The organism is Nocardiopsis sp. TSRI0078 (assembly GCF_001905145.1).
Taxonomy (GTDB): domain Bacteria; phylum Actinomycetota; class Actinomycetes; order Streptosporangiales; family Streptosporangiaceae; genus Nocardiopsis.
The window spans coordinates 207,833-321,344 of the sequence record NZ_LWLB01000032.1 but is presented as its reverse complement, the minus strand read 5'-3'; the positions used below and the strand labels follow the sequence as shown (position 1 = coordinate 321,344).

Genomic DNA, 113,512 nt, shown 5'->3' with positions numbered 1-113,512 from the left:
CGTTGGCCGGGCCGCGGAGGCGGGATCCGTGTCGGCGCACGCGGATGATCTTGGAGGGCGCAGCGTGGGAGAGGCGATGACCGAGGTGGCGGAGGCGGTGGCCCGGACCCCGGACCCCCGGGGTGTGCGGGAGCTGGTCCGGCCGCCTCGGCTGCGGGAGGGCGACCGGGTGCGGCTGGTCGCCCCGTGCAGCCCGGTCCCGGCGGAGCGGCTGGAGGCGGCGGCGGAGGCGCTGCGCGGCTGGGGGCTGGAGGTGGAGCCGGCCCCGCACGTGCGCGAGCGGCATCCGCGGCTGCCCTACCTGGCCGGGTCGGACGCAGCACGGGCCGCCGACCTGCAGGAGGCCTGGTGCGACCCGGACGTGGACGCGGTGTTCTGCGTGCGCGGCGGCGACGGGGCCCACCGGACACTGGACCTGCTGGACTTCGACGCGATGCGCGGAGCCGGGCCCAAGGCGCTGGTCGGCTTCAGCGACGTCACGGCGCTGCACGAGGCGTTCGCCGTGGAGCTCGGGGTGGCCACGGTGCACGGGCCGGTGGTCGGCACCCGCTACTTCGTGGGCGACCCGGCGGCCCAGGAGGAGCTGCGCACCACGCTGTTCCACCCCGAGCAGCGGATCCTGCTGACCTCGCCGGGCGCGCACGCGCTGGTGCCGGGGCGGGCCGAGGGCGTGACCTTCGGCGGAAACCTGAGCCTGCTCAACGACGGCCTGGCCACACCGCACAGCCGCCTGTCGGCGTCGGGGGGCATCCTGCTGCTGGAGGACATCGGCGAGGACGTGGCACGGCTCGACCGGATGCTCACCCACCTGCTGCGCACGGGGTGGATGGAGGGGGTGGCCGGCGTGGCCCTGGGCACGTGGACCGACTGCCCGCCCGACCCGGGGGTGGTCGCCGAACTGATGCGCGACCGCCTGGGGCCTCTGGGGGTGCCGGTGCTGTGGGGCCTGGAGTTCGGGCACTGCGCGGCCCAGCTCACCATGCCGCTGGGTGTCCCGGCGCTGCTCGACGCCGACGACGGCAGCCTGGAGCTGGCCGTTCCGGGCCTGGCCTGAGGACCGCCCGCCTCCGACCCCACGTCCGCTCCGTCATGGAGCACTGCTCGGTGGTGGGGCTGGAGGTGTACGGCGAGCCCGACCGGCGGGTGCGCGAGGGCCTGGAGGGGGCCGGCTCCGAGGCCCCCGTGACGCGCCGCCCGCCCATGGCGGGCTTGTCCCGCCCGCCCTCCGCCTGAGCCGGTCAGGGGACGGTGAGCACGACCGGCCCCTCCTCGGTGACGGCCACGGTGTGCTCGCAGTGCGCGGCCCGGCTGCCGTCGGCGGTGCACACGGTCCAGCCGTCGTCGGCGTGCGCGTAGTCGTCGGTGCCGCCCCGGACCAGCATCGGCTCGATGGCCACGACCAGGCCGGGGCGCAGCCGCAGCCCCCGCCCGGGGAGTCCGTCGTTGGGCACGTCGGGGTCCTCGTGCATGGCGCGGCCGATACCGTGCCCGCCGTGGTCGGCGGTCAGCCCGTACCCCGCCCGGCGGGCCCCGGACCCGATGGCGTGGGCCACGTCGCCCATCCGGGCACCGGGGCGCGCGGCGGCGATCCCCCGGGCCAGGGCGGCCTCGGTGTCGGCGACCAGGGCCAGGTCGGCGGGGTCGGCCGTGCCGACGACGAAGCTGACGGCGGCGTCGGCCGACCAGCCGTCCACCCGTGCGCCGCAGTCCACGCTGACCAGGTCCCCGTCGGCGAGCACCCGCCCGGAGGGGACGCCGTGCACGATCTCGTCGTTGACGCTCACGCACACGACGCCGGGAAAGGGCGTCGGCGCCCACGGGGGTCGGTAGCCCAGGAAGAGGGGTTCGGCGCCTGATCCGTCGATCACCTCGGCGGCGGCCGCGTCCAGCTCGCGCGTGGTGCGGCCCGGGGCGGCCAGCGCCCGGGCCGCCCGCAGGGCCCGTGCGACCACCCGTCCGGCCGCGCGCATGCCCTCGATCTCGGAGGGTGTCTTGAGTTCCACCACGTTCGCTCCCGGCGTCGTCGCTCGTGGCGCTCTCCGCGCCTGACGCCAATAGTTATACCGGTATTCCTATTGTCCTTCAACGCGGAGCGGTTAGACTCCCCCCATGGTTCGAGAACCGCTGACCGCAGACCAGATCGAGCGCGGCCGCCTCCTGGGTGCCCTGCTCCGGCAGGCCCGCGGGGAGCGAACGATGGTCGACGTCGCGCGCCGGGCCGGGATCTCGGTCGAGACCCTGCGCAAGATCGAGGGCGGGCGCATCCCCACCCCGGCGTTCTTCACGGTCGCCTCGATCGCCACCGCGCTCGGCCTGTCCCTGGACGACCTCCTGCTCCGGGTGGACTCCGCCGGGGAGCCCGTGCCCGCCCCACTGGCGGTCTGACCGCGCACGCGGGACCGGGCGGCGACCGGCCTCAGGTCCGGCCGCGTCCGGACGGATGTGCCCGCAGCGCCTCCGACAGCGCGCCGAGCAGCGGTGAGCCGAGGTCGCCCGACCGGGACCGGGCGGCCTGGCGGCCGGAGTCCAGACACCACTTCCAGAGCCGGTCCAGGCGCCCGGGGTCGGGTTCCTCCTCCGGATGGCCGACCGTCTCCACCGGCCAGTCCCAGACCCTGCCCTGGGCCGCGACCTTGGCGCCGCCCGCGACGGGGTCCACCACCACGGCGGGCACCCCGTTGCGCAGGGCCAGCACCAGCCCGTGCAGGCGGGTGGTCACCAGCAGGTCCATCCGGCGCACCAGGGCGTCGAACTGGTGCGGCTCACCGCAGTGCAGCCAGTCGGCCGTGTCCAGCCGGGTGTCGACCGGAACGCGCGCGCAGTCCTTGGCCACGAGCCACCTCTCCAGGGCCCGGTGCACCCCCGCGTGCGCCGACCGGCCCCGGTACTCGCGCTGGCCGGGGGCGGTGGCCACACCCACGACCGGCACCGGCCGGCCCGCGGGGGCGCCCGCGGCGAGGTCGCGCTCCGGTTCCTCCCCCGCTCCGTCGCGGGCCAGTACGGTGTGGAAGCCGAGGAAGGCCGGGGACCGGGGATCGGGCACCGACACGCCGACCGCGATCCGCCGGCAGGACGCGAAAGCCCGGTGGAGCTCCTCGACCTGGTGCCCGCTGACCGGACCGCACACGAAGACCAGGTGCGAGTAGGCGGCCGGGTCCACCTCCCCCAGGGAGGGCCCCTCGGGGTGGAAACCGGGGCTCCACGCGATGTCGTGTGCGACGCCGTCCCCCCGCAGCGCGGCCGAGACCGCCTTCGCCGCCCCGACGTCGCCCGAGGTGGCCTCCCCGTCCACGAAGGAGAACCATCCGACCAGGAGCACCCGTGTCCGGACGTCCGACTCCCCTGGCGTGCGCTGTTCCACGGTCGCCTCTCCTCTCCCCGAATACGGAAGTGCCCGTCTCCGTCCACGCGGGGCGCCCCATGGCCGGAGTGCCCCGGACGGGACCGGCTCGGCCGTCCGGCCGGGCCCGTCCCCGTCCCCTGCCCCCTACGGTTGTCGTGTACCCGCGGCCCGGGCGTGTCCGCGCCGTTTCCGCCCCGCCCGGCGGTGGTAGTCACGGGGGACAGGGCCGCGTCGACGAGGACCAACAGGGGGAGCACATGACCGAACAAGCACTGCGGTTGGACGAGGCCGAACTGCGCGGCCTCCTCGACGGGCGCTGGGCCCACGTGCGGGAGCAGGCCCGCGACGTCCTCCAGGGAGAGCTGTTCGCCCCCGTCCACGGACTGTCGGTGGAGGAGCACCGCGCCCGCACCCTCTCCCAGCTCCAGGCCCTGGCCAAGACCGACCTGCCCACCTACGGGTTCCCCTCCTCGGTGGGCGGCCGCGACGACGTCGGCGCCTCCGTGGTCGGCTTCGAGATGCTGGTCAACGACCTGTCCCTCATGGTGAAGATGGGCGTGCAGTGGGGCCTGTTCGGCGGGGCGATCAGCGCTCTGGGCACCGAGCGCCACCATGCCGAGTACCTGCCCGGCGTGATGTCGCTGGAGCTGCCCGGCTGCTTCGCGATGACCGAGACCGGCCACGGCTCGGACGTGCAGAGCCTGCGCACCACCGCCGCCTACGACCCCGCCGCCGAGGAGTTCGTGGTCCACACGCCCGACGGGTCGGCGCGCAAGGACTACATCGGCAACGCCGCGCGCGACGGCCGTATGGCGGTGGTCTTCGCCCAGCTTGAGGCCGACGGCGAGGAGCACGGCGTGCACGCCCTGATGGTCCCGATCCGCGACGAGCGGGGAGAGCCCATGCCGGGCGTGCGCATCGGGGACTGCGGCGTCAAGGCCGGGCTCAACGGCGTGGACAACGGCCGCCTGGAGTTCGACCACGTGCGGGTGCCGCGCACCAACCTGCTCAACCGGTACGGGGACGTGGCCCCCGACGGCACCTACTCCAGCCCCATCGAGAGCAAGAACCGCCGCTTCTTCACCATGCTCGGCACGCTCATCCGCGGCCGGATCAGCGTCGCGGGCGGCTCGGGCAGCGCTGCCAAGGCCGCGCTGGCCATCGCGGTGCGCTACGGCGACACCCGCCGCCAGTTCGGGCGCCCCGGGACCGAGGGCGGGCCCGAGCGCGAGGTGCGCGTCCTGGACTACCTGGCGCACCAGCGCAAGCTGCTGCCCGCGCTGGCCCGCACCTACGCGCTGCACTTCGCGCAGGAGGAGCTGGTGACCCGCCTGCACGAGCTGTCCCTGTCCTCCGAGCACGACGCCCGCGCCCAGCGGGAGCTGGAGTCGCGGGCGGCCGGGCTCAAGGCGGTGGCCACCTGGCACGCCACCAGGACCATCCAGACCTGCCGCGAGGCGTGCGGCGGCGCCGGGTACCTGTCGGAGAACCGCATCCCCCAGCTCAAGGCCGACTCCGACATCTTCACCACGTTCGAGGGCGACAACACGGTCCTGCTGCAGCAGCTCACCAAGAGCCTGCTGACCAACTTCCAGGACTCGTTCGGCGACCTGGACCAGCTGGGCCTGGTCCGCTTCATGGCGGGCAAGGTCTTCGAGACGGTCATCGAGCGCACCGCCGCGATCCCGCTGATCGACCGGCTCGTCGCGGCGGCCCCGGGGCGCGGCGAGGAGGCCGGCCTGTACAACCGCGGCTGGCAGCTGGAACTGCTGGAGGACCGCGAGAAGCACGTCATCGAGGGGCTGGCCGCACGGCTGCGCAGGTCCGGGAAGGACGGCGGCGACGCCTTCGAGGCCTTCAACCGCGCCCAGGACCACGTGCTCGCCGCGGGCCGCGCGCACATGGACCGGGTGGTGCTGGAGGCGTTCGTGGCGGGGATCGACCGCTGCGGCGACACCTCGACGGCCAAGCTCCTCAACCGTCTGTGCGACCTGTACGTGCTGTCGGTGGTGGAGGAGGACCGCGCCTGGTTCCTGGAGCACGAGCGCCTGTCCACGAGCCGGGCCAAGGCGGTCACCCAGGCGGTGAACGACCTGTGCCGGGGCCTGCGCCCCTACGCCGTGCAGCTGGTGGACGCGTTCGGGCTGCGCGACGAGTGGCTGGCCGCGCCGATCGCGCTGGGCGCCGAGCACGCCCGCCAGGGCGATCCGGCTCCCGGGCGCGGCTGACCCGCTCCGAGGACTTCCATGGGACGCTCGGCCTGTCTAACATGAGACGAATTCATGTTAGGCAGGTCACACGTGCGCACACCCCCGGCGCCGCCGCCCTCCCCCGGGCGGCCGTCACCGCACCGTCCCGACGCCCCCGAGGCACTCGCCGAACCCACACGCCCCGTCCGCCGCCTGTGGGTGGCCGGGATCAGCCTGGCCAACCTGGGCATGTGGGTGGCCTTCTTCGGCCCCCTCCAGGTCCTGCTGCCCGAGCAGGTCGGCCTGCTCGCCCCGGACTCCAAGGAGACCACCCTGGCCTGGGTGACCGGTGCGGGCGCGGCCTGCGCCACCCTGGGCACCCCGCTGGCCGGTGCGCTGTCGGACCGCACCACCGGCCGGTTCGGGCGCCGCCGCCCGTGGGTCCTGGCCGGGGCGGTCCTGGGCGGCCTGGGCCTGGTGCTCCTCGGCCGGCAGGACGGCGTCCTCGGCGTACTGCTGGGGTGGTCCTTCGTTCAGGCCGCGCTGTCCTGCCTGAACGCGACCCTGCTCGCCGCCGTGCCCGACCACGTGCCCGTCCGCCAGCGCGGCGCGGTCTCGGGGTGGATCGGCATCCCGCAGTCGGCGGGCGTGGTGGTCGCCGTGCTGCTGGTGACGGTGGTGGCCACCGGCACCGCGCCCGGCTACGCCCTGATCGGCGTGCTGACCATCGCCTGCGCGCTGCCGTTCGCGCTTTTGGCCCCCGACCCGCCGCTGCCCCGCGAGGCGCGCCCGCCGTGGAGGGAGTTCGCGCGCGGCATGTGGGTGTCCCCGCGCAGGCACCCCGACTTCGCCTGGGCGTGGCTGACCCGTTTCCTCATGCAGACGGGCAACGCCATGGCCACCCTCTACCTGCTCTACTTCCTGACCGACGAGGTGGGCTACGAGGACCTGTTCCCGGGCTCCTCGGCCGCGGACGGACTCCTGGTGCTCATCTGCGCCTACACCGCGGCGGTCGTGGCCACGACCGTGGTCGCCGGTCTGGTCTCGGACCGCATCGGCCGCCGCCGGGGCATGGTGTGCCTGTCGGGTGCGGTGGCGGCCGTACCCGCGTTCCTGATCGCCGCCTTCCCCGCGTGGACGGTGGTCCTGGTGTGCGCGGTGGTGCTGGGGGCCGGCTTCGGCGTCTTCCTGTCGGTGGACAACGCCCTGGTCACCCAGGTGCTCCCGGCCGCCGAGGGACGGGCCAAGGACCTGGGGATCGTCAACATCGCCAGCGCCGGACCCCAGGTCATCGCCCCCGCCCTGGCCGGTCCGATCGTGGTCCACCTGGGCGGATACCCGGCGCTGTACACCGTGTGCGGGCTGCTCACCCTGCTCGGCGCCGCCCTCGTGTGGCGGATCAGGGGTGTGGCCTGACGCCCCTCCCTGCTCCCCGTGAAAGGCAGGTACCGCCCATGTCGTCACCGCTCCTGTGGGGGGGTGGCCTCGGCCGCCTTCCAGGTCGAGGGAGCCCTCGACGAGGACGGGCGCGCCCCGTCGGTGTGGGACGTCTTCGCCCGGCGCCCGGGCACGGTGCGCGACGGGCACAGCCCCGCCGTGGCCTGCGACCACTACCACCGGTGGGAGCAGGACGTGGACCTGCTCGACCGGCTGGGGGTGAACGCCTACCGGTTCTCGATCGCCTGGCCCCGGGTGGTGCCGACCGGGCGCGGCGCGGTGAACGGGGCCGGGCTGGACTTCTACGACCGCCTGGTGGACGCCCTGCTGGAGCGGGGCGTCGCCCCGGTGCCGACCCTGTTCCACTGGGACCTGCCCCAGGCGCTGGAGGAGGAGGGCGGCTGGAGCGCGCGCGGCACCGCCCCGGCCTTCGCCGAGTACGCGGCGGCGGCCGCGGACCGCCTGGGCGACCGGGTGGACCGGTGGATCACCCTCAACGAGCCCCTGGTGCACATGGTCTACGGGCACGTGTTCGGAGTCCACGCCCCCGGCCGGACGCTGGACGTGCCCGGGGCACTGGAGGTGGCCCACCACCTGCTGCTCGCGCACGGTCTGGCCGCCGGGGAACTGCGCTCACGCGGCCTGGAGGTGCTGCTCACCAACAACTACTCCCCCGCCGAGCCCGCCACCGGGGCCGACGCCGGAGCGGCGAGGGCCTACGACGCCCTGCACAACCGGCTGTTCACCGATCCCGTGCTGACCGGCGCGTATCCGGACCTGTCCGCGTTCACCGCCGGGGAGGTGCCCGGCGTGCGCGAGGGGGACCTGGACCTGATCGCGGGCAGCGCGGACGGCATCGGGGTGAACTACTACAACCCCACCCCGGTCACCGCGCCCGACGAGGGGTCCGGCCTGCCGTTCGGCTTCGGCGAGGTCCCCGGCGCGCCGGTCACGGCGTTCGGCTGGCCGGTGGTGCCCGAGGGACTCGGCCGGATGATCGACCTGCTGCGCGCACGCTACGGCGACGCGCTGCCGCCGCTGTACGTCACCGAGAACGGCTGCTCCTACGAGGACTCCGTCTCCGTCGGCGGCCGGGTCGCCGATCCCGACCGGATCGCCTACCTGGAGGGGCACGTCGCCGCCGTGGAGGCCGCCCGGGAGCGGGGCGCGGACGTGCGCGGGTACTTCGTGTGGACGCTCACCGACAACTTCGAGTGGGCCGAGGGCTACCACCAGCGCTTCGGACTGGTGCACGTGGACCACGGCACCCAGAGGCGCACCCCGAAGGACTCCTTCGCCTGGTACCGGGAGCTCATCGCCTCCCGGACCGGGGGTCAGTCGCCGACGGCGTCCAAAGGTCCGCTGTCGTAACGCTCGGGGGCCTCCTCGCCGCGCTGGCGGGCGGGTTCCCACCACCACCAGTGCGACTCGGGCACCCAGGCCGGGACCTCCTCCTCGTCGACCGGCCGGGCGCTGCCCGCCACCTCCACGAGGGCCTCGTCGATGCTCCGGACGGTCTCCAGGTCCCCGGGGCGCAGGAAGTCCCGCCAGGGCACGAACTCCTCGCCGAGCAGCTCCAGCATGGACCGGCGCCAGCAGGCGGGCCGGTAGGCCTCGTGCTGGCCGTTCAGGGCCGCGGTCTGGCTGCGGACCACGTACAGGCCGAGCCGGTCGGGGTTGTTGCCGCTCGACAGCAGCTCGGCCAGGGCGGCGTTGAAGTCCTGCCCGCCCGGGGAGCGCCGCTGGGCGGGCGAGGTCGCCCGGTACAGGTCGAAGAGCGCGGTGAAGGCGTTGTCCATCAGGGAGTCGCGGTCCCTGCGGCGCGAGGCGCTCTCCGCGAAGGCGTCCAGTGCCCGCTTGGCCAGGCCCGGGAGGTCCCTGCCCGCATCCGCACTCACCCTCACACCGCCTCTTCCGTCCGGGACGACACCTTCGGCGGGCCCGCGCCCGCTGCTTCGATGATAGACACGCTCCGCGTCGCGTAGGTAGCCGGTTCAGCCCGTCCGGTCCCGGAGCTGCTCGTCGAGTGTGCGCGCCCACTGGCGCACGATCCGGCGCCGCCGGGGCCCGTCGTCGGTGAGCAGGTTGGCCAGTCCCAGGCCGCGCGCCAGGTCCAGGGTCGCCTGCACGGTCTCGCGGACCCCGGGCACCGTCTCGTCCACGCCCAGCAGCGCCACGGCGGACCGGTGGATCTCCCGGCCCATCCGCTCCTCCATCGGGATGATCCGCTCGCGCAGGACCGGGTCGCTCGCGGCCGCCGACCACAGCTGGAGCGCGGCCCGAAAGTCCGTTCCGGTGAACGCGTCCACGACCATCTGCACGACCGCCTCGGTGCGTCCGGGTCCCTCGGGGACGGCGGCCGCGCCGCGCCGCAGCTCCTCCCCCCGGCTGTCGAGCATGTGCCGCAGCGCGGCCAGGAACAGGTCCTCGCGGGTGGGGAAGTGGTGCTGGGCGGCGCCCCGGGAGACCCCGGCCCGCCGTGCCACCGCTCCCACGGTGGCACCGGCCGTGCCGTGTTCGGCCAGGCAGGCCACGGCGGCCTCCAGCAGCCGGGCGCGGGTGGCCCGGCTGCGCTCCTGGCGCGGCTCGCGGTCGGCCCCGGTGTCCACGTGCGGCTTCCCCCCGTCTACGCCGCGCGGACGCCCCTGCGGGCACCCGCGGCGGAGCTCCTTTCGGTCAGTACGACTTGGGCAGGCCGAGGGACTGCTGTGCCACGTAGTTGAGCACCATCTCCCGGCTCACCGGCGCGATGCGCGCCAGGCGGGCGGCGGCGATCGCCGGACCCAGGCCGTACTCGCCGGCCAGGCCGTTGCCACCGAGGGTCTGCACGGCCTGGTCGACCGCGCGCACGCACGCCTCGGCGGCGGCGTACTTGGCCATGTTGGCCGCCTCCCCGGCTCCCGCGTCGTCGCCGGAATCGTAGCGGAGCGCCGCGTGCTGGGTCATCAGGCGTGCCTGCTCCAGCTCGATCTTGACCTGTGCCAGGGGGTGGGCCAGGCCCTGGTGGGCGCCGATGGGGGTGTCGCGCCACACCTTCCGCTCCTTGGCGTAGGCGACGGCCTTGTCCAGGGCGTGGCGTGCGCTGCCCGTGGCCAGGGACGCGGCCATGATGCGCTCGGGGTTGAGCCCCGCGAAGAGCTGGAGGAGCCCGGCCCCGGGGTCACCGACCAGGGCGTCGGCGGGCAGGCGCACGTCGTCCATGAACAGCTGGAACTGGTGGTCGGGGCTGACCAGGTCCATCTCGATCCGGCGGGCCTCGAAGCCGGGGGTGTCGGTGGGCACCACGAACAGCGCGGCGGACAGGCGCCCGGTGTCCTCGTCCTGGACGCGGCCGACGACGAGGACGGCGTCGGCGACGTCCACGCCGGAGATGAAGGTCTTGCGGCCGTCGAGGACCCAGCCGCCGCCGTCGCGGCGCGCGGTGGTGGTGATGCGGTGGGCGTTGGACCCGGCGTCGGGCTCGGTGATGGCGAAGGCCATGATCGCCTCGCCCGTGGCCAGCCCGGGCAGCCAGCGCCGCTGCTGGCCGGGGGTGCCGAAGCGGGACAGGACGGTGCCGCAGATGGCCGGGGAGACCACCATCATCAGGGTGGGGCACCCGGCGGCGCCGAGCTCCTCCAGGACGGCGGCCAGGTCGCCGATGCCGCCGCCCCCGCCGCCGTGCTCCTCGGGGATGTTGACGCCCAGGTAGCCGAGTGCGCCCGCCTCGCGCCACAGGTCGGTGAGGTAGGTGCCCTCCCGGGCCCTGGCCCGGTAGTAGCCGGGCCCGTACCCGGCGGCGAACGCGGACACGGCGGCGCGCAGTTCGACGCGCTCGGCGGGTTCGTTGAAGGTCATGGCACCGGTCACTGCTCGGCCCCTTCGTAGTCGAGTACGGCGAGGATTGCCCCGGCGGGCACCCTCTGCCCCGCCGCGACCGGGATCTCCCGGACGGCACCGGCGGCGGGGGCGGTGACGCGGTGCTCCATCTTCATGGCCTCCATGCGCAGCAGGGTCTGGCCCTCGGCGACCCGGTCCCCCACGGCGGCGTCCACGGCGGTGACGGTGCCCGGCATGGGAGCGGGCAGGGCGCCGGGGTCGACCGCGGCCTCGGGTTCGGGGAGGGGGTCGACGGGGGTGAGGGTGACCGGGCCCAGGGGCGAGTCGACGTGGACGTCGCCGCCGCCGCGGTGGACGCGGAAGGCGCGGCGCAGGCCGTGCTCCTCCAGGACCACCAGCCCGGGCGAGGCCGAGAGCACGCGGACCCCGGGCTGTTCCGGCAGGTAGGCGCCGTGCAGGGTGCGGTAGGCGGTGGTGATCTCGCCTCCCCCCGCGACGACGTGCCGGCGCACGTGCGGCTGGGAGGGCAGGTTGCGCCAGTTGGCGGGGATCCCGGCGGGGACGGTGGCGCCGGTGCGCGCGCCCTCGGCGGCGGCCAGGGACGCGGCCAGCGCGGCGAGGCGCTCGGCGGCGGGGTCGGCCAGGGGCCGGGCGAGGCCGGTGAGCCGCTCGGCGTCCAGGTAGCCGGTGTGCAGCTGCTCGGGGTGCTCCCCCGCCGCCCCGAACGCGGGGTCGCGCAGCGTCCGCACGAGCAGGTCCCGGTTGGTGCCCACCCCGTGGAGGCGCGCGGTGGCCAGGGCGAGGGCCAGACGGCGGACCGCGTCGCGGCGGTCGTGCCCGTGGGCGACGACCTTGGCGAGCAGGGGGTCGAAGTCGGTGCCGACGGTGTCCCCGGGTTCGACGCCACTGTCCAGGCGCACCCCGGGGGCGGTGAGGGGGGCGAACCGGACGGTGGCGTCGGGGACGTCGAAGCCGTGCAGGGTCCCGGTGCGGGGACGCCAGTCCTCGCGGGGGTCCTCGGCATACAGGCGGGCCTCGACGGCGTGGCCGCGCGGCGCGGGCGGGCCGCCCCCGGGCAGGGGGTCGCCCTCGGCGATCCTGATCTGCCACTCGACCAGGTCCAGTCCGGTGACGCACTCGGTGACGGGGTGCTCGACCTGCAGTCGGGTGTTCATCTCCAGGAAGACGGGGTCGCCGAAGCCCTCCCCGGAGACGGGCACGAGGAACTCGACGGTTCCGGCGCCGGTGTAGTCGATGGCGCGGGCCATGCGGCGGGCGGCCTCGTACAGGTGCCCGCGCAGGGGGTCGGGCAGGCCGGGGGCGGGGGTCTCCTCGATGACCTTCTGGTGGCGGCGCTGGACGGAGCAGTCGCGCTCGCCCAGTGTCCAGACCGTGCCGTGGGCGTCGGCCAGGACCTGCACCTCGATGTGGCGGCCCCGCGGGACGTAGGGCTCGCAGAACACGGCCGGGTCGCCGAAGGCGGAGGCCGCCTCGGCACGGGCGGCCTCCGTCTCGGCGGGCAGGTCGGCGAGGTCGCGGACCACGCGCATGCCGCGCCCGCCGCCGCCGGAGACGGCCTTGACCAGCACGGGCAGGTGTTCCGCGCGCACGTCCTCGGGGGCGAGGGCGTCGGCGACGGGCACTCCGGCCTCGCGGGCGATCCGCTTGGCGCGGGTCTTGGCCCCCATGTGCTCGACGGCCTCGGCGGAGGGGCCGACCCAGGTGAGTCCGGCGGCCGTGACGGCGCGGGCCAGTCCGGGGTTCTCGGACAGGAACCCGTAGCCGGGGTGGACGGCGTCGGCACCGGCGGCCCGGGCTGCCGCGACCACGGCGCGGGGGTCGAGGTAGGCGTCCACGGGCCCGCCTCCTCCGGGGACGGGCAGGCGCACGGCGGTGTCGGCCTCGGCCACGTGCGCCGCGGTCTCCTCGCCGGGGGCGTGGATCGCGACGGTGGCGACGCCGAGGCGGCGGCAGGTGCGCAGGATCCGGCGGGCGATCTCCCCCCGGTTGGCGACCAGGAGGGAGGTGAGGGGCCGTCGGGTGGCGGGCCGCTCCTCTCCCCGGCCCGCGGCGAAGGGCGCGTCGTTCAAGGTTTCCCCTCCCTCACATCCGGAAGACGCCGAAGCGGTCGGTGCCCCGGACGGGCGCGTTGTGGGCGTAGGACAGGCACAGGCCCAGGACGGTACGGGTGTCGCGGGGGTCGATGACGCCGTCGTCGTAGACCCGCCCGGACAGGAACAGCGGCAGCGACTCGGCCTCGATCTGGTTCTCGACCATCTCCCGGACCGCGGCGTCCTGTTCCTCGTCGTAGGGCTGTCCCTTCTTCGCCGCGGACTGGCGGGCGACGATGGACAGGACCTCGGCGAGCTGCCTCGGTCCCATGACGGCGGAGCGTGCGCTGGGCCAGGCGAACAGGAAGCGGGGGTCGTAGGCCCGCCCGCACATCCCGTAGTGGCCGGCGCCGTAGGAGGCGCCCACGAGCACCGAGAAGTGCGGGACGGTGCTGTTGGAGACGGCGTTGATCATCATCGAGCCGTGCTTGATGATGCCGCCCTGCTCGTACTCGCGGCCGACCATGTAGCCGGTGGTGTTGTGCAGGAACACCAGCGGGGTGTCGGCGCGGTTGGCGAGCTGGATGAACTGGGCGGCCTTCTGGGCCTCGGCGCTGAACAGCACGCCGTTGTCGTTGGCGAGGACCCCGACGGGGTAGCCGTGCAGGTCCGCCCAGCCGGTGACCAGGCCGCTGCCGTAGGAGGGCTTGAACTCGTCGAACTCCGAGCCGTCCACGACGCGGGCGATGATCTCGCGCGGGTCCACGGGCACCCTGAGGTCGGGCGGCATGACGCCGAGCAGGTCCTCGGCCGGGTACAGGGGCTCGGGTGCGGCTCCCCGGGGCCCGGGCCCCTCCTTGCGGTGGTTGAGGCGGGCCACGATCCGCCTGCCGAGGCGCAGGGCGTCGTGCTCGTCCTCGGCCAGGTGGTCGGCCAGTCCGGAGACCTCCGCGTGCATACGGGCGCCGCCCAGCGACTCGTCGTCGCTCTCCTCCCCCGTGGCCGCCCTGACCAGCGGCGGACCGCCCAGGAACACCTTGGAGCGCTCGCGCACCATGACCACGTGGTCGCTCATGCCGGGGACGTAGGCGCCTCCGGCGGTGGAGTTGCCGAAGACCAGCGCGATGGTGGGGACCCCGGCGGCGGACAGGCGGGTCAGGTCGCGGAAGGTGCGCCCGCCCGGGACGAAGATCTCCTTCTGGGTGGGCAGGTCGGCGCCGCCGGACTCCACCAGGCTGATCAGCGGCATCCGGTTGTGCTCGGCGATCTCGGCGGCCCGCGCGGACTTCCTCAGGGTCCACGGGTTGCTGGATCCGCCGCGCACCGTGGGGTCGTTGGCCACCAGCACGCACTCCACCCCGGAGACGGTGCCCACACCGGTGACGACGCTGGCGCCGACGTGGAAGTCGCTGCCCCACGCGGCGAGCGGCGACAGTTCCAGGAAGGGGCTTGCCTCGTCCAGGAGGAGTTCGATCCGCTCACGGGCCGGCAGCCCTCCCCGGGCGCGGTGGCGCTCCACGTAGCGCTGCCCGCCTCCGGCCAGGGCCTTGGCGTGTTCGGCGTCGATCTCGGTGAGCCTGTCGAGCATGGCCTCGCGGGACCGGGCGAAGTCGGGCGAGGAGGTGTCGAGCCGGGTTCTCAGAACGCTCACGGACGCTCCACCTCCGGCAGCAGCGCCTCGGGGATCGGCATCCTCCGTGCACGCAGCCACTCCCCCAGCCCCTTGGCCTGCGGGTCGGTCCCCTCGCGCCGGGCGGTGCCGGGGGCGAGCATGCCCTCGATCCAGAAGTTGGCGGCGCGCAGGTTGGGCAGCAGGTACCGGGTGACCCTCAGGCCGGCGGTCTCGGGGAGCAGTTCGCGCAGCAGGTCGACGGTGAGGGTGGTGGCCAGCCACCGCCAGGCCGGATCGCTGCCCGCCCACACGCCCAGGTTGGCGTCGGCGCCCTTGTCGCCGCTGCGCGCGCCCAGGACCAGGCCGAGGGGCGCCGTCCGGGCGGGGCCCTCCGGCAGGGGTTCGGGCAGCGGGGGCTCGGGGAGCTCGGCCAGGTCGCGGGTGCGGGGCGCGGGGGCGACGGCCACCCGTCGGCCGTCGGGGAGGATCGCGGTGTGCTCCACCTCGGTGGCGGGCACGAGGGCGTGGGTGGCGGCGACCCCGTCGGGCCGGGCCTCGCGCGGCGGCGAGGTGAGGTGGAACCCGGCGTAGCTGCCCAGGGCCAGTTCCACGGCGGCCGCGCCGAAGGAGCGTCCGACGGCGGCGGGGTCGTGGTCGCGGGCGACCACGCGCAGCCGGGCGGTGGCGGCGTCCTGGGTGGGGCCGTGGGGGTCCTCGGCGGGTACGAACGTGAAGCGCAGGTCCTGCGGTTCGCGTGTGGCCAGGGCGGCGCGCAGCTGGCGCTCGGCCAGGGCGGCCTTGGCCTCGGCGTCCAGGCCGGTGATGAGGAACTCGACCTCGTTGCGGAATCCGGTGATGTTGGTCAGGCCCACCTTGAGGTCGGCGGGCGGCTCCTCTCCGCGCGTCCCGCTGACCAGGACGCGGTCGGGGCCCTGCCGCGTGAGGCGGACGGTGTCCAGGCGCGCGGTGACGTCGGGGCCGGGGTAGCGGGGCCCGGAGACCTCGTAGACGAGCTGGGCGGTGACGGTCCCCGTGGTGACGGCGCCGCCGCCGGCGTGCTTGGTGATGACCGCGCTGCCGTCCGCGTGGATCCGCGCGACGGGGAAGCCGGGGCGGTCCGGGCCGCCGGCCTCGTCCCGGTCCCCGGCGGCCGGGGCGTAGTTGCCGCCGGTGGCCTGGGTGCCGCACTCGATGACGTGCCCGGCGACGGTGGCCCCCGCGAGGGCGTCCAGGTCTTCGGGGGTCCAGCCGAAGTGGGAGACGGCGGGGCCCACGGCCAGGGAGGCGTCGGTGACGCGGCCGGTGACGACGATGTCGGCGCCCGCGTCCAGGCACGCGGCGATACCGAAGGCGCCCAGGTAGGCGTTGGCGGTCAGGGGGGAGCCGAGGTCGAGCTCCTCGGCCCGGTCGATGAGGTCGTCACCGGTCACGCAGGCGATGCGGGGTTCGAGGCCGAGTCCGTCGGCGAGCTCGGTGAGCCTGTCGGCGAGTCCGCGCGGGTTGAGGCCGCCCGCGTTGGTGACCACCCGGATCCGGCGGTCCATGACCAGCTCCAGGCTGTCGCGCATCTGCCGCAGGAAGGTGCGGGCGTAGCCGCGGCCGGGGTCGCCGAGCTGGTCGCGGCCGAGGATGGCCATGGTGAGCTCGGCCAGGTAGTCGCCGGTGAGGACGTCCAGCGGTCCTTCGGTGAGCATCTCGTGGACGGCGGAGAAGCGGTCTCCGTAGAAGCCTGAGGCGTTCCCGACCAACAAAGGGGGCACCGGTGTCGCAGTCATGGAGACGAGAGTGACACCGACCACACGAGAAAACAAGCACGTGTGATTGTTTTATGCGGAACGGGCGACTGATCACGATATGGCCGAAAGTGGCCACGGAGCGTGGGTTATCCCCCTCCGAACCGGGATACGCGCGCGGTATTTTGGCGCCGTGAGTACCTCTCCAGAAGACAAGAACCCCGCCGACCACTCCTCCCCCGAGGACGGGGACGGATCGGCCGGGGCCTCCGCCACGGACACCGACGCCGGCGACGCCTTCCTCTCGGGCACACCGATGGAGGCGGCCGCCCCCGCCGCGGGCGGGCTGTTCTCCGCCGAGACCTTCAGCGTCGTCGGACTGATGCTGTTCGCCCTGGTCGCCTTCAACACCCGGCTCCTCCAGCTCTTCGGCTGGTTCTTCGCGGGCGGGATCACGACGGTGGAGACCCAGAGGGAGATCAGCATGTACACGGGCGAGGCGACCGCGGCGGGCGGCCTGAGCGCCCTGGTCGTGCTCGCCGGTGCCGTGGCACTGTTCCGGGGCGGCGCCGCCACCCGGGCCTGGGCCCGCTGGGCCGCCGCGGCGACCGTGGTCACGGGCGCCCTGCTGCTCCTGGCCTCGGTCCTGGTCTTCGTGAGCCTGCCCCATGTTCCCTGAGCCCTCCCCCGCTCCCCGGGTCCCGCTGACGCACCGGCGGCCCCGGGTCGCCAGGCCGGGCGCCGGCCGGCGGAGGGACCCGTGTCCGCCATTGCCGCACCGAATACCTGAACAGGCGTTTCACAGAACCTTCCTTGGTACTTCCGCGGATACGTTGGCCATGTGAGCACATCACCGGAAGACCGCGACCCGAACGACCGCGCCTGGGACGCCGACCGCTCCCGGGACGCCGACGACGCACCGGCCACCGGGGCCGGACCCTCGTTCACCCCGCAGGAGGGCGCCGGAACCGAGCCCTCGTTCGCGCCGCAGGAGGGCGCGGGGGCCGAGGCGGCCGCCCCGTGGGAGGAGGGGGAGGCGCCCGCGGAGCCCGGTCCGGGCGGCGTCCTCTCCGCGGAGACCTTCGCCCTGACCGCGCTGGCCCTGCTCGCCGTGACCGTGCTCTCGGGCCAGCTGCTCCAGCTCTTCACCACCATGGTCCTCATCGGCGACCAGCCGGTTCCCGTGGACCAGGTGAGGCAGTTCTCCACCCAGGTGGTCATCGGCGGCATATCGGCCGCCGTCGTGGCGCTGGTGGCGGGGATCTCGCTCATCATGACCGGCGCCGGGACCCGCCCCTGGGCGCGGTGGGCGGCCGCCACCGCGCTGATCGTGAGCCTGCTGCTGGTGCTCCTGGCGGTCGTGACCTACATCCTGATGCCGGCCGGCACGGAGATGCAGCAGCCCACGTTCTGAGGGCGGCCCGCCGAGGCCTCCCCTCCGGGGAGGCCCGGGGTTCCCCCGGCACGGTGCAAAGGCGCCTTCATACCGTTCTCCGCTAGATATCAGATCAGTACATACACATGAGGAGAATGGGGGGTTTCGCACCGAACGAGGAGAACCGTGACATCCCCCGAACCCCCGTCTTCCACCGCGCCCGCCTCCGGGAGGAGGGGCGCCCCCATCGTCGGCGCCGTCGCCCTCACCACCGTGCTGATCGGTGTGGTGGCCGGAGTGCTCCACTGGCCGGGCTCGAACGGTGACGGCGGCGACACAGTGGCCTGGGCCCCGGCCGGCGGCTCCCCGCCGGACGTCGGCGAACCCGCCGTCACCTCCCCCGAACCCCTCCGGCTGGGCCATGTCCTGCCCGAGTCCCCCACCGGCCAGGCGGCGGCCGTGGCACTGGCGGTCGAGGAGGTCAACGCGGTCGGCGGAGTCCTGGGACACCCGCTGCCCGACCCCGTCGCCGGTGTCGAGACCGACCCGCTGAAGTCCGCGGACGTCGCCTCGGAGGTCGTCGCCGAGGACGTGCACGCCGTGATCGGCACGGGAGACCCCGTCGGCAACGGCGACGTCATCCCCGTCGTGACGGGCGCGGGAGCGGTGCAGTGCTCCGCCTCGGACCTCCTCTCCGTCCCCTCCCAGGACGCCACCGGCCTGTACTTCAACGCCAACCCCTCCTTCGAGCGCACGACGCGGGCTCTGGCGCGGACCGTCGCCGACGACGGACACCGGTCGGTCGGGGTGGTCGTGGGCCTGGACCCGCACTCCGTGCTCGTCCACAGAGCCCTGGCGAAGGAGCTGGAGGGGACCGGGGTCGAGATCGTCGTGGAGGACCGGACGGATCCCACGGAGTTCGAGGACCCCGTCCTGTTGACTCCGGACATGGCGGGGGCCGCGGGCGCCCTTCTGGAGCAGGAGGTCGACGCCGTCGTCCTGGGCAACCCCCTGTGGGACGAGGACCTGGTCTCCTCCCTGGTCGAGGAGGGCATGACGGCGGACCGGCTCTACGTCACGGGCCACCAGTACTCGCTCGGCCGGGCGGACGACTTCCAGCAGGCCTCCGGCCGGGACCTGGCCGGTCTGACCACGGTCCGGCCCCACACCGGCAGCGGGGACTTCCACGACTTCCTCGGCTCCACCCCCGGCAGCGGCGCCGCGGCGGCCTTCGACTGCGTCACGATCATCGCCCTGGCGGCGGAGGCCGCGGGCGGCGTCGAACCGGCCGGCATCGCCGCGCACATGCCCGCCGTCACCAGTGGGGGCACACCGTGCGCCGGCTACGCGGACTGCGTCCGGCTGCTCCGGGAGGGCACGGAGGTCGCCTACACCGGCCCGCGCGGTCCCGCCTCCTGGGACGGGGACCGCATGCTCGCCACCGAGTACCTGGAGGTCGTCCGCCACGGCGGCGGGAGCGGGGACGACCAGGTGGAGGTCCGCTCCTTCGGCCCCAGCGACTGACACCCTCCGGTGGAGGGCGGCGGATCCGCCCTCCACCGTCACCCGGCCCGGTTCCACGAGGGGTCGGGGAGCGGCGGATCCGCCGCCGGGCGGGTCAGGCGACGCGGTCGATCACCAGCGGCCGGGCCTCGCAACCGGCCTCCGGGTCGATGTCGAAGGCGCCCTCCAGCGCCTGGGCCGCGCGCTCGAAGCGCTCCTCCTCGTCCGCGTGCAGGGTGAACAGGGGATCTCCCGCCGCGACCTCCTCACCCGGTTTGGCGTGCAGGGTCACCCCGGCCCCGAAGGACACCGCGTCCTCCTTGCGGGCCCGGCCCGCGCCCAGCCGCCACGCGGCCAGCCCCACCTGGTAGGCGTCCAGCCGGGTGACCGTGCCCGAGGCCGGGGCGAGCACCACCCGCTGCTCGGCGGCCACCGGCAGCGGCGCCTCCGGGTCGCCGCCCTGGGCCCGGACCAGCTGCTTCCAGGAGGCCAGGGCGCTACCGTCCCGCAGGGCCTCGGCGGGGTCCTTGACCCCCTTCGACCCCGGGGTCAGCCCGGCCGCGGCCAGCATCTCCCGGGCAAGCGCCACGGTCAGCTCCACCACGTCCGCGGGCCCGCCGCCGGAGAGCACCTCCACCGACTCGGCGACCTCCAGTGCGTTGCCCACCTGGCGGCCCAGCGGCGTGGACATGTCGGTGAGCAGGGCGACCGTGCGCACCCCGTGGTCGACGCCGATGCCGACCATCGTGCGGGCCAGCTCGCGGGCGGAGGCGGCGTCCTTCATGAACGCGCCCGACCCCACCTTGACGTCCAGCACCAGCGAGCCGGTGCCCTCGGCGAGCTTCTTGCTCATGATGGAGGCCGCGATCAGCGGGATGGACTCCACCGTCCCGGTCACGTCGCGCAGCGCGTACAGTTTCCGGTCGGCCGGGGCCAGCCCGGACCCGGCCGCGCAGATCACCCCGCCGGTGGAGTCCAGCACCCGGCGCATCTCCCCGGTGGACAGCGACGCCCGCCAGCCGGGGATGGACTCCAGCTTGTCCAGGGTGCCGCCGGTGTGGCCCAGCCCCCGCCCGGACAGCTGCGGCACGGCCGCGCCGCACGCCGCGACGGTCGGGGTGAGCGGCAGGGTGATCTTGTCGCCCACCCCGCCCGTGGAGTGCTTGTCGGTGGTGGGCCGGTCCAGGTCGGAGAAGTCCAGGCGCTCCCCGGAGGCCAGCATCGCCTCGGTCCAGCGGCCGACCTCGGCCCGGTTCATCCCGCGCAGGAGGATCGCCATGGCCAGCGCCGACATCTGCTCCTCGGCCACCTCGCCCCGGGTGTAGGCGTCGATCACCCAGTCGATCTGCGCCGGGGTGAGTTCTCCCCCGTCGCGCTTGGCTCGGATGACCTCGATGACGTCCATGTCATGTCCTTCCTGGCGGGAGAACACGTCTTCCCGGTCGCCGCGGGGCGGCCGGGAGGACGTGGCGCTGACAGCTACTGATTACGCGAGGTTGTGCGGACCGAACGCCTGGGGCAGGACCTGGTCCATGGTCCGGATCCCCTCGGGGGTGTCCACCAGCAGGTGCGGGCCGCCGTGTTCGAACAACAGCTGCCGACAGCGCCCGCACGGCATGAGGGCCTCGCCCCGGCCGTCCACGCAGCTGAACGCCCTCAGGCGTCCCCCGCCGGAGGCGTGCAGGGCGCTGACCAGGCCGCACTCGGCGCACAGGCCCACACCGTAGGAGGCGTTCTCCACGTTGCAGCCGCTGACCACCCGGCCGTCGTCGACCAGCGCCGCCGCGCCCACCGGGTAGTTCGAGTAGGGCGCGTAGGCCCGGGCCATGGCCTGGCGGGCCGCGTCGCGCAGCGCCGGCCAGTCCACGGCCTCGGGGTCCAGGGGTCCGTCCGTCATGACCGGCTCGCCCTCCACTGCTTGCCGATGCCGGCCGGCGGGCGCAGCCGCTGGGAGGCCAGCGAGAGCACCAGCAGGGTGGCGACGTGCGGGCTGTAGGTGGCCAGCTCGCGCGGGAGCGAGTCGGTGGAGAAGTACCAGGTGAGCAGCAGGACCGAGACGAGCGCGCCGAAGGCGGCCAGTCCCTTGCGGTCCTGGCGCACCTGCCACAGGGCCACCGCCAGCAGGGCCACCGCCAGGAGCAGCAGCAGGGCGTGGACCGCCGCGCCGCCGCCGCGCACCTGGAGCGCGTCGGTGTAGCCGAACAGGCCCGCGCCCATGGCCAGGCCGCCCGGACGCCAGTTGCCGAAGATCATCGCGGCCAGACCGATGTAGCCGCGGCCGCCGGTCTGCCCCTCCTGGTAGATCTGCGACGCGACGATGGCCAGGAACACGCCGCCCATGCCGGCCAGGCCGCCGGAGACGACCACCGCGACGTACTTGAGGCTGTACACCGGCACACCGAGGGACTCGGCGGCGTCGGGGTTCTCACCCACCGAGCGCAGCCGCAGGCCGAAGGTGGTCCGCCACAGCACCAGGTAGGTCAGCGGGACCATCAGGATCGCGACGACCGTCAGCGCGGGCATGCGCGTGGTCGCGCCGATCACCAGCGAGGCCAGGTCGCCGACCAGGAAGACCCCGCTGTCGGCGACCGGTCCGAGCACCTCGTTGACGAGGGGCAGGTTCCACACCGGGAACGACGGCGCCATCGGCGACTGGGCCGCGCCCGCGCCGGGCACGTCGGAGTAGACCAGGATCGACAGGTAGCGCATGGCGCCGAGCATGAGGATGTTGATCGCCACGCCGGAGACGATGTGGTCCACCGCGAAGGTCACCGTGGCCACGGCGTGCAGGAGCCCGCCCGCCATACCGGCGAGCACGCCCGCCAGCAGGCCGATCCACGGGTTGTCCGTGGACCAGGCGAAGTAGGCACCGAACCAGGTGCCCAGGATCATCATGCCTTCCAGGCCGATGTTGATGATGCCCGCCCGCTCGGACCACAGACCGCCCAGGCCGGCCAGTCCGATGGGCACCGCGAAGGTGATGGTGGTGTTGATGGTGCCCGCGTCGGTGAGCATGTCGTGGCCGGTGATGACACGCAGCCCCGCCAGGGACACCAGCACCGCGCCGAACAGGGTGAGGAAGCGCCAGCGCGCCCAGCCCCGGGGCCGGAGCGGGGCCTTGGCCACCGGCTCCATCACGTTGATCTCCTGGCTCACTGGGCCTCCCCGCCGCGCTTGCCGTCGGAGCCGGGGACGGTGCCCTCACCGTCGGCGCTCCCGCCCCCGGGTGGCGGGGGCGCGGTCTCCGTCTCCTGTGTGGTCGGCCCGGCGGTGGCGCCGAGCTGCTTGCCGATCTGCTGCTGCTGGTAGCGGCGGCCCCAGCGGTGCACGACCTCGTAGACCACCACGACGGTGAGCACGATGGTGGCCTGCGAGATGACCGCGATCTCCTGCGGGATGCCGTCGAAGGGCAGGATGCCCGCCGCCTGGTTCAGGAAGGCCCAGAACAGGGCGGCGAAGACGATGCCCACCGGGTGGTTGCGGCCCAGCAGGGCGATGGCGATACCGATGAAGCCGATACCGGTCGGGAAGTCCAGGGCGTAGTAGTGGGAGCTGCCCAGCAGCTGGGGCAGGCCCACCAGGCCGGCGACCATGCCCGAGAAGAGCATGGACAGGAACACCATCTTCTTGACGTTCACACCGCTGGCCTCGGCCGCCGTCTGCGACTCGCCGGTGGCCCGCAGTTCGAAACCGAAGCGGGTCCGGTTGAGCATCACCCAGTAGCCGACGCCGACCGCGGCGGCCAGGAACACGAAGCCGAAGATCTCGTCGTCGGAGCCGAGGAAGCCGGCGGGAACGCCCGGCACCCAGGAGGACTCCGGGATGGGCGGGGTGCCGATGTTGTTGGTGCTGATCTCCACCGCGAGGCGGTTGGTGCTCAGCAGGTAGGCGGTGATGCCGGTGGCGATCGCGTTGAGCATGATCGTGGAGATCACCTCGGACACGCCCCGGGTCACCTTGAGGTATCCGGCGATACCGGCCCACACGCCGCCGACGGCCACGGCCGTGACGACGATGACGATCTGGCTGAGCACGGGCGGCAGCATGACGTAGCCGCCCACGGCGGCGGCCAGCAGCGCGGCGAGCCGATACTGGCCGTCCACTCCGATGTTGAACAGCTTCATCTTGAAGCCGATCGCCACGGCGACGGCGGCCAGGTAGTAGGTGGTGCCGTCGTTGACGATCCGCACCAGGCTGTCGGGCCTGGTGCCGTACTCGATCATCCGGTCGAACGTGGCCAGCGGCGGGATGCCGCTGAAGTACAGCACGGCCGCGGTGACCGCGACGGCGATGACGCCGGCGGCCAGGACCGCGGCGAAGGACAGCGCCAGCATGGTCGACAGCCGGTGGAACAGCAGGAACGCCGCGGCGGAGCCGACCAGGGCGCCCAGGGCGGCGGCGACCGGCTCGATCAGGGACAGGTCCAGGAACCAGGCGGTCAGCAGGCCCGAGGCCACCGACAGCACCAGGGCGGTCGGCACGACCAGGGTGGTGTGCAGGACCGTGTTCTCCTCGCGGGCCCCGTCCGTGCCGGCCCGGCGTCCGCCGGACACCAGGCGGCCGGTCCAGGCCACGGCCGCGAAGACCACCACGACGCCGATGACCAGTGCCGCCCACCACAGGAGGACCATGTCCAGGGCGACGGTCAGCAGCGTTCCCACGACCAGGGAGCCGCCCAGCCCCGCGGGTGCGGGCAGGGTCGTGCCGGGACGGGAGATCTTAGTCATGCGTGCCGCCCTCACCTTCCGTACTCTCGTGGGCCCCGCCCAGTCCGGCGCCGGTCATGGCCGAGCCCAGCTGTTCGGGCGTGACGGTGGCCGGGTCGGCCTGGGCGACCAGGCGGCCGCGCAGGATCACGTGCAGGGTGTCGGACATGCCGATCAGCTCGTCCAGGTCCGCGGAGACCAGCAGCACCGCCAGGCCGGCGGCGCGGGCGTCGCGCAACTGCTCCCAGATGGCGGCCTGGGCCCCCACGTCCACACCGCGGGTGGGGTGCGCGGCGACCAGGAAGCGCGGGGAGCCGCTCATCTCCCTGCCGATGATGAACTTCTGCTGGTTGCCGCCGGACAGGGCGTCGGCGATCACGTCGATGCCCGGGGTGCGCACGTCGTACTCGGCGACGATGCGCTCGGAGTCGGCTCGCGCTCCGGCCTTGTTGATCCAGGGGCCGCGCACGCTGGGCGCCTTGGTCTGGTGGCCCAGGATGCGGTTCTCCCACAGCGGGGACTCCAGCAGCACGCCGTGCCGGTGGCGGTCCTCGGGGATGTAGCCCACGCCCGCCTCGCGGATGCGCAGCGTGGACCAGCCGGTGATGTCGTGCTCCTCCAGGAGGATGCGTCCCGAGGCCAGCGGGCGCATGCCCATGATGGCCTCGATCAGCTCGGACTGGCCGTTGCCCTCCACGCCGGCGATGCCGACGATCTCGCCCCGGTGGATGTCCACGCCGACCCCGTCGACGACGGCCCGGCCCTCGGCGGAGTGGACGGTGACCCCGTCCAGGGACAGCACGACGTGGTCGGTGACGGTGGACTCGCGCAGCTCGGGCACGGGCAGTTCGCCGCCGACCATCAGCGTGGCCAGTTCCTGGGCGGTGGTGGTGTCCGGGTCCGCGGTGGCCACGGTGGTGCCGCGGCGGATCACGGTGATCTCGTCGGCGACCGAGAGCACCTCGTCCAGCTTGTGGGAGATGAAGATGACGGTCAGGCCCTCGCGCTTGAGCTCGCGCAGGTTGTCGAACAGCTCGTCGACCTCCTGCGGGACCAGGACGGCGGTGGGCTCGTCGAGGATGATGGTCTGCGCGCCGCGGTAGAGGACCTTGAGGATCTCCACGCGCTGGCGCTCGCCGACGCCCAGGTCGGCCATCAGGCGGTCGGGGTCGACCCCGAGCCCGTACTGCTCGGACAGCGTCCGGATCCGTGTGCGGGCTCGGTTGCCGATGCCGAAGCGGCGCTCCGCTCCCAGGACCACGTTCTCCAGCACGGTCAGGTTGTCGGCGAGCATGAAGTGCTGGTGCACCATGCCGATGCCGTTGCGGATGGCGTCGGAGGGCGAGTGGAAGCGCACCTCCCGGCCGTTGACGTGGATGTGGCCCTCGTCCGGCCGGTGCATGCCGTACAGGGTCTTCATCAGCGTGGACTTGCCCGCACCGTTCTCGCCGACGATGGCGTGCACGGTACCGGGAGCCACGGTGATGTCGATGTCGTGGTTGGCCACGACCCCGGGAAAACGCTTGGTGATCCCGCGCAGCTCAACGGCGGGGGGCGCCAGGGCCCCGTCGCCCGATGGCGTGCTGCTCATCTGTCTCCTCGTGAACTTGCGGCGTGGTGCGGGCCGGGAGGGGCCGGATTGCGGCCGCTGCCGGGCGCCCCCGTCGCGGAACGGCAACCGGGGCGGCACCGGGCCGGGGTCTCCCGGCCCGGTGCCGCCCGTGGATGCGGCCGCCGCGGGTCCCGCCCCGCGGCGACTGTGTTTCTTGGGACCCGCCCCCAGGAGGTCGGTGCGAGCGCCCGCGGGGTTCTGGAGGTGCCGAAGGTGCGACCGCGAGGAACGAGCCGTCACACCGCAGGCCCCGGAGGTTCCCGCTCCTTGGGCGCTCGAACACGGACCAAAGCGAGGCGAGGGCCCGGGGAAACACTGTCTACGGCTCGGTCGGAACCTCGATCTCGCCGTCGATGATCTGCTGCTTGATCTCTTCCAGCTGGTCCTGGATCGGGCTGATCGCCTCTTCGTTGGACTGGGTGTAGTCCACGCCGCCGTCGGCGAGCTCGAAGCGCTGGATGCCGCCCTCGACCTCTCCCTCGGTGGCGGACTTGATCAGCTCGAACACGGCCACGTCCACCTGCTTGATGGCGGAGGTGAGCACGTGCGGCTTCTGGTTCTCCTCGGCGTTCTCGTACTGGTCGCTGTCGACGCCGATGAAGGTGAAGTCGTTGGACACGGCCGCCTCCAGGACGCCGTTGCCCGAGGCGCCGGCGGCGTGGTAGATGACGTCCGCGCCGCGGTCGTACTGGGCCTGGGCGAGTTCGCGGCCCTTGGCCGGGTCGCTGAAGCCGCTCATGTCCGGCGGCTGGCTGAGGTAGTCGACCTCGACGTCGATGTCCTCGGTGACGTGCTTGGCTCCCGCGACGTACCCGGCCTCGAACTTGTGGATCAGCGGGGTCTCGACGCCGCCGACGAAGCCGACGTGGTCCTCCTCGGTGGTCAGCGCCGCGGCGGCACCGGCCAGGAAGGAGGCCTGCTCCTCGGCGAAGACGAGGCTGGTGACGTTGTCCAGGCCCTCGATCTCGGAGTCCACGATGGCGAAGTGGACGTCCGGGTACTCGGCGGCGACCGTCTCGAGCGGCTCGGCGTAGGCGAAGCCGACGGCGATGACGACGTCGAAGCCCTCCTCGGCCATGGTGGCCAGGCGCTGCTCCTTGGCGGAGTCGGCCTCGCCGTCGCTGGGCTCGAAGTCGGTGGTCTCGACACCGAGCTCCTCGGCCGCCTGGGACAGGCCGCGGTAGGCCGAGTCGTTGAAGGAGCGGTCGCCGCGACCGCCGACGTCGTAGGCCAGGCCGACCTGCAGCTCGGAGGCGGACTCCTCGCCGCCCCCTTCGCCGCCTTCCTCCGCCGCGCTGTCACACGCGGTGAGGGCGAGCACACCGGCCGCCGCGACGGCGGCGAACCTGACTGCGTTGCTGCGCTTCACTTCTCACTCCCCTTACGCACTCTCAGCGGCCAGCATTCTCGCGCGACCGAACTGAGTTCTGCAGCCGGACGATATCCGGTGGCCGAAAGTACATCGAACCAACAGACGGAGTTGTTATGAAGGCGAGAGCGGAGCGACACGGGGGCTCACTCGGGAGTCACCAAACACGCACCCGAAGCGGTCGGCCACGTTTGCGCATTGCGTTCTTCGCACCCCGATCCCCGCCCCGACACGGCATTACCACGCCTGGTTCACGACCACTCACGCGTTGTCACACCAGCACGTGGGAACCGGCCGGTCTAGACCGGACTGACCATGTCGGGCGGGGAGGGGCGGGAGGGCCGGCTCAGTCCGCGAGGAAGTCCAGCACGGCCTGCCGGAAGGCCCGGGAGGAGACGGCGTTGGCGTGGTCGCGTCCGGGGACCTCCACGTGGGTGCCGCCGCAGCGCTCGGCGAGCTCGGCCGCCCCCTCGGCGAGCGCGTCCCTGGCGCCCGAGACCAGCAGCAGGGGGATCCCGGTGAGCGGCGGGTCCGGGTCGAAGGGGCGCGAGGCCTGAGCGCGCGCACAGGCGGCCAGCGCGGCGGCGTCGTTGCCGGGCAGGGCCGCCACCGTGCGGTAGACGAGGTCGAAGGGGGTGTCCCCGGAACCGGGGTCGGACAGGTCCGCTCCGTCGAAGGCGTTTTTCGCCCCGAAACCACCGAGAACGACACGTCTGACCCGTTCGGGCGCGGTCAGCGCCAGTTCCCAGGCCAGGCGCGAGCCCATCGAGTAACCGACCACGTCGACCTTGTCCACACCCGTCTCGTCGAGCATGGCGACAAGGTCGGCGACGAAGTGTTCGGGCAGGTAGAAAGCGCTGTCGGTCGGTTTGCCGCTGGCGCCGTGGCCGCGCAGGTCGGGCCCGATCACCCGCGTCCCGGCCGCTCCCAGGGCCTGGACCCATCCGGCGGCACGCCAATTCATACCGAAGTCGGTACCGAAACCGTGCAGCAAAAGTACGGGGACTCCGTCCCCGGGAACCTGCGGATGCAAATCCGCATAGCGTATTGTCACGTCGCCGACGAGATTCGCGGACATGGAACCCTCAATCCCTGTCTTCGGAGAATGTGAGAGGGCCGCCAAAGGTCCGTTCGGAGATTTCTCCCGAAAATGGCGCCAGAAGGCGCCGACGTTCGTGCCTTCCTCCGTACGGACACCCTCGGCGGCCCGGTGCGGCCGTCAGTCCGACGGGGGCCTGAGCCGTACCCGGCGCGCGGGCCGGGCCTCCTCGTCGGGCACCCGGCCCACGATGCCCGCCTGGGGCGCGTCGGCCGCGGCCTCGACCGCGAAGGTCACCAGGGGGTCGCCCACGGGCACGACCTGCTCCTCCTCGGCGTGCAGCTCGACGATCCTGCCCGCCTTGGGCGAGGGGATGACCACCGCGGACTTGGTGGTCTCCACCTCCACCAGGGGCGCGTTGCGTTCGACCGTGTCGCCCACGGCGACCTGCCACTCCAGGACGGTCGCCTCGACCAGGCCCTCGCCCAGGTCCGGGAGCGTGAAGGTGAAGTTCTCTTGTGCCATGGTCGCTCTAGTACTCCAGGGTCCGTTGCACCGCGAGCAGGACGCGGTCGATGGTCGGCAGGTACTGCGGCTCCAGGGGACCCGCGGGGTAGGGAACGTCGAAGCCGGTGACGCGCTGGACGGGGGCGGCCAGGTCACGGAAGCAGTTCTCCGTGACCAGGGTGGCGACCTCCGCGCCGAGCCCGGCGGTCAGCGGCGCCTCGTGGACGACCACGGCGCGCCTGGTGCGCGAGACCGAGGCGGCCAGTCCGGCGGCGTCGATGGGCTTGAGCCAGCGCAGGTCCAGCACCTCCAGGTCCACGCCGTCCTCGGCGGCCAGTTCGGCCACCTGCACGCAGCGGTGCACCATGGCGCCCCAGGCGATGAGGGTGGCGTGGCGGCCGGAACGCACGACGCGGCTCGTGCCGATGGGGTCGCCGGGCTCGCGCAGCTGGACGGGCTTGCGGTCCCAGTAGCGGGACTTGGGCTCCATGTAGACGACGGGGTCGTCGGAGCGCACCGACTGCAGCAGCAGGCTGTAGGCGTCGGCGGGGTCGGAGGGCGCGGCGACCTTGAGGCCGGGGGTGTGCGCGAAGAGCGCCTCCAGGCTCTCCCCGTGGTGCTCGGGCGCCTGGATGCCGCCGAAGGAGGGCAGCCGCAGGGTGATCGGCATGGGGGCCGCGCCGCGGGTGCGGTAGTTCATGCGCGCCACCTGGTTGACGATCTGGTCGATCGCGGGATAGGCGAAACCGTCGAACTGCAGCTCGGGGACGGGCCTCCAGCCGTTCATGGCCAGGCCGACCGCCATGCCCATGATGGCGGACTCGGCGAGGGGGGTGTCGAAGACGCGCTTGTCGCCGAACTCCTTCTGGAGTCCGTCGGTGACGCGGAAGACCCCGCCCAGGGTGCCGACGTCCTCGCCGAAGACCAGCACGTCGGAGTCCTCGGTGAGCAGGTCGCGCAGGGCGCGGTTGATGGCCTGCTGCATGGACAGCTCGACCACGGGGGTGTCGGCGGCGGTGTCGGCGCGTTCGATCAGCTCGGTCACAGCTCGACCTCTTCCTGCCAGGTGCGGCGCTGCCGGGTCAGCTCCTCGGTGGTCTCCCGGAAGACGTGGGTGAACAGGTCCGAGCCGTCGGGCTCGGGTGCGGTGGCCACGCCGTCGCGGACGCGCTCGGCCTCCCGCGCCGCCCGGGCGTCGACCTCGGCGAGGTGGGCCTCGTCGGCGTGCCCGGCGGCGAGCAGGGCCTCGCGCAGCAGGCGGACGGGGTCGCGGTCGCGCCAGCGCGCGGCCTCGGCGTCGTCGCGGTAGCGGCCGGGGTCGTCGGAGGTGGAGTGGGGCTCGACGCGGTAGGTGAGCGCCTCGACGACGGAGGGCCCCTCGCCCCGGCGGGCCCTGGCCACGGCCTCTGCGGTGGCCTCGTAGACCGCGCCCGCGTCGTTGCCGTCCACCAGGACGCCGGGCATGCCGTAGCCCTCGGCCCGCGCGCGGACGGAGCCGCCCGCGACCTGGCGCTCGTTGGGCACCGACAGCGCCCACTGGTTGTTCTGGCAGAAGAAGACCACGGGGGCTCCGAAGACCCCCGCGAAGTTCATCGCCTCGTGGACGTCTCCCTCGGAGCTGGCGCCGTCGCCGAAGTAGGCCAGGGCCACGCCGTCGTCCCCGCGCAGCCGCTCGCCCACGGCCCATCCGACCGCGTGCGGGACGGGGCCGCCGACCACGGCGTTGACGGCCCCGAACCGGGAGGCCATGACGTCGTAGAGGCCGCCGTGCCACAGGGCGCGGTGGGTGGCCATGTAGCCGACCATCTCCACGCCGTAGGCCAGGGCCGAGGCCATCTCGCGGTAGGTGGGGAAGACGAAGTCGCGTGCGGGGTCCAGTGCCGATGCGCTGGCGACCTGGGCGGCCTCCTGCCCGCGCACGGACACGTAGGCGGGGAAGACGCCCTGGCGCTGCAGGGCGATGGCCTCGGTGTCCAGGTCGCGCGCGGTCCTCATGTCGCGGTAGAGCGCGCGGGTGAGGTCGGGGGGCAGGTGGTCCACGGTGATGGCTCCCCGGCCCGCTGACTCGTGGGTTGGCATGTCGAGCGGCTCCCAACGTGGCCCTGCCGCGTGTGGTGGCGCGAGCCGGGCTCTGGATGGTCATCTTCTGTACGCCGATTCTCCAGAATATTCGACACTCTCGCTAGATATCAGCGGATACTTGATACATAAGGAGACGAGGAAGCCAGTTTCGTCCCTGATCGTCTAGCATCTGCCTCGCGCGAACCACGAAAACGACACACGGGCCTATACACATAGGAACCACCCCCGACCCTCACGAACCCCAGGACACCACCGGGGGTACATACCCGCCCACCGCCACGATGCGCGCCGTCACGGAAAGGAAGCGAAGGGCAACGGATAGTGCGCACTCGACGCCGGGCGCACGTGTCCGGGGCGACTCGAACATCCCGTCGACGAAAACCCGGGAATCCACGACACATGAAGCCCCAAGTGGCCCCTCGACGAGAATTTCTGTCCCGTTCCGAGTACCGCGGTGTAGTTACCCGCCAGTCGGGGAAACCAGCCATCCACCAGCCGCGTCAACCATGGGTACAGTCGGACACCCCGAAGCGCCCCCCGCCCGTCGGCCCCGCACGAGGGCCCCGATCCCCCGTCCCCGGCCGCCCCACCCCCGGCGGTCGGCCCGCCCCCGGCCCCGGTCTCGCCGGCTGAGATTCCGATGGACGGAAACAACGTTTACCTGGTAGTTCGTTAGCCCCGGTCAATGACGACGGCAAGGGGCCCATCCTGAAACAAGAGCACACGAGGAGCACGCACATGGCCATGGGCGACCAACGTAGGAACGGCCGGCGGCCGGACACGACCGACCAGACCATCCTGAGCGCCCTCGCCAAGGACGCGCGGACCGGGATCACCGAGATCGCCGCCCTGGCCAACGTGTCCCGGGCGACGGCCTACAACCGGATCAAGCGGCTCACCGACGAGGGGGTCATCCGCGGCTACTCCGTGGTGACCGACCACTCCAAGATGGGGCTCGGCGTCACCGCGCTCGTTCTCATCTCGGGCAGCCAGCCCGACTGGCGGGCCAACCGGGAGATCCTGTCCTCCTACCCGGAGATCGAGTACTGCTGGTACGTCGTGGGATCGGCGGACATCGTCCTCCTCGTCCGCGTCGCCAACACCAACCAGCTGCGCGACCTGATCCTGACCCGGTTGCAGTCCCTTCCGGGTGTGACGTCCACCCAGACGCTCACCGTCATCGACGAGGTCGTACACCGGCCGGTCGTGGAACCCGCCGAGGAGTAGGACGCGTTCGGCGGGCACCGCCCGCGGAACGCGTCCCCAAGGCCCTAATCCCCGACCACCTCGGCGACCGAGGCCATCAGCTCGGCGAGCAGGTCCGAGCCCAGTGCGCGGGTGGCCGCGACGTCGCCGTCCACATCCAGCACCACCTCGACGTAGGCCTTCAGCTTGGGCTCCGTCCCCGAAGGACGCAACGTCACCCGTCCCCTGCCCTCCAACCGGAAGCGCAGGGCGTCCGTCGGCGGCAGACCCGCATGTCCGGCGGCGAAGTCGTCGACCCCCGCCACACGCAGGGGCCCGAACGCGGCGGGCGGTTCGGCGCGCAACCGCCGCATCGCCGCGGAGATGACCGCGAGGTCCTCCACCCGTACCGAGAGCTGGCCGCTCAGGTGCAGCCCGTACCGGCGCGCCTGGTCGTCGAGCAGGTCGAGCAGGGTCCGGCCCCCACTCCTGGCCCGGGCCGCGAGCGCCGACGCCACCAGGGCCGCGCTGATCCCGTCCTTGTCCGAGACCGGACGGCCGTCGTCACCGCCCACGCAGTAGCCCAGCGCCTCCTCGAACGCGAAGACCCGCCGCCGCCCGGGACCGCCCGCGCGCGCCAGCCACTTGAAGCCGGTGAGGGTCTCCTCGTATCCCACCCCCCGGTCGCGGGCGATCTTGCCGAGCAGGCTGGAGGAGACGATCGAGGTGGCCACCACCCGGTCGGGCCCGGTGGTGTGGTCCAGCACGTACTCGGCGAGCAGGCCGCCGACCTCGTTCCCGGTGAGCAGCCCGTGTCCGGGGACCGCGAGCGCGAGCCGGTCGGCGTCGGGGTCGTTGGCGATCACCAGGTCCGAGCCGTCGGCGGCGCCGGCGGCCAGCGCCATGTCCATGGCGCCCGGCTCCTCCGGGTTGGGAAAGTCCACGGTCGGGAAGTCGGGGTCGGGGTCGAACTGGGCGGCGACCGCGGACGGCCGGGGGAACCCGGCCCGCTCCATCGCCGCCGTCAGCACGCGGCCGCCCACACCGTGCATGGCGGTGTAGGTGGTGGCCAGGTCGCGGTCCCCGGGCGGGACCAGGGCGGTGACCGCGTCCAGGTAGCGGTCCACGATCCCCTGCCCCAGCACCGTCCAGTCCGTTCCCAGGGGCAGGTCGCCGACCGGACCCGCGGCGTCGATCCGGGCGGAGATCTCGGCGTCGGCCGGGGAGACGATCTGCGTGCCCGCGTCGGCGTCGCCGCCCGCCTTGCCGGCCCCGGCGTAGACCTTGTAGCCGTTGTCCTGCGGCGGGTTGTGGCTCGCGGTGACCATGATCCCGGCTTCGGCGCCCAGGTCGCGCACGGCGAAGGCCAGGACGGGGGTGGGCAGGGGCTCGGGCAGCAGGGACACCCGGTGCCCGGCGCCGGTGAGGACGGCGGCGCTGTCGCGTGCGAAGTCCGCCGAGCGGTGCCGCGCGTCGTAGCCGATCACCACGTGCGCGGGACCGTCGCCGAGCCAGGCGGCGATCCCGGCCGCCGCCCGCATGACCACCACGCGGTTCATCCGGTTGGGTCCGGCCCCGAGCGCGCCGCGCAGACCGGCGGTGCCGAACTCCAGGCGCGCGCCGAAGCGGCCGGCGAGGTCGGCCAGGGCGTCGGCCTCACCCCGGTCGGCGCGCTCCACCAGCCCCGACAGCTCCACGCGGGTGTCGGGGTCGGGGTCCTGGGCGAGCCACCGCCTCGCCTGGTCGAGGATGTGGGCGGTCATCGGGGAACCGGCTCCCTTCACAGCTTGGCGACGATGTCGGCGAGCAGTCGGCCGACGGTCCCCGCGGCCTCCCTGCCGGTGGCCAGCACGTCCTCGTGGTCGAGGTTGGCGTCCTGGAGTCCGGCCGCGATGTTGGTGACCAGGGACAGGCCCAGGACCCGGGCGCCCGCCGCGCGTGCGGCGATGGCCTCCAGGACGGTGGACATGCCGACCAGGTCGGCGCCCATGGCGCTGAGCATGCGGATCTCGGCGGGGGTCTCGAAGTGCGGGCCGGGCATGGCCGCGTACACGCCCTCGGGCAGGGCGGGATCGACCGAGCGGGCCAGCTCGCGCAGGCCGGCGTCGTAGGTCTCGGTGAGGTCGACGAAGGTCGCGCCGGTCAGCGGGGAGAGCGCGGTCATGTTGATGTGGTCGGCGATCAGGACCGGGGACCCCACGGGGTAGGCGGGGTTGATGCCGCCCGCGGCGTTGGTCAGCACGATCGTCCTGGCCCCGGCCGCCACCGCGGTGCGCACGCCGTGCACGACCGCGGCGGTGCCGTGGCCCTCGTACAGGTGGGTGCGGCCCAGGAAGGCGAGGATGTCGCGCTCGCCGTCGCTGATGCTGCGGAGGGTGCCGCTGTGGCCCTCCACGGCCGGGGGCACGAAGCCGGGCAGGTCGGCGGTGGCCAGCTCGTGCCCGGACGCGCCGAGCAGGTCGGCCGCGGGCGCCCACCCCGATCCCATGACCAGGGCGACGTCGTAGCCGTCCACTCCGGTGCGCGAACGCAGTTCGGCGGCGGCCTCCTCGGCGGCGGCCTGGGGTGTGCGAGTCACAGTGCGCTCTCTTCCGTTCGTTCGTGTCCGCGCAGTCCACAGCCCCGGTGCGGTACACGTGGTCTTGTACTTATGGCGGGGTTCGACGCCCGAGGCCCGCCATAGGTACGAGATCGGCGCAGGTCGAACCCCGTGTGTCACACCAGTGACGGTTTCGGCCGGGACACTAGATTCCCACGGGGTGCCAGACCGTCTTGGTCTCCAGGAAGGGGGTCATGCGCGCGGTGCCCGGGTCCGGGTCGAGCCAGGCCTCCTCGCCGCCGTCGGCCCCGGGACCGGGGCGCAGCACCCGGGTGAGGGTGGTGGCCGCGGCCCTCTCGAACTCGGCGGCCAGCTCCCCGGCTCCGGTCAGGTCCAGGGCGTTGACGTCGGCGTGCGCGGCCAGGTGGGGACCCAGTTCCGGCACCCGGCCGGTGAGCAGGTTGACCACACCGCCGGGCAGGTCGGAGGTGGCGAGCACCTCGGCCAGGTCGATCGCGGCCAGCGGCGCGGTCTCGGAGGTGACCACGACGGCGGTGTTGCCGGTGGCGATCACCGGGGCGACCACGCTGGTCAGGCCGAGCAGGGGCGCGTTCTGGGGCGCCAGGACCGCGACCACGCCGGTGGGTTCGGGGGCCGAGTGGTTGTAGTAGGGCCCCGAGACGGGGTTGGCGCCGCCGAGCACCTGGGCGACCTTGTCGGTCCAGCCCGCGTAGTACACCCACCGGTCGACGGCGGCCGAGACCACGCGGTCGGCCTCGGCCCGGGACAGGCCCTGGGCGGCCACGGCCTGGGCGGTGAACTGGTCGCGGCGGCCCTCCAGCACCTCGGCGACCCGGTACAGGATCTGGCCGCGGTTGTAGGCGGTGCGCGTCGACCAGCCGCCGAAGGCCTTGCGCGCCGCGGACACGGCGTCGCGGGCGTCCTTGCGTGAGGCGAGCGAGGCGTTGGCCAGGTGCCGGCCGCTGTCGGAGGTCACGGGGTAGCTCCTGCCCGATTCGGAGCGGGGGAAGGCCCCGCCCAGGTAGAGCTTGTAGGTCTTGCGGACCGCCAGGCGCGCCGGGGCCGGACCGCCGGTGCCCCCGCCCGCCTCGGCCGCGCCCTTGGCGGCCCTCCTGGTGTTGCGCCGTTCAGCCAAGGTAGGCCTCCAATCCGTGCCGCCCGCCCTCGCGGCCGTATCCCGACTCCTTGTAGCCGCCGAAGGGGCTGGTCGGGTCGAACTTGTTGAACGTGTTGGACCAGATCACGCCGGCGCGCAGGCGCTCGGCGGTCCACAGCATGCGCGAACCCTTCTCGGTCCACACCCCCGCGGAGAGCCCGTAGGGGGTGTTGTTGGCCTTGGCCACGGCCTCGTCCGGTGTGCGGAAGGTCAGCACCGAGAGCACCGGGCCGAAGATCTCCTCGCGGGCCACCCGGTGGGCCTGGCTGACACCGGTCAGGACGGTGGGCGCGAACCAGTAGCCGCTCTGGGGCAGGTCGCACGCGGGCGACCAGCGCTCGGCGCCCTCGGCCTCGCCCGTGTCGGTGAGTTCGCGGATGCGCTCCAGCTGGGCGGCGGAGTTGATCGCGCCGATGTCGGTGTTCTTGTCCAGCGGGTCGCCCAGGCGCAGGCGGGAGATGCGGGCCTTGAGCCGGGGCAGCAGCTCCTCGGCGATCGACTCCTGGACCAGCAGGCGTGAGCCGGCGCAGCACACGTGGCCCTGGTTGAAGAAGATGCCCGAGACGATGCCCTCGACCGCCTGGTCGATCGCGGCGTCGTCGTAGACGATGTTGGCCCCCTTGCCGCCCAGCTCCAGGGTGAGCCGCTTGTCGGTGCCGGCCACCGCACGGGCGATCTGGCGGCCGACCTCGGTGGAGCCGGTGAAGGCGACCTTGTCCGTGCCCGGGTGCTCCACGAGCGCGCGCCCGGTCTCGCCCGCGCCGGTGAGGATGTTGACCACGCCCGGGGGCAGGTCGGCCTCCTGGCAGATCTCGGCGAAGGCCAGCGCGGTGAGCGGGGTGGTCTCGGCGGGCTTGAGCACGACGGTGTTGCCGGTGGCCAGGGCCGGGGCGATCTTCCACGCGAGCATGAGCAGCGGGAAGTTCCACGGGATGACCTGCGCGGCCACGCCCAGCGGCCGCGGGTCGGGGCCCAGGCCGGCGTGGGCGAGTTTGTCGGCCCATCCGGCGTGGTAGAAGAAGTGGGCGGCGACCAGCGGCAGGTCGACGTCGCGGGTCTCCTTGATGGGCTTGCCGTTGTCCATGGACTCCAGCACGGCCAGTTCGCGCGAGCGCTCCTGGATGATGCGGGCGATGCGGAACAGGTACTTGCCGCGTTCGGCGGCGGGCATCCGGCTCCACACGGTGTCGTATGCGCGGCGGGCGGCGGCCACGGCCCGGTCCACGTCGGCGGCCCCGGCGACGGCGACCTGGGCGAGCTTGGTCTCGTCGGCCGGGTTGAGCGTGGTGAGGTACTCGCCGCCCTCGGCCGGGGTGAAGGCGCCGTCGACGAACAGTTCGTAGGTCTCGCGCAGGGTGACGACGGAGCGGGACTCCGGTGCGGGCGCGTACTCGAAGATCACGGCTCTCAGTCCAGCGTGTAGTAGTCGGGGCCCGGGTAGGTGCCGGTGGTCAGCCTGGTGCGCTGCATCAGCAGGTCGTTGAGGAGGCTGGAGGCACCGATCCGGAACAGGTCGGGGGTCAGCCAGTCGGGACCGGCGACCTCGTTGACCAGGACCAGGTTGCGGATGGCGTCCTTGGTGGTGCGGATGCCTCCCGCGGGCTTGACGCCCACGCGCCTTCCCGTGGCGGCGTGGTGGTCGCGGACCGCCTCCAGCATGACCAGGGTGACCGGCAGGGTGGCGGCCGGGGACACCTTGCCGGTGGAGGTCTTGACGAAGTCGCCCCCGGCGCGGATGGCCAGGTGGGAGGCGCGGCGCACGTTGTCGTAGGTGACGAGTTCGCCGGTCTCCAGGATGACCTTGAGGTGTGCGGTGCCGCAGGCCTCCTTGACCGCGGCGATCTCCTCGTACACCTTGAGGTAGTCGCCGGACAGGAAGGCGCCGCGGTCGATGACCATGTCGATCTCGCCGGCGCCGTCGGCGACCGCGCGGCGGGTGTCGGCGAGCTTGGCGTCCATGGGCGCGCGGCCCGAGGGGAAGGCGGTGGCCACCGAGGCCACGCCGATCCCGGTGCCGCGCAGCGCGTCGACGGCGGTCGCGACCATGTCGGAGTAGACGCACACGGCGCCGACCCGCGGCACGGTGCGGTCGGTCGGGTCGGGGCCGGCGGCCTTGGCGCACAGGGCCCGGACCTTGCCGGGGGTGTCGGCGCCCTCCAGGGTGGTCAGGTCCACCATGCTGATGGCCAGGTCGATGGCCTGGGCCTTGGCGGTGGTCTTGACGGACCGGGTGGACAGGTCCTGGGCGCGGGCACGCGCGCCGACCTCGTCCACGCCCGGGAGTCCGTGCAGGAAGGCCCGGAGCGCTTGGTTGGTCGTCGCCTCGGGCGCGAATGCGGTGTGGGGCACGGGCACCTACAGCTCGATCGGATTGCTCGTCGGTCCGTCCGCCGTGGCCAGCGGAAACGGCTCCTGGCCGGCGCGGTGGGGGGAAGGGTCTCCCCGGCCCGGGCCGTCAGGCAGTCACCCTAACGCCGGGCGGAGTCGGCGTCAGCATCCGTCCGGACCGCGCCGTCCAAGGTTGGAGGAGGATCCAAGTGAGCCCGGGTTCGTCCTTCGTGGGTTCACCCAATCAGAGCAGGAAAATGCCCTAAAACGGACACATGACACCTTTATGCCCCTTCCGCGGGAGTGTGTGCGGTCTAGACCGGACCACTCCTTCGGGCGGGGCGCACCGGATGCGAGACTGGCGCGCAACGAAGGGAGTGAGGGCGCCAGTGGACACGGCAGGACGGGCCGACCGCCGGACCGACGGAAGCGGGGGCGTGAGCGGGGGCGCGGCCCCGGGCGCGGGCGGGCCCGCGCCCGCCGGGACGCAACCGGTGCGCCTGGTGCGGTTGGACCGGCGGACCCCGGAGACGGCCCTGCTGCGGGAGGCCGTGCTCCGGCACCGGCTCCCGCCCGGCCAGCGCGGGCACGTGGGGCTGCCGGTGACCACCCTGCCCGCCGCCGACGCCGATCCGGCGCGCACGCCCTTCGCCGTCACCGCCGCCGGGCACCCCGTGGCCGACGCCGCCGGGGCTCGGGCCGCCTGCGCGGGGTTCGGTGTCCTGGACCGGGCCGTGCACGCCCGCGACCTGGTCCCCGACCCGGCGCACGCCGTGCTGCTGCGCGCCTTCTACCTCACCACGGCCTGGCAGGGCCGGGGCGTGGGGCGTGCCGTGTGCTCCGCCCCGCTGCTGGACCGGCTGGCCGCCGACGTGGCCCCGCACGCCACCGAACTGGTGCTGTGCGTCGACGAGGCCAACCACGCGGCGGCGCGCGTCTACGGCGCCGCCGGGTTCGCCTTCACCGGCCACCGTTTCCTGGACGCCGCGGGGAAGGCGCAGCTGGTGATGGCCCGGCCCCTGGTCCCGAAGGCCTGAGCGGGGCTCGGGAGGACTCGCGCGAAGAGCCGCGACGAGGACCCGGACCGGGACCGGGAGCGCCTAACCTGGTCACCATGGCGGAGCTTCGGATCAGTAGCGACGACGACCAGGTCGACCTGCGGAAGATGGCCGTGGCCCTGGCCGAGTCCCAGGGCTGGGCGCGCGAGGAGGTCGGCATCTGGGACAACCGCCGGGGCGAGGTGATCGTGACGGTGGACGACTCGCTGCTGCGCAGGCCCGAGGCCGATCCGCTGCACCGACCCCGGCACACCCCGCGCGACGTGCACAACGCCTGCGAGACGCTGCACCGCGAGGACGCCTCGCTGCGCCGCGTGGACTTTCGGGTGCTGCGGGAGGAGACCGCCCGGTTCTTCTCGGCCGGGTGGACCGTCGCCGACGTGCTGCACGCCCTGGGCCACCGCCCCGACGGTGTGCCCTGGCCCAAGGGCCCGGACTACCAGGGCACCGAGTGGCTGCGCGCTCGGATGAAGGCGTGGCGGACCCCCAACGGCGACATCCGCCCCTCCAGGTCGCAGGAGGCCGCCCAGCTGCGTGTGATCAGCCGTGCGGGCCTGCCGATGGACATCGGGCTGCCCGAGGACGCGGAGGTGTCGCAGCGTCCGGTGGCCAGCCCGTCGGTGGCGCGGTCCGCGGCCGACGACGCGCGAAGGCTCATGCGGCAGAACTCCCGGACCACCACCGACTCCCTCGCCCACCGCGACCGCACCTCGGCCCACATCACCCGCCGGGACGACCGCCGCTAGGGCCGCCGGCGGCTCTGCGCTCCTCCACCAGGGAGACCATGCCGGCGGCCGCCTCGCCGAGGACGAGTTCGGCCGGCCCCCTGCCCACGACCAGTCGCCACAGGGTGGCGAAGAGCAGGGAGGCGAGGACGAACTGCTCCAGCAGCCAGGGCTGGTGCCACTCGAACCCGGAGACGGAGATGACCACCGCCAGGGCCAGGATGTGCCCGGTGTAGACGGTCAGCGGCATCCGGCCGACCGAGGTCAGCGGGTACATGAGGACGCGCAGGCGGTCGCACAGGAACATGCACACCACCAGCACCACGAGTCCCTGGCCGACCGCCTCGGCCATCTCGAAGGTGGTGCCGGTGTGGGGCGTGCCGATCGCCAGCCACCACCAGGAGTCCGTGGGCACCTGCCCGGAGATCGACTCCATCTTGTCGGTCACCGCGTAGCGCACCTCCTCCACCACCTCCGGGTCGGTGACCATGTCGGGTGACAGCCCGGTCAGGGAGGGGCCGCTGGTCTCCACCAGCCGGTCCAGGCCGCCCATGGGGTACAGCAGCAGCCAGGAGCCCGCGTGGCCGAGGACCAGCAGTACGGCGCCGGCGGCCAGCAGGCGCAGCCGCACCGCGAGGGCGGTCAGGTCCGTGCGGCCCACCGCCATCCCGGCGAAGACGTAGACCATGAAGGTGACCGCCGGGTAGTAGCCGGTCAGGAAGAACTCGGCGAAGGACGTGACCGCCCCCGTGCGCGGAACGGGCGGGAAGAAGCTGTCCCGCAGCAGGAACGAGACCGGCGGGCCGACCACCGCCAGGGTGCCCGCCGCGGTCCACAGCATGCCGGAGCGCAGTCTGGCCAGCGGCAGCGCCAGGACGAAGAAGCCCGCGTAGTAGGTGAGGATGACGGCGACCGGGACCGCCATGAGGTCCAGCATGAGGCCGAGCACGCCGATGAGCGCCGCGCGGGTGAGGATGCGCACGGCCGCCCTGCGCAGCGGGTCGCCGCCCACCGGGTCGGTGCGCCCGGTCATCATCGCCAGGGAGACACCCGCCAGGAGGGCGAAGAGCGCCGAGGAGTTGCCCCGCACGAGGCTGTGCAGGTCCCAGGCGTGGTTCTCGGGTGACAGGAGGCCCATCGACTCCACACCGAGGTGGACGACGAACATCCCGAAGACCGCGAGGGCGCGCGCCGCGTCGATGCCGTCGATCCGGACCTTGGGAGAGGGCGCGCCCACGGGCGCGGCGGAGGTCTCGCCAGACTGGTTCTGTGCCACGTCCGCCAGGCTATGCCGTGGCGCCCCTCCGCGTCAGCCAACGGCCTCCCCGCCCGTGGCCGGAGACGGCCACGGGCGGGGCCCGGGGAGGACGGGCCCCGGCCCCGCCCGCCCCGGGCCGAAGGCGTCTACCCCTCCTTCAGGGCGCTGAAGACGTCGAGCGCCTCGGGGTTGGCCAGCGAGTCGCGGCTGGCGACCTTGTCGGGGCTCTCCCCCATGAGGATGCGCTTGACCGGCACCTCCAGGACCTTGCCCGACAGGGTGCGGGGAACGGCTCTGATGGCGCGGACGCGGTCGGGAACGTGCCGGGGGGAGCAGTCGGTGCGGATGCGGCGGGCGATCTCCTTGGGGAGGTCGCCTTCGAGGTCGGCGCCCTCCCGCAGGACGGTGAACAGCTCGATCCGGGAGGAGCCGTCGGGCTGGGGCACGTCCACGACGAGGGCGTCGACGACCTCGTCGAGGGCGAGGACGGCACGGTAGATCTCGCTGGTGCCCATGCGCACGCCGCCGCGGTTGATGGTCGAGTCGGAGCGGCCGTAGATGACGGCGGTGCCGCGGTCGGTGATCTCGATCCAGTCGCCGTGGCGCCAGATGCCCGGGTAGACGGAGAAGTAGCTGTCGCGGAGGCGCTCGCCGCTGTCGTCCCCCCACAGGAAGAGGGGCATGGACGGGGCCGGCCGGGTCACGACGAGCTCGCCGACCTCGTTGACGAGCTCCTTGCCGTCGGGGTCCCACGAGGCGACGGCCATGCCGAGGGCGCGGGACTGGATCTCGCCCTCGTGGACCGGCAGGGTGGGGGTGCCGCCGACCAGGCAGCTGCACACGTCGGTGCCGCCGGAGGTGGAGAACAGCCACAGGTCCTCGTCGAACTCGTCGTAGACCCAGGCGAAGGCCTCGGGGCTGAGCGGGGAGCCGGTGGAGCCGATGGCCTTGAGAGCGGACAGGTCGCGGCCCCGGCGGGGGCTGACGCCCTCCTTCATGCAGGAGGAGAGGAACCCGGCGCTGGTGCCGAAGACGGTGACCCCGGCGTCGGCGGCCAGGTCCCACAGCGCTCCCAGGTCGGGGGAGGAGGGCACCGCGGCCGAAGGCCGTCCGCTGGGGGTGGCGGAGGGCGACGGGTGGGCGGGGCTGCCGTCGTACAGGACGATGGAGGCCTTGGTCAGCAGGACGCTGACCAGGAAGTTCCACATCATCCAACCGGTGGTGGTGAACCAGAAGACCCGGTCGTGCTCCTGGGCGTCCAGGTGCAGGTGCAGGTTCTTGAGCTGTTCGAGGAGGGTGCCGCCGTGCCCGTGGACGATGGCCTTGGGCAGGCCGGTGGTGCCCGAGGAGTAGAGCACCCACAGGGGGTGGTCGAAGGGGACGGGGGTGAACTCAAGCCCGGCTCCGCCCCCGGACTCCTCCAGTCCGGCCCAGGGGAGGGTGCCGTCGAGGGTCTGGCCGGGGTGCAGGTAGTCGAGGAGGACGGTGTGCTCGACGGTGGGCAGGGCCGCGCGCAGCTCCTCCACGACCGGGCGGCGGTCGAAGTCCTTGCCGCCGTAGCGGTAGCCGTCGACGGCGAGGAGGACCTTGGGCTCGATCTGCGCGAAGCGGTCGATGACGCTGCGCACGCCGAAGTCCGGTGAGCAGGAGGACCAGACGGCGCCGAGGGAGGCCACGGCGTAGAACGCGGCGACGGTCTCGGGCAGGTTGGGCAGGTAGGCGACCACGCGGTCGCCGGGGCCCACGCCGAGTCCGCGCAGTCCGGCGGCGATGGCCGCGGTGCGCCGGCGCAGCTCGCCCCAGGTCCACTCCCCCAGGGGTCGCAGCTCGGTGGCGTGCCGGATGGCGACGCGGTCGTCGTCACGGCCCTCGAAGACGTGCTGGACGTAGTTGAGGGTGGCGCCGGGGAACCACTCGGCTCCGGGCATGCTCCGCTCGCCGAGGACCCGCTCGTAGGGGGTCTCGGAGCGGACTCCGTAGTACTCCCAGACCGACTCCCAGAAACCGTCGATGTCGGTGACCGACCAGCGCCACAGGGAGTCGTAGTCGAAGGACGCGGGGGCGTTCCCCTCTCCGAAGGCCCGGACCCCCTTGTTCTCCGCGGCCCACTGGGCGAACGCGACGATGTTGGAGGAGGCGATCCTCTCCTCGTCGGGCTGCCAGAGCACACGGGGCACGCTGCTCTCCGTCATTGGCCCGCCTTCCCATTTGCGTGGCTGTGTGTTGCTGTGAGGTCCATCTAACAACACCACGTGAACGCGGTCGCGTCCCGGCCTCGGGTTCACCGGGCCGGGGCACGCGCCGAGTACGCAGGTCAACGGAGGGTGGCCGCGGCTGTGGGAGGCCCACCCGGTGGCGGGCGGGAGGGTGTGGGAGGCCCCCATTGACGGTCGCCGCGGTCTGGGAGGGGCCCATGACCGGACCTTTGCGCGGCCGGGCCCGCGGCCCGGCCCCGAGGGCGCGAGGGGTCCCGCGGGTCCGGGGCCGCGGAGGGCTCAGGCCCCGCGCAGCGCGGCCACGGCGTCCACCGGGGAGTCGACCACGAGGGAGCCGGTCGCCTCCAGCCGGTCGCGGGACATCAGGCCGCTGGTGACCAGGATCGAGCTCGCCCCGGCCTCGCGCGCGGCGCGGGCGTCGTCGTCGATGTCGCCGACGAGCACGACCTTGGACGGGTCGAGGCCCTGCTGGTCGAGGTGGCGCACCAGGTGCTCCGCCTTGGAGTCGTGCTCGGTCGTGAACTGGCGGCCGTCCACCCGGGTGAAGTGGGGAGTGAGGCCGCGCTCGGTGATGAGCGGCACCAGGTGGTCGTGCGAGGCCATGGACAGCAGGGACTGGGTCCCCCCGTCGCGGGCCCACTCGTGCAGCACGTCGGGAACGCCCGCGGTCAGGTCGCAGGAGGGCAGGTGCTTCAGATAGCTGCTGTCGTAGAGCTGCTCGACCCGCTCCCAGTCGCCGTCCTCCAGGGCGCGGCCGAGGAGCTCCTCGTAGCAGGGGACGAGGGGGCGCCGGAAGACGGAGCGCCAGTGGTCCAGCTCCACGGGGTCGCGGCCGAACAGCTCGCACACGGCGTTCACCGCCGCGAGGTTGGCGTGGTTGTCGTCCAGGAGGGTGCCGTTCCAGTCCCAGACGATGTGGGTGATGTCGCGTCGGTCAAAAGTCGTCTCAGCCATTGGCTGCACTTTACGGGCACTCGTCCGGGTACGGGTATGCGTTCTACACCACGTCGGCCCGGGCCCGCGCGCCCGGGCCACGGCCTCACTCCGGTACCGCGCCGTCGGCCCGGCGGTCCTTCGCGCCCTCGCTCCGCGCACGGCGCCGGCGCCGTGCGCGCCGGACCGCCCACACCCCGGCCAGCACCATGAGCGGGAACACGACGAGGACGAGGACGGGCAGCAGGATGGCCAGCAGCGAGGTGAGGAGGCTGACCACGTCCTCCAGGAGGGAGACGACCGGGGCGGCGCAGCCGGCGGTCGCGCTGTTGACGACCGGCCGGGCCAGGGTCTTGGCCAGGTGGAGGAGCAGGGCGACGACCACGCCCGCGGCGACCGGTGCCCAGGAGCCCCCCTCCCCCGTCGCGGTACCGGACGCCGCGCCGGTGATCTCGGTGAGTTCCACGGCGGAGGCGCCCGCGCCGAAGGTGATGCCGCCGGAGGTGGGGCGCACGACGGTCTGGAGGACGTCGTTGACGCTGTCGACCGCGGGCACCTTGTCGGCGAAGAACTCCACGACCAGCAGCACGGTGAGGGTCACGAGGGTGACGGGGTGCTCGATCCACTGCCAGGACTCGCCGAGCGGGACCAGGTCGGTGAAGCGGGCGATCAGCCCGACCGCCAGGAGGGGGATGTAGGCGTTGAGCCCCGCCGCGGAGGCCAGGCCCAGTCCCGTGAGTGTGGCGAACATGCGCTTCCTTCTGTGCTCCAGAGGGGGCGGGGCCGCGCGGATCCCGCCCCGGCTCCGGTGTACCCGTGTTGACGCTCGTGGAGCACGCGGGGTTTCGCCTTTCGGTGCCTACTGCCGGTAGTTCTCCACTTCCGAGGCGGGCCGGACCTCGGCCTGGTCGGGGTCCTGGTCGAACTCGCTGCGGGCGCGCCGCTGCCGGAGCAGGTCCCAGCACTGGTCGAGCGCCCGCTCGACCTCCTTCATACGGGTGCGCTCGTTCGGGTCCAGCCCTTCGGGGGTGGCGCGGAGCGCGTGCTCCTCGTCGATCAGCTCCCGGATGGTGGCCATGATGTCGTTCTCGGCGCTGTCGTTCATACGGCCATGGTGGGCGCGGCCCGGGGCCCGGGCAAGGACCCGACACCCGCGATTTACCCAGACCGGCCCCGGTGTTGACGCCCGGCGGCGGGCACCGGGCACCGGCGGGTTCCGTCCCGGTGTCCGGTTACCGGTGCCTGGCCCCCGTTCGTCTGGGAAACTCCTGTTACGGCCACATCGGCGGTACGCGCGCCCGTGGGGGCGCCTACCGGCGGAATGCGTTCCCGACCCCCGTCGTTGGATACCGCGAGGGGGTATGGTAATGGCATCTGGGCAGGAACGACACGGAAGCGGGAGCATGGCTGCGACCCATGGTTACAGTAACGACAAGCAGAGCCACATCAACCGGCTGCGCCGTATCGAGGGGCAGATCCGCGGCCTGCAGCGGATGGTCGAGTCCGACCAGTACTGCATCGACGTCCTGACCCAGACCGCGGCGGCGAACAAGGCGCTGCAGTCCTTCGCGCTGTCCATGCTCGACGAGCACCTCAAGCACTGCGTGGCCAACGCGGTCGCCAGCGGCGGCGAGGAGGCGGACGAGAAGGTGCGCGAGGCCTCCGACGCGATCGCCCGCCTGGTCCGGTCCTGAGGGCTCCGGCGCTCGCGGCCCGCGGTCGACCAGCCGTCCCCCGCGGCTGGTCGACCGGTGTGCGACGGGTGTCCGCCGCGCGGGCCCGGCTCTTCCCTCAGTCCTTGCCGTAGCGCTCCCGCATGTTGTCCAGCAGGCGCGCGCCCTCCCTGCGCGTGGACTCCGCGTCCAGGTAGTCGACCGTCTCGTTGGCCACGAACGAGGAGGGCCGCCCCCCGTCGGCGAAGCCCAGACGCGAGATGTCGCCGCCGGTGAAGGCCCGGATGCCCCAGTTGGCCAGGATGCGCGCCCGCGCGGTCGTGGAGGGCACCGACAGCATGTGGTACCCGCGGGTGACGCCCAGCGCCGGCAGCCCGCTCAGTTCCGTCTGCATGACGCGCGCGAGCGCGTCGTTCCCGCTCAGGTCCACCACCAGGCCCATGTCCCTGTGCCGGAACTCCTTCATCGGGCGCCCCAGGACGGACGAGACCACGTTCTCGGCGACGGTGGCCGCCTGGCGCGTGGCGTACTGGGCCGTCGGCGGGCAGTACTCGCTCTCCTCGTGCGAGAGGTTGGGCACCGCCGCGGCGTCGCCGACCGCGAACACGTCGTCGAGGCCGGGTACCCGCAGGTCGGAGTCCACCTCCAGGCGGCCCTTCTGGGTGGGCTTGTCCAGGGTCTCCATCAGCGGGCTGGGCGAGACGCCCGCCGTCCAGATGAGGGTGCGGCAGGGCAGGGCGCGGCCGTCGGTGAGGACCACCTTGTCGGCGGTCACCTCCCGCACGGACACCTCCAGCTTGACCTCGATGCCCATGGAGCGCAGCAGGTCGAGCGCCTTGCGCCCGAGGCGGTCGCCGAGTTCGGGCAGCACCTTGGGCGCGATGTCGACCAGGTGCCAGCGGATCACCGAGCGCAGTTCCGGGTAGCGCTTGGCCGCCTCCTCGCACAGGCGCATGAGCGAGGCCGCGGTCTCCACACCGGTGTAACCGCCGCCGACGACGACGAAGCGGCAGCGCTCCTCGCGCTCGGCCGGGTCGCGGCTGTCGTTGGCCAGTTCCAGCTGGGCGAGCACGTGGTCCCGCAGGAGCACCGCCTCGGCCAGGGTCTTGGCTCCGTAGGCGTGATCGGCCAGGCCGGGGATGTCGAAGGCCCGGGTGACGCCGCCGGGAGCCAGGACCAGCCGGTCGTAGCGGACCGGGGCGAGTTCACCGGTGGGCCGCCGTACGACGACCACCCGGTCCTGGGTGTCCACGCCGATGGCGTGCCCGGGGACGAGCCTGGTCTGCCTGGTGAGCCGGTGCACGGACATGGCCACCGACTGGGGTGTGAGCAGCCCCGAGGCCACCTGGGGCAGCAGCGGGCTGTAGAGCATGTAGTCGTGCGGCGCGACGAGGGCGATGTCCGCCGCACCCGCCGGGATACGACGTTCGAGGTGACGCAGGGTGTGCAGACCGCCAAAACCCGCGCCGACCACCACGATCCGAGGCCGAGACATATGTGCAGCGCTCCTTCTCCGTGTCGTGGGGCGGGACGCCTCGCGTCCGTCCGTGGCCGAGTGCGTCTGTAGCCGTTGGACGCAGCACTACCCACTTCGCCGTGGCCAATGTATGGAGCGCACGGACCGCCCACCGGCTCCCGCGCACGGCGCTTCGGGGACTTTGCCGGTTCTTGGGGAGTCCTCGCGCGGGAGCGTACCCGTGGTCGCTCCGAAACTCCCGTACTCGGAGGTTCGTGGACACTGGTGACTCTATGTCACAGAATTATCACGGAAAGTACTGGAGCCTGACTCGGAAGGAGTCGTGAACACGTATGCGTACGTTCACCAGGATCGCCGCCGCGACCATGCTGGCCGGAGGACTGACGGTGGCCGGCGCGGGCACCGCCCTCGCCGACCCCAAGGAGGAGGGGATCCTCGGCCACGTCCTCACCGACCTGCTGGGGCCGCACGTCCCTGACGCGGAGAGCTTCCAGGGCGACACCGGCTCCTCCTCGGAGGAGGCCCCCGCGAACACCGGCGCCCCGGAGCAGAACACGACGCCCGGGAACACCACCACGCCCGGGGAGCCCATGGCGCCCGCGGCGGGCACCGGCGACGTCCTGCCGTAGGAACACGCGCCGGCGTGCGGGGCGGGCCCGGCGCGGGCCGCGCCCCGCACACGGAGAGCAACCGGCGCCCCGCCGGGAAGCGGGCTCCGTCGGGAACCCGTGGACGTGCGGTCCGACCGGCCCGGGCCGCCTCCCCCCCCAGGACCACCGGCCCACTGAGACCCCGGGCCCGCCCCTCCCCCGGCCGCCCCGGGGCACCGGGCCGCCCGGACGGGCCCGCGCGAACGCGCCGCTCAGCCCGGCAGGGCGGCGGGCACGGTCAGGGCGGCCCTGCCCATGTCCAGCAGCAGCTGCGCCATCTGCGGGCGTGACAGCTCCCCCCGGCTGTGCGGAGTGGAGTTGAGCAGCCCGAACGCCGCGTGCACGGCGGCGCGCAGAACGGCGGGCGGCGCGTTCGGCCGCAGCTCGGCGAGCACGCCCACCCACTGCTCGACGTAACCGCGCTGGAGGCGGCGCACCCGGCGCCGGTCGGCGTCGGTGAGGTTGCCCAGCTCCCGGTCGTGCACGGTGATCAGGGCGGGCTCGTCCAGCGCGAAGGCGATGTGCCCGCGCAGCAGCGCGTCCAGGGCCTCCTCGGCGCCCGACGCGCGGGCCACCAGTTCCCGGCCCCGGCCCGCCAGCCGGTCGCTGACGTCCACCAGCACCTCGCCGAGCAGCGCCTGCTTGCCGGGGAAGTGCCGGTACAGGGCGGGGCCGGTGGTGCCGACGGCGCGCCCGAGGTCGTCGATGGACACGCCCCGGTAGCCGTGCTCGGCGAAGAGCCGCGCCGCCGCGCCCAGGATCGCCGTCCTGCGCCGGCCCGCGGGTCTGGCCATCCTCCATCCCTCCTTCCCGCCCCGGTGACGCCCCGGGCCCTGGACACCCATGTTAGTAGTTACTAACATCGCAGATGTTAGTGAGCATTAACACCCCTCCACGAGAGGACAACATGAGCAGGGCATATGTGCTCGGCACCGCGGTGGACACCGCCGGGCCCGCCTTCGCCGACAACGAGGCGGCGAACCGCGCCCTCGCCCTGGAGCTGCGCGAGCGGATCGCGACCGCCGCTCTGGGCGGCCCGGAGAAGACCCGGGCACGGCACGTCGAACGCGGCAAACTCCTGCCGCGCGACCGTGTCGACCTCCTCCTGGACCCGGGATCCCCCTTCCTGGAGATCTCGCCCCTGGCCGCCTACGGGCTCTACGGCCAGGACGGACAGGACGCCCCCGGCGCCGGGATGATCGCGGGCGTGGGCCGTGTCATGGGCCGCCCGATGGTCGTGGTCGCCAACGACGCCACGGTCAAGGGCGGCAGCTACTACCCCATGACCGTCAAGAAGCACCTGCGCGCCCAGGAGGTGGCGCTGCACAACCGGCTGCCGTGCGTCTACCTCGCCGACTCCGGCGGCGCGTTCCTGCCCATGCAGGACGAGGTGTTCCCCGACCGGGAGCACTTCGGCCGGATCTTCTACAACCAGGCCACCATGTCCAGGCTGGGCATCCCGCAGATCGCCGCGGTGCTGGGCTCGTGCACGGCGGGCGGCGCCTACGTCCCGGCGATGAGCGACGAGGCGGTCATCGTCCGCGACCAGGGCACGATCTTCCTGGGCGGCCCTCCCCTGGTGAAGGCCGCCACCGGCGAGGTCGTCACCGCCGAGGAGCTGGGCGGCGGCGACCTGCACTCGCGGATCTCGGGGGTCACCGACCACCTGGCCGACGACGACTCCCACGCCCTGACCCTCGTCCGGCGCATCGCCGACACCCTGGGCCCGCCCGAGCCCCCCGCATGGCAGGTGCGCGAGCCCCGTCCCCCGGCGCTGGACCCCGGGGAGCTGTACGGGGTGGTGCCCGCCGACACCCGCACCCCCTACGACGTGCGCGAGGTCATCGGCCGCGTCGTGGACGGCAGCGAGTTCACCGAGTTCAAGGCCGAGTACGGCACCACGCTGGTCACCGGGTTCGCGCACATCCACGGACACCCGGTCGGGATCGTGGCCAACAACGGCATCCTGTTCGCCGAGTCCGCGCTCAAGGGGGCGCACTTCATCGAGCTGTGCGACCGGCGCGGCGTGCCGCTGGTGTTCCTGCAGAACATCTCCGGGTTCATGGTGGGACGGGACTACGAGGCCGGAGGCATCGCCAAGCACGGCGCGAAGATGGTCACCGCGGTGGCGTGCGCACGGGTCCCCAAGTTCACGGTGGTCATCGGCGGTTCCTTCGGCGCGGGCAACTACAGCATGTGCGGCCGGGCCTACTCCCCCCGCTTCCTGTGGATGTGGCCGAACGCCCGCATCTCGGTGATGGGCGGCGAACAGGCCGCCTCGGTGCTCTCCACCGTCCGCCGCGACCAGCTCGCCGCGCGCGGCGAGGAGTGGTCCGCCGAGGACGAGGAGGCCTTCAAGGCCCCCATCCGCGACCAGTACGAGGAGCAGGGCAGCCCGTACTACTCCACCGCGCGCCTGTGGGACGACGGTGTGATCGACCCCGCCGACACCCGCGACGTGCTCGCCATGGCCCTGTCCGCCGCCCGCCACGCGCCGCTGGAACCGGTGGGCTACGGCGTCTTCCGGATGTGAGGAACCCTTGACCACCACACCACTGACCCCCGCGACGGTGCTCGTCGCCAACCGGGGCGAGATCGCGCTGCGGATCATCCGCACCCTGAACAGCATGGGGATCGGCTCGGTGGCGGTGTACACCGACGCCGACGCCGACGCCCCGCACACCCTGGCCGCCGACCGCGCCCTCCGGGTGGAGGGCTACCTGGACTCCGCCGCGATCGTGGCCGCCGCCCTGGAGGGCGGGGCCGGCATGGTGCACCCCGGCTACGGCTTCCTGTCCGAGAACGCCGGCTTCGCGCGGGCCTGCGCCGACGCCGGACTGACCTTCGTCGGTCCGCCGCCCTCTGCCATCGAGGCGATGGGCGACAAGATCCGCGCCAAGGACACGGTGGCCGCCGCGGGCGTACCCGTCCTGGGCGGGTTCACCGAGAAGCCCGGACGGCCCATGGACGACGACGCGCTGCTCGACGCCGCCGCCCGGACCGGCTACCCGCTGCTCATCAAGCCCTCCGCCGGCGGCGGCGGCAAGGGCATGCGGGCCGTGCACTCCCCCGACGACCTCCTCTCCAGCGCCGCGGCCGCCCGCAGGGAGGCCCTGGCCGCCTTCGGCGACTCCACCCTCCTGGTGGAGCGGCTGGTGCAGCGGCCCCGGCACATCGAGGTGCAGGTCCTGGCCGACGGCCACGGCAACGTCGTCCACCTGGGCGAGCGCGAGTGCAGCCTGCAGCGCCGCCACCAGAAGGTGGTGGAGGAGGCGCCCTCCCCGCTGCTCACCGACGCCCAGCGCGCCACCATGGGCGAGGCCGCCGTGGCCGCCGCACGCTCCTGCGGGTACGTGGGCGCGGGCACCGTGGAGTTCATCGCCGAGGCGGGTCCCGGCGGTGAGCTGTCCTTCTCCTTCCTGGAGATGAACACCCGCCTGCAGGTGGAGCACCCGGTCACCGAGGAGGTCGTGGCCGTGCGCGGCGAGCGCGGCGTCGACCTGGTCGAGCTCCAGGTACGGGTGGCCCTGGGCGAGCCTTTGCCCTTCGCCCAGGAGGACGTGTCCTGGCGGGGCCACGCCGTGGAGTCGCGGGTCTACGCCGAGGACGCCGACCGGGGGTTCCTGCCCACGGGCGGGCCGGTGCTGTCCCTCGTCGAGCCCTCCGGGTACGGGGTCCGGGTGGACTCGGGGATCGCCGTGGGCGGCGAGGTCACCTCCGCGTTCGACCCGATGCTCGCCAAGGTGGTCACCTGGGGCCCCGACCGTGCCAAGGCGCTGCGCCGGATGGACGCCGCCCTGGCCGGGTACCTGCTGCTGGGCTGCGTCACCAACACCGCGTTCCTGCGCCGCCTGCTGCGCCACCCGCGCGTGGTGGCCGGTGACCTGAGCACCGACCTGATCGAGTCCGACCCACCCGAGCCCGCCCCCGAGGGCCTTCCCGCGGACGTGTACGCGGCGGCGGCCCTGGACCACCAGCTGGACCTGGAGGGGCCCGCGGCGGCGGACCGGTTCGCCGTCCCCGACGGATGGCGGATGGGCGAGCGGGCGTGGACGCCCTGGCGGCTGCGGGCGCCCCGGCACGACTCCGCCGTCGTCCACGTACGGCGCGTGGGTCGGGACACCTACTGGGTGCGGGTGGACGACGGGAAGCCCGTCGCGGCCCGGGCCCTCCGCTCCGCCGACGGGACCCGGTTGACCGTCACCTACGCGGGCCGCACCCGCACCTACACGCGCGCCGACGACCCCGCCACCGCGCACCGGTGGCTGGGCGCGAGCGGTACCGCGTGGACCCTGCACGAGGAGCCCGTCGCGGCCGCGCTGCGCCAGGACGACGCCGCCGCCGACGGGACCGTGCGCAGCCCCATGCCGGGGACGGTGCTCGCCGTCCCGGTCCAGGTGGGGCAGACGGTACGTGCGGGGACCCCGCTCGCCGTCGTCGAGGCCATGAAGATGGAGCACTCCGTCACCTCACCCGTCGACGGGACCGTCGCGTCCGTGGCGGTGCGTCCCGGCGCGTCCGTACCCATGGACGCCGTCCTGGTCACCGTCGAACCCGTCCGGGACGAACCCGCCGACACCCAGGGCGTGTCCGCCCCCGCCACCAGCGAGGAGAACCAGCGATGAACCGTCACCAGCTCTCGACCGAGCACGCCGACCTACGGGCCGCCGTGGAGGAGTTCGCGCGCAGCGAGGTCGCCCCGGTCATCGGCGACTACTACGAGCGGGAGGCCTTCCCGTACGAGGTCGTCGCCAAGATGGGCCGGATGGGCCTGTTCGGGCTGCCCTTCCCCGAGGAGCACGGGGGCATGGGCGGCGACTACTTCGCCCTGTGCCTGGCGCTGGAGGAGCTCGCCCGGGTGGACTCGTCGGTGGCCATCACCCTGGAGGCGGGCGTGTCCCTGGGCGCGATGCCCCTCTACCGGTTCGGCACCGAGGAGCAGAGGAAGACCTACCTGCCCAGGCTGTGCTCGGGCGAGGCGCTGGGGGCCTTCGGGCTGACCGAGCCGGACGGCGGCTCCGACGCGGGGGCCACGAAGACCACCGCGCGCCTGGAGGACGGCGAGTGGGTGATCAACGGGACGAAGTCCTTCATCACCAACTCCGGAACGGACATCACCGCACTGGTGACGGTGACCGCCGTGACGGGCCGGCGGGAGGACGGGCGGCCGGAGATCTCCTCGATCCTGGTGCCGAAGGGGACGCCGGGCTTCTCGGTGGGCCAGAAGTACTCGAAGGTGGGCTGGAACGCCTCCGACACCAACGAGCTGGTGTTCGAGGACTGTCGGGTGCCCGAGGCCAACCTGGTCGGCGAGCGCGGGCGCGGGTACGCGCAGTTCCTGCGGATCCTGGACGAGGGCCGCATCGCCATCGCGGCGCTGTCGGTCGGCCTGGCGCAGGGATGCGTGGACGAGAGCGTGCGCTACGCCCACGAGCGGCACGCCTTCGGCAGCTCCATCGGCAGCTACCAGGCGATCCAGTTCAAGATCGCCGAGATGGAGTCGCGGGCGCACACCGCGCGGCTGGCCTACTACGACGCGGCCTCGCGGATGCTGGCGGGCGAGCCGTTCAAGAAGGAGGCGGCGATCGCCAAGCTGGTGGCCTCCAACGCCGCCATGGACAACGCGCGCGACGCCACACAGGTGTTCGGCGGCTACGGATTCATGAACGACTACGCCGTGGGCCGCTTCTACCGCGACGCCAAGATCCTGGAGATCGGCGAGGGCACCAGCGAGGTGCAGAAGATGCTCATCGCCCGCGAACTGGGCCTTCCGGCGTAGCGGACCGTGTCCGCCGCGGGGTCCCGGCCGCCGCCGGGCCGGGCCCCGCGTCCTTCAGGCGAACAGTTCCGCGACGTCGTCCATGGCCGTGACGAGGACGCCGACGACCGCCCCCGTCAGCACGGCGACGAGCACACCGGCCGGCTCGGGCGCGCTCCCGGGTACCGCGGCGAGAGCGCCGAGCACGGCCGCCGCGCCCAGCCCCGCGTTCCGGACCACGTGGCGCGGCGCGTACACGGCGCCGGGCCGCCCGAAGCAGTGGCAGCGCGCGGACGTCCTGCGCCGCAGGGAGAACACGACCACCGCCGTGAACACCCCCAGGAGCGCGAGCGCACCACCGAAGGCGGCCCTCCCAGCGGGCTCGACCCCCATCGCGTAGCCGCCGAAGGCGGCGACCACGGCGGTCTCGGCGGCGAGGACGCCCGCGGCCGCGGGGAGCAGCAGGCGCCGCGGAACGAGCCGCAGCGGCTCCAACGACTCCGCGAAGGCCCGCAGGTCCCGGAGCTTGCCGAACGCGGAGACGGCGAAGACCGTCGCGAGCAGGGCCGCCGCCCCGGGAACCAGGTACTCCCACGGCATGGCCCTCACCCCTCCAGCCGTCGCAGTACGGTGCCCACGACCCGATGGGCAGGCACCGGGCCGAAGTCCCGTGAGTCGCGGCTGCGGCCGAGGTTGTCGCCCATCACCACCAGGTGCCCCTCGGGCACGGTGCCGGTGACGTGGGCGACGCCTTCGGGCAGCGGTTCGCCCGCCACAGCGACCACCCTCTTGACCAGGTAGTTCCTTCTTCTGCGGTTGCGTTCGTCGCGGACCACGGGCGCCTCCGGATCGCTCAGGACCACCAACTGGCTCGGGGTGAACACCGTGTTCCTGCCCGCGCGCACGGCGAGCATCCGGTCCCCGTGGCACAGCGTGGGCAGCATGCTCTCGCCGAATACCTCCGTGACGAAGACCCTGCCGCGTATCCACAGCAGGGCGCCCAGTCCCGGCACCGCGACAGCGAGCACGGCCGTCGCGGCGGACACGAGCAGGGTCAGCACGGCGCGGCCTCCTCCCGGTACCCCTCGGCCTGTACCGAGAACAACCGGGCGTACACCCCTTCGGCGGCCATCAGCTCGGCGTGCGTGCCGGCCTCGGTGATCCTCCCCTCGTCGAGCACCACGATCCGGTCGGCGTCGCGCAGCGCGCCGAGCCGGTGGGAGACGAGCAGGCTGGTGTGGTCCCGGCGGTGCTCCCTGAGCCGCGTGTGCAGTTCGTACTCCGCCTCCGCGTCCAGCCCCGCGCTGGGTTCGTCGAGGATGAGCAGGTCGCGCTTCTCGCGCAGCAGCGCGCGGGCGATCGCGACCCGCTGCTGCTGTCCGCCGGAGAGGGCGACGCCCTCGGCGTCCTCCTCCCCTTGGAAGAAGATCCGGGTGATGAGCGTGTCGTATCCCTGCGGTAGCGCGGTGAGCGCGTCGTGGACACCCGCCCGGAGGGCGGCGGACTCGATCGCCCTCCGGTCCTCGAAGTGGGCCTGGTCCCCCAGGCCGATGTTCTCGGCGGCGGTCATGTCATAGGTCATGTAGTCCTGGAACACCGCGCCGATCCGCTCACGCAGGGCCGCCGGGTCCACCCTCCGGATGTCGGTTCCGTCCCAGGTGATGGAGCCGCGGTCCGGGTCGTAGAACCGGCACAGCAGTTTGACGAGGGTGCTCTTGCCCGAGCCGTTGCGCCCGACCAGGCCGAGCGCCGTCCCGGCCGGGATGTCCAGGTCCACACCGCGCAGGATCCAGGGGTGGTCGGGGGTGTAGCGGAACCACACGTCGCGCAGTTCGATACGGCCGGTCAGGGGGCCGAGCGGCATCGGCTCCGAGGACAGGTCGGGCCGGACCGCGACGACGGCGCGGTAGTGCGTGAACAGCAGCAGACGCCCGTGGGCCTGGGCCAGGAGCGAGATCAACCCGGCCATTCCCTGCTGCACCGCGCCGGCGGCGGCGATGTAGAGGGCGACGTCGCCCACGGCGCCCGAGCCCGAACCGGACTGGAAGATCACCCAGACCAGCCCGCCGCCGGAGATCAGCGCGGCCAGCAGCCCGGCCGCGACCTGGACGAGCATGTCCCTGCGGTCCATCCTCCGCAGCTCGGCGTTGGCGGTCCTGCGCTCGGTCAGCATGCGTCCGCGCAGCATGTCGCCCAAGCCGAAGAGGCGGATCTCCTTCGCCGCCTCGACGCTCGACATCAGATCCCGGTAGAACAGCTCGCGGCGTTCGACCGGGCCGAGCCTCCAGACCATGGCGGCCCGCCGGCGCGACAGTTCCAGCTGTGCCCACAGCGCGGGCAGGGTGCCGAGCAGGACGGCGCCGGCCAGAAGGGGGTGGATCACCACGAGGGAGCCGATGAAGCCGAGGATCGTCACGAGCCCGCCGAGCAGCCCCAGGACGGCCTGCAGGACCTGCGCGGGCGTCTGTCCCCCGTTGTCGGCGGCCAGCCGCAGGCGGTCGAGGAACGCGGGATCCTCGAACCGGCCGAGTCCCGGAAGCCGGTTGACCGCCCTGAACAGGCGGTCGTCGGCGTGCAGGCCGACCCTGCGGCCCAGTTCGTCCTCCGCGTAGGTCTGCAGCGCCGTGGTCGCCGCGGTCACCAGGCCGAGCACCGCCAGCACCACGGCGAGGGTGAGCACGGCCGCCGTCGCGGCACCGACGGACAGGTCGTTGAGCACGGTGCGCATGAGCCAGGCTGTGGCGACCGGTACCGCGCCCGCCACGGCGGCGAGCGCCGCCAGACCGAGCGCCCACCAGCGGCCCGACCGCCACACGAGACCGATCGCGGGGCGCAGGCCGGCGACGACCTCACGCCAGCCGAGCCCCGGCTTGTTCTCCTCGGTTCCCATGCCTCACCCGGCCGCCGTGCTCAGCGCGGCGTCACCGGTGCTGGGCGCGAAGACGCTGGTCGCCGTCACGGCACCGTTCTCCAGTGTGACGAAGGAGGGAGTGCCCTGGACGTCGAAGAGCCTGGGCAGCTCTCCCTCCCAGGGTTGGACCACCACCGGCACGGCCGGCTCCAGCCGGGCGACCATCTCCGCCTCCAGTCCGTTCTCCTCGATCACCACGGCGAGCACGTGCGCGTCCGGGTGCTGCGCGGCGTGGTCGAGGAGGAGGGGTAGCCGCTTGCGGCACGGCGAGCAGTCCGGGGAGAGGAAGGCCACCACGAGGCGGTCGGTGTCCGCGCCGAAGGACAGTTCCGCGCCCCGCGTGGACGTGGCCCTCACCTCCCCGACCGGGGTGCCGACGGACACCGCCGAGGCCGGGATGTCCTCGTCCGTCGACGGTGGGCGTTTCTCCAGGAGCTCGGTGTGCTGCCGCAGCCTGCGGACCACCCCGATGGACAGCAGCAGGTTCAGGAGACCCAGCGCCCCGACCAGTGCCACTGCGACGACGACGAAGAACACGACACACCCTTCCTTTCGAACCGGTTCCGCGGGGGCGGGGCCGAGGCCCCGCCCCCGCGCTCTCACCATGAGCGGGTCAGCCCACTCAGCAGGTACCGCAGTCCAGCTCGCGGATCTGCGTGCCGGAGCTGCAGGACCGCCTCTGGTACTGCACCCTGTTGGTCCAGAGGAACCCGCAGCGGTTGCAGTGGGAATTGCGCCACGGACCGCAGGCGGCCGCCTCGGCCCGCACCTGCGGAGCGACCGACTGGAGCATCCGGTCGCTCATCGACGTGATCAAGCTGATCATGTCTCTTCCTTTCTCGGTAAGCGCCATAGCTGGCAATCCACAGACAACCAGCAGCGGGTACACAGGCGGTTCACCGGCGGTTCATTCCGGCACGGAAACCACGGCCGAGCCTCCTTCGGGAGAACTCAGAACCACCTCGGCCGGATTCGGCCAATTCCGTTTCCCGTCTCGAAACCCGTGTTACGCTGCGCAAAATGGTGGACACGGTTGCCGTTCACCGCCTTGACCGGGGCACACCGGAAGGACCAGCGACTCACCGAAGACCTTGGTTCATGGAATCGAGCTGGAATACGGATGATATGAGACGCTCATGGAATTCAAATTACTAGGACCACTCGAGATTGTGGACGACGCCGGCGGCCCCGTACCCGTCAACCGGCTGAAACACCGCCAACTCCTCGCCGCGCTCCTGTTGAGAGCGAATACCGTGGTGTCCTTCGGGCAGCTGATCAACGACATTTGGGGCGAGAAATCCCCGCGGTCGGCAAAGGGAAATATCAAGACCTACGTGTCCCAGCTGCGCCAGCTGCTGGACCGGATCGAGACCGGCGGTGACGGCTACCAGATCCGTGTGGAGCCCCGAGAACTGGACTCCGCCGTGTTCGACGCGGCGCTGCGCCGGGGCCTGCGCGCGGCGGAGGAGGGAGGGGCCGACGAGGCGGGGCCTCTCCTGGAGGCGGCGCTGGACCTGTGGCGCGGCAACGCCCTGCAGGACACCCCCCTCGACGGCGACCTGGCGCTCGCCCACACGCACCTGGACGAGCAGCGGCTCGCCTGCTTCGAGGAGCTCATGAAGGTCCGGCTGGCGCAGGGTCGGCACACCGAGGTCCTCCACCAGTTGAACTCGGTGATCGGCGCCCACCATCCTCTGCGCGAGCAGCTGTGGATCCTGCGGATGACGGCCCTGAGCCGGGAGGGGCGCTGCGCGGAGGCGCTCAACGCCTACCAGGACATCCGTTCCCGCCTGGTCGACGAACTGGGGGTGGACCCCAGCCCCGCGCTGCGGAAGCTGCACGGCCGGATCCTGGCCCGCTCCCCGGAACTGTGCCCCGTGCCCGGGGAGTACCCCTCGCCGCGCGGACGCCGGTCCGGCACGCCGCAGCAGCTGCCGATCGACGTCCCGGCGCTCCACGGGCGCGAGGAGCAGGTGGGACTGATCAGCGCGCACCTGACCACCCGGGGGGCCTCGGCTCCGCCGATCGTGTCCGTCGAGGGCTGTCCCGGGGTGGGCAAGTCGGCTCTGGCGGTACACGTGGCCCACCGGATCGCCGGCACGTTCCCCGACGGGCGGCTGTACGTCGACCTGCACGGCGTGTCCGCGGTCGCCGAACCGCTGACCCCGCATGCGGTGCTCACCCGGTTCCTGAGGGCGTTCGACGTCGACGAGGCGCCGGCCGACGCCGAGGAGGCCGCGTCCCTGCTGCGCACGGCGCTGTCCGGGAAACGGGTGCTGATCGTCCTGGACGACGCCGCCTCGGTCGAGCAGGTCCTTCCCCTCCTGCCGTCGGAGCCGGCCTGTGCCGTGCTCGTCACCGCACGGCAGAACCTGACGTCGCTGCGCCCCTCCCTCAGGGTCCGGCTGTCCGTCCTCGCGCCGGAGCCGGCCGTGTCCATGCTCACCCGGACGGTCGGCGAGGACCCCCTGCCTCCCGGCTCCCCCACCGCGCGGAGGCTGGCACGGCTGGTCGGGCACCTTCCGGCCGCTCTGCAGGCCGTGGCCGACCGCCTGCTCCCGCACCCCGCGGGCTACGCCGACCACCTGCTCTCACGGCTCTCGGACGTGCGGTGCCGCCTCGACGTGCTGCGCACCGGCGGCCTCAGCGTCGCCGACCGGATCGGCGCCAGCCTCACGGCCCTGCGCCACGGCGGACAGGCCGCGGCCGCCGAGGCGTTCTGCCGGCTGGGCGGGGCGCACGGCGCGGCGTTCACCCTCCAGGAGGCGGCCGAGCTGCTCGGGGGGTCGGTGGAGAACGCGGACCGGACGCTGGAGCTGCTGCTCAACGCGAACCTGGTCGACTACGCGGGCCCCGGACGGTACGAGATGCACGAACTCATCCGCCTGTACGCCCGTGAGCAGTACGCACGGCGGTCCTCCACCGCGGAGGGCGCCGCCCGCGGCGAACGGTCGCCGGCCGGCAGGCTCCTCGCCCCGGAGCACACGCTCCACGCCGCGGCGGGCCTCCTCTCGACGCACCGGGTCTCCTGAGGGAACCCGCTCCCTGCCGCCGGGGCCGTTCGTGTCCTCGGACTCACCGCGTCCCGAGGTCGTGGGCGGTGCCCTCGGCGACGGCCCCGGGCTTGCCCGGGTCGGCCGCATTGTGCACGGCGGTGGTGCGGCCGGCGGCGTCGAAGTCGAGGGTGACGGTGGCGATGACGCGGTCCGGTCCGGTGAACAGCAGGCCCGGGCCGCCGTCGCGACGGGTGGACTGCATGACCGCGTCGGCGTCCAACGCCGTGACCCGGCCTGCCGCGACCACCACCAGATGCGGTCCGCCCGTCGGACCGCCTTCCTGTCGGCGCCGTCGCGGATGAACCGGGGCCGATTCCGGACCCTTTTTCACCCTGTGTATCCAGTGAATTACCAAAGGTCCGAAAGAAAGCGGGAAACCGCGTGGGATAGGGCCGGAAAGGCACGCGGCTCCGGGAAAGGGCCGTGTTCGCGCAGGTGGTGGCCGTACAGACCGCCCGCGGTGGTGACTCCGAGAGCGACTCGGGTAGACAGGGACGGAACACGAGGGATCTGTGAACTCCGATGAGTCACCGGGGAACGACGCCAAGGGGTGACAAGTCCCTGCAATCAACACAGAATGGACCCGTACCACCAGCACGGGTTCCTGGTTGTGCCGGACCCGGCCACCTCACGGTGGGCTCCTGGCGGGGCCCACGGTCAACCACATCCCCGCCCGGAGGAGACACCGGATGGAAGGCGCCCTGTCTGTGATCGCGCTGGTCGCCGTCGTCATGTCGGCCGGCGCGGTCGTGGTCGCCGCGCACTTCCGCAAGGAGCGCACGGCCGAACTGCGCGGCTGGGCGCACGCGCACGGATGGACCTACACCGACCACCTCCCGAGCCCGCTGGGAGAGGCCGCCCTGCCCCGGTCCGCCGTCGGTCCGCACCCGCGCGCCCAGCACGTGCTCACCGGACGCCGCCGCCAGTACCCGGTGGTCGCCTTCGAGCAGACGCACACGATGGGCAGGGGCACGGGCAGGGTCCAGCACGTCCACCGGATCGTGGCCGTGCGCACCCCCGGTCCGGGCGCGGAACTGCAGATCACGCGCAGGCGGGACCGGGGCGCCTCCGACGACACCTTCGCCGGCGCCTTCCACACCTCGGGCAACGACCCCGCGTTCACCGGGGCCGTGCTCGACGGCGTGGTCACCAAGTGGCTGCTGACCGACCCCCGGTCGCGATCCCTGCCCGTGCGCTTCAGCGGGGACTACGTCCTCACCTGGGCGGCCATGAGACTGGATCCCGACCGTGCCCTGACCGTCGCCGACTACCTGGTCGACCTCGTGGAGCGGATCCCCGCCGAGGCCTGGAAACGGCGGGCGACGGGCCGCTGAGCGGCGCCGTCACCGGCACGTACGCCCCTTTCGGGTGTGCGGCCCACCCGCGAGGGGCGGATAGGATCCGCTTGCCCCGTAGCAACAAGGAGTAACACCCCCATGAGTGACCCCAACGCGACGCATCGCATCTCGCGCGCGGACCTGTTCCGCGACGACGAGGAGGAGACCGCCCCGGATCCCAACGCGACCGCGCGCATCTCCCGGGCGGACCTGTTCCGCGACGACGAGGAGGAGACCGCGCAGGGCGAGGAGCGCTGAGGCGCCCCCGAACGACGAAGCGCCCATCCGTTCCCCTCGGATGGGCGCTCCCCGTGTGTGCGGTGCGGGGCGCCGACGCGCCCCGCCCCTAGCGGCGCTCGCGTACGGCGGCCACGATCTCGGCCACCGCCTCGTCCACCGGCACACCGTTGTTCTGTGAGCCGTCCCGGTAGCGGAAGGACACCGCGTTCTTGCTGATGTCCTCGTCGCCGGCCAGCAGCATGAAGGGCACCTTCTGCTTCTGGGCGTTGCGGATCTTCTTCTGCATGCGGTCGTCACTGGCGTCCACCTCGACGCGGATGCCCTCGGCGCGCAGCCTGGCGGCGACCTCCTGCAGGTAGGGCACGTGCTCGTCGGCGATGGGGATGCCGACCGCCTGCACCGGGGCCAGCCAGGCCGGGAAAGCGCCCGCGTAGTGCTCCAGCAGGACGGCGAAGAACCGCTCGATGGAGCCGAACAGGGCGCGGTGGATCATCACCGGGCGCTGGCGCGAGCCGTCGGCCGCGGTGTACTGCAGGTCGAACAGCTCGGGCAGGTTGAAGTCCAGCTGGATGGTGGACATCTGCCAGGTCCGGCCGATGGCGTCCTTGGCCTGCACCGAGATCTTGGGGCCGTAGAATGCGGCCCCGCCCGGGTCCATGACCAGGTCCAGGCCCTGCTTCTGCGCGGCCTCGCGCAGGGTCTCGGTGGCCTCCGCCCAGACCTCGTCCCCGCCGACGTACTTCTCCGGGTCCTTGGTGGACAGCTCCAGGTAGAAGTCGTCCAGGCCGTAGTCGCGCAGCAGGTCGAGCACGAAGGTCAGCAGCGAGTCGAGCTCGCCGGCCATCTGCTCCTTGGTGCAGTAGATGTGCGCGTCGTCCTGGGTGAAGCCGCGCGCGCGGGTCAGGCCGTGCACCACGCCCGACTTCTCGTACCGGTACACGGTGCCGAACTCGAACAGGCGCAGCGGCAGCTCACGGTAGGAGCGCCCGCGCGCGTCGAAGATCAGGTTGTGCATCGGGCAGTTCATCGGCTTGAGGTAGTAGTCCTGGCCGCCGTCGAGCTGCATGGGGGGGTACATCCCGTCCGCGTACCAGCTCAGGTGCTGGGACTTCTCGAACAGGGTGCTCTTGGTGGCGTGCGGGGTGTAGACGAACTCGTACCCGCTCTCCTCGTGCCTCTTGCGGGAGTAGTCCTCCATCACCCGGCGGACGGTGCCGCCCCTGGGGTGGAAGACCGCCAGGCCCGAGCCGATCTCGTCCGGGATGGAGAACAGGTCGAGCTCGGCACCGAGCTTGCGGTGGTCGCGCTTCTCGGCCTCCTCCAGGAAGGCCAGGTGGTCCTTGAGGGCCTCCTTGCTCTCCCACGCGGTGCCGTAGATCCGCTGCAGCTGCGGGTTGGTCTCCTTGCCCCGCCAGTAGGCGGCGGCGGTGCGCATGAGCTTGAAGGCCGGGATGACGCGGGTGGTGGGCAGGTGCGGCCCGCGGCACAGGTCCTTCCAGCACAGCTCGCCGGTGCGCGGGTGGATGTTGTCGTAGACGGTCAGCTCGCCGGCGCCGACCTCCACCCCCGCGCCCTCGGCGGCCTCGGTGGCGCCTCCCTTGAGACCGATCAGCTCCAGCTTGTAGGGCTCGGTGGCCAGCTCGGCGCGGGCGTCCTCGTCGGAGACGACGCGGCGGTCGAAGCGCTGCCCCTGCTTGACGATCTGCTGCATCTTCTTCTCGATGCTCTTCAGGTCGGAGGGGGTGAAGGGCTCGGCGACGTCGAAGTCGTAGTAGAAGCCGTTCTCGACGGGCGGACCGATGCCCAGCTTGGCCTCGGGGAAGAGCTCCTGGACGGCCTGGGCGAGGACGTGCGCGGTGGAGTGGCGCAGGATCGCCCGACCCTCCTCGGAGTCGATGGTGATCGGCTCGACGGTGTCGCCGTCGTGCAACTCCCGGGCGAGGTCGCGCGGCTCGCCGTTGACCAGCGCCGCGATGACGGTCCTGCCGTCGGCCTCCAGTGCCTGCCCCGCCGTGGTGGTGGCCGCCACCGCACGCGGGGTTCCGGCGAGGGTGATGTGCAGCTCAGGCGCGGCGGACACGGTGACTCCTAGGAAGACGTGGATTGCTGTCGAACGCGCGGCGACCGCCCCGGGCGGGCGGTCGGGCGTCTTCCCCGATGCTATCGGCTCCGGAAGGGGTCCGCCCCGGTCGTCCACAGGTCGTCCGGGGCCCTCGGCGTCCGCGGGGCCCGCCCTCCCGCGGCCACGGGGCGGGGGAACGCGGCCCGTGGTTTCGGCTGTGTATCCGGCCCAGGATTCGGTTGCCCCGGGCCGCGGTCACATGAGGAGTGACAGGTGGGGCACAAGTTGGGACATGAGTGTGTTCTGTCAAGAGTCACCCTTCTCAGGGCTGTCCACAGCCTTACGAAAGACCATTGATCCCGGCATCGGGATCGGTGACAATCAGGCAGACATCCGACCACCGCCGACGACCGCCCCCAGTCGACCCGAATGCATCTACTCGCTTCGACCGAATACTGTGAGCGCATGTCACCGAGCCCACCGAACGGCCCACCGGCCCCGGAGACATCCCCCCGCCGCCCTGCCCGCGTGCGCAGGTGGCGGCGGCTACGAGCGAGGCTGCGCCTGTTCCGCAGGCGCATGCACACCCACCCGGCCCTGCACCTGCCCTGGCGCATCCTGGTGGGGACCGTCGGCACCGTCGTGATCCTGGCCGGGCTCCTCATGATGGTCGCTCCCGGCCCCGGCGTTGCCGCCGTCCTCCTCGGCCTGGTCGTCATCAGCACCGAGTTCCGCTGGGCCCGGAGGCTGGTGCGGCCCGCCCAGGTGTGGTTCCACCGCGCGGAGCGGTACGGGATCCGGCTCAGGAACGAGATCTTCCGACGCGTCCGGGAGCGCTGGGCGGCGCGGCGGCGCCCGCTGCCCGGCACACCGCCCGCCGAGTAGGCGCGGCCGGGCGACGGCCTTCCGGTGGGGCGGGCGCACGGTCCGTCCCACGGCGGGCACGCGCGCGTCCGCGCGCGGAAGGGAAGAGGCCGGGAACGAGGAGAGGGACCGGGCTTTCGTGTGACACGAAAACCCGGCCCCTCTTCGCGTGTGGGCGATACTGGACTCGAACCAGTGACCTCGTCGGTGTGAACGACGCGCTCTAGCCAACTGAGCTAATCGCCCTGAGCTGCTGCCCTGTCCGCCCTGTCGTTCGGACAAGAAAAACTCTAGCGCATGTTCGGGAGTGGTCTGCGCACACCGGCCCACCCGACGGATCCATCATGGTGTGACAGAGCTCACATTACCCTTTCGAGGGGTTCGTGGGAGTGTCTGGTGTCGGCCCCGATCCCTGCGGTGATAGGGAGTTCGAACCTCTGCGGCCCCTCCGGGAAGCACCCCCGCATTACCTCCGCGTGACGTGGGACACCCGGCATTGGGAAATCTTTGGTTTCTCCTGGTCATTACAGTGACCAAGGATCGTGGAGCCGTGCAGCGGCGCGCTGGGCCCGCTGGGCGGGCAGCGAGACCTCCGGTCCCCATCCCACCAAGAAAGCCTCCGTACTCACGTCATGTTCCGCGGGAAGCCGCGTTGGAGCCAGTGAGACGGCAACCGACCCGCGCCGCAACAGCAAGGGCGGACGAGAAAAGGTTTGGCGAACATGAACAGTAGCGACACCACTGCCACCGCCGAGCTGGGCCTGCGGCTCGTGGTTCCCGAACGCACAGCGGTCCCGCTGGTCGCGCGGCTCGACTACAGCGCCGACGACCCGTACGCGATCCGGGTCGCCTTCCACACCGGCGAGGACAATCCCGTCGAGTGGATCTTCGCCCGTGAGCTCCTCACGGTCGGCATCGTGCGTCCGGTCGGCGAGGGCGACGTCCGGGTGTGGCCCTCCAAGGACGACAACGGCGACCGCGGTGTGAGCATCGCGCTCTCCTCCCCCTTCGGGCAGGCCGAGTTCGACACCCAGGTCGCTCCGCTGGCCGAGTTCCTGCACAGGACCTACGAGATCGTCCCGGCTGGCCAGGAGGGCCAGTTCGTGGACCTCGACGAGGAGATCCAGCAGCACCTCCACTCCTGATCCCGTGCTCCCTCCCGGGACCCACTGAGACAGCACGCCAGAGGGGCGGCGCACACGCGCCGCCCCTCTTGTGCGTCCGGGCGCGTCAGGGGTCGATGTCGGCCGCGGAGCGCTCGGCGAACACCGCCATGGCCTTGGCCGTGACCGGGCCGGCCTCCTCGGACACCCTCCGGCCATCGATGTGCAGGATCGGCTGCACGTCGCGCCCGGTGGAGGTCAGGAAGGCCTCGGTGACCTCGGGGAGGCGCTCCATGGGGACGTCCTCCTCCTCACCGCCGAACCACTCCAGGACGAGTTCGCGGGTGATGCCCGCCAGCGGCCCGGCCGACAGCGGCGGGGTGACCAGCCTGCCGTCCAGCACCACGAAGACGTTGCTGCCCGTTCCCTCGCACAGGTTGCCGCTCACGTTGCGGAACACCGCCTCAGTGGCGCCGTGCCGCTTGGCGTGGGCCAGGGCCCGCACGTTCTCGGCGTAGGAGGTGGTCTTGAGCCCGGCCAGGGCGCCGAACTCGTTGCGCGGCCAGGGGGCCAGCGCCACGTCGGTGTGCGGGGCGGCCCCGGGGAAGGGCCCCAGGGCCACGATGGCCGTCTGCTCGCCCGGGGAGCGGTCCGAGCCCAGCGGTCCGGCGCCGTCGGTGACGGTGATGCGCACCCTCGCGTCGGGCAGGTCGGGGTTGGCCGCCACGGCCCGCGCGACCCCGTCGGCGATCAGGTCCAGGTCGGGCTCGGCCATGCCCAGCCCCTCGGCGGAGCGGGCCAGCCGCCTCAGGTGGCGGGTGAGGGCGAACGGGCGGCCGCCCTGGGCCCGCACCGTCTCGAAGACCCCGTCCCCCACCGTGATCCCGTGGTCGACCACGGGGATGCGCGCCTCGCTCTCGTCGACGACGGCGCCGCGGCCGTACCCGGCACCCGCAATCCACACCCTCATTTCCAACCCCCAAGTTCTCAAGCGCCCAGGTCGGGCCGGTGTCACCACCGATCCTCCCACCTCGCCCCCGTTCCGGGCCCCGCGCTCCCCTACCCGCCCTCCCCGCGGGTTGGCAAGTCCCGTGACCAGCACCGGCCGCGGGCCCGCCGACCGCGCCGGGCCGCCCCGCCATCGCGACTGGTCACACGCTTCGGCCTCGTGTGTTCCGCGCCCGGGACGCGCCGTGGCGGCCGGACAGATAAGTTACGAATGACTATCATCTGGGCAACGCTTATGCGGGACCGGTAGCAGCCGACCAAGCTCCTCCCCCACGGACGGTCGGCGGCGTCCCGCAGTCCGCGTGTCCCAGTCACGCACCACCAACGGACAGAGCAAAGAGAGACATGACCCCACCGAGTACCGCCCGCGGAGAGCTCAGCTGGCTGCTGGACGATCTCCTCACGCGTGCCTCCGGTACGCAGCACGCCATCGTCCTGTCCACCGACGGCCTCCTCATGGCCACATCCAGCGGACTGGACCGTCCCGCCGCCGAGCACCTGTCCGCGATCGCCTCGGGGCTGCACAGCCTCGCGGGCGGGGCCAGCAGGCAGTTCTCGGCGGGCGGCATCCGCCAGAGCATCATCGAGATGGACCGCGCCTTCCTCTTCGTCGCCGCGGCCGGAGAGGGCGCCTGCATGGCGCTGATGTCGGACGCCGACAGCGACGTGGGACTGATCGCCTACGAGATGAACAAGGTGATCGAGAGGGTCGGCCAGTACCTCTCGGCGCCGCCCCGGCCCGACATGCCCTCCTCCGCCGCCCAGGCGGAGAGATAGCTCCCGCCGCCTCGGCGGGTCGTCCGCAGGGCCTGCCACGGCGGGGCTCGGGCGCGCTCCGTGGAACCGATTTCGCGCTCGGCCGGGGAATCCGCTAGAGTTCTTAACGCAGCGAGCGGCGCTGACGGGGCCAGCCCCCGACGAACGCCGCACTCGCCGCGCGGACGTGGCTCAGCTGGTAGAGCATCACCTTGCCAAGGTGAGGGTCGCGGGTTCGAATCCCGTCGTCCGCTCGAACGGTTCAACCCCGCCGCCCACGGGCGGTAGGGTGGTTCCGGCTCCGGGGTCCGCCCCGGCGCACACGCGGACGTGGCTCAGCTGGTAGAGCATCACCTTGCCAAGGTGAGGGTCGCGGGTTCGAATCCCGTCGTCCGCTCGGAGAGGCCCGCATGGGTGTCACTCGACGGCTCCCCATGTCGTTCCGGCGGAGTGGCCGAGTGGTTGAGGCAAGGGACTGCAAATCCCTGCACACGGGTTCGATTCCCGTCTCCGCCTCGTATCAGGCTTGACCTCATCTCCCCCGATGAGGGCGGTTAGCTCAGTTGGTTAGAGCGCTACCTTGACACGGTAGAGGTCACAGGTTCGAATCCTGTATCGCCCACCACCTTCCCAGGCCAGAGCTTCGGCTCTGGCCTGAGGTGTTTCCGGGCCCCTGGATACGTCCGGGAGCCCGTCCTTCGCGCGGCCCCTCCGGGAGCCCACCGCGTGTGGACCCCGGAGCTCCCCTGCTTCCCCCGCCGCCGCCCGGAGGCCGCTGGCGGTCAGGAAGAGAGGGGGGCGCATGCGTGCGGCGGCCCCGTCCCGGCCCTCACCCGTTCACGGCCGCGACGTCTCCCGGATCGCCGTGGACGACCGCCCCTGTCCCGGCCGACGGAGAACCCGAACGCGCCAGCCGCGCGGAGGAGGGCATCGCCAACGGGACTCCTCCACGGCCCGGCCTCAGGGAAGCCGTACCCCCGCCCGCCCTGCCGCCAGCACGGTGCTGACCGACCGGATGTAGAGGGCGAACTGGCCGGTCAGGAGCCGGTCCGCCGCGCTCCTGGACATGGGCGGCATCGGGAACTGCTGGACGGCCTCCAGGCCCGAGGCGGCCGAGGCCAGGGCGGCGCGCCGGTACCGGGCGCGTTCGTAGCGGCGCAGTGCCGCGGCCGGGTCGGCCTGCGCCCTCGGCCCGGACAGGGCCAGGGTCAGCGCCCAGGCGTCCTCCAGGGCCTGGTTGGCGCCCTGCCCCGTGGAGGGCGGGAAGGGGTGGGCGGCGTCGCCCAGGAGCGTCACCGCGCCCCGCCCCCACCCGCGGCGCACACCGCCGCGCACGTGCGGGAAGGGGGAGAGGTCCTCGTCCCGGGCGTGTTCGAGGATAGTCCGGACCCCGGGGTCGGCCCAGTCGCCGAAACGTGCGCGCAGCTCCGCCACCGGGGAGTCCGGCACCGGCACACCCGGCCCCCACGGCAGGTCGAACCACCACTGCACGAGTCCGTCGCCCGCGGGCAGGGCCGAGCACATCCTGCCCGGCGCCTGTGTGATGAACCCGGTTCCGCCGTCGGCCAGGGCGTCCGGCAGCGGGGTGAGCGCCAGCCAGCTCGCCCACCCGGTCTCGCGGACGTCGGAGGCGCCCCACAGCTCCCGGCGGACCACCGAGCGCACTCCGTCGGCGCCGACCACCGCGTCGGCCCGCACGCTCTCCCCGTCCGCGAAGGCCACGACCGGCCCCGAGGGCGTCTCCGTCACGGAGGTACACGCCCGGCCGAAGCGCACGGCCTCCTCCGGCAGGCCGGCGGCCAGCGCCTCCAGCAGGTCGCGGCGGGGGACCTGGCGGACGTCGTGACCCAGCCTGGCGGCGATCGCCGCCAGGTCCATGGTGGAGCGCTCCCGCCCGTCGGGGGTGCGTACGACCATCGCGTCCAGCCTGCGGCCGAGGCTCGGCACGTCCACGCCCAGCGCTTCGAGGGCGGCCGTCCCGTTGGGGTAGAGCGACAGGCCGGCACCTCCGCGCCGCAGCTCCGCCGCGCGTTCGTGGACGCTCACCTCGTGTCCGCGGGCGCTCAGCCCCCTGGCCAGGGCGAGACCGCCCACACCGGCTCCGACGACGACGATCCGCATGGCAGGCTCCCGTGCTCGCTCCGTTGGTACCACGCTAGGCGCACCCGTGGCGGAGCCCCCTCCGGGGTGGTGCGTCCGCGGGCGGTTACCGCCGCGGCCAGCGGGTAGGCGAGCATCACCCGACACGCTCCCCACCCCCCGGAGGCCCCGTGTTCGCCACCATCGCCGCCGTCCTGTTCGGACTCGCCCTGCTGCTGGAGCTTCTCGGCGAGAGCGTCCAGGACCTGGTCACCCCGAGGTCCCTCGCCCTCGCCGGACTGCTCTTCCTCGCCCTGCACATGGCGGGCTACGGCACGGGCTGGGGCCGCCGACGGCGCTGAGCCCGAGGGCCCCGGCTCCGGCCTCCACGGACACCGGCACGACGCGCGCCGGTGTGACCGGTGTTGCGTCGGCCCCGCCGGGAGACCGATAGTTTCACCGCAGACCGCAGACTGGTGAAAGGGGTGAGGGTGGCCGAGGAGAGCCCGCGGGAACGGAAACGTCAGGCGACACGGACCAGGCTCGTGGACGCCGCGCGCGGACTGTTCGCCGCGCGGGGGTACACGGCCACCGGCGCGGACATGATCGCGCGGGAGGCCGGGGTGTCCCGCGCGACCTTCTACCTGCACTTTCGCTCCAAGGCCGACCTGGTCACGGAGATCATGCGCGCGGTGGAGCCGGAGATCACCGAGGCCTACCGGCACCTGGACGCGGTCCTGGCGGACGACGGCGGGGATCCGACGGCCGCCGTCCTGCGCTGGTTCGACTCCCATCTGCTGTTCTGGGACGAGCACGGGGCGGAGTTCGAGGCCGTACAGCAGGCCCTGGCGCACGAGTCGGCGACGGCACGGGAGTGGTTCGGGATGCTGCGCCGCACGGCCGGGGCCATGACGTCGGTCATCCGCAGGATCGGCGACCCGGCGCGGGCCGAGGCGCGCGTCCTGGTGCAGCTGATGGCGGTCGAGCGCACCCTGTCCTTCCACCGGCTCGTCGGCGGCCGGGACGAGCCCCTGTGGTCGGACCTGCGGCACGAGCTGGCACGGGGCTGGGTGGAGCTGCTGGACGGACGGTGACCCGTCCGCCCGGCGGCGCGGACGTGCCTCAGGCGGGGGCCGGGCCCGTGGAGTCGCGGATGACCAGGTGCGAGGGGAGCATCACCCGCCGGTCCGGTGTCCGGGCCGTGGAACGGGACCTGTTCTCCAGCAGCAGCTCCACCGCCGAGCGGCCCGCCTCGTCCTGGGGGCCGGCCAGGGTCGTGAGCGCGGGCACGCAGAAGTCGGCCCCGAAGATGTCGTCGTAGCCCACCACGCTGATCTGCTCGGGCACGCTCACGCCCCGTTCCGCCAGGCGGCGCAGCACGCCGATGGCCAGCAGGTCGTTGTGCGCCACCACGGCCGTGGCCCCCGTGACCAGGACGGCGTCGGCCGCCGCGCCACCGCCGACCACGCGCGGGGGGAAGGGTCCCAGGCGCGTGGCCCTGATCCCGAGGTTCCTCGCGCCGTCGCGCAGTCCCCGCCACCGCTCGCCGGCCGGCCAGGACTGATGCGGCCCCGACAGGTAGACCAGCGACCGGTGCCCCAGCGAGGCCAGGTGCTCCACGATCTGGCGGCTGCCCACGCGGCTGTCGACCACGGCGCTGGGCAGGCCCCTCACCTCCCGGTTGACCAAGGCCAGATTGTGCTCCTCGGCCATCTCCCAGAGCCCCTCGTCGGACATGCGGCTGGAGGCCAGGATGAAGCCGTCCACCGAGCGCGCCAGGTGCTCGATCTGGTTGCGCTCGTTGTCGGCCGACTCCTCGGTGTAGCTCAGGATGAAGGTGATCCCGGCCGCGGAGGCGCGGCGCTCGGCGCCCCGGATCGTCCCGAAGAAGTGCGGGTTGGTGATATCGGGCACCAGCATCGCCACGGTCGCGGTCCGGCCCGACTGCAGAGCCGTCGCCAGGGGACTGGGGCGGTAGCCGAGGCGTTCGGCGACCCGCAGGACGTGCTCGCGCGTGGCGGCGTTGACGCGGCGCGGATTGCGCAGGGCACGCGAGACGGTGGAGGCCGCGACGCCCGCCTCCTCGGCCACGTCGTAGATGGTGGTGCGCTTCGGGGAGTTCATGGTGCACTTCTACGCGTTGTGACAACTTTTGGCAATCGCTTGCCACGACACGAACGTGAAACCTAGGGTTCACACCACGTCTCGGGTGGCGTGGCTCACGCGCCCCTGACCTGCACCGATCCCGTCCTTGTTCGTTGAGTGGAGCCCGCCCGGATGGCAGAGAGACCCCCACCCCCCGGCAACAGAACCCCACGGCCGCGCCCGGCTCCGGTGCGGTGGCTGGAGACGGCCGAACTGGTCACCGGAGTCATGCTGCTCACGCTGATCCTCGTCCTCATGCTCACCCAGGCCACCCAGCGCCACCTGCCCGTGAGCGGCTGGGTCTGGACCGGTGAGCTGGCCCGGCTCGGACTGGTCTGGCTCACGTTCTCTCTGGTCAGCTACCTTCTGGGCCGTGACGAGCACATCACCCTCAAGGTGGTGGACTTCGTACTCGCCGGCCGTGCGCTGCGCGCGGTGTGGATCCTGGCCAACCTCGTGGTCGCCGCCGTGGGCGTGATGCTCACCCTGGAGGCCGCCGAACTCGTCTTCGGCGGATCACCCCAGTCGACACCGGCCCTGCGGATCCCCCTCTCCTGGACCTACGTGATCCCGCTGGTCGGCGTGGTCCTCATGTCGCTGCGGGCCCTGGCCAACGCCGTCCTGGTACCGGGACCGCCGCAGCGCGAGAACCGCACCACCGACTCCGGGGAGGCCACCCGATGAGCGCGCTGCTGGTCATCCTCGGCATCCTGGTCCTACTGGTCCTGCGGGTGCCCATCGCCTTCGCGATCCTGGGCCCGTGCCTGACCTACATGGCGATCGGCGGCCAGTCCACCGGGCTGAGCCTGCGCACGGCGGCCCAGGAGGTCAACAGCTTCCCCCTCCTCGCGGTCCCGCTGTTCATCCTGCTCGGGGTCGTCGCCAACCACACGGGGATCGCCGACCGGCTCTTCGCCTTCGCCCAGGTACTGCTGGGGCGCGTACGCGGCAGCCTCGGCTACGTCAACATCGGCGTGAGCGTCGGCTTCTCCTGGATCAGCGGGTCGGCCCTGGCCGACGTGGCGGGCATGGGCAAGATGGTCGTCCCGGCGATGACCAAGGCCGGCTACCCCCGCCGCTTCACCCTGGGCCTGACCGCCTCCACCAGCCTGATCAGCCCCATCATGCCGCCCAGCATCCCCGCGATCGTGTACGCGTCGGTGGCCGCGGTCTCCACGGCGGCGCTGTTCGCCGCGGCGGTGGTGCCCGCGCTCCTGCTGGCCGGAGGGCTGACCCTGACGGTGTTCCTGTGGGCGCGGGGCAAACCCGAACTCGCCGGCCGACGAGCGGAGCGGGGCGAACTGCTCACTGCGACCCTGAGGGCCCTGGGCCCGCTGGGCGCTCCCGTGCTGCTGCTCGGCGGGATCCTCAGCGGCATGTTCACCCCCACCGAGGCCGCGGCGGTCGGCGTCGCCTACGTGCTGGTCCTGGGCCTGTGCTACCGCGGGCTGAACCCGCGCGTCTTGTGGCGGATCGGGGTGGAGACCGTCACCACGGCCGCCTCCATCACCGTCATCCTCGCCGCCTCGGGCCTCCTCGGCTGGGTCCTGGCACGGGAACAGGTACCCCAGAAGGTCGCGTCCTTCCTGCTGGGCCTGACCGACGACCCGACGGTTCTCCTGCTGCTGGTGAGCGTCGTACTGATCCTCATCGGAACGGTGCTGGAACCCATCGCCGCACTGGTCATCACCGTCCCGGTCCTGCTGCCGGTGGCCGTCCAACTGGGAATCGACCCGGTCCACTTCGGCGTGGTCACCATCATCTGCCTGATGATCGGCCTGCTCACGCCCCCGATCGGCGGCGTGCTGTTCGTCCTGGGATCGGCGACCCGCACCCCCATGCACGAGGTCTTCCGCGGCACCGCGCCCTTCCTCATCCCACTGGTGGCGGTCCTCGTGCTCCTGACCCTGCTACCCGACCTGGTCCTGTTCCTGCCCGGACTCCTGGACCTGTGACCACCCACGACCCGCATCCCCACCGACCCCAAGGAGGAATCCCCCATGCGCACCATCACCCGCTGGGCCGCCCTGCTCCCCGCGGCGGCGCTCGCCCTCACCGCCTGCGGCGGCGACGGCTCCGCCGACGAGGGCCCCACCCTCACCTTCGCCAACAGCTACCCCGAGGACCACCCGCACACCCGCTGCGGCATCGACCTGGTCGCCGAACGCGTGGCCGAGGCCGACGCGGGCTTCTCCGTCGACACCTTCCCCAACAGCCAGCTCGGCAACAACACCGAGACCTTCGCCTCGGTGATGTCGGGCGACATCGACATGGACGTGCAGGGCTCCGCCGCTCTCGGGGCCTCCTACGAGCCGATCGGCGTCATGGACGCCGCCTACGCCTTTCGGGACGCCGACCACCTGTTCTCCTACTTCGACTCCGAGCGGTCCCAGGAGCTCAAGGACGGCTTCGAGGAGTCCACCGGCGCCAGGATCCTGGACGTGTGGTACTTCGGCGACCGCCACTTCACCGCCAACAAGCCCGTCCGCGAGCCCGGGGACCTGCAGGGCCTGCGCATGCGCTTCCCGGACTCGCCTATCTATCTGGCCAACGCCGAGGCGATGGGCGCCGAGCCGACCACGGTCGCCTTCGAGGAGGTCTACCTCGCCCTCCAGCAGGGGACCGTGGACGGCCAGGAGAACCCCATCCCCACCATCGCCGGCGACAACTTCGACGAGGTCCAGTCGCACATCAGCCTCACGGGCCACCAGATCGGCTCGCAGATGATCGTGGTCTCCGGCCAGACCTGGGACACGTTGTCGGCCGGGCAGCAGGAGGTCCTCCAGGAGGCGGTCAGCTCGGTGCGTGAGGACAACCGCGCCTGCATCGAGGAAGCCGAGGAGGAGATCCTGCAGGAGTGGCGCACCGACGGCGCCGTCGAGATCGTCGACGACGTGGACCTCGAGGCGTTCCGTACCCAGGTCCAGGACTACTTCGCGCAGAACCTGGAGGGCGAGCAGCGCGAGCTGTACGAGTCCTTCCAGGAGACCGAGTAGCACGGGCAACGAGGAAGAAGAAGGAAGAGCACGACGTATGCGCCGCTCCATAGCCACCGTCTCACTCAGCGGGACCCTGGAGGAGAAGCTCGGGGCCGCGGCCCGGGCCGGATTCGACGGGGTCGAGATCTTCGAGAACGACCTCATCGGATCGGCCCTACCGCCCCGCGAGGTCCGGTCCCTGGCCGAGTCTCTGGGCCTGACCATCGACCTCTACCAGCCCTTCCGCGACTTCGAGGGGGTGGACGAGGCCCACTTGGAGCGCAACCTCCGCCGGGCCGAGGCCAAGTTCGCCGTCATGGTGGAGCTGGGCGTGGACGTCATGCTCGTGTGCTCCAACGCCTCGCCGGACTCCGTGGGCGACGACGTCCGCTCGGCCGCGCAGCTGCACCGCCTGGCCGAGGCGGCGGAGCCGTTCGGGGTCCGCATCGCCTACGAGGCGCTGGCGTGGGGGCGGTGGGTCGACGACTACCGGCACGCCTGGCGCATCGCCCGCATGGCCGACCACCCGGGGCTCGGGGTGTGCCTGGACAGCTTCCACATCCTGTCCCGGGGCCACGACCCGGCCGGCATCCAGCACATCCCCGGTGACAGGATCTTCTTCCTCCAACTCGCGGACGCCCCGCTCATGCCCATGGACGTCCTGCACTGGAGCCGCCACCACCGCTGCTTCCCCGGCCAGGGCGCCTTCGACCTGACGGAGTTCACCGGTCACGTGCTCGCCGCGGGATACGGGGGGCCGCTGTCCCTGGAGGTGTTCAACGACGTGTTCCGGGCCTCCGACCCCGAACGCACGGCCGCCGACGCCTTCCGCTCCCTGGCCGTGCTGGAGGACGAGGTCGGCCGCGCCCGCGACCTGGAGGGGACGGAGGCCCCGCCCTTCCGGGACTCGGTCGAGCTCACCCGCCTCCCCTCGCCCACCCGGGCCGGGGGCTACGCGTTCGTCGAGATCGCGGCGCCCGAGCACTCGGCCCGGCGGGTGCGCGGGGCTCTGGCGGCCCTGGGCTTCTCCCACACCCGCGACCACCGTTCCAAACCGGTACAGCTGTGGCGCAACGGGGACGCGCGCGTCCTGCTCAACGCCACCGACCCGCAGCTCGGGCACACCTGGAGCGATGAGGCCGCGGTGACCGCGCTCGGCGTCGAGGTGGCCGACGCGGGGAAGGCGATGCGGCGGGCGGAGCGGCTGCTCGCGCCGAGGCTGCCCCGGCGCCGCGATCCAGCCGAGTCGGTCCTGCACGCGGTCGCCGCGCCCGACGGCACCTCCGTCTTCTTCTGCCCGAGTGATCCGGCCGAGGGGGAGGACTGGCTGGCCGACTTCTCCTCCCCCGCGCACGGGAGCGGCGGTGCCGATGAGGTCTCCCTCAGCAGTATCGACCACGTGGGGCTGTTCCAGCCCTTCGACCACTTCGACGAGGCGTCGCTGTTCTACCGCTCCGTGCTGGGCCTGGACCCCGACGACGGCACCGAGCTGGCAGCCCCGGACGGTCTGGTGCGCAGCCGCGCGCTGAGCAGGGGCGGGGCCTCGCCGCGCATCGCCCTGAACGCCTCCCTGCTGGGGCGGGGGCCGCACGAGGACTCCCGGGGAGGCCCCCAGCACGTCGCCTTCGGCTGTGAGGACGTGTTCGCGGCCGCGCGGTCGATGCGGCGGGGCGGGACCGAACCCCTGCGCATCCCCGACAACTACTACGCCGACCTGGCGTGCCGCACGGACCTGGAACCGGTGACCATCGAGCACATGCGCGAGTACGGCATCCTCTACGACCGGGCGGGGGACGGCGAGTTCCTGCACTTCTACACGCCGATGCTGGACGGGCGGCTCTTCCTGGAGGTCGTACAGCGCAAGGGCGGATACTGCGGTTACGGGGCCGCCAACAGCCCCTTCCGTATGGCCGCGCAGCGAGCGGAGGCGAACAGGTGAACACGGTGACGGCCGAGGCGGCAAAGGCCCGCACCTCCTCCGACTCCTACCTCGTGGGGCTCATCGGGACGGGCGTCGGCCCCTCCCTGACCCCGCCCATGCACGAGCGCGAGGCCGCCGAGCTCGGGCACCGCCTGATCTACCGGACCATCGACCTCGCGGAGCTGGACCTGGCCCCGGAGTCGGTCGTGGACCTGGTGGGGGCGGCCCGCCACCTGGGCTTCAACGGCCTCAACATCACCCATCCGTGCAAGCAGCTGGTCCTGCCCGTGCTCGACCACCTCACCCCCGAGGCGGCCACCCTGGGCGCGGTGAACACGGTGGTGTTCCGCTCCGGGACCGCGGTCGGGCACAACACCGACTGGTCGGCGTTCGCCCGCTGCCTGGAGAGAGGGCTGCCCGACGCGCCCCTGGACCGCGTCGTGGTGCTGGGCGCGGGAGGCGCGGGCGCGGCCGTGGTCTACGCCCTGCTCGCCTCCGGCGCGCGGGAGGTGACCGTCGTCGACACACAGCGGGAGCGGGCACGGGACCTGGCCGGGCGGATGGACGGGCACTTTCCGCGGGCGCGCTGCCTGGCGGGCGACCCCGCCGGGGTCGGGGTGCTCCTGGCCGCGGCCGACGGCATGGTCAACGCGACGCCGACGGGCATGGCGCACCACCCGGGCATCCCCGTCCCGGCCGAACTGCTGCGCGCGTCGATGTGGGTGTCCGACATCGTCTACCGCCCCCTGCGCACCGAACTGCTGCTGCGGGCCCGGGAACGGGGGTGTCCGACCCTGGAGGGAGGGGAGATGGCGGTGTTCCAGGCCAGCCAGGCCTTCGGTCTCATCACGGGCCTGGAGCCCGACTCCGGCCGCATGCTCGCGCACTTCCACACCCTGCTCACGTGACCGTGGCGCCGGGGAGGCCGTGACGGGTGCAGGACTCGGCGGGGGCGTGGGCGGCCCCGGTCAGACGGCCGCCCAGCCGTTGTCGACCGGAAGGATCACGCCGTTGATGTTGCTGGCCGCGTCGGAGGCCAGGAAGACGATGGCCGCGGCCGGCTCCTCCGGCTGGGCCACGCGGCCCATGTTGGCGGCGTACCTGCCCATCACGGCCGGGCCGTGGGCCTCGGGATCGAGGTCGACGCTGATGCCGGTGGCGGTGCCGCCCGGGGCGACCGCGTTGACGCGCACGCCCTGGTCCCGGTACATGATCGCGGTGGACTTCACCAACCCGGCCACGCCGTGCTTGGAGGCGGTGTAGGCCGCGCCCGACGCACCGCCGCGCAGGGAGGCCTCGGAGACGGTGAAGACGATCGACCCGGCGCCCCGGCCCACCATGTGCGGCAGGACGGCGCGGGTGAGCAGGAAGGGCGCGGTCAGGTTGACGCGGATCAGCCGTTCCCAGACCTCGTCGGTCACGTCGGCGGTGGCGGACATGTCATCCATGATCCCGGCGTTGTTGACCAGGACGTCGATGCCGCCCAGGCGGTCGGTGGCGGTGGCGACGACCTCGTCGACGACGTCCTGGCGGCTGAGGTCGCCGACGACGGTCTCCGCCGTACCGCCGGCCGCGCGGACCTCCTCGGCCACGCCCCGCGCGGCGTCGGCGTCGAGGTCGGCGACCAGGACCCTGGCCCCGCCCTCGGCCATCTGCAGGGCGGTCGACCGCCCGATTCCGGAGCCGCCTCCGGTGACGACGGCGTTCTTGCCCTTCAGGCCCGGGTCTGCCATGGGAATCCTCTCGTTGGCGCCGCCGGCGCCACGTGGCCTCGAGACGGGCCGCCATGGCTCCACGGTCTCCCTCTTCTCTCTGCCACGTTACGACTTTTTGTCGCTCAGTGACAAATATTGCCGTGGGGGACGCGGGCGCGGATAGGGTTGGACCGCTCCGGAGCCGGGACGATGCGGAGGAATGGCTGTGGCGAGGGACCGGTCCCACGACTCCGTCCGCGCGCGTTCGGGGAGGGGGCGCCCGCCCATGACCGAGCGGCGCCGGGAGACCGTCCGCAGGGAGATCGCGCGCGCCGCCGTGGGGCTGTTCACCGCGAACGGGGTCCAGGGCACCACCGGCGACGACATCGCGCGGGCGGTCGGGATCTCCACCAGGACGCTGTGGCGGTACTTCCCCACCAAGGAGAGCTGCGTCCGGCCCCTGCTCACGGAGGGCCTGGACCTCGTGGCCGCCCACCTGCGCGCCTGCCCGGCCCGCACGCCCCTGTTGGAGTACCTGGAGCAGGAGCGCTTCTTCGGCCGCGGGGCCCCGCCCATGGAGGCCCCGGTGATGGACCTCGTCCGGATGACCCGCACCGAGCCGGGGCTCATGGCGGTCTGGCTGGAGGTCCACCACGCGGCCGAGGCGGTCTTCGCCGACATCATCGCCGCCCGCTCCGGGGCCCGCGCCGACGACCTGTCCGTCCGCGTGCAGGCGGCCGTGCTCAACGCCGCGCTGCGCCTGGCCGCCGAGGAACAGGCCCGTCGCCCCCCGGGCTCGCCCGACGCCCCCTCCGACGGCGTGGGTTCCCTCGTCCGCACCGCCCTGGCCGCGGCCGCGTGCGGCCTGCCCGCCTTCGGACACGGCCCGCAGGCGCGCCCGAACGCCTGAGCCCCGCCGCGGCTTCCGCGGGGACGGGACGGGGCGGGGCTCGGTGTCCGGGGGCGCTGCCCGGGCTCAGTACTCCAGTTCGGGGCGCAGCGGGCCGCCCACCCTGTGCAGGTGCCGCAGCACCTCGGCGTAGGAATTCAGCAGGCCCGTCTCGTGGTAGGTGAGCCCGTACCGCTCGCACGCGTCCCGGACCAGGGGCTGCACCCGGCGCAGGTTGGGCCGGGGCATCGAGGGGAACAGGTGGTGCTCGATCTGGTAGTTCAGCCCGCCCAGGAGCAGGTCGGTCAGCGGGCCACCGCGTATGTTGCGGGAGGTGAGGACCTGGCGGCGCAGGAAGCCCGTCTTGGTGCCCTCCTCGAGGACGGGCATGCCCTTGTGGTTCGGGGCGAAGGAGCAGCCCATGTAGAGGCCGAACAGGCCCTGGTGCACCAGGACGAAGCACAGTGCCTGGAGCGGGGTGAGCGTGACCAGGACGATCGTGAGGTAGCCGACGAGGTGGAGCGCCATGAGCACGCCCTCCACGACCCTCACCCGTACCGGCAGTGTGTTCCCCATGAGCTTGCGCACCGAGGCGACGTGCAGGTGGAAGGCCTCCAGGAGCAGCATCGGGAAGAACAGCCACGCCTGGCTGCGGGCCAGCCACCGGGCCGGGCCGCGGCGGCGCCGGAGGGCCTGCTCCCGGCTGAAGGCCAGGGCGGCTCCGGCGATGTCGGGGTCCCTCCCCTCGTGGTTGGGGTGGGCGTGGTGGCGGTCGTGCTTGTCGACCCACCAGCCGAACCCCAGGCCCACGAGCAGGTTGCCGTGGACCCACCCGATCAGGGTGTTGATCCGCCGGTCCTCGGAGATCTGCTGGTGTCCGGCGTCGTGCCCGATGAAGGCCGTCTGGGTGAAGAGCACCGCGAGCGCCGCGGCCGTCAGCATCTGCCACCAGGAGGGCCCGACCAGGACGAAGACCGTCCAGGCCGCGAAGAGCAGGGACAGCGTGATGATGATGCGCATCGTGTAGTGGCCGGGACGTTTCCTGAGCAGTCCGGCCTCGCTCACCGTCCGGGAGAGGACGGCGTAGTCGCTCCCCCGCCGCCGTGGCGTCCCGGCAGCGGAATGCACCTTGTCACTTCGGGTCGTCAACCAGGGCCTCCCCCGTCGTCGTGTGAACTGGCGAAAGGTACTGCGTCCCGGTGGGCTCCGGGATCCGGGGGACCGAAGGAGGGATGTAGAAGGCGGCTGATGGGCGATGCGGAGAAGAAGCCATGGATGGAGTTGTTTCGCAATCTCCGGAGCGGGCGGGTAATGCACGTACTGCCCCGAACAATGAGAGGTCATGCCCGCTCATCCTCAGAGTACCCCGTGCCCTTCCCCCTTCTCCAGAAACTCCGGTGGAGATGTCGTCGGCGGCGGCCGTGACCGGCCGCCGCCGACCGGGTCCCCGCCTCCACGGCGAGGCCTGTCACGACGGCGTCCGCGCGGTGCGCCCCGGCCCCTGGTTCAGGCCGGGGTGATGCGGACGGGCATCGAGGACCAGGCCCGCAGGGTGTTGTTGAGGTGGCGGCGGGGCTCCCCCGCGAGCTCGATGTGCTCGACGCGTTCGGCCAGGGCGGTGAGCAGCGACTCCGCCTCCAGGCGGGCGACGTGCTGCCCCACGCACTGGTGGATGCCCATGCCGAAGCCCACGTGGGCGGAGGGGTCGCGCGAGAGGTCGAAGGCGTCGGGGTCCTCCCAGCGGCGCGGGTCGCGGTTGGCCGCGCCCAGGAACATCAGGATCTTCCCGCCGTCGGGGATGGTGGCGCCCCCGATCCCGACGTCGCCCGTCGCCGTGCGGAAGAAGGTCTGCACGGGCGACTCCCACCGCACCGCCTCGTCGAAGGCGACCCGCGCCAGGCGGGGGTCCCGGCGCAGGCGCCGCCACTGCCCGGGGTGGGTGGCGAAGGCGTACAGGACCGCGCCCAGGGCGTGGACGGTCGTGTCCACTCCGGCGGTGAGCAGGGAGCGGACGATGAGCGGTGCCTGCTCCTCGGTGATGTCGCCGCGGTCGGCCGCCTCCCAGATCGCGGCGCCGAACCCGCCGGGGGCCAGCCGTTCGCGGGCGCACTGGCCGTCGACCCACGCCGAGAGCCGCCCGATGTGCGCAGCGCCCCTGGCCACGAGCTCGTTCGGCGGCCCGAAGGCGTTGAAGGCGTGGTCCCCGTAGGGCAGGAGGTTGTCCCTGCCCTCCTTCTCCAGGCCCACCGCGTCGGGGAACACCCGCAGGGGGAAGGCCTGGGAGAGCTCGGCGACGGCGTCGAACTCCGTGCGGCCCACCACCCGGTCCACGAGTTCCCGGGCGTCCTCGACCCACGCCTCCCGCAGCCTCCGCAGCGCCCTCGGCCCGAGGATCCGGGAGAGGACGGTCCGGGGCGCGTCGTGCAGGGGAGGGTCGGCCTCCAGCAGCAGGCTCGGCGGGCGCCACGGCTTCTCGTGCCGGAAGTTGGCCAGGCCCACCCCGGCGGCGGACTGGAAGGTCTGCCAGTCGGTCAGCGCGGTGTGGACGTGCTCGTACCTGGCCAGCGCGTGGACGCCGTAACGCTCCAGGTACACGACGGGGCCGGCGTCGCGCAGCCGCGCCTGCGTCGGCAGGGGGTCCTCCAGGACCTCCGGGGAGAAGGGGTCGGCGTCCGTGGACGCCGTGGCGGGGGGAGTGTCGGTCACGGACATCGGTGCTCCTTGGACGGCGGGGTCACAGGTCGAGGACGAGGCGCTGCGAGCGCGCGCGGGAGACGCAGACGAACATGCAGTCCCCCGCGGCGCGGTCGGCCTCGTCGAGGATCGAGTCGCGGTGGTCGGGCACGCCGTCGAGTACCGCGGTCTCACAGGTGCCGCACAGTCCCTGCCGACAGGACGACAGGACGTGGACGCCGGCCTCGCCGAGCACCTGGAGCAGGTTCTGCTCCGTGCCGACGGCGAGCGTGGTCCCCGAGCGGCGCAGCTCCACCTCGAACGGGCGCCCGCCCTCCCCGGCCGTCTCCGCCGCGACGAAGCGCTCGGTGCGCACCCGGCCGTCGGGCCAGTCGGCGCACACGCGCCGTACCGCGTCGAGCAGGCCCGCGGGGCCGCAGCTGTACACCTTGGCGCCGGGAGAGGGTTCGGGCAGCCAGCGCTCCAGGTCGGGGCGGCCGTGCTCGTCCTCGGGGACGGCCAGCACCCGGTCGCCGTGGGCCTTCGACAGTTCGTCGAGGAAGGCCATCGACGCGCGCGTGCGGCCGCCGTAGAGCAGGCGCCAGGGGACGCCGAGCATGTCGACCTGGACGATCATGGGCAGCAGCGGGGTGATGCCGATGCCGCCCGCGACGAAGTGGTACTCCTGCGCCGGGGCCAGCGGGAAGTTGTTGCGGGGCCCTCCCAGGCCGACCGGGTCCCCCTCGCGCAGGTGGTCGTGGATGTAGGACGAGCCGCCGCGGCCGTCCGCCTCGCGCAGGACGGCCACGCGGTAGGTCCGGGCGTCCCACCGGTCCCCGCACAGGGAGTACTGGCGGGTGAGTCCGCTGGGCAGGACCAGGTCGACGTGCGCGCCCGGGGTCCAGTCGGGCAGCCTGCCCCCGTCCGGGCGGGCGAGCGTCAGGGCCACGACCCCGTCCGCCACCTCGGTCCTGCCGACCACCCTGAGCGACATCGCCGTGGCCGTGCCGGCGGCGGTGTTCGCGGGGGGCGCTGCGGCCGTTCTCATCGCCATGGAAACTCCTCGTGACGCCGGGGTGTGCTCCCAGCATCGAACGCGCCACCCGGCGGGGACCACGGCTCTTCCATTCAGCGGGAGGAGGAGATGTCGTGGGTCACACCGGGACCGCGCCGGACGGACTCCGGCCGCGGGGCCGCCCCGTGGCCGTCTCCGTCCCCGGTCACGGCGCCTCCCCCCGGAGGCGGCGCGGTCACCCTCCGGCGGCCCGCGCGGGGGCCTGCGTCGGCCCGGTACCGCTCAGCGCGCGGCTCAGGGACAGGCCGGCGAGCATGAGCGGCCGGCTGAACGTCCACGCGGTGTCGTCGTTGGGCACGACGAGCCCCATGGCCGCGACCACGCGGCCGTCCCGCCGCACCGGGACCGCGATGCCCGTCGCGTCGGAGTGGATGTGCCCCGGGCAGAAGGCGAACCCGCGCCGCCGGACCTCCGCGAGCTCGGCGCGCAGCACCTGCTCCTCGCTGAGGGTGTGCGGCGTGTACGAGGCCAGCGGCCCCCGCAGGACGCGCTCGCGCAGCTCGTCCGGAGCGTGGGCCAGCAGGACCAGGCCCGCCGACGAGGCGTTCAGGGGCAGCCGCCCCGCGATCCTGGTGACGTTGACGACCGATCCGGGCGCGGTGAGCCGCTCGACGAACAGGGCCTCGTCCCCCTCCAGCACTCCCAGCTGGGTGGAGTGGCCGACCACCGAGTGCAGGTCCCCCATGTACTGCAGGGCGGCCTCCCGGAGGTCCTTCACCGGCGAGGCGCGCTCGGCCAGCTCCCACATGCGCGTCCCGATGAGGACCTGCCTGCGCTCGTCCCGGTCGAGCAGCCCGTGGCGCGCCATCTCCTTGACCAGGCGGGCCGTGGTGGCGAGGGGGAGGCGGGCCCTGCGGCTGACCTCGCTGAGGCTGAGGACCGTCGACTCCGGGCCGAAGGCGTCGAGGATCCTGACCGCACGCGTGATGACGGACTCTCCGTCGGGTGATCTCGCCATGTCCAGCAGTCCTTCCTGCTCCTGCCCGGCCCCTCCCGGCCTCCTGCCCGGCCGGGGGGGACGGGGCCCGGTCCTGTCATTGGGTGGAAAAGCCGTGGCGGCCCGATGTGACACAGGTCATTGTCGTGTGCCGTTGGTGTCCCCCAGAAGGCAGGTATCCATGAGCACCCTTGTCAGCGACGTGCGCCGACGGCTGGACGACGGCCGCATGTCGCGCGCGCAGTGGACGGCGGTCGCCGTCTGTGTCCTCCTGAACGTGTTGGACGGATTCGACGTCCTCGTCATGGCGTTCACCTCCGACGCGGTGTCCGGCGAGTGGGGTCTGTCCGGCTCCCAGCTCGGGCTGCTGCTCAGCGCGGGACTGGCCGGAATGGCGCTGGGATCGCTGTTCCTCGCACCGCTCGCCGACCGCATCGGACGGCGGTCGATGATCCTGGTCGGCCTCGTGCTGGCCGCCACGGGCATGGGATTGTCGGCACTCAGCCAGAGCGCGCTCCAGCTGGGGATGCTGCGCCTGCTCACCGGTGTCGGCATCGGCGGCATCCTGGCCTCCAGCAACGTGATCGCCGCCGAGTACGCCAACCGGCGCTGGCGCGGTCTCGCCGTCAGCCTCAACTCCACCGGCTACGCCGTCGGCGCGACGGCGGGCGGGGTCGTCGCCGCCGTCCTGCAGAGCGAGGGCGGATGGCGCCCGGTCTTCGCCCTCGGCGCCGCGGCCACCGCGCTGCTCATCCCGGTCGTGCTCTGGCGCCTGCCCGAGTCCTTGGCCTTCCTCCTGACGCAGCGGTCCTCCCGCGCCCTGGAGAGGGCGAACAGGGTACTGCGGTCCCTGGGCCAGTCGCCGCTGGACCGGCTCCCGGAACCCGAGTCCGGTGCGGCGCGGCCCGCGCCCGGGATCGCGCGGATCCTCGCCCCCGGCCTGCGCCGCAACACCCTGTTGACGTGGACGGGGTTCTTCCTGGTGATGTTCGGCTTCTACTTCGTCACGAGCTGGACGCCCAAGCTGCTGGCCGAGGCCGGGATGTCGGCCACGCAGGGCATCACCGGCGGCGTCCTGCTCAACCTCGGCGGCATCTTCGGCACCGCACTGCTGGGCCTGCTCGCCGCCCGCTTCGCCCTCAAGAACGTCCTGGTGGCCTACACCCTCGCGACCGCGGTCCTGCTCGCCCTCTTCGTCCCCGCCTCGGCGGTCTACGGGGTGGTCCTCGCCCTCGGCGCCCTGATCGGGGTGTTCGTCAACGGGTGCGTGGCGGGCCTGTACGCCCTGACGCCGTCGGTCTACGAGCCGTCGGTCCGGGCGACCGGCGTCGGGTGGGGTATCGGCGTCGGCAGGATCGGCGCCATCGTCTCCCCCCTGGTCGCCGGATGGCTGCTGGACTCCGGCTGGACGCCCGGCGGGCTCTTCATGCTCGTGGCGGTCGTCCTGCTCCTGGGCGGCCTGACCGTCCACGCCTTCCGCCTCGACGACGCCCCGGCCGGGCACGGCCCGGTCTCCACCGGGGGCGGCAGGGCCTGAACCGGCCCCGGCGCACCGGCGCCCCACGGCCCCGGAGCACGCGGCTTCCGTGCCCGGGGCCGCCGCGGTACGCGCGCCGCGGCGGCCCGGAGGGGCGGTCTCAGTACCCCGCGCCACGCGACCGCGGCCTGGTCCGCATGGTGAACACGAGGAGCAGGGCCATGGCCGCCGCGACGGCGCCCAGGAGCCCCAGGGCGGTCCGCAGGTCGGCGCCCGCGACGCCGAGCCCGGTGATGACCAGGGGGCAGGCGAACTGGCCGATGAACAGCGCACCCGTCCACAGGCCGGTGCCGCGTCCGCGCTGCTCGAAGCTGAGCCGGTTGATGGCCCACAGGACCAGGGTGGGCAGCAGCAGTCCGGTACCGAAACCGGTGATGACCGCACCGGTGATGACGACCGGCACCGACGGGGCCGCGGAGACGATCCCCAGGCCGAGGGCGGAGAGGCCGAACTCAATCGGGACGAGCACCCGGGGCGTGACGGCGGAGACCCTTCCGAACAGTCCGGCTCCGACGGCCGTGGCCAGGGACATGACCGCGCTGATCAGCCCCACCGTGCCGGTCGACGTGACGCCGGCGCCGTCCAGGACGTAGGAGAGGTGGACGATCAGGGCGTAGAAGACCACCCCGCCGAAGAGGGTGACCGTGCACGGGCCCAGCAGCTGGCGCCAGGGCAGGCGGACGGAGCCCTCGTTCTCGGAGCGCCGCGGCTGCCACAGGAGCGCCGCCATCGGCAGCACCAGCACCAGTGCGGCGAGGTAGAGCCAGAACGGGGCCCGCCACCCCCACGCGCCGAGCAGTCCCCCGGCGAGCAGGAACACGGTCGCCGCACAGGTGGTCGTGAGCACCTGCATACCCAGGTAGCGCGCCCGGCGGGTGCCCGTCCAGTAGTCGCCGATCAGCGTCGTGCAGCAGGTCATGATGGCCGCCTCGAACAGGCCCAGCAGGACCCGGCTGGCGACGATCGAGTGGAGCGTGTCGAGGTACAGGGGCGCGGTGCCCACCACCGAGTAGCCGACCATGGCGACCAGGAGGACGCGTTTGCGGTCGACCTTGTCCGCGAGGGCCCCGGCGAAGATGGCGGTCAGGCCGATCACCAGCGCGGGGACCGTGAGCACCACCGGGACGAGGACGTTCGCGCCCGGGACCGACGCGAACTCCCGGGCCATCTGGGGAAGGACCGGAGCGATCAGGACGCTGCCGAGGATCGGCATGCAGCTGGCCGCCAGCAGCAGGAGCAGCTGGGCGGGGCCGGCCTGCCGGTCGTGTCCCGGGGGCGCCTGCGGTCCGGAGGGGGGAAGGGTCGTGTCGGGCACGGGAGTACCTCGCTGTCATCGCGGGGGGATGGAGGGCGCGCCGCCGGAAGGCCGCGACGGCGCGGAGAACGGAAGCGAAGCGGGAGGAGGGGGGAGTTCCCCGGACGTTTCACTCCCGTTTCGTGTGTCAAGCCTGCATGTGTTCCACGTCACCGGGAAGAGCGAATTCGCTATACCGGCCATCCACCGGATGGATACGGCAGGCCGCGGCATACCGTTTCCGTGTGGCGCGGTGACGGGGTGTGCCCGCCCCGGGGTCCCTGCTCCCGGTGTCGCTCACGGAGCCCCGCGGTGGACCGGGACCGGCACCACCGGCGCCGGAGCCCCGCGCGCCGTACCCGACGCTCCGGCCACCGCGGGTCCGCGGGGAGCACGGGAAGGGCGGCGCGCCGCGGGAACGACGACGGACCCGCCCGGCCGACCCGGCGGGGTGCGCCGGGCGGCCGGACGGGTCCGGACCGCGGAGGAGTCGCGGAAGGGTCGCGAAGGCTCAGCCGAGGCTGATGGTCCTCTCCAGCGGCAGGTCGGCGGACGAGCGGCCGACCCTCACCCGGTACAGGCCGGAGAGGAGGCGCCGCTCGCGGGCCCCGCCGTCCCAGACCCGCAGGTCCTCCAGGGGAACGACCAGCTCGACGCGCTGGAGGCGGCCCGGGTCGAGGCGGACCTTGCGGAAGGCCTTGAGCTGGGCCGGGGCGGCGTCCGCCCCGTCCGGCAGGCCGACGTAGAGCTGCACCACCTCGTGGCCCCCGCGGTCCCCGGTGTTGCGCACGTTGACGCCGACGACCAGTTCGTCCTCGTTCTTGTCGTGGTGCAGCCCCAGGGACGAGTACTCGAACGAGGTGTAGGACAGGCCGTGTCCGAAGGGGAACAGGGGTGTCTGCCCGTGCCGCTGGTAGTAGCGGTACCCGATGTCGGGGCCCTCGTCGTAGTGGACGGCCCCGTCGACACCGGGGTAGGTCCGCGCGGAGGCGCCGGGCCCCTGCTCCTCGCTCGCGGGGAAGGTGAGGGGCAGCCGCCCGGCGGGGTCGGCGTCGCCGTACAGGACCGAGGCCAGGGTGGGACCGGTCTCGGCGCCGCCGTACCAGGTCTGGACCACCGCGCCCACGTCGTCGAGCCAGGGCATGAGGACGGGGCCGTCGGTGTTGAGCACCACCACCGTGTTCGGGTTGGCGGCGGCCACGGCGCGCACGAGGGCGTCCTGGTCGCCGGGCAGGGCGAGCGAGGGGTGGTCCATGTTCTCCCCGGCCACCCGGTTGACCACGACCACGGCGGTGTCGGCGGCCCCGGCGGCGGCCACCGCCCCGGGGATGGCGGACTCGGGCTGCCATCCGAACCGCAGGTCGGTCGCACCGATGAAGGATCCGTCGTTGGTGTACTCGACGACCACCTCCACCTCCTGCCCGGCGGTGAGCTCACGCGTGGCGTGCAGGGGGTAGGTGTGGGGGCCGAACTGGAAGTCGCGGCTGGCCCGGACGCCGTCGATGACGGTCTCGCCGTCCAGGACGAGCCTGGCCCTGCCGGAGAAGAGCAGGGAGAAGCGGCACAGGCCGTCGGCCGGAGCGGTGAGGGTCCCGCTCCAGCGCGCCGACCACACCTGCGGCAGTCCGTCGACGGGGGCGCCCGTGAAGTCGAGTTCGCCCGCGACCGCCGTGGCCACGGGGGTGCCCTGCGGTTCGGGTCCCCCGTAGAAGGCGCCGCGCAGGCCGGGATCGCCGTCGGGGGTGCGCAGGGCCGAGGAGGGGACGGTGTCGAGGGGGACGTCGCCGCGGCTGCCCTGGGCGTGGGTGACCCGGCCGCCCGCCCGGTCCCGGACCGCCTGCAGGGGCGTGGTCCACTCCCCCGGTTCCACCCAGGTGGAGCCCTCGATGCCGGTGACGAAGTCGGTGCCCGCGGGGCCGATGACGGCGACGCTCGCGTTCTGCGCCAGCGGCAGGAGGGAGCCGGAGTTGTCCAGGAGCACGGTGCTGTGCACCGCGATCTCGCGGGCCAGCTCCCGGTGGGCGGCCGTGCTGACCGTCTTCTCGGCCGGGGGCACCGGGTGGTCGAACAGCCCTCCGGCGAACATGGTGACCAGGATCCGCCGGGCGGCGTCGTCCAGGCGCTCGGCCGAGAGCCCGTCCAGGGCCTCCGGGGGGATCTGCACCCCGTCGGCTCCGAGGCCGACGAGGTCCATGCCCGCCTCCGCGGCGGCGACCTGGTCGTCTCCCGAGAAGAAGTCGGGGACGGCGTAGCCCCTCAGGCCCAGCACGTTCTTGAGGTCGTCGAGCAGCCCGGGGTTCTGGGGCGCGTAGACGCCGTTGATCCGCGGGTAGGAGGTCATCACCGACGTCTCGGGGACGCGGTCGATCACGTACCGGAAGGGTTCGTGGTGCGTCTCGTGCAGGGCCCGCTCCGAGACGCGGACGTCCACGGTGAGCCGGTCGCGTTCCTGGTTGTAGGCGGAGAAGTGCTTGATGGTGGTGCCGACGTGCCCCTCCACCATCCTCGCGGCGATCTCCGCTCCCAGGCGTCCGGCCAGGTGGGGGTCCTCCCCCATGCCCTCGGCCGTGCGCCCCGAGCGCCAGGTGCGGGCCAGGTCCACCGTGGGGCCCAGGACGCTGTTGAAGCCCTTGCCCCGGGTCTCCCCGGCGATGGCCGCGCCCATGTCGCCGAGCAGGTCGGGGTCGAAGGTGGCGGTCTGGGCGACGGGCACGGGGAAGGCGGTCACGCCGGTCTCCCCGCGCACGCCGGCGGAGGCGTCGGCGAACAGGATCGGGGGGATGCCCAGGCCCGCCACGGCGTCGAAGTCGCAGCACAGCAGGGCGGTCTTGTCCTGCCTGCTCATGCGGGCGAGGAGTTCCTCGGCCCGCTCCTCGGGGGTGGCGCCCGAGCCGTCGCGGGGCTTGGACTTGGGCTTGGCCAGGGCGGAGTGCGGGTGCAGGGCGGTGGTGGCGGCGGCGACGGCGGCCGCGGACAGCAGGGTTCTGCGTTTCATCTGTGGTTCCCAGGGGGTCGGGGGGTGGGGTGCTGCCCGGGGCCGGTGAGGCACCGGCTCCGGGCGGGAGCGGCCGGGGCCCGCCGCGTGGACGGGGCTCCGGCGCCGGGGGTCGTTCGGGCGCACACGGGGTTCTGGAGGCCCCGGAGCGTGCACCCGAGGAGGGCGGGCCTACGCGCGGAGGTCGGGGTTCGCCGTTCCTCGGGCGCCCGACCACGGGGCGAAGCCCCTACCTACTCGGCCTCGTAGGCGGCGTCCATCTCGGCCAGGGCCTCGTCGACGGTGACGTCGCCGGCGAACAGCTGCTGGACCACGGTGAAGTGGGTCTGCTGGACGCGGGGGTTGGGCCAGCGCTGGTCCATGAACGGCACGGTCCGGCCGTTGCTCTGGAACTCGGTGAGGCTGGTCAGCGCCGGATCGATCTCACGGCTGTCGTCGGGCAGCGCGGTCAGGGTGCCGCCCTCGCTGGCGTAGACGTCCTGGCCCTCGGGCGAGCCGAGGAACTCGACGAAGGCCATGGCGTCGTCCATCCGCTCGCTCTCGGCGTTGACGCCGTAGGCGGCCGAGACCGAGCCGGGCATGAGGGTCTCGTCGGCGTCGTCGGTGGCGGGCAGGGCGAACATGCCCAGCTCGGCGTCACCGATCTCGGACTGCACCTGCGACAGGGTGGTGGCGACCTGGACCAGGCCGACCGACTTCCCCTGGACGACGCTGCTGATGGAGGCCTCGTAGCTGGTGCCGAGGGGGTCGTCGTTGAAGCAGCCCTCCTCCTCCATCTCCAGGTACTTCTCCATGGCCGTCCTCCACTCGGACTCGGCGAAGGAGGTCTCGCCCGCGGCCATCTGCTCGTCGAACTCGGGGTTGTCGCTGTAGACGGTCGTGGCGACCAGCGCGTAGGTGACGAGCTGGGTCACCCAGGGGGTCTGGTTGCCCAGGGCGAACAGGCTCATGCCCTCGTCGCGGGCGGTACCGCACAGCTCGATGAGCTCGCTCCAGGTGGTGGGCTCCTCGGCGCCCAGTCCGGCCAGTGCCTCCTTACTGTAGATGGCCCCGATGCCGCTGTAGGTGACGGGGACGATGTAGGTGCTGCCCTCGAACTCGGTGACGGGGCGGTCGCCCTCGGGGATCTTGGGCGCGAACTCGGTGTCGCTGAGGTCGGCGAGGTAGCCGCTGGGCGCCAGGAGCTGCAGCGCCGCGGGGTTGCCGTTGCCGGGCCAGACGGTGAAGACGTCGGGGGCCGTGCCCGAGGACAGCTGCGTGCGCAGGGTGCTCTGCAGCTGGTCGGTGTCGGCGTAGGTGACGGTGACCTCGATGTCGGGGTTGCCCTCCTGGAAGGCGGCGACCACGGCGTCCATGGGCACGCGGTCGGTGGAGTTCGCGGTCACGGTGAGGCCGTCGGCCGAGGAGCCGCTGTCGGCGCTGCACGAGGTCAGGGCGGTGACGGCGGCCAGGCAGGCCAGCGGGGCGAGGATTTTCTTGGACATGGATCTCTCCGGGAAGGGGTGTGGGGCGGCGCGGTGGAGGGGGTCAGCCCTTCAGTCCTCCGGCGAAGCCCTGGATGACGCGCTTTTGCATGGCGAAGTAGACGGTGAGGACGGGGACCGAGCCGATGATCAGGCCCGCGAAGACCAGCGGCCACTGGGAGACGTACTGTCCGACGAATCCGAACAGGGCCACGGGGATGGTCTGGCTGCCCGAGCCGCTGAGGTAGAGGAGCGGGGTCAGGAAGTCGTTCCAGACGAAGATGACGTTGAGGATGACCACCGTTCCGGTGATCGGGCGCAGCAGCGGCAGGACGACGTTGAAGAAGGTGCGCACGGGCCCGGCGCCGTCCATCATCGCGGCCTCCTCGTAGCCGCGGTCCAGGCTGCGCAGGAATCCCGTGTACAGGAACACGGAGAAGGGCATCTGCAGGCCGGTGTAGTAGATGATGAGCGCGACCGGGTTGCCCAGCAGGCCCAGGTCGCGCATGGTCTGGTAGAGCGGGATGAGCGCCAGCTGGAACGGCAGGAGCAGGCCCAGCATGAACAGCGCGAAGACGGCGCGCGACCAGCCGCGGGTGGAGCGCGCGATCGGGTAGGCGGCCAGCGACGAGAACACGACCAGCAGCACGACGCTGACCACGGTGACCAGGGTGCTGTTGACGATCGCCGGCCCCAGGCTCGCCTGCTGCCAGGCCTCGGCGAAGTTGTCCAGGGTGGGCGCCGCCGGCGGGGACAGCGGCGAGGCGCCCGTCACCTCCTTCGGGCGCAGCGCCTGCACGAGGAGGACGTAGACCGGGAAGGCGAAGGCCAGGGCCGCGGCGATCATCACCGCTTCGAGGACGCCCGTCCGCCATGTGTAACGCTTCACGAGTTCCTCTTCTCCTGACGGCCGAGGTAGCCGTACTGGACGCCGCTCAGCACGATCACGAACAGGGTCAGCACCACCGCCATGGCCGTGCTGTAGGCGAAGGCGTTGAACTGGAAGGCCTCGCGGTAGATGACGGTGGACAGGGTGTCGGTGGCGCCGCCGGGGCCGCCCTGGGTCATCACCCACACCTGGTCGAACAGCTTCAGGCCGCCGACCAGGGAGAGCATCAGGTTGATGGTGAAGGCGGGGGCGAGCATGGGCCGCACGATGTGCCAGAAGCGCCGGACGGGCCCGGCGCCGTCCATGTCCGAGGCCTCGTAGATCTCCTTGGGGATGGACTGGAGTCCGGCCAGGAAGATGACCATGGAGTATCCGGCGAACTGCCAGACGATGACGGCGACGACCGACCACAGGGCGATGTCGCTGTCGCCCAGCCAGTTCTGTGCGAGGAAGCCCAGGCCGAGCGCCTCGAAGGCGGCGTTGACGGCGCCCTCCGGGGAGTACAGGTACTTCCACAGGTAGGCGGTGACGACCGGGGTGATGACGGCCGGGGCGAAGAAGAACACCCGCAGGACGTTGCGCGACTTGATCCGGCTGTTGACACCGAGCGCGAGGAGCAGGCCGACGGCGTTCTGCACGATCGTGACCGCGAAGGCGATCAGGAGGGTGTGGACGAGCGCGTCGCGGGCGTTCTCGTCGGCGAACAGGGCGCGGTACTGCTCCAGGCCGACGAAGCTGAAGGAGCGGGCCAGGCCGTCCCAGTCGGTGAAGGAGTACACCGCGCCGCGGGCGCTGGGAACGAGCACCGCGAACGCGAAGAAGGCGAGCGCGGGGAGCACGAACCACCAGGGCACGGCGGTCCGGTGGGACCGGGCGCGTCCCGCCGGGGCGGGCGGGGGCGGACTCTTGCTCCCCGCGGGTGTGGCCGACTGGGCCTGCGGGGCCATGGCTGTCTCCATCGGGTCTTCCTCATGAGGTGCGGGAGGCGGCGGCCTACGCCCCGCCTCCTGCGCGACTCTGGGGTTTAACAGAGTTGAAACGATTCATTTAGTGGCCCGAAGCTAGGCCGGGAGAGTGACGTGAGTCAACCCCCGCACATGAACGAAACCTCTTCGCAACCTGACCGACAGCATACGTATGCAGCCGGGAGTCCCTGCGCAGAAAGCTTGTGAGCTGGGGTTCCATTGAACGGAAGCAGGGCTTGACACGAGACCGGACGATGACTCCACGATGTCCACCCCTTGACGAAAGCACGTCCGCGTTCCTACGGTTACGCTTGCCCTGAGCGTTGAACCGCTTCAAAAACTGTTCACGTCCACACCAGGGACCGTTCCGTCTTCGCTCCCATCCAGGAGTCCCTCGTGCCCCATCCCCGCAGCTCCCCCGTCGGGCTCGTCCCCGACGCGCCCACCGCCGAGCACCACCGCACGGCGCTGGGCATCGGCGAGTCCTCCCCCCGCCTGTCGTGGACGGTGCGCCAGGCGCCGCCGGACTGGCGGCAGGAGGCCTACGAGATCGAGGTGTGCGACGGCGGACGGAGCTGGACCAGCGGCCGCGTCGACAGTCCCGAGTCCGTGCTCGTGCCCTGGCCGGGGGCTCCCCTGGCCTCACGCGAGCGCCGGTCGGTGCGCGTGCGCGTGTGGGGAGGCGGCCTGGCCGAGCCCTCGCCCTGGAGCCCCGCCCTGGAGGTCGAGACGGGTCTGCTGGAGCCGGCCGACTGGTGGGCGACGATGGTCGGCCCCGGTGACGGACTGGGCGAGGACGAGCGCCCCGTCCTGCTGCGGGGCGGCTTCGCGCTGCCCGCGCCGCCGCGCTCCGCGCGCCTGTACGTCACCGCGCACGGCGTCTTCGAGGCCGAGATCAACGGGGTGCGCGTGGGCGACGAGGTGCTCGCGCCCGGCTGGACCACCTATCCGGCGCGGCTGCGCTACCGCACCCACGACGTGACCGCGCTGCTGGGCGAGGGCGCGAACGTGCTCGGCGCGCACCTGGCGGACGGCTGGTACCGCGGCCGCATCGGCTTCCACGGCGGCCGGCGCGACACCTACGGCGACCGCACCGGGCTGCTCGCGCAGCTGGAGGTCGAGTGCGAGGACGGCTCGACGGTGCGCTTCGGCACCGGGCCCGACTGGCGGTGCGCGCCCTCCCCGACGCTGTCCTCCAGCCTCTACGACGGTGAGCGCCACGACGCGCGCCTGGAGCGCGCGGGCTGGTCGCGGCCGGGGTTCGACGACGCGGACTGGGCCCGCACGGTGCCCGTGGAGCGCGACCCGGCCACGCTGGTGGCGCCGCTGTCGCCGCCGGTGCGCTGCACCGCGGAGCTGGACCCGGTGTCGGTCGCCCGGACCGCCTCGGGCCGCCTGCTGGTGGACTTCGGCCAGAACCTCGTGGGACGCCTGCGCCTGCGCGTGGCGGGACCCGAGGGCACCGAGGTGACCGTGCGCCACGCCGAGGTGCTGGAGGACGGGGAGCTGTGCACGCGGCCGCTGCGCTTCGCCGAGGCCACCGACACCCTCGTGCTGGCGGGTACCGGCGAGGTCGAGGAGTGGGAGCCGCGCTTCACCTACCACGGCTTCCGGTACGCGGAGATCACCGGCTGGCCCGGCTCCCCGGAGACCGGCGCGCTGGTGGCGCGCGTGCTGCACACCGACATGCGGCCCACGGGGGAGTTCACCTGCTCCGATCCGCTCGTGGAGCGGCTGCACGAGAACGTGCGCTGGAGCATGCGCGGCAACTTCGTCGACGTGCCCACCGACTGCCCCCAGCGCGACGAGCGGCTGGGCTGGACCGGTGACATCCAGGTGTTCGCGCCCACGGCGGCCTTCCTCTACGACTGCTCCGGCCTGCTGCGCTCGTGGCTGGCCGACCTGGCCGCCGAGCAGTACCTCGACGGCACGGTGCCCTTCATCGTCCCCACCATCGAAGCGCCGACGTGGACCCCCGCCTGGCCCGCGGCGGTGTGGGGCGACGCCGCCGTGCTCACGCCGTGGCGGGTCTACGAGCGCTTCGGCGACGCGCGCGTGCTCGACGACCAGTACGCCAGCGCCACGGCCTGGATGGACCTGGTGGCCGAGCGGCTGGAGGCCGACGGCACGTGGCGGCGCGACAAGCAGCTGGGCGACTGGCTCGACCCGGCGGCGCCGCCGGAGGACCCCTTCCAGGGGCGCACCGAGCCCTCGCTGGTGGCCACCGCCTACGCCGCCGAGTCGGCCCGCACCATGGCCGGGACCGCGCGGGTGCTGGGCAGGGACGCCGACCGGGAGCGCTACGAGCGCCTGGCCGAGCACGTGCGCACGGGGTTCCGCAAGGCCTACACCGACGGCGGGGGGCTGCTCACCAGCCACACCCAGACGGCGTACGCGCTGGCCCTGTGCTTCGGCCTGCTGCCCGAGGAGGCCCGGCCCGCGGCGGCCGACCGGCTCGCGGAGCTCGTGGCCGAGGACGGGTACCGCATCGCCACCGGTTTCGCCGGTACGCCCCTGGTGTGCGACGCCCTGTCGCGCCACGGCCACACCGCCACCGCCTACCGGCTGCTGCTGCAGCGCGAGGCGCCCTCGTGGCTCTATCCGGTGACGATGGGGGCGACCACGGTTTGGGAGCGCTGGGACAGCATGCTGCCCGACGGGCGGGTCAACCCCGGGGAGATGACCTCCTTCAACCACTACGCGCTCGGCGCGGTGGCCGACTGGCTGCACCGCACGGTGGCGGGCCTGGCGCCCGACGCCCCGGGCTACCGGCGGATCCGCGTCGCACCCCGGCCGGGCGGCGGCCTGGAGCGGGCGGGGGCCTCGCACGAGACGCCCTACGGAACGGCGAGCGTGCACTGGCGCCGCGACGGGGACCGGCTCCGCGTGGCCGCCGTCGTACCTCCGGGGACGACGGCCGTGGTGGACCTGCCGGGTGTGGAGCCCTTCGAGGTGGGCGGCGGCGCGCACAGCCTGGAGGCGCCCTGGCGACCCGCCTGAGCGGAGCCGGGCCGGGTGCGGCACACCCGCGCACCACTACCATCGGAGAACCTGAGTTGAAGCGTTACAAACCAACCCCTCCAGCGGGGACGCGGGGAGCACACACGCCGTGAAGGCCGTCAGCATAAGGCAAGTGGCCCGGGAGGCCGGGGTCTCCGTGGCCACGGTGTCCAACTTCCTGAACCGGCCCGAGGTCCTCGCGCCCACCACCCGGGACCGGGTGCGCGAGGCCGTCGACACGCTCGGCTACCGCCCCAACCAGGCCGCGCGCCAGCTCAGCAACGGCTACGGCACGGGGGTGGGCCTGGTGCTGTTCGACGTGCGCAACCCCTTCCTCACCGGGGTGGCCCGCGGCGCCGAGGACCACCTGCACACCGTGGGGCGGACCGTGGTGCTGTGCAACACCGACGTGGACACCGGCAAGGAGGAGCGCTACCTGGAGATGCTGCTGCAGCAGCAGGCACAGGGAGTGCTCATCACCCCGTCGGAGCTCTCCCGCGCGTGGGTGGACCGGGTGCGGGCGCTGGGGCTGCGCATGGTGCTGTTCCACAACTCGACCGACTATCCCGACGTGTGCTCGGTGGCCGTCGACGACGTCGCGGGCGGCGAGATGGCGGCCACCCACCTGCTGGCGCGCGGGCACGAGCGGATCACCTGCGTGACGGGCCCCGCGCACATGCGCCAGTCCGTCGACCGTCTGGAGGGCTGCCGCCGGGCGGCCGCGCTCGCGGGGCGGCCGGAGGAGGCCGTGGAGGTGGTGGAGACGGGCGCGTTCACCCTGGACCAGGGGCGGCGCGCGGGCGAGCGGATCCTGGCCTCGTCCCGTCCGACCACGGCGGTGTTCTGCGCCAACGACCTGCTGGCCCTGGGCGTGATGCAGGCGGTCACCCGCGCGGGCAGGCGCATCCCCGACGACATCGCGGTGGTGGGCTTCGACGACATCGAGTCGGCGGCCACGGCCGGGGTCCCGCTGACCTCGGTGCACGTGGACAGCCACGCCCTGGGCGGTGCGGCGGCGCGGCTGTTGGTGGAGGAGGTCGAGGACCCCGCCCACCGGCACCGGCGCCTGCTGTTCGCCCCCCACCTGGTCGAACGCGCCTCCAGTTGACCCCCGCAGCGGCACGCCCGAGGAGGTCGGTGGAGCCGGCACGGCCTCTGGGGCGCACACCCCCTCAGGTGCGGTCGGCCTCGGCCAGGAATGCGGCGATGTCGGCGGCCAGCTCCTGCGGGTACTCGCCGTTGACCGCGTGCGAGGCGTCGGGGTAGACCTCCACCGTCCCGGGGCTCAGTGCGCGCTCGGCGGTCGCGACCGCGACATCCGGATCGTGCATCACCGACTCCCCGGCGACGACCGCCAGCACGGGCATGTCCAGATCCTCAAGCGCCTCCTCGCTGATCCTGCCGGGTTGGGGCAGCTTGAGCGCGTAGTTCTGCATGCCGGACTCGATCATGTCCGCGACCGGCACGTCCTCCACCGGCGCGCCGCCCGCCGTCCAGGAGTTGAACCCCTCCCGCCAGGAGCGCGGCAGCCAGGGCAGCGAGGCGGGCAGGGAGCGCATGACCGTCTCCAGGGGCATGCCGTCGAGGACGAACACCGGGTCGACCAGCGTCACGGTGGCGAGGAGCGAGGGCTCGCGCGTGGCGAGGTTCGCCGCCGTCCAACCGCCGATCGAGAGCCCCACCAGGTGGAACTCCTCCTCGGGCAGGCCGCCGAGGGCCTGGTGCAGCCACTCCGCCTGGTCCTCGTCGTCCTCGATGGGCCTGGCCTGCACGCTCAGGCCCGGTTCTCCCAGCAGGTCGACCGTGTAGACGTCCCCCACCTCCAGCAGGGACGGCAGGTTGTCCGCCCAGACCGGCGAGGCCGACGCCCGCCCGGGCAGGAGCACCAGCGGACTATGTGCGCCGCCCGTTCCCTCGAAGCGGTACATCCGCACGACCCCGTAGTCCGTGCGCACGTCGACCTCGGCGTCCGGACGGGGCAGCTCCGCCATCGCGGCCTCGTAGGCCTCCATGAACGCGTCGTACCCCTCGGCCGAGCGCCAGTGCCCCGCCGGGGAGGGCGTGCGCAGGGCGACCGCGGCGACGAGCACCGCGGCGGTGACGGCGCCGAGCACGAGGAGGACCCGCCGGCCCCGCTGCCGTTTCTTCTCCACCACTCCCCCTAACCGATTGGTAAGTAATCTGACCGTACGGTAAGTTCCGGAGTCATGGCAAGAGAGAACCCCCGTTCCGGGGCGAGCGGAGAGCTCACCCTGACCGAACAGGCGCGACGCGCCCAGCTCATCGACGTGACGGTCCGGCTCATCGCCGAGCACGGGGACGCGGGGACCTCGCTGGCCCGCATCGCCGAGGCGGCCGGGATCACCAAGGCGGCGGTGCTGTACCACTTCCGCTCCAAGGACGCCCTGGTGCGCGCGGCCCGGGAGAGCGCGCTCACGGGCCTGGTGGAGCACGTGGGCGAGGCCGTCGAGAGCGCCGGTCCCGAGCGGGCGCCCGCCGCCTACGTCCGCTCGATGGTCGGCTACCTGCGGGACCACCCGGGGTACACCCGGGTGATCATCGCGGCGGTGTCCGACGGCGGGGAGCGCCGCTCCAGCGAGCGCTGGCGCCCCCTGGCGGACCTGATGCACGCCGCGCGGCAGGCGCGCGGGGCCAGCTCGGACCTGGACCTGCGCACCACGGCGCTGATCGTCGGCGGCGGCATCGACGCGATCGTGGCCGAGCACCTGGACCACCCCGACTACGACCCGCTCGCCGCCGCCGAGGAGCTCGTCGCCATGCTCGACAGGACCCTCTTCGCCTGACCCGAACGGTCACCCGACGAAGGACTCGGGGCCGAACCGGCCCCACGCCACGAAGGCGGCCAGGGCGAGGTAGACCAGGTTCAGCACAGCGTGCGGGGGCTCCTCGCGGCGGAAGGTCACGACCGCCGCACCGGCCATGACCACCATCAGTCCGACGGCCGCCAGCGGCACCAGGACCGGCGCGATGCCGAGCACGGCGGGCAGGACCAGGCCGACAGCGCCCAGCACCTCGACCGCGCCGAGGGCCTTGACGAAGCCCGAGCCGAAGTCCTCGACCCATCCCCCGCCAGGGGCCTTGGCCAGCTTCTCCCGGGGAATGAACAGCTTGGTGGTTCCCGCGAGGAGGAAGACGGCGGCCAGCAGGCCGGTGATGATCCACAGAGCGAGGTTCATGGGTCCTCCCTTGCCGGTTACCTCGGCCCGTCCGGGCCCGTCATCATCCATGACGGCACTCGCTCGTGGAAGGTAACGACATGACCGGATCTGCTCCGGAGGAGACCGTGGCGGAAGCCTTCGAGGGGCAGCGCGGACGCCTCGTCTCGGTGGCCTACCGGATGCTCGGGTCGCGGGCGGACGCGGAGGACGCGGTGCAGGAGGCATGGCTTCGGCTGTCGCGCCAGGACGCGGCCTCGATCGACAACCTCGCAGGCTGGCTGACCACCGTGGTGGGCCGTGTGTGCATCGACATGCTGCGCTCGCGCAAGGCCAGACCCGAGGCGTCGTACGAGGACCGTCTGCCCGATTTCGTGGTGACCGAGGACGACGACGGGGCGCCCGAGGACGACGTGCTGCTCGCCGACTCGGTGGGGCTCGCGCTGCTCGTGGTGCTCGACACCCTCCGCCCCGCCGAGCGGCTGGCCTTCGTGCTGCACGACATGTTCGCGGTGCCGTTCGAGGAGATCGGGCAGGTCATCGGCAGGTCCACGGACGCCGCCAAGATGCTCGCCAGCCGGGCCCGCCGGAAGGTGCGGGGCACGCATCGTCCGACCGACGAACGGCGGCGGCAACGCGCGGTGGTCGACGCCTTTCTCGCGGCGGCGCGGAGCGGGGACTTCGAGGGACTGCTGCGGGTACTCGATCCGGAGGTGACGTGGCGCGCCCACACGGCGAGCGGCGTGGTCGTCAGGCTGGGCGCGACCGAGGTGGCCGGCAAGCTGCGGCAGGCGCGCCGCGCGAGGGTGACCGCGCGCCGCGCCCTCGTCAACGACGAACCGGGGATCGTGGTGTGGGGCTCCAGCGGCAGGCCGGTGGCCGTGATGGCCTGCACCGTGGCCGACGGCCGGATCGTCGAGGTCGTGTCGGTGCTCGACCCCGCACGCCTCGCGGCGATGGACCTCCCGCGGTGCCCCGTCTGAGGCGTTCCCGCGGCCCTCGGCTCGTGAAGACCCGACCCCCGACCGTGGCACGGGCTGTCATCGTCCCGTGCCACCATGCCGGCATGACCTTCGCCCTCCCCGTGCTGGGCCCGCGCGGAGCATCAGGTCTCCCGCTACCACCGCGACCCGCACCGGGTGGTGCACATCGCCATCGGCCTCTTCCCGGACGTACCGGAGGTGGTTCCCCTGGTGGAGCGGATCCGCGCCGACCGGGCCGCGCCGCAGAGCCCGTGACATCGCCGCGTTCTTCTTCGTGCGGCCGGTCGCCGTGTCACGTCCGGGGGGTTCGCCTCGTCAAGTAGACGAAGCGAACCGGAAGGAGAGCACCATGGCAGCTCGGCTCAACCCCCTCGGCACGGACATCGGCCCGAAGCTCGTGAAGCACCTCATCGCGACGAACAAGGCCGTGACCGACTCGCCCCTGCCCCGCGCGACCCGGGAACTGGTGAAGATCCGGGCGAGCCAGATCAACGGCTGCGGGGGCTGCCTGGACATGCACACCAAGGAGGCCGCGCACGCGGGCGAGACAGCGGTCCGGCTCAACCTGGTCGCCGCGTGGCGGGACGCGACGGTCTTCACCGACGCGGAGCGGGCCGCGCTGGAGCTCACCGAGCAGGGCACCCGGCTCGCCGACGCCGGTGACGTCACCGACGAGGTGTGGGAGAACGCGGCCGAGCACTACGACGAGGAGCAGCTCACCGCCCTCGTGGCGCAGATCGCCCTCATCAACGCGTTCAACCGGCTGAACGTCATCCTCCGCCAGCCGGGAGGCGAGTACCAGCCCGGCCGGATCCACGCCTGAACCGGGGCCGGGTGCCCGGCCTCCCAGCGGCGGGCCACCACCGGGGGAGGACCCGACGCGGTGGCCCGCCCCAGGGGGAGAGCATTGCACACGTCCTCGGCCAGGCACCTGTGCGGGTACGGCGGCGGGCAAGCGGGCTGGAGCCGACCGGGCCGGGAAGGTGGGCGGGTGCGGTCAGACGGAAGCGCCGGAGCGCAGTCGCTGCTGGTAGGCGCGGCCCGTGGCTATCAGGCCGTCGAGCGCGTCCCGCGTGCGCACCAGTTCGGCGATGTGCCCGGTGAGCCGGTCGCGTTCTCGTTCCATGTGCTCCATCGCCGCGTCGGAGTTGCCCTCGCTGGGTGCGTCCACGCAGGGCAGCAGCTCGATGATGGTGCGGCTGGGCAGCCCGGCGGCGTACAGCCGCTGGATGAAGGCGACGCGATCGACTTTGTCCTCGGTGTAGTGCCGCTGCCCACTGGCGCTGCGGGTGCTGGTGAGCAAGCCCTGCTCCTCGTAGTAGCGCAGGGACCGGACGCTCACTCCCGTCCGTCTCGCGAGTTCTCCGATGCGCACGGCTTCCTCCCCATGGCCCGTGTCCTGTGAACTGCGCCACAGGCACTTGCCCCTCACATCAATGTCAGGTTTTAGCGTAGTCGACGTGCCCGGGGAGGGCGCACAGTCCACGGAGGAGACCTGACGTGACCAGCTTGTTCGAGCGCTACCGACTCGGGAACCTGACCCTGCCCAACCGGGTGGTGATGGCGCCGATGACGCGCGTCCGCGCCGCCGCGGGCGGACTGGCGACACCGTCCATGGCGACGTACTACGCCCAGCGCGCGACCGCCGGCCTGATCGTGTCCGAGGGGGTGCAGCCGAGCCTGGTGGGGCAGTCCAATCCGGGCACACCGGGACTGCACACCGACGAGCAGGTCGACTCCTGGAAGCCGGTGACCGCCGCGGTGCACGCCAACGGCGGACGGATCTTCGCCCAGCTCATGCACGGCGGCCGCGTCTCGCACCCCAGCACCACCGGCGTGCAGCCGGTCGGCCCCTCGGCCGTGCCCGCCGTCGGTGACGTGTTCACCCCGACCGGTCCCCAGCCCGCGCCGGTGCCGCGCGCGCTGGAGGAGTCCGAGGTGCCCGAGCACGCCGGCTCCTACGCCGAGGCCGCCCGCCGCGCCGTCGCCGCCGGGTTCGACGGGGTGGAGCTGCACGGCGCCAACGGCTACATGATCTCCCAGTTCCTCTCGTCCAACGCCAACCTGCGCACGGACTCCTACGGGGGCTCGGTGGCCAACCGGATCCGGTTCGCCGTCGAGGCCGTGACCGCCACCGCCGACGCCGTCGGGGCGGAGCGCACCGGCATCCGCCTCTCCCCCGGCGGGCTGTTCTGGGGTGTGGAGGAGACCGAGGTCCGCGAGCTCTACACCGCGCTGCTGACCGAGCTGGCCCGGATCGGGCCGGCCTACGTCCACCTCGAAGCCACCGCCGACGAGGAACTGCTGCTGGAGCTGCGCCGCGTCTGGCCGGGCACCCTCATCATGAACCCGACGGTTCCCATGGGCCCGAAGCAGGTCGACAGGGACGACGCCGACCGCTGGCTCGGGCAGGGCGCCGACCTCATCAGCTTCGGCCGTTCCTTCATCTCCAACCCCGACCTGGTCGAGCGGCTCCGTACCGGGCTGCCGATCGCCCCGGTCGACGAGGCCGACTTCTACCAGGGCGGCGACCGGGGATACCTGACCTACCCGGCGTACCAGCACAGCGCGTAAGTCCGGGCCCGGGTGCTTCCTCCTCCTCCGCGCAGAAGAGGGGAAGAAGAGGAGGAAGTCCGGGGACGAGTGGCGGCCCTTCCGGGAGGGACTCCTGGAAGGGCCGCTCTGTGTTCGGGGCCGGGGGCCGGGGACCGGTCCGGCGCTCTCAGGCCATGGCGGGAACCCGGGCGCCGCCCACCGTCCGCGCCCAGGGACGGGCTGCGGGCGGGTCGGTGTGCGGGGTGGTGTGCGGCCACAGCACCAGGAGCAGGGCGTCCACGTCGCGGGCCTCGACCATGCCGGTGGGAGTGATCGCCCAGAACGACTGCGTCGCTTCCCCGTAGTAGACGATCAGGTGCCTGTGACGGGCCTGGATCGCGGCGGCCTGAGCGTGCTCAACGGCGAACTCGGCGCGGTGGCCGCCCAAGCGGGGAAGCCTCTGTGCGCGGCGAAGGCGGCAGGAGGGGTGGTCGCACACCGGGCAGACCGGGCCGACGAGCGGGGTCCGGCGCGGAAGCGGCCGGGGCATGGGGCGAACGTCGTCCGAACGGCGGGGCGAGGGGATAGGGTTCTTCATCAGATCCTCTTTCCTTGCTTATGACTGGTTTGGTTTCGGGGATTCAGGGCCCGGGACAAGCGGTGGTGCGCTTTCCGGGCCCGTCCTGTGTCGTGGGCCGGTCGGTCCGGGCTCAGAGATCCGTGGGGATGTTCCACCGGCTTCCGGCGAGGTCGTAGGCCAGGTAGAACCACACGGTGCGGAACTCGGCGTTGCCGTTGTCTCCCCACTCGGAGGCGAAGGCGTTCACCATGGCCAGCCCTCGGCCCGATTCGGCGTCCAGGTCCAGGCCTCCGGACCTGGGGGCCAGGTTGGCGTCCTCGTCCCGGAGTCCGCCCCGGTCGCGGCAGGCCAGGTGCATCCCGGTGCGGTGGCGGTGAACCAGGAGGGTGTAGGTGCCGCCGGGGCGGCCGGAGAGGCTGTGGCGGATGGCGTTGTTCGCGAGTTCGCTGCCCAGCAGTGTGAAGAGGTAGCGGTAGTCCTTGCTCCGGGCGGCGGCGCAGGTGTCCAGGAACGCCCTCACCAGCGGCATCACGGCGGGGGTTCCCGCGAAGTCGTAGCGGCGCAGCCGGTAGTTCGGCCGCTCGGGGCTGCGAGTGAAGTAGTGGCGGTGCGCGGGCCGGATGAAGCTGGTCAGCGGCACCGTGGCCTCACCCAGCGGGGGCAGGGAAGTCGGGACTGTTGCGGGCATGACGAACACACTCCTTGGCATGAACCAGACATGAGCAGGGGTTTCGCAGGCCCGTTGGAGGAGTCTCACGGATGCCGTGATGCGCGGAACGGGCAAGACGTAGCCTGACCGGCATGCACCGTCCGTGATGCATCGGTCACTGACTACATCCTCATAGTGAACTACGAATTTCGAGCCGTCAACCGGTTGTCTTCGAAATTCGTATTCCTGCGGAGTAGGATCTCCCCATGCAGAGCCCCATCAGCCCCACTGTGCGCCGCCGAAGGTTGGCTCGCGAACTGCGTCGACTGCGGGAGGCACATGGCCTCAAGCTCTCCACAGCAGCAAAACAGGCCAAAGTTCCGCTCTCCACACTCAGCAACATCGAAAACGCCGAGGCTCGACGCATCAAAACACGCGACATCGATGCTCTCGCAGACCTGTACGAAGCACAGGGCGAAATCCGAGCAGCCCTCCATGAACTCTCCCAAGAGTCCAAGGAGCAGGGCTGGTGGTCCAACTACAAGGACGTCTTCGGTAGTAACGCACTACCGGACTTCGAAGTCGAGGCGTCCATGATCCGCTCCTACGAGTGCATGGTCATCCCTGGACTCCTCCAAACCCCGGAGTACAGCGAAGCGGTGTTCCTGGGCGGAGGCGCCTACTCGGAAGCCGAGGTGAAACGCCATGTTGATGCTCGGATGCAGCGTCAACACATCCTGGGACGCCACAAGCCGCCCCACCTCTGGGCGGTCATCGACGAAGCCGCTCTACACCGGGAGCTGGATGATCCACGCATCATGCGCGATCAGCTCCAACATCTGCTCAACATGGCCACACGCCACAACATCGACATCCAGGTGCTTCCTTTCAGCGCAGGCATGCATGCCGGAATGTCCGGATCGTTCGTACTTCTAGACTTTCCTGGTGATCTCGACCCCAGCCTCGTGTACACCGAGACAGCAACCGATAGCCTCTTTGTCCAAGAATCAGAGTCTGTGCAGCGCTTTGTGACGATCTTCTCTCACCTCAACGCAGCCGCTTTGAGAACCTCACACACCATTCGGTTCATCCGAAACATCCTGGAGTCGAACGAACAGCATGAGAGCACCTGAGAACTTGAACTTCTTCAAGTCCAGCTACAGCAGCGACCGCGTCAACTGCGTGGAGGTCGCACACATCCCCGCGAACTTCCGTAAGAGCAGCCACAGCGGCGCTGGTCAGAACTGTGTGGAGGTAGGCGACCTCCCCTGCGGCGCCGCCATCCGCGACTCCAAGCACCCCGACGCCGGACACCTCCCCTTCCCCGCCACCGAGTGGACCGGCTTCCTCAGCGCCGCCCTCTCCCGCTGATGCGCTGACCGCAAGGACTCGCCGGGTCCTGGCCATCCAGGATGATCTTGCTCCCAGTGGCACTCCCGACCACCGACAGTGCCGCTGGGAGCAAGATCATCGGCGAGGAAACCCCGCACGTCACACCGGCAACGGTTCCGGCCAGCCCACTGACCAGCACGCGGTACCGGCGCCCGGCCGTGCCCGAACGAACCGCGACCGGGGCCCTCGGCCGTGCCCGCCCTCGCCCTCTGCCAGGCTCACCCTTCTCCTCCCTCTTCCTCTCCCCCGCTCACCGAAGGATCGAGGCCCACCGAAGGGTCGAGCTCGGCCGCCACCCTCGCCGCCGTCTCCCGCAACCACGTGTGCGCCGCGTCGTGCTGGTGCACCGGGTGCCACCACAGCGCCTCCTGGATCGGCGCCGCCGGAAACGGGCACGGCAGCATGCGCAGCCCGGCGCGCTCGCCCGCCTCCTCCACCAGGCGCCGCTGCACCAGCGCCACCCTGCGCGTGCCCCGGACCAGGTCCGGGAGCATCCGGAAGTTCTGCACCGAGACCTCCACCCTCGGTTCCAGGCCCAGCATGCCCAGCTGGTGCGTGACCGGCGCGTCGTAGGGCCGCTGGTAGACGGCCCACGGCAGTCTCGCGAGGTCGTCCATGGTGACGGTGTCCCCCACCGCGTCGTTCCCGTCGTCCACCAGGCACACCCACTCGTCCCGGTACAGCTCCACGGTCGGATAACCGCTGATCACCCCGTGCAGTATCAGGACGCCGTCCACGCTCCCGAGCACGCTCTCGGTGGCCTCGACGAGCGTGGCGGGCATCTGCCGGAAGTACAGCCGGATGCCCGGCGCCTCCTCGTGCAGCGCACGGGCCAACCTGGCGCCGAAGACCGTGATGGCGTAGTCGGAGGCCAGGAGGGTGAACTCCCGCCTCTCCGTGGCCGGGTCGAAGTGGGCGCGGCGGCTGAAGAGCCGCTCCATGACCGAGCAGGCGTTGGCGGCGGGCACCCGCAGCGCGTGCCCCAGCGGGGTCAGCTCGTAGTGGTTGCCCCTGCGCACGAGCAGCTCGTCGGAGAAGTGGCGGCGCAGGCGCGCCAGGGCGGCACTGGTCGCGGGCTGGCTCAGGCCGATGCGCTCCCCCGCCTTGGTGACGTTGCGCTCCTCCAGCAGCGCGCGCAGGGCGACGAGCAGGTTGAGGTCCAGATTCGCGATGTTCAACGTGCGCTCTCCCCGACCGTGTGATCTCCCAGAGCGCACGCCGTCTTCCCACGCACGCTCCTGCCGAACCCGCGCCCTCCCTGCGGGAATCCACTGCGCGGATGACTCCCATATGGGAGATCTATTTCACAGATCCTTCCTGGTGGACCAATGTTAATGGCATCACACCTGGAGGAAACACTGTGGCAAACGAACCGTCCCACGCCCGCCCCTTCGCCCTCGGTACGTTCTCCGTCGGCGGCGACGCCCCGTTCCCGGGCCTGGTCACCGGCGAGGAGGTCCTCGACCTGAGGACCGTCTCCGGCCTGCGGGGCTCGCCGGGCGGGAGTCTGAGCACACGGGACCTGCTGGAGCGGTGGGCCGAGGTCCTGCCCGTACTGCGCGAGCTGGCCGCGTCCGGCAGCGACACCAGCAACGGCAGCAGCGGTGGCGGCGGCACCAGCGGTCGGCACCGGCTCGCCGACCTGCGCGTCCACGCCCCCCTGCGGCCGCGGCAGATCCTCCAGTCCGGCGCCAACTACCGCACCCACGTCGTCGACCTGGCCGTCGCCCACGAGCCCGAGGGCGGGCGCCCGGCCGAGCAGGTGCGCGCCGAGACCGCGGCGATGATGGACAAGCGGGCCGCCGAGGACCAGCCGTACGTGTTCATCGGCCTGCCGTCCTCGGTGACCGGCCCCCACGACGACGTCATCATCCCCCGCTGGTGCACCAAGCCCGACTGGGAGCTGGAGCTGGCCGCCGTGATCGGCGAGCCCGCCTTCCGCGTCTCCCCCGAGCGGGCGCTGGAGCACGTGGCCGCCTACACCATCGCCAACGACATCACCGCCCGCGAGCTGGTCTTCCGCCGGGACATGCCCGAGATCGGCGCCGACTGGCTCCGTGCCAAGAACGCCCCCACCTTCACCCCCCTGGGCCCCCACCTGGTGCCCGCGGAGTTCGTCGGCGACCCCGGGGACCTGCGGGTGACCCTGAAGCTCAACGGCCAGGTGATGCAGGACGAGTCCACCAAGGACATGATCTTCGACGTCGCCCGCCTGGTCTCCTACGTCTCGCAGACCGTCGAGCTGCTCCCCGGCGACCTGGTCCTGACCGGAAGCCCCGCCGGGAACGGCATGCACTGGGGACGCCTGCTGCGCTCCGGCGACGTCATGGAGGGCACCATCACCGGCCTGGGCACCCAGCGCAACACCTGCGTGGCGGAGGAGGCGTGATGTCCGACCACACCGGCGACGCGGGTCCCGACCGCACCACCGACACGACGCTCGACCGCACCGACCCCGAGGGCGCCGTGGCCGAGGCCGCGCGCAGGTACTCCAACTGGGGCCGCTGGGGCGCGGACGACGTCCTGGGCACCGTCAACTTCATCGACCGGGCCAAGCGCTGCGAGGCGGCCGGGCTGGTCCGGCTCGGGGCGAGCTTCTCCCTGTCGCAGAGCTTCGACATGGACGGCCCCCAGAAGGGCTGGCGGCGCCGGACCAACCCCGTGCACACCATGCTCGACACCGGCGTGGACGCGGCGCTGGGCAACCAGGGCTTCCCGCACGGGATCGGCGGCGCGGACGACGTGGTCTCCATGCCGCTGCAGTGCTCCACGCAGTGGGACGGCCTCGGCCACATCTTCGACCACGGCCGCGCCTGGAACGGCCGGGACGCCGCGCAGGTGGTCACCTCCGGCGGCGACCAGGTCACCGGAATCGAGCACATGGCCGCGCCCGTGACCGGCCGGGGCGTACTGCTGGACGTGGGCCGGGTCCTCGGGACCGAGGGCGAACTCCCCGACGGCTTCGCCATCACCACCGAGCACCTGGAGGCCACGGCGGACGCGCACGGTGTCGCGGTCGGCCGCGGGGACATCGTGTGCGTGCGCACCGGCCGGCTCGCCCGCGCCCGCCGCGAGGGCTGGGGCGAGTACGCGGGCGGCCCCGCCCCGGGCCTGTCCTTCACCACCGCCGGGTGGCTGCACTCCACCGAGATCGCCGCGATCGCCACGGACACCTGGGGTTTCGAGGTGCGCCCCAACGAGTTCGACCACGCGTTCCAGCCCCTGCACCAGGTGGCCATCCCCCACATGGGCCTGCTCATCGGCGAGATGTGGGACCTGGATGCGCTGGCGGCGCACTGCGCGGCCGACGGCGTCCACGAGTTCTTCCTGACCGCCGCACCGATCCCGTTCACCGGGGCGGTCGGCTCGCCCGTCAATCCCATCGCCGTCAAGTGAAGGTGGACCCCCCATGAAAGCTGTCGACAACGTCCTGGTCATCGGGGCCGGAACCTCCGGTCTGGCCCTGGCGATCCTGCTGGCCCGCGAGGGCGTGAACGTGGACGTGGCCGAGATCAAGCACGACGCCGACGCCCTCGGCTCGGGTATCACCGTCCAGGGCAACGCGCTCCGGGTCCTGCGTGAGCTCGGCGTGTGGGAGCAGGTCGAGAAGGCGGGCTACTCCTTCGACAGCCTCGGCATGCGCGCGCCCGACGGGACGCTACTGGCGGAGATCCCCGACGTGCGTACCGGCGGCCCGGACCTGCCCGCGACGGTGGGGATGAACCGCCCCGAGCTGACCGCGATCCTGCTCCAGGCGGCCCGGTCCGCCGGGGCGCGGGTCCGGCCCGGGCTGACCGCGCGCTCCCTGACCGAGCACGCCGACGGTACCGAGCACACCGGCGGTGTGGAGGCGCTGTTCTCCGACGGCACCTCGGGCCACTACGACGTGGTGGTGGGGGCCGACGGCATCCGTTCCGCCACACGCCGCATGATCGGTATCGACGCCGAGCCCCGGCCGACCGGCATGGGCATCTGGCGCATCCACACCCGCCGCCCGGACAGCGTGGAGCGCACCGACCTGGTCTACGGGGGCCCGTGCTTCATCGCGGGCTACTGCCCCACCGGCCCGGACACCATGTACGCCTACCTGGTGGAGCGGGCCCGTGAGAGCACCGGCCTCACCGAACGCGAGCGGGCCTCGCACATGACCGAGCTGTCCCGGGGCTACCGCGGGGTCTGGGACGAGATCCGCGCCGACATCGCCGCCTCCGACCGGGTCAACTACACGTGGTTCGAGTCGCTGCTCGTGGAGCGGCCGTGGAACCGCGGCCGGACCGTCCTCATCGGCGACGCCGCGCACGCCTGCCCGCCCACCCTCGCCCAGGGCGCCGCCCAGGGCCTGGAGGACGCGCTGGTGCTGGCCGAGCTGCTGCTCGCCGCCGACACCGTCGACCAGTCGCTGTTCGACGCGTTCATGGACCGCCGCTTCGAGCGGGCCCGCACCGTCGTGGAGTCGTCGGTGACGCTGGCCGACTGGCAGCTGGACGGGGTCCGCGACGCCGACGTGCCCGGCATGATGCGCAAGGTCTCCGCACTGGTCTCGGAGCTGCCGTGATGATCATCGACGTCCACGCCCACGTCCTGCTCCCCGAGGTGGAGGGAGAGGTCTCCGGCCGGCCCGGGCACGACGAGCACCGGGCCACCGACGCGAGGCGCAACGGGGAGGAGTCCCTGCGGGTCAGCGGGCGCATGGTCGGCGAACGCCTGAGCCGCCTGACCGAGGTCTGCGCCCGGCTGGCCGACATGGACGCCGCGGGGGTGGACGTGCAGGTCGTCAGCCCCTCGCCGTCCCACTACCACTACTGGGCCGGGCGCGAGCTGGCCGAGCGCGCGCACAAGCTGGCCAACGAGGGGGTGGCCGCGCACTGCGCCGGAGCCCCCGACCGGCTGGTGGGCCTGGGCCTGGTCCCGCTCCAGCACCCCGACCTGGCGGTGGAGGCGCTCGACCACGCCCTGTCCCTCGGGCTCAGGGGCGTGGAGATCTCCTCCCACGCCCCCGGCCGGGAGCTGTCCGACCCCGCCTACGAACCGCTGTGGGCACGGGCCGCCGAGACCGGGGCGGTGCTCTTCCTGCACCCCTTCGGCTGCACGCTCGACGAGCGGCTGGACCGCTGGTACCTGTCCAACATCGTCGGGCAGCCCGCCGAGAACGCCGTGGCCCTGTCGCACCTGGTCTTCTCCGGCGTCTTGGACCGGCACCCGGACCTGCGGATCGTGGCGGCCCACGGCGGCGGCTACCTGCCCACCCACCTCGGCCGCGCCGACCACGGCTGGCGCGTACGGCCCGACGCCCGGGGCTGCGCCGAACCGCCCAGCACCTACCTGCGGCGCATGTGGTTCGACTCGCTCGTCCACGACCCCGCGGTCCTGCGCCACCTGGTGGAGGCGGTGGGCGCCGACCGCGTCGTGCTGGGCTCGGACCACCCCTTCGACATGGGCTCCGACGCGCCCGTGGACGCGCTGCGCGCCGCCGGCCTGGGCCCCGACGCCCTCGCCGCGATCGGCGGCGGCAACGCCGCGGCCCTGTTCGACCTGACCACAGACACACCAGAGAGGGAGTCACCATGACCGACCGGCTCATCACCCACCTCAGGCACGTCGCGCTCGCCGTGCCCGACTTCGACAAGCAGCAGCGGTTCTTCACCGACATGTGGAAGCTGACCGAGGCCGAGACCGACTCGGGCGTGTCCTTCCTGGCCGCGGAGGGCTCCCCGGAGAACTACGTGGTCCGGCTGCGCCGGGCCGAGGAGAAGCGGATCGACCTGGTGGCCTTCGGCGCGGCCTCGCCCGCCGACGTGGACGCCCTCGCCGACCGCCTGATCCGGGCGGGTGTGCGGATGGTGAACGAGCCCGGGCCGATGGACACCCCCGGCGGCGGCTACGGGGTCCGGTTCTTCGACGTGGACGGCCGCACCATCGAGGTCTCCGCCGACGTCGCCGTCCGCACGCATCGCAGGGTGGAGGAGAAGGAGTCCGTCCCCGTCCGGCTGTCCCACGTCGTGCTCAACTCCCCGGACCTGGACCGCACCCGCCTCTGGTACGAGAAGCACCTGGGCTTCGCGCTCTCCGACACCCTCATGCACCCGCGCATGGGCAAGGTCATGCACTTCATGCGGTGCAACTCCACGCACCACAGCATCGCCATCGCCCAGGGGCCGCACGCCTCCCTGCACCACGTCTCGTTCGAGATGCGCGGCATCGACGAGTACATGCGCGGCACCGGGCGCCTGCTGCGCGCGGGCGTGCGCAAGATCTGGGGGCCGGGGCGCCACATGGCGGGGAACAACACCTTCTCCTACTTCATGGACCCGCACGGCAACACCCTGGAGTACACCACCGAGCTGGAGCGGCTGGACGAGGACACCTGGCACCCGCACATGTACGACTTCTCCGACCCCGACGTCACCGACCAGTGGGGCACCGCCAACCCGATGGACGAGTTCGTCGCCAAGGAGTCCTTCAACGACCCCGACCGCGGCTGCTTCATCGCCCCTCCCATGTGAACCGGACCCTCCCACGTAGCCCGCCCCCTCACACCGAATCGGAGCGCCATGAGACTGGCCACCTACCAGCACGAGGGCCTGCGCCGCTGCGGCGTGGTCGAGGGGGAGGAGGTCCTGCCCTTCCCGGAGGGGACCGACCTGCTCGACATCGTCCGCGGCGCCCCCGTCCCCGCGACGGGGGCGCCCGTGCCCCTGGCCGGGGTCCGGCTGCTGCCTCCCCTGGAGCCGCCCTCGGTCCGCGACTTCGTCACCTTCGAGGAGCACGTCGAGGGCGTGCGCCGCAGCGTGAGCGGGAAGGAGGGGGTGCCGGACGCCTGGTACGACGCGCCCACCTTCTACTTCACCAACCCGGCCGCGCTGGTGGGGGCGCACGACGACGTCCCGGTCCCGCCCGGCTGCGAGGTCCTGGACTTCGAGCTGGAGGTCGCCGCGGTCGTGGGCCGTCCCGGAGGCGACCTCACCCCGGAGCGTGCGCGCGAGCACATCTTCGGCTACACCGTGTTCAACGACTGGTCGGCGCGCGACCTGCAGTCGCGTGAGATGCAGGTGGGCCTCGGCCCCTGCAAGGGCAAGGACGCGGCGGCGACCCTGGGGCCCTGGCTGGTCACCGCCGACGAGCTGGAGCCCCACCGCGACGGGGAGGGGTTCCTGCGCCTGGCCCTGACCGCCGAGGTGAACGGCGAGGTGGTCGGCAGCGACCTGCTGTCCAACATGGGCTGGACCTTCGAGGAGATGCTCTCCCACGCCTCACGGGGGACACGGGTCCGGTCCGGGGACGTGCTCGGCTCGGGGACCTGCGGCAACGGCGGGTGCCTGGCCGAGCTGTGGGGGCGGCGAGGCCGCCAGGACCCGCCCCCGCTCAAGCCCGGTGACACGGTCGCCCTGACCGTGGAGGGCATCGGCACCGTCGCCAACACCGTCGTTCCCGGGAGGGCGGTCGAGCCGGTGCCCGGTGCACGCAGGCGCCCCCGCGACCGTCCCTGAACAGCGCGCCCCGGGCGGGAGCGGCCCGCCCGGGGCCGGAGAGGAAACCATGGAACGCCTGCACGGCAAGGTCGTCGTGGTCACCGGCGCCGCACGCGGGCAGGGCGCGGCCGCCGCCACCGCCCTGGCCGAGGAGGGCGCCCGCGTCGTCGCCCTCGACGTGGTCGGTCCCGAACCGCCCCACGAACCGCCTCCGCCGTCCGGCGGCGCGGTCGTCCACCGGCACCTGGACGTCACCGACGCCGAGGGCTGGCGTGCGCTCGCCGCCTGGCTGCGCGAGGAGTACGGGCGCGTGGACGGGCTGGTCAACAACGCCGGGATCACCCTGCGCCACCGCCTGGACGAGGTCGACCCGGCCGACTTCGACCGCGTGCACGCGGTCAACGTGACCGGACCGCTCCTGGGCGTCCAGAGCCTGCTGCCGCTCATGCCGCGCGGGGCCTCCATCGTCAACGTCGGCTCCGTCGCGGCCCTGACCGGGCACTACCCGGTCGCCTACACCGCGAGCAAGTGGGCGCTGCGCGGGCTGTCCGCGGCGGCCGGCCTGGAGCTGGGCCCGCGCGGGATCCGGGTCAACACCCTGCATCCGGGGTTCGTCGAGACGCCGATGACCGCCTCCGCGCCGGAGGCGATGCGCCGGGCCAGCATCGAACAGACCCCGCTCGGTCGGACGGGAACCGTGGAGGACATCGCACCCCTGGTCGTGTTCCTGGTCTCCGACGAGTCCTCGTTCGTCACCGGCGCGGAGATCCCTGTGGACGGCGGATACAGCACCCACGGCGGCGCCAAGGCGGTCTCGGACGCCCTGCGCCAGGCCGCGCCGTAGACGACCGGTCGATGCAGTAGGTCCACGGCCGCCCGGTCGCCGGCCACGAGGGGGGTCCTCATACCGACGGCCTTCATCCCGGGAGCGCGGTCATGAGGCCGTCGAGGGTGACGCCGGAGCTGCGCGGTCCCCTGCTCCGGTCGCCGGAGATACCGGTGCGGCTTCCGTGGGCCCTGCGCGCCACGCGTTTCCTGATGCACCGGACGGACACCCGCCACCTGCCCGGCGTCACGCTAGAGCTGCCCGAGGAGGCGGCCCCCGGCGTCCGGGTGTACCGGCCCGAGGAACGCCGTTCGCAGGCCGCGCTCCTGTGGATCCACGGCGGCGGCCTGGTCATCGGCCGCGCCGTGCAGGACGACCCCCTGTGCAGCGCCACGGCCCGGGAGCTGGGCGTCACCGTCGTGTCCGCCGAGTACCGCCTCGCGCCCGAGCACCCGTACCCCGCGGCGCTCGACGACTGCCACGCCGCCTGGACGTGGTCGCGGGAGAACGCCGTCTCCCTGGGCGTCGATCCCTCGCGCGTGGCCGTCGGGGGGCAGAGCGCGGGAGGCGGGCTCGCCGCCGCACTCGCGCAGCGGCCGCACGACGAGGGCGGTACACAGCCGCTCGCGCAGTGGCTGTTCTCCCCGACGCTCGACGACCGCACCGCCGCCCGGCGC

The 113,512-nt window shown here is 72.6% G+C and carries 103 protein-coding genes, 5 tRNA genes and 1 pseudogene (1 of these 109 only partly in view); 52 read left to right on the top strand and 57 right to left on the bottom strand.

The features are described 5' to 3' along the window. Window positions 1-76 precede the first annotated feature (76 nt). Window positions 77-1,054: an LD-carboxypeptidase gene (locus tag A6A08_RS18510; protein WP_073703865.1), complete on the top strand. Its 978-nt coding sequence runs from the start codon at window positions 77-79 to the stop codon at window positions 1,052-1,054. A 35-nt stretch (window positions 1,055-1,089) separates the two neighbouring features. Next, complete coding sequence (locus A6A08_RS28035) at window positions 1,090-1,233, top strand: hypothetical protein (protein WP_158069294.1); 144 nt, start codon at window positions 1,090-1,092, stop codon at window positions 1,231-1,233. A 5-nt stretch (window positions 1,234-1,238) separates the two neighbouring features. Here the strand turns inward: A6A08_RS28035 and map are convergent, their stop codons facing one another. After that, on the bottom strand, window positions 1,239-2,006 hold the full coding sequence (gene map, locus A6A08_RS18505) for a type I methionyl aminopeptidase (protein WP_073703864.1): 768 nt from the start codon (window positions 2,004-2,006) through the stop codon (window positions 1,239-1,241). 103 nt (window positions 2,007-2,109) lie between these two features. Between map and A6A08_RS18500 the strand changes: the two genes are divergently transcribed. After that, window positions 2,110-2,385: a helix-turn-helix domain-containing protein gene (locus A6A08_RS18500; RefSeq protein WP_073703863.1), complete on the top strand. Its 276-nt coding sequence runs from the start codon at window positions 2,110-2,112 to the stop codon at window positions 2,383-2,385. 31 nt (window positions 2,386-2,416) lie between these two features. Here A6A08_RS18500 and A6A08_RS18495 read toward each other — a convergent pair whose 3' ends face one another. Next, a complete protein-coding gene (locus A6A08_RS18495; protein ID WP_073703862.1) occupies window positions 2,417-3,361 on the bottom strand; it encodes a polysaccharide pyruvyl transferase family protein in 945 nt (314 codons plus the stop codon). Between the two features lie 239 nt (window positions 3,362-3,600). Between A6A08_RS18495 and A6A08_RS18490 the strand changes: the two genes are divergently transcribed. From A6A08_RS18490 to A6A08_RS18480, 3 genes and pseudogenes are all read left to right on the top strand, one after another. Continuing rightward, window positions 3,601-5,571: an acyl-CoA dehydrogenase gene (locus tag A6A08_RS18490; protein ID WP_073703861.1), complete on the top strand. Its 1,971-nt coding sequence runs from the start codon at window positions 3,601-3,603 to the stop codon at window positions 5,569-5,571. A 72-nt stretch (window positions 5,572-5,643) separates the two neighbouring features. Continuing rightward, window positions 5,644-6,948 (top strand): MFS transporter, encoded by a 1,305-nt coding sequence (locus tag A6A08_RS18485; RefSeq protein WP_073703860.1) that lies wholly within the window; start codon window positions 5,644-5,646, stop codon window positions 6,946-6,948. Window positions 6,949-6,986: 38 nt separating this feature from the next. Beyond that, window positions 6,987-8,340, top strand: a pseudogene (locus A6A08_RS18480) (GH1 family beta-glucosidase). Here the strand turns inward: A6A08_RS18480 and A6A08_RS18475 are convergent. The 6 genes from A6A08_RS18475 to A6A08_RS18450 all read right to left on the bottom strand — a co-directional run bounded on the left by A6A08_RS18475 (window position 8,304) and on the right by A6A08_RS18450 (window position 16,226). After that, window positions 8,304-8,873, bottom strand: coding sequence for a hypothetical protein (locus A6A08_RS18475; RefSeq protein WP_073703858.1), 570 nt, complete (start codon window positions 8,871-8,873; stop codon window positions 8,304-8,306). The pseudogene A6A08_RS18480 and the gene A6A08_RS18475 sit on opposite strands and share 37 nt — an antisense overlap. Window positions 8,874-8,963: 90 nt before the next feature. Beyond that, on the bottom strand, window positions 8,964-9,578 hold the full coding sequence (locus A6A08_RS18470) for a TetR/AcrR family transcriptional regulator (protein ID WP_073703857.1): 615 nt from the start codon (window positions 9,576-9,578) through the stop codon (window positions 8,964-8,966). 67 nt (window positions 9,579-9,645) lie between these two features. Next, a complete protein-coding gene (locus A6A08_RS18465; RefSeq protein WP_073703856.1) occupies window positions 9,646-10,818 on the bottom strand; it encodes an acyl-CoA dehydrogenase family protein in 1,173 nt (390 codons plus the stop codon). Then, window positions 10,815-12,878: a biotin carboxylase N-terminal domain-containing protein gene (locus A6A08_RS18460; protein WP_073703855.1), complete on the bottom strand. Its 2,064-nt coding sequence runs from the start codon at window positions 12,876-12,878 to the stop codon at window positions 10,815-10,817. Before A6A08_RS18460 ends, A6A08_RS18465 begins: the two co-directional genes overlap by 4 nt. Before the next feature lie 13 nt (window positions 12,879-12,891). Beyond that, on the bottom strand, window positions 12,892-14,490 hold the full coding sequence (locus tag A6A08_RS18455; RefSeq protein WP_073703854.1) for an acyl-CoA carboxylase subunit beta: 1,599 nt from the start codon (window positions 14,488-14,490) through the stop codon (window positions 12,892-12,894). Beyond that, window positions 14,487-16,226, bottom strand: a complete 1,740-nt coding sequence (locus tag A6A08_RS18450) for an acyclic terpene utilization AtuA family protein (protein ID WP_199866975.1) — start codon at window positions 16,224-16,226, stop codon at window positions 14,487-14,489. Before A6A08_RS18450 ends, A6A08_RS18455 begins: the two co-directional genes overlap by 4 nt. A 151-nt stretch (window positions 16,227-16,377) precedes the next feature. On the opposite strand from A6A08_RS18450, the gene A6A08_RS18445 reads away from it, so the two are divergent. From A6A08_RS18445 to A6A08_RS18435, 3 genes are all read left to right on the top strand, one after another. Continuing rightward, complete coding sequence (locus tag A6A08_RS18445; RefSeq protein WP_073703852.1) at window positions 16,378-16,863, top strand: hypothetical protein; 486 nt, start codon at window positions 16,378-16,380, stop codon at window positions 16,861-16,863. A 162-nt stretch (window positions 16,864-17,025) separates the two neighbouring features. Continuing rightward, complete coding sequence (locus A6A08_RS28905; RefSeq protein ID WP_073703851.1) at window positions 17,026-17,598, top strand: hypothetical protein; 573 nt, start codon at window positions 17,026-17,028, stop codon at window positions 17,596-17,598. 147 nt (window positions 17,599-17,745) lie between these two features. Continuing rightward, window positions 17,746-19,083, top strand: coding sequence for an ABC transporter substrate-binding protein (locus A6A08_RS18435; protein WP_073703850.1), 1,338 nt, complete (start codon window positions 17,746-17,748; stop codon window positions 19,081-19,083). A 94-nt stretch (window positions 19,084-19,177) separates the two neighbouring features. Here A6A08_RS18435 and A6A08_RS18430 read toward each other — a convergent pair whose 3' ends face one another. The 10 genes from A6A08_RS18430 to A6A08_RS18385 form a co-directional block, all read right to left on the bottom strand. After that, window positions 19,178-20,467, bottom strand: coding sequence for a thymidine phosphorylase (locus A6A08_RS18430; protein ID WP_073703849.1), 1,290 nt, complete (start codon window positions 20,465-20,467; stop codon window positions 19,178-19,180). A gap of 81 nt (window positions 20,468-20,548) precedes the next feature. Next, window positions 20,549-20,977, bottom strand: coding sequence for a cytidine deaminase (locus A6A08_RS18425; protein WP_073703848.1), 429 nt, complete (start codon window positions 20,975-20,977; stop codon window positions 20,549-20,551). After that, complete coding sequence (locus A6A08_RS18420) at window positions 20,956-22,218, bottom strand: ABC transporter permease (RefSeq protein ID WP_073703847.1); 1,263 nt, start codon at window positions 22,216-22,218, stop codon at window positions 20,956-20,958. The genes A6A08_RS18425 and A6A08_RS18420 overlap by 22 nt, the downstream gene beginning before the upstream one ends. Then, entirely contained in the window at window positions 22,215-23,789 is a 1,575-nt protein-coding gene (locus A6A08_RS18415; RefSeq protein ID WP_073703846.1) for an ABC transporter permease, read from the bottom strand. The genes A6A08_RS18420 and A6A08_RS18415 overlap by 4 nt, the downstream gene beginning before the upstream one ends. After that, on the bottom strand, window positions 23,782-25,359 hold the full coding sequence (locus tag A6A08_RS18410) for an ABC transporter ATP-binding protein (protein WP_073703845.1): 1,578 nt from the start codon (window positions 25,357-25,359) through the stop codon (window positions 23,782-23,784). The genes A6A08_RS18415 and A6A08_RS18410 overlap by 8 nt, the downstream gene beginning before the upstream one ends. Window positions 25,360-25,699: 340 nt before the next feature. After that, on the bottom strand, window positions 25,700-26,749 hold the full coding sequence (locus tag A6A08_RS18405) for a BMP family protein (protein ID WP_073703844.1): 1,050 nt from the start codon (window positions 26,747-26,749) through the stop codon (window positions 25,700-25,702). A gap of 346 nt (window positions 26,750-27,095) precedes the next feature. After that, a complete protein-coding gene (locus A6A08_RS18400) occupies window positions 27,096-27,827 on the bottom strand; it encodes an alpha/beta fold hydrolase (RefSeq protein ID WP_073703843.1) in 732 nt (243 codons plus the stop codon). A 141-nt stretch (window positions 27,828-27,968) separates the two neighbouring features. Then, window positions 27,969-28,313 (bottom strand): biotin/lipoyl-containing protein, encoded by a 345-nt coding sequence (locus A6A08_RS18395; RefSeq protein WP_073703842.1) that lies wholly within the window; start codon window positions 28,311-28,313, stop codon window positions 27,969-27,971. Window positions 28,314-28,320: 7 nt separating this feature from the next. Continuing rightward, window positions 28,321-29,340: an alpha-ketoacid dehydrogenase subunit beta gene (locus tag A6A08_RS18390; protein WP_073703841.1), complete on the bottom strand. Its 1,020-nt coding sequence runs from the start codon at window positions 29,338-29,340 to the stop codon at window positions 28,321-28,323. Beyond that, entirely contained in the window at window positions 29,337-30,374 is a 1,038-nt protein-coding gene (locus A6A08_RS18385) for a thiamine pyrophosphate-dependent dehydrogenase E1 component subunit alpha (protein ID WP_073703840.1), read from the bottom strand. The genes A6A08_RS18390 and A6A08_RS18385 overlap by 4 nt, the downstream gene beginning before the upstream one ends. Window positions 30,375-31,115: 741 nt before the next feature. Between A6A08_RS18385 and A6A08_RS18380 the strand changes: the two genes are divergently transcribed. After that, a complete protein-coding gene (locus A6A08_RS18380; protein WP_073703839.1) occupies window positions 31,116-31,604 on the top strand; it encodes an Lrp/AsnC family transcriptional regulator in 489 nt (162 codons plus the stop codon). 44 nt (window positions 31,605-31,648) lie between these two features. Here A6A08_RS18380 and A6A08_RS18375 read toward each other — a convergent pair whose 3' ends face one another. The 5 genes from A6A08_RS18375 to deoC all read right to left on the bottom strand — a co-directional run bounded on the left by A6A08_RS18375 (window position 31,649) and on the right by deoC (window position 37,633). Further along, window positions 31,649-33,325, bottom strand: coding sequence for a phospho-sugar mutase (locus A6A08_RS18375; RefSeq protein WP_073703838.1), 1,677 nt, complete (start codon window positions 33,323-33,325; stop codon window positions 31,649-31,651). 17 nt (window positions 33,326-33,342) lie between these two features. Then, on the bottom strand, window positions 33,343-34,140 hold the full coding sequence (locus A6A08_RS18370) for a purine-nucleoside phosphorylase (protein WP_073703837.1): 798 nt from the start codon (window positions 34,138-34,140) through the stop codon (window positions 33,343-33,345). A gap of 166 nt (window positions 34,141-34,306) precedes the next feature. After that, a complete protein-coding gene (locus A6A08_RS18365) occupies window positions 34,307-35,257 on the bottom strand; it encodes an aldehyde dehydrogenase (RefSeq protein ID WP_073703836.1) in 951 nt (316 codons plus the stop codon). After that, on the bottom strand, window positions 35,250-36,680 hold the full coding sequence (locus A6A08_RS18360; RefSeq protein WP_073703835.1) for an aldehyde dehydrogenase family protein: 1,431 nt from the start codon (window positions 36,678-36,680) through the stop codon (window positions 35,250-35,252). The genes A6A08_RS18365 and A6A08_RS18360 overlap by 8 nt, the downstream gene beginning before the upstream one ends. Before the next feature lie 5 nt (window positions 36,681-36,685). Continuing rightward, window positions 36,686-37,633: a deoxyribose-phosphate aldolase gene (deoC, locus tag A6A08_RS18355; protein WP_073703834.1), complete on the bottom strand. Its 948-nt coding sequence runs from the start codon at window positions 37,631-37,633 to the stop codon at window positions 36,686-36,688. Window positions 37,634-38,043: 410 nt separating this feature from the next. On the opposite strand from deoC, the gene A6A08_RS18350 reads away from it, so the two are divergent. Both A6A08_RS18350 and A6A08_RS18345 read left to right on the top strand, forming a co-directional pair. Further along, window positions 38,044-38,643, top strand: coding sequence for an N-acetyltransferase (locus A6A08_RS18350; RefSeq protein ID WP_073703998.1), 600 nt, complete (start codon window positions 38,044-38,046; stop codon window positions 38,641-38,643). Between the two features lie 77 nt (window positions 38,644-38,720). Next, entirely contained in the window at window positions 38,721-39,410 is a 690-nt protein-coding gene (locus A6A08_RS18345) for a hypothetical protein (protein ID WP_073703833.1), read from the top strand. Here A6A08_RS18345 and A6A08_RS18340 read toward each other — a convergent pair. The 5 genes from A6A08_RS18340 to A6A08_RS18320 form a co-directional block, all read right to left on the bottom strand. Beyond that, window positions 39,385-40,665 carry a heparan-alpha-glucosaminide N-acetyltransferase domain-containing protein gene (locus A6A08_RS18340; RefSeq protein WP_073703832.1) on the bottom strand — a complete coding sequence of 427 codons (1,281 nt, stop codon included), beginning with the start codon at window positions 40,663-40,665 and terminating at the stop codon, window positions 39,385-39,387. The two genes, A6A08_RS18345 and A6A08_RS18340, sit on opposite strands and share 26 nt — an antisense overlap. Before the next feature lie 128 nt (window positions 40,666-40,793). Continuing rightward, complete coding sequence (locus A6A08_RS18335) at window positions 40,794-42,839, bottom strand: acetoacetate--CoA ligase (RefSeq protein WP_073703831.1); 2,046 nt, start codon at window positions 42,837-42,839, stop codon at window positions 40,794-40,796. 303 nt (window positions 42,840-43,142) lie between these two features. Next, window positions 43,143-43,817, bottom strand: a complete 675-nt coding sequence (locus A6A08_RS18330) for an HAD family hydrolase (RefSeq protein ID WP_073703830.1) — start codon at window positions 43,815-43,817, stop codon at window positions 43,143-43,145. A gap of 85 nt (window positions 43,818-43,902) precedes the next feature. Continuing rightward, a complete protein-coding gene (locus A6A08_RS18325) occupies window positions 43,903-44,547 on the bottom strand; it encodes a DUF4126 domain-containing protein (RefSeq protein ID WP_073703829.1) in 645 nt (214 codons plus the stop codon). Window positions 44,548-44,655: 108 nt separating this feature from the next. Beyond that, a complete protein-coding gene (locus A6A08_RS18320; RefSeq protein WP_073703828.1) occupies window positions 44,656-44,901 on the bottom strand; it encodes a DUF2630 family protein in 246 nt (81 codons plus the stop codon). Window positions 44,902-45,199: 298 nt separating this feature from the next. Here A6A08_RS18320 and A6A08_RS18315 point away from each other — a divergent pair, with 298 nt between their 5' ends. Further along, on the top strand, window positions 45,200-45,490 hold the full coding sequence (locus A6A08_RS18315) for a metal-sensitive transcriptional regulator (RefSeq protein ID WP_073703827.1): 291 nt from the start codon (window positions 45,200-45,202) through the stop codon (window positions 45,488-45,490). A gap of 97 nt (window positions 45,491-45,587) precedes the next feature. Here the strand turns inward: A6A08_RS18315 and A6A08_RS18310 are convergent, their stop codons facing one another. Beyond that, complete coding sequence (locus A6A08_RS18310; RefSeq protein ID WP_073703826.1) at window positions 45,588-46,964, bottom strand: NAD(P)/FAD-dependent oxidoreductase; 1,377 nt, start codon at window positions 46,962-46,964, stop codon at window positions 45,588-45,590. A 314-nt stretch (window positions 46,965-47,278) separates the two neighbouring features. On the opposite strand from A6A08_RS18310, the gene A6A08_RS18305 reads away from it, so the two are divergent. Next, entirely contained in the window at window positions 47,279-47,575 is a 297-nt protein-coding gene (locus A6A08_RS18305) for a hypothetical protein (RefSeq protein ID WP_073703825.1), read from the top strand. A gap of 233 nt (window positions 47,576-47,808) precedes the next feature. Here A6A08_RS18305 and A6A08_RS18300 read toward each other — a convergent pair whose 3' ends face one another. Continuing rightward, window positions 47,809-48,390: a TetR/AcrR family transcriptional regulator gene (locus tag A6A08_RS18300; RefSeq protein ID WP_073703824.1), complete on the bottom strand. Its 582-nt coding sequence runs from the start codon at window positions 48,388-48,390 to the stop codon at window positions 47,809-47,811. Window positions 48,391-48,518: 128 nt separating this feature from the next. Between A6A08_RS18300 and A6A08_RS18295 the strand changes: the two genes are divergently transcribed. The 3 genes from A6A08_RS18295 to A6A08_RS18285 are packed head-to-tail and all read left to right on the top strand — an operon-like array spanning window position 48,519 to window position 53,375. Further along, window positions 48,519-50,129, top strand: coding sequence for a carboxyl transferase domain-containing protein (locus A6A08_RS18295; RefSeq protein WP_073703823.1), 1,611 nt, complete (start codon window positions 48,519-48,521; stop codon window positions 50,127-50,129). Window positions 50,130-50,136: 7 nt separating this feature from the next. Further along, window positions 50,137-52,221 carry a biotin carboxylase N-terminal domain-containing protein gene (locus tag A6A08_RS18290; protein WP_073703822.1) on the top strand — a complete coding sequence of 695 codons (2,085 nt, stop codon included), beginning with the start codon at window positions 50,137-50,139 and terminating at the stop codon, window positions 52,219-52,221. Further along, on the top strand, window positions 52,218-53,375 hold the full coding sequence (locus A6A08_RS18285) for an acyl-CoA dehydrogenase family protein (protein ID WP_073703821.1): 1,158 nt from the start codon (window positions 52,218-52,220) through the stop codon (window positions 53,373-53,375). Before A6A08_RS18290 ends, A6A08_RS18285 begins: the two co-directional genes overlap by 4 nt. Before the next feature lie 54 nt (window positions 53,376-53,429). Here the strand turns inward: A6A08_RS18285 and A6A08_RS18280 are convergent, their stop codons facing one another. The 5 genes from A6A08_RS18280 to A6A08_RS18260 form a co-directional block, all read right to left on the bottom strand. Continuing rightward, window positions 53,430-53,954, bottom strand: a complete 525-nt coding sequence (locus A6A08_RS18280; RefSeq protein WP_073703820.1) for a MauE/DoxX family redox-associated membrane protein — start codon at window positions 53,952-53,954, stop codon at window positions 53,430-53,432. A gap of 5 nt (window positions 53,955-53,959) precedes the next feature. Then, window positions 53,960-54,415: a S26 family signal peptidase gene (locus tag A6A08_RS18275; RefSeq protein ID WP_199866974.1), complete on the bottom strand. Its 456-nt coding sequence runs from the start codon at window positions 54,413-54,415 to the stop codon at window positions 53,960-53,962. Next, window positions 54,409-56,244, bottom strand: coding sequence for an ABC transporter ATP-binding protein (locus A6A08_RS18270; RefSeq protein ID WP_073703819.1), 1,836 nt, complete (start codon window positions 56,242-56,244; stop codon window positions 54,409-54,411). The genes A6A08_RS18275 and A6A08_RS18270 overlap by 7 nt, the downstream gene beginning before the upstream one ends. A gap of 3 nt (window positions 56,245-56,247) precedes the next feature. Beyond that, on the bottom strand, window positions 56,248-56,802 hold the full coding sequence (locus tag A6A08_RS18265) for a hypothetical protein (protein ID WP_073703818.1): 555 nt from the start codon (window positions 56,800-56,802) through the stop codon (window positions 56,248-56,250). A gap of 85 nt (window positions 56,803-56,887) precedes the next feature. Then, window positions 56,888-57,091, bottom strand: coding sequence for a hypothetical protein (locus tag A6A08_RS18260; RefSeq protein ID WP_073703817.1), 204 nt, complete (start codon window positions 57,089-57,091; stop codon window positions 56,888-56,890). A gap of 310 nt (window positions 57,092-57,401) precedes the next feature. Here A6A08_RS18260 and A6A08_RS29170 point away from each other — a divergent pair, with 310 nt between their 5' ends. Beyond that, on the top strand, window positions 57,402-59,297 hold the full coding sequence (locus A6A08_RS29170) for an AfsR/SARP family transcriptional regulator (protein WP_083609175.1): 1,896 nt from the start codon (window positions 57,402-57,404) through the stop codon (window positions 59,295-59,297). Between the two features lie 43 nt (window positions 59,298-59,340). On the opposite strand, the gene A6A08_RS18250 is transcribed toward A6A08_RS29170, so the two are convergent. Further along, window positions 59,341-59,571: a hypothetical protein gene (locus tag A6A08_RS18250; protein WP_199866973.1), complete on the bottom strand. Its 231-nt coding sequence runs from the start codon at window positions 59,569-59,571 to the stop codon at window positions 59,341-59,343. A 439-nt stretch (window positions 59,572-60,010) separates the two neighbouring features. Between A6A08_RS18250 and A6A08_RS18245 the strand changes: the two genes are divergently transcribed. Next, entirely contained in the window at window positions 60,011-60,655 is a 645-nt protein-coding gene (locus tag A6A08_RS18245) for a hypothetical protein (RefSeq protein ID WP_073703815.1), read from the top strand. A gap of 102 nt (window positions 60,656-60,757) precedes the next feature. Then, window positions 60,758-60,916, top strand: coding sequence for a hypothetical protein (locus tag A6A08_RS28290; RefSeq protein ID WP_199866972.1), 159 nt, complete (start codon window positions 60,758-60,760; stop codon window positions 60,914-60,916). 88 nt (window positions 60,917-61,004) lie between these two features. Here the strand turns inward: A6A08_RS28290 and thrS are convergent, their stop codons facing one another. Beyond that, complete coding sequence (gene thrS, locus A6A08_RS18240; protein ID WP_073703814.1) at window positions 61,005-62,978, bottom strand: threonine--tRNA ligase; 1,974 nt, start codon at window positions 62,976-62,978, stop codon at window positions 61,005-61,007. A gap of 561 nt (window positions 62,979-63,539) precedes the next feature. Here thrS and A6A08_RS18235 point away from each other — a divergent pair. Next, window positions 63,540-63,845 (top strand): PGPGW domain-containing protein, encoded by a 306-nt coding sequence (locus A6A08_RS18235; protein WP_073703813.1) that lies wholly within the window; start codon window positions 63,540-63,542, stop codon window positions 63,843-63,845. Between the two features lie 151 nt (window positions 63,846-63,996). Here the strand turns inward: A6A08_RS18235 and A6A08_RS18230 are convergent. Continuing rightward, window positions 63,997-64,070 (bottom strand) — tRNA-Val (locus tag A6A08_RS18230). A gap of 476 nt (window positions 64,071-64,546) precedes the next feature. Between A6A08_RS18230 and A6A08_RS18225 the strand changes: the two genes are divergently transcribed. Then, window positions 64,547-64,969: an SsgA family sporulation/cell division regulator gene (locus tag A6A08_RS18225; protein ID WP_073703812.1), complete on the top strand. Its 423-nt coding sequence runs from the start codon at window positions 64,547-64,549 to the stop codon at window positions 64,967-64,969. A gap of 85 nt (window positions 64,970-65,054) precedes the next feature. Here A6A08_RS18225 and A6A08_RS18220 read toward each other — a convergent pair whose 3' ends face one another. Continuing rightward, window positions 65,055-65,897, bottom strand: a complete 843-nt coding sequence (locus A6A08_RS18220) for an aminotransferase class IV (protein ID WP_073703811.1) — start codon at window positions 65,895-65,897, stop codon at window positions 65,055-65,057. 383 nt (window positions 65,898-66,280) lie between these two features. On the opposite strand from A6A08_RS18220, the gene A6A08_RS18215 reads away from it, so the two are divergent. The 5 genes from A6A08_RS18215 to A6A08_RS18195 all read left to right on the top strand — a co-directional run bounded on the left by A6A08_RS18215 (window position 66,281) and on the right by A6A08_RS18195 (window position 67,316). Next, window positions 66,281-66,712, top strand: coding sequence for a roadblock/LC7 domain-containing protein (locus A6A08_RS18215; RefSeq protein WP_073703810.1), 432 nt, complete (start codon window positions 66,281-66,283; stop codon window positions 66,710-66,712). Window positions 66,713-66,872: 160 nt separating this feature from the next. Further along, window positions 66,873-66,945, top strand: a tRNA-Gly gene (locus A6A08_RS18210). A gap of 70 nt (window positions 66,946-67,015) precedes the next feature. Continuing rightward, window positions 67,016-67,088 (top strand) — tRNA-Gly (locus A6A08_RS18205). Between the two features lie 47 nt (window positions 67,089-67,135). Continuing rightward, window positions 67,136-67,207: transfer RNA gene (locus A6A08_RS18200), tRNA-Cys, on the top strand. 32 nt (window positions 67,208-67,239) lie between these two features. After that, a tRNA-Val gene (locus A6A08_RS18195) sits at window positions 67,240-67,316 on the top strand. A gap of 335 nt (window positions 67,317-67,651) precedes the next feature. On the opposite strand, the gene A6A08_RS18190 is transcribed toward A6A08_RS18195, so the two are convergent. After that, complete coding sequence (locus A6A08_RS18190; RefSeq protein WP_073703809.1) at window positions 67,652-68,812, bottom strand: NAD(P)/FAD-dependent oxidoreductase; 1,161 nt, start codon at window positions 68,810-68,812, stop codon at window positions 67,652-67,654. A gap of 149 nt (window positions 68,813-68,961) precedes the next feature. On the opposite strand from A6A08_RS18190, the gene A6A08_RS28285 reads away from it, so the two are divergent. Both A6A08_RS28285 and A6A08_RS18185 read left to right on the top strand, forming a co-directional pair. Further along, complete coding sequence (locus tag A6A08_RS28285) at window positions 68,962-69,132, top strand: hypothetical protein (protein ID WP_199866971.1); 171 nt, start codon at window positions 68,962-68,964, stop codon at window positions 69,130-69,132. A gap of 183 nt (window positions 69,133-69,315) precedes the next feature. After that, a complete protein-coding gene (locus A6A08_RS18185; protein ID WP_199866970.1) occupies window positions 69,316-69,864 on the top strand; it encodes a TetR/AcrR family transcriptional regulator in 549 nt (182 codons plus the stop codon). Window positions 69,865-69,892: 28 nt separating this feature from the next. Here A6A08_RS18185 and A6A08_RS18180 read toward each other — a convergent pair whose 3' ends face one another. Further along, window positions 69,893-70,894, bottom strand: coding sequence for a LacI family DNA-binding transcriptional regulator (locus tag A6A08_RS18180; RefSeq protein ID WP_073703807.1), 1,002 nt, complete (start codon window positions 70,892-70,894; stop codon window positions 69,893-69,895). Window positions 70,895-71,047: 153 nt separating this feature from the next. On the opposite strand from A6A08_RS18180, the gene A6A08_RS18175 reads away from it, so the two are divergent. Genes A6A08_RS18175 through A6A08_RS18155 form a run of 5 tightly spaced genes read left to right on the top strand, consistent with a single transcriptional unit; the run spans window position 71,048 to window position 76,722 of the window. Then, window positions 71,048-71,599, top strand: a complete 552-nt coding sequence (locus A6A08_RS18175) for a TRAP transporter small permease (RefSeq protein WP_073703806.1) — start codon at window positions 71,048-71,050, stop codon at window positions 71,597-71,599. Beyond that, window positions 71,596-72,870, top strand: a complete 1,275-nt coding sequence (locus A6A08_RS18170; protein ID WP_073703805.1) for a TRAP transporter large permease — start codon at window positions 71,596-71,598, stop codon at window positions 72,868-72,870. The genes A6A08_RS18175 and A6A08_RS18170 overlap by 4 nt, the downstream gene beginning before the upstream one ends. 45 nt (window positions 72,871-72,915) lie before the next feature. Beyond that, window positions 72,916-73,911: a DctP family TRAP transporter solute-binding subunit gene (locus A6A08_RS18165; protein ID WP_073703804.1), complete on the top strand. Its 996-nt coding sequence runs from the start codon at window positions 72,916-72,918 to the stop codon at window positions 73,909-73,911. 37 nt (window positions 73,912-73,948) lie between these two features. After that, window positions 73,949-75,832, top strand: coding sequence for a bifunctional sugar phosphate isomerase/epimerase/4-hydroxyphenylpyruvate dioxygenase family protein (locus tag A6A08_RS18160; protein WP_073703803.1), 1,884 nt, complete (start codon window positions 73,949-73,951; stop codon window positions 75,830-75,832). After that, window positions 75,829-76,722, top strand: coding sequence for a shikimate dehydrogenase (locus A6A08_RS18155; protein ID WP_242422712.1), 894 nt, complete (start codon window positions 75,829-75,831; stop codon window positions 76,720-76,722). The genes A6A08_RS18160 and A6A08_RS18155 overlap by 4 nt, the downstream gene beginning before the upstream one ends. Before the next feature lie 60 nt (window positions 76,723-76,782). On the opposite strand, the gene A6A08_RS18150 is transcribed toward A6A08_RS18155, so the two are convergent. Then, entirely contained in the window at window positions 76,783-77,547 is a 765-nt protein-coding gene (locus A6A08_RS18150) for an SDR family NAD(P)-dependent oxidoreductase (protein WP_073703802.1), read from the bottom strand. A gap of 247 nt (window positions 77,548-77,794) precedes the next feature. Here A6A08_RS18150 and A6A08_RS18145 point away from each other — a divergent pair, with 247 nt between their 5' ends. Further along, entirely contained in the window at window positions 77,795-78,418 is a 624-nt protein-coding gene (locus A6A08_RS18145; RefSeq protein ID WP_073703801.1) for a TetR/AcrR family transcriptional regulator, read from the top strand. Window positions 78,419-78,484: 66 nt separating this feature from the next. Here A6A08_RS18145 and A6A08_RS18140 read toward each other — a convergent pair whose 3' ends face one another. From A6A08_RS18140 to A6A08_RS18125, 4 genes are all read right to left on the bottom strand, one after another. Then, on the bottom strand, window positions 78,485-79,546 hold the full coding sequence (locus A6A08_RS18140; RefSeq protein WP_199866969.1) for an acyl-CoA desaturase: 1,062 nt from the start codon (window positions 79,544-79,546) through the stop codon (window positions 78,485-78,487). 357 nt (window positions 79,547-79,903) lie between these two features. Next, window positions 79,904-81,109, bottom strand: coding sequence for a cytochrome P450 (locus tag A6A08_RS18135; RefSeq protein ID WP_073703799.1), 1,206 nt, complete (start codon window positions 81,107-81,109; stop codon window positions 79,904-79,906). 22 nt (window positions 81,110-81,131) lie between these two features. Further along, window positions 81,132-82,124: a PDR/VanB family oxidoreductase gene (locus A6A08_RS18130; RefSeq protein WP_199866967.1), complete on the bottom strand. Its 993-nt coding sequence runs from the start codon at window positions 82,122-82,124 to the stop codon at window positions 81,132-81,134. A gap of 196 nt (window positions 82,125-82,320) precedes the next feature. Next, a complete protein-coding gene (locus A6A08_RS18125) occupies window positions 82,321-83,103 on the bottom strand; it encodes an IclR family transcriptional regulator (RefSeq protein ID WP_073703798.1) in 783 nt (260 codons plus the stop codon). A 160-nt stretch (window positions 83,104-83,263) separates the two neighbouring features. Here A6A08_RS18125 and A6A08_RS18120 point away from each other — a divergent pair, with 160 nt between their 5' ends. Beyond that, complete coding sequence (locus A6A08_RS18120) at window positions 83,264-84,619, top strand: MFS transporter (protein WP_073703797.1); 1,356 nt, start codon at window positions 83,264-83,266, stop codon at window positions 84,617-84,619. Between the two features lie 100 nt (window positions 84,620-84,719). On the opposite strand, the gene A6A08_RS18115 is transcribed toward A6A08_RS18120, so the two are convergent. The 5 genes from A6A08_RS18115 to A6A08_RS18095 form a co-directional block, all read right to left on the bottom strand. Further along, the gene (locus A6A08_RS18115; protein WP_073703796.1) at window positions 84,720-85,934 is read right to left on the bottom strand and encodes an MFS transporter; all 1,215 of its coding nucleotides are present in this window, start codon (window positions 85,932-85,934) and stop codon (window positions 84,720-84,722) included. Between the two features lie 490 nt (window positions 85,935-86,424). After that, window positions 86,425-88,908, bottom strand: a complete 2,484-nt coding sequence (locus A6A08_RS18110) for a glycoside hydrolase family 3 C-terminal domain-containing protein (RefSeq protein ID WP_073703795.1) — start codon at window positions 88,906-88,908, stop codon at window positions 86,425-86,427. A 233-nt stretch (window positions 88,909-89,141) separates the two neighbouring features. After that, a complete protein-coding gene (locus A6A08_RS18105) occupies window positions 89,142-90,392 on the bottom strand; it encodes an ABC transporter substrate-binding protein (protein WP_073703794.1) in 1,251 nt (416 codons plus the stop codon). A 43-nt stretch (window positions 90,393-90,435) separates the two neighbouring features. Beyond that, window positions 90,436-91,260, bottom strand: a complete 825-nt coding sequence (locus A6A08_RS18100) for a carbohydrate ABC transporter permease (protein WP_073703793.1) — start codon at window positions 91,258-91,260, stop codon at window positions 90,436-90,438. Next, complete coding sequence (locus A6A08_RS18095; protein WP_073703792.1) at window positions 91,257-92,219, bottom strand: carbohydrate ABC transporter permease; 963 nt, start codon at window positions 92,217-92,219, stop codon at window positions 91,257-91,259. The genes A6A08_RS18100 and A6A08_RS18095 overlap by 4 nt, the downstream gene beginning before the upstream one ends. A gap of 402 nt (window positions 92,220-92,621) precedes the next feature. Between A6A08_RS18095 and A6A08_RS18090 the strand changes: the two genes are divergently transcribed. Both A6A08_RS18090 and A6A08_RS18085 read left to right on the top strand, forming a co-directional pair. Then, the gene (locus A6A08_RS18090) at window positions 92,622-95,225 is read left to right on the top strand and encodes a glycoside hydrolase family 78 protein (RefSeq protein WP_073703791.1); all 2,604 of its coding nucleotides are present in this window, start codon (window positions 92,622-92,624) and stop codon (window positions 95,223-95,225) included. 109 nt (window positions 95,226-95,334) lie between these two features. Then, window positions 95,335-96,333 carry a LacI family DNA-binding transcriptional regulator gene (locus A6A08_RS18085; protein ID WP_073703790.1) on the top strand — a complete coding sequence of 333 codons (999 nt, stop codon included), beginning with the start codon at window positions 95,335-95,337 and terminating at the stop codon, window positions 96,331-96,333. 64 nt (window positions 96,334-96,397) lie between these two features. On the opposite strand, the gene A6A08_RS18080 is transcribed toward A6A08_RS18085, so the two are convergent. Further along, window positions 96,398-97,378 carry an alpha/beta fold hydrolase gene (locus tag A6A08_RS18080; protein ID WP_073703789.1) on the bottom strand — a complete coding sequence of 327 codons (981 nt, stop codon included), beginning with the start codon at window positions 97,376-97,378 and terminating at the stop codon, window positions 96,398-96,400. A gap of 54 nt (window positions 97,379-97,432) precedes the next feature. Here A6A08_RS18080 and A6A08_RS18075 point away from each other — a divergent pair, with 54 nt between their 5' ends. Further along, window positions 97,433-98,029 (top strand): TetR/AcrR family transcriptional regulator, encoded by a 597-nt coding sequence (locus tag A6A08_RS18075; RefSeq protein ID WP_073703788.1) that lies wholly within the window; start codon window positions 97,433-97,435, stop codon window positions 98,027-98,029. Window positions 98,030-98,038: 9 nt separating this feature from the next. On the opposite strand, the gene A6A08_RS18070 is transcribed toward A6A08_RS18075, so the two are convergent. Further along, entirely contained in the window at window positions 98,039-98,422 is a 384-nt protein-coding gene (locus tag A6A08_RS18070; RefSeq protein WP_073703787.1) for a DoxX family protein, read from the bottom strand. Window positions 98,423-98,502: 80 nt separating this feature from the next. Between A6A08_RS18070 and A6A08_RS18065 the strand changes: the two genes are divergently transcribed. Together A6A08_RS18065 and A6A08_RS18060 are read left to right on the top strand one after the other, a co-directional pair. Then, a complete protein-coding gene (locus tag A6A08_RS18065; RefSeq protein ID WP_073703786.1) occupies window positions 98,503-99,384 on the top strand; it encodes a sigma-70 family RNA polymerase sigma factor in 882 nt (293 codons plus the stop codon). A 349-nt stretch (window positions 99,385-99,733) separates the two neighbouring features. Further along, window positions 99,734-100,207 (top strand): carboxymuconolactone decarboxylase family protein, encoded by a 474-nt coding sequence (locus A6A08_RS18060; protein WP_073703785.1) that lies wholly within the window; start codon window positions 99,734-99,736, stop codon window positions 100,205-100,207. Between the two features lie 174 nt (window positions 100,208-100,381). Here the strand turns inward: A6A08_RS18060 and A6A08_RS18055 are convergent, their stop codons facing one another. Beyond that, the gene (locus tag A6A08_RS18055) at window positions 100,382-100,759 is read right to left on the bottom strand and encodes a MerR family transcriptional regulator (protein ID WP_073703784.1); all 378 of its coding nucleotides are present in this window, start codon (window positions 100,757-100,759) and stop codon (window positions 100,382-100,384) included. Between the two features lie 125 nt (window positions 100,760-100,884). Between A6A08_RS18055 and A6A08_RS18050 the strand changes: the two genes are divergently transcribed. Beyond that, complete coding sequence (locus tag A6A08_RS18050; protein WP_073703783.1) at window positions 100,885-101,958, top strand: alkene reductase; 1,074 nt, start codon at window positions 100,885-100,887, stop codon at window positions 101,956-101,958. Window positions 101,959-102,106: 148 nt separating this feature from the next. Here the strand turns inward: A6A08_RS18050 and A6A08_RS18045 are convergent, their stop codons facing one another. After that, complete coding sequence (locus A6A08_RS18045; RefSeq protein ID WP_073703782.1) at window positions 102,107-102,517, bottom strand: hypothetical protein; 411 nt, start codon at window positions 102,515-102,517, stop codon at window positions 102,107-102,109. Window positions 102,518-102,629: 112 nt separating this feature from the next. Beyond that, the gene (locus tag A6A08_RS18040; protein ID WP_073703781.1) at window positions 102,630-103,187 is read right to left on the bottom strand and encodes an ATP-binding protein; all 558 of its coding nucleotides are present in this window, start codon (window positions 103,185-103,187) and stop codon (window positions 102,630-102,632) included. Window positions 103,188-103,414: 227 nt separating this feature from the next. Here A6A08_RS18040 and A6A08_RS18035 point away from each other — a divergent pair, with 227 nt between their 5' ends. Continuing rightward, window positions 103,415-104,281, top strand: coding sequence for a helix-turn-helix transcriptional regulator (locus A6A08_RS18035; protein ID WP_073703780.1), 867 nt, complete (start codon window positions 103,415-103,417; stop codon window positions 104,279-104,281). Then, the gene (locus A6A08_RS18030) at window positions 104,268-104,519 is read left to right on the top strand and encodes a DUF397 domain-containing protein (protein WP_073703779.1); all 252 of its coding nucleotides are present in this window, start codon (window positions 104,268-104,270) and stop codon (window positions 104,517-104,519) included. The genes A6A08_RS18035 and A6A08_RS18030 overlap by 14 nt, the downstream gene beginning before the upstream one ends. 239 nt (window positions 104,520-104,758) lie before the next feature. Here the strand turns inward: A6A08_RS18030 and A6A08_RS18025 are convergent, their stop codons facing one another. Continuing rightward, a complete protein-coding gene (locus tag A6A08_RS18025) occupies window positions 104,759-105,718 on the bottom strand; it encodes a LysR family transcriptional regulator (protein WP_073703778.1) in 960 nt (319 codons plus the stop codon). Window positions 105,719-105,900: 182 nt separating this feature from the next. Between A6A08_RS18025 and A6A08_RS18020 the strand changes: the two genes are divergently transcribed. From A6A08_RS18020 to A6A08_RS17985, 8 genes are all read left to right on the top strand, one after another. Continuing rightward, window positions 105,901-106,929 carry a fumarylacetoacetate hydrolase family protein gene (locus A6A08_RS18020; RefSeq protein WP_073703777.1) on the top strand — a complete coding sequence of 343 codons (1,029 nt, stop codon included), beginning with the start codon at window positions 105,901-105,903 and terminating at the stop codon, window positions 106,927-106,929. After that, complete coding sequence (locus A6A08_RS18015; RefSeq protein WP_073703776.1) at window positions 106,929-107,936, top strand: cyclase family protein; 1,008 nt, start codon at window positions 106,929-106,931, stop codon at window positions 107,934-107,936. Before A6A08_RS18020 ends, A6A08_RS18015 begins: the two co-directional genes overlap by 1 nt. A 13-nt stretch (window positions 107,937-107,949) precedes the next feature. Continuing rightward, window positions 107,950-109,095 (top strand): FAD-dependent oxidoreductase, encoded by a 1,146-nt coding sequence (locus tag A6A08_RS18010; RefSeq protein ID WP_073703775.1) that lies wholly within the window; start codon window positions 107,950-107,952, stop codon window positions 109,093-109,095. Beyond that, complete coding sequence (locus tag A6A08_RS18005) at window positions 109,095-110,108, top strand: amidohydrolase family protein (RefSeq protein WP_073703774.1); 1,014 nt, start codon at window positions 109,095-109,097, stop codon at window positions 110,106-110,108. Before A6A08_RS18010 ends, A6A08_RS18005 begins: the two co-directional genes overlap by 1 nt. Next, complete coding sequence (locus tag A6A08_RS18000) at window positions 110,105-111,043, top strand: VOC family protein (RefSeq protein ID WP_073703773.1); 939 nt, start codon at window positions 110,105-110,107, stop codon at window positions 111,041-111,043. Before A6A08_RS18005 ends, A6A08_RS18000 begins: the two co-directional genes overlap by 4 nt. A 48-nt stretch (window positions 111,044-111,091) precedes the next feature. Next, window positions 111,092-112,027: a fumarylacetoacetate hydrolase family protein gene (locus A6A08_RS17995; RefSeq protein WP_073703772.1), complete on the top strand. Its 936-nt coding sequence runs from the start codon at window positions 111,092-111,094 to the stop codon at window positions 112,025-112,027. A gap of 49 nt (window positions 112,028-112,076) precedes the next feature. Next, window positions 112,077-112,853 (top strand): SDR family NAD(P)-dependent oxidoreductase, encoded by a 777-nt coding sequence (locus A6A08_RS17990; protein ID WP_073703771.1) that lies wholly within the window; start codon window positions 112,077-112,079, stop codon window positions 112,851-112,853. Between the two features lie 92 nt (window positions 112,854-112,945). Beyond that, a protein-coding gene (locus tag A6A08_RS17985; protein ID WP_073703770.1) for an alpha/beta hydrolase crosses the window boundary here: on the top strand, window positions 112,946-113,512 show its 5' portion. It continues 369 nt past the right edge of the window; the window shows 567 of its 936 coding nt (coding positions 1-567); its start codon is at window positions 112,946-112,948; its stop codon lies off the right edge, out of view.

Excerpts from the sequence above, each read along its gene's own strand:
- A6A08_RS18510 (WP_073703865.1), top strand. The coding sequence starts at position 77 with ATGACCGAGGTGGCGGAGGCGGTGGCCCGGACCCCGGACCCCCGGGGT.
- A6A08_RS28035 (WP_158069294.1), top strand. The coding sequence starts at position 1,090 with ATGGAGCACTGCTCGGTGGTGGGGCTGGAGGTGTACGGCGAGCCCGAC.
- A6A08_RS18500 (WP_073703863.1), top strand. The coding sequence starts at position 2,110 with ATGGTTCGAGAACCGCTGACCGCAGACCAGATCGAGCGCGGCCGCCTC.
- A6A08_RS18490 (WP_073703861.1), top strand. The coding sequence starts at position 3,601 with ATGACCGAACAAGCACTGCGGTTGGACGAGGCCGAACTGCGCGGCCTC.
- A6A08_RS18450 (WP_199866975.1), bottom strand. The coding sequence starts at position 16,226 with ATGACTGCGACACCGGTGCCCCCTTTGTTGGTCGGGAACGCCTCAGGC.
- A6A08_RS18430 (WP_073703849.1), bottom strand. The coding sequence starts at position 20,467 with ATGGACGTCATCGAGGTCATCCGAGCCAAGCGCGACGGGGGAGAACTC.
- A6A08_RS18415 (WP_073703846.1), bottom strand. The coding sequence starts at position 23,789 with ATGACTAAGATCTCCCGTCCCGGCACGACCCTGCCCGCACCCGCGGGG.
- A6A08_RS18410 (WP_073703845.1), bottom strand. The coding sequence starts at position 25,359 with ATGAGCAGCACGCCATCGGGCGACGGGGCCCTGGCGCCCCCCGCCGTT.
- A6A08_RS18400 (WP_073703843.1), bottom strand. The coding sequence starts at position 27,827 with ATGTCCGCGAATCTCGTCGGCGACGTGACAATACGCTATGCGGATTTG.
- A6A08_RS18395 (WP_073703842.1), bottom strand. The coding sequence starts at position 28,313 with ATGGCACAAGAGAACTTCACCTTCACGCTCCCGGACCTGGGCGAGGGC.
- A6A08_RS18385 (WP_073703840.1), bottom strand. The coding sequence starts at position 30,374 with ATGCCAACCCACGAGTCAGCGGGCCGGGGAGCCATCACCGTGGACCAC.
- A6A08_RS18380 (WP_073703839.1), top strand. The coding sequence starts at position 31,116 with ATGGCCATGGGCGACCAACGTAGGAACGGCCGGCGGCCGGACACGACC.
- A6A08_RS18375 (WP_073703838.1), bottom strand. The coding sequence starts at position 33,325 with ATGACCGCCCACATCCTCGACCAGGCGAGGCGGTGGCTCGCCCAGGAC.
- A6A08_RS18345 (WP_073703833.1), top strand. The coding sequence starts at position 38,721 with ATGGCGGAGCTTCGGATCAGTAGCGACGACGACCAGGTCGACCTGCGG.
- A6A08_RS18335 (WP_073703831.1), bottom strand. The coding sequence starts at position 42,839 with ATGACGGAGAGCAGCGTGCCCCGTGTGCTCTGGCAGCCCGACGAGGAG.
- A6A08_RS18330 (WP_073703830.1), bottom strand. The coding sequence starts at position 43,817 with ATGGCTGAGACGACTTTTGACCGACGCGACATCACCCACATCGTCTGG.
- A6A08_RS18325 (WP_073703829.1), bottom strand. The coding sequence starts at position 44,547 with ATGTTCGCCACACTCACGGGACTGGGCCTGGCCTCCGCGGCGGGGCTC.
- A6A08_RS18320 (WP_073703828.1), bottom strand. The coding sequence starts at position 44,901 with ATGAACGACAGCGCCGAGAACGACATCATGGCCACCATCCGGGAGCTG.
- A6A08_RS18315 (WP_073703827.1), top strand. The coding sequence starts at position 45,200 with ATGGCTGCGACCCATGGTTACAGTAACGACAAGCAGAGCCACATCAAC.
- A6A08_RS18310 (WP_073703826.1), bottom strand. The coding sequence starts at position 46,964 with ATGTCTCGGCCTCGGATCGTGGTGGTCGGCGCGGGTTTTGGCGGTCTG.
- A6A08_RS18305 (WP_073703825.1), top strand. The coding sequence starts at position 47,279 with ATGCGTACGTTCACCAGGATCGCCGCCGCGACCATGCTGGCCGGAGGA.
- A6A08_RS18300 (WP_073703824.1), bottom strand. The coding sequence starts at position 48,390 with ATGGCCAGACCCGCGGGCCGGCGCAGGACGGCGATCCTGGGCGCGGCG.
- A6A08_RS18285 (WP_073703821.1), top strand. The coding sequence starts at position 52,218 with ATGAACCGTCACCAGCTCTCGACCGAGCACGCCGACCTACGGGCCGCC.
- A6A08_RS18280 (WP_073703820.1), bottom strand. The coding sequence starts at position 53,954 with ATGCCGTGGGAGTACCTGGTTCCCGGGGCGGCGGCCCTGCTCGCGACG.
- A6A08_RS18270 (WP_073703819.1), bottom strand. The coding sequence starts at position 56,244 with ATGGGAACCGAGGAGAACAAGCCGGGGCTCGGCTGGCGTGAGGTCGTC.
- A6A08_RS18260 (WP_073703817.1), bottom strand. The coding sequence starts at position 57,091 with ATGATCAGCTTGATCACGTCGATGAGCGACCGGATGCTCCAGTCGGTC.
- A6A08_RS29170 (WP_083609175.1), top strand. The coding sequence starts at position 57,402 with ATGGAATTCAAATTACTAGGACCACTCGAGATTGTGGACGACGCCGGC.
- A6A08_RS18245 (WP_073703815.1), top strand. The coding sequence starts at position 60,011 with ATGGAAGGCGCCCTGTCTGTGATCGCGCTGGTCGCCGTCGTCATGTCG.
- A6A08_RS28290 (WP_199866972.1), top strand. The coding sequence starts at position 60,758 with ATGAGTGACCCCAACGCGACGCATCGCATCTCGCGCGCGGACCTGTTC.
- A6A08_RS18235 (WP_073703813.1), top strand. The coding sequence starts at position 63,540 with ATGCACACCCACCCGGCCCTGCACCTGCCCTGGCGCATCCTGGTGGGG.
- A6A08_RS18225 (WP_073703812.1), top strand. The coding sequence starts at position 64,547 with ATGAACAGTAGCGACACCACTGCCACCGCCGAGCTGGGCCTGCGGCTC.
- A6A08_RS18220 (WP_073703811.1), bottom strand. The coding sequence starts at position 65,897 with ATGAGGGTGTGGATTGCGGGTGCCGGGTACGGCCGCGGCGCCGTCGTC.
- A6A08_RS18215 (WP_073703810.1), top strand. The coding sequence starts at position 66,281 with ATGACCCCACCGAGTACCGCCCGCGGAGAGCTCAGCTGGCTGCTGGAC.
- A6A08_RS18190 (WP_073703809.1), bottom strand. The coding sequence starts at position 68,812 with ATGCGGATCGTCGTCGTCGGAGCCGGTGTGGGCGGTCTCGCCCTGGCC.
- A6A08_RS18180 (WP_073703807.1), bottom strand. The coding sequence starts at position 70,894 with ATGAACTCCCCGAAGCGCACCACCATCTACGACGTGGCCGAGGAGGCG.
- A6A08_RS18175 (WP_073703806.1), top strand. The coding sequence starts at position 71,048 with ATGGCAGAGAGACCCCCACCCCCCGGCAACAGAACCCCACGGCCGCGC.
- A6A08_RS18170 (WP_073703805.1), top strand. The coding sequence starts at position 71,596 with ATGAGCGCGCTGCTGGTCATCCTCGGCATCCTGGTCCTACTGGTCCTG.
- A6A08_RS18165 (WP_073703804.1), top strand. The coding sequence starts at position 72,916 with ATGCGCACCATCACCCGCTGGGCCGCCCTGCTCCCCGCGGCGGCGCTC.
- A6A08_RS18160 (WP_073703803.1), top strand. The coding sequence starts at position 73,949 with ATGCGCCGCTCCATAGCCACCGTCTCACTCAGCGGGACCCTGGAGGAG.
- A6A08_RS18150 (WP_073703802.1), bottom strand. The coding sequence starts at position 77,547 with ATGGCAGACCCGGGCCTGAAGGGCAAGAACGCCGTCGTCACCGGAGGC.
- A6A08_RS18145 (WP_073703801.1), top strand. The coding sequence starts at position 77,795 with ATGACCGAGCGGCGCCGGGAGACCGTCCGCAGGGAGATCGCGCGCGCC.
- A6A08_RS18135 (WP_073703799.1), bottom strand. The coding sequence starts at position 81,109 with ATGTCCGTGACCGACACTCCCCCCGCCACGGCGTCCACGGACGCCGAC.
- A6A08_RS18130 (WP_199866967.1), bottom strand. The coding sequence starts at position 82,124 with ATGGCGATGAGAACGGCCGCAGCGCCCCCCGCGAACACCGCCGCCGGC.
- A6A08_RS18125 (WP_073703798.1), bottom strand. The coding sequence starts at position 83,103 with ATGGCGAGATCACCCGACGGAGAGTCCGTCATCACGCGTGCGGTCAGG.
- A6A08_RS18120 (WP_073703797.1), top strand. The coding sequence starts at position 83,264 with ATGAGCACCCTTGTCAGCGACGTGCGCCGACGGCTGGACGACGGCCGC.
- A6A08_RS18110 (WP_073703795.1), bottom strand. The coding sequence starts at position 88,908 with ATGAAACGCAGAACCCTGCTGTCCGCGGCCGCCGTCGCCGCCGCCACC.
- A6A08_RS18105 (WP_073703794.1), bottom strand. The coding sequence starts at position 90,392 with ATGTCCAAGAAAATCCTCGCCCCGCTGGCCTGCCTGGCCGCCGTCACC.
- A6A08_RS18095 (WP_073703792.1), bottom strand. The coding sequence starts at position 92,219 with ATGGAGACAGCCATGGCCCCGCAGGCCCAGTCGGCCACACCCGCGGGG.
- A6A08_RS18075 (WP_073703788.1), top strand. The coding sequence starts at position 97,433 with ATGGCAAGAGAGAACCCCCGTTCCGGGGCGAGCGGAGAGCTCACCCTG.
- A6A08_RS18070 (WP_073703787.1), bottom strand. The coding sequence starts at position 98,422 with ATGAACCTCGCTCTGTGGATCATCACCGGCCTGCTGGCCGCCGTCTTC.
- A6A08_RS18065 (WP_073703786.1), top strand. The coding sequence starts at position 98,503 with ATGACCGGATCTGCTCCGGAGGAGACCGTGGCGGAAGCCTTCGAGGGG.
- A6A08_RS18060 (WP_073703785.1), top strand. The coding sequence starts at position 99,734 with ATGGCAGCTCGGCTCAACCCCCTCGGCACGGACATCGGCCCGAAGCTC.
- A6A08_RS18045 (WP_073703782.1), bottom strand. The coding sequence starts at position 102,517 with ATGAAGAACCCTATCCCCTCGCCCCGCCGTTCGGACGACGTTCGCCCC.
- A6A08_RS18040 (WP_073703781.1), bottom strand. The coding sequence starts at position 103,187 with ATGCCCGCAACAGTCCCGACTTCCCTGCCCCCGCTGGGTGAGGCCACG.
- A6A08_RS18035 (WP_073703780.1), top strand. The coding sequence starts at position 103,415 with ATGCAGAGCCCCATCAGCCCCACTGTGCGCCGCCGAAGGTTGGCTCGC.
- A6A08_RS18030 (WP_073703779.1), top strand. The coding sequence starts at position 104,268 with ATGAGAGCACCTGAGAACTTGAACTTCTTCAAGTCCAGCTACAGCAGC.
- A6A08_RS18015 (WP_073703776.1), top strand. The coding sequence starts at position 106,929 with ATGTCCGACCACACCGGCGACGCGGGTCCCGACCGCACCACCGACACG.
- A6A08_RS18010 (WP_073703775.1), top strand. The coding sequence starts at position 107,950 with ATGAAAGCTGTCGACAACGTCCTGGTCATCGGGGCCGGAACCTCCGGT.
- A6A08_RS18005 (WP_073703774.1), top strand. The coding sequence starts at position 109,095 with ATGATCATCGACGTCCACGCCCACGTCCTGCTCCCCGAGGTGGAGGGA.
- A6A08_RS18000 (WP_073703773.1), top strand. The coding sequence starts at position 110,105 with ATGACCGACCGGCTCATCACCCACCTCAGGCACGTCGCGCTCGCCGTG.
- A6A08_RS17995 (WP_073703772.1), top strand. The coding sequence starts at position 111,092 with ATGAGACTGGCCACCTACCAGCACGAGGGCCTGCGCCGCTGCGGCGTG.
- A6A08_RS17990 (WP_073703771.1), top strand. The coding sequence starts at position 112,077 with ATGGAACGCCTGCACGGCAAGGTCGTCGTGGTCACCGGCGCCGCACGC.